General features: G+C 32.9%; 86 protein-coding genes and 1 pseudogene (1 of these 87 only partly in view). 71 read left to right on the top strand and 16 right to left on the bottom strand.

Annotation, left to right across the window (positions count from 1 at the left end; translation table 11 throughout):
* Positions 1 to 130: 130 nt before the first annotated feature.
* A complete protein-coding gene (locus SPD45_RS07095) occupies positions 131 to 2,203 on the top strand; it encodes a peptidoglycan D,D-transpeptidase FtsI family protein (protein ID WP_336267043.1) in 2,073 nt (690 codons plus the stop codon).
* A 159-nt stretch (positions 2,204 to 2,362) separates the two neighbouring features.
* On the opposite strand, the gene SPD45_RS07090 is transcribed toward SPD45_RS07095, so the two are convergent.
* Positions 2,363 to 2,977, bottom strand: coding sequence for a hypothetical protein (locus tag SPD45_RS07090; RefSeq protein ID WP_336267042.1), 615 nt, complete (start codon positions 2,975 to 2,977; stop codon positions 2,363 to 2,365).
* Positions 2,978 to 2,990: 13 nt separating this feature from the next.
* Positions 2,991 to 3,365, bottom strand: coding sequence for a hypothetical protein (locus SPD45_RS07085; RefSeq protein ID WP_336267041.1), 375 nt, complete (start codon positions 3,363 to 3,365; stop codon positions 2,991 to 2,993).
* 162 nt (positions 3,366 to 3,527) lie between these two features.
* Here SPD45_RS07085 and rpmG point away from each other — a divergent pair, with 162 nt between their 5' ends.
* The 3 genes from rpmG (at position 3,528) to SPD45_RS07070 (ending at position 5,551) form a co-directional block, all read left to right on the top strand.
* Positions 3,528 to 3,677 (top strand): 50S ribosomal protein L33, encoded by a 150-nt coding sequence (gene rpmG / locus SPD45_RS07080; protein ID WP_336267040.1) that lies wholly within the window; start codon positions 3,528 to 3,530, stop codon positions 3,675 to 3,677.
* Positions 3,678 to 3,782: 105 nt separating this feature from the next.
* Entirely contained in the window at positions 3,783 to 4,349 is a 567-nt protein-coding gene (locus SPD45_RS07075) for a 5-formyltetrahydrofolate cyclo-ligase (protein WP_336267039.1), read from the top strand.
* A 20-nt stretch (positions 4,350 to 4,369) separates the two neighbouring features.
* Positions 4,370 to 5,551, top strand: coding sequence for a rhomboid family intramembrane serine protease (locus tag SPD45_RS07070; protein ID WP_336267038.1), 1,182 nt, complete (start codon positions 4,370 to 4,372; stop codon positions 5,549 to 5,551).
* Here the strand turns inward: SPD45_RS07070 and SPD45_RS07065 are convergent.
* The gene (locus tag SPD45_RS07065; RefSeq protein ID WP_336267037.1) at positions 5,525 to 6,313 is read right to left on the bottom strand and encodes a hypothetical protein; all 789 of its coding nucleotides are present in this window, start codon (positions 6,311 to 6,313) and stop codon (positions 5,525 to 5,527) included. The genes SPD45_RS07070 and SPD45_RS07065 overlap by 27 nt on opposite strands.
* Before the next feature lie 80 nt (positions 6,314 to 6,393).
* Here SPD45_RS07065 and SPD45_RS07060 point away from each other — a divergent pair, with 80 nt between their 5' ends.
* Positions 6,394 to 6,591, top strand: a complete 198-nt coding sequence (locus SPD45_RS07060; protein WP_336267036.1) for a YqgQ family protein — start codon at positions 6,394 to 6,396, stop codon at positions 6,589 to 6,591.
* Positions 6,592 to 6,655: 64 nt separating this feature from the next.
* Positions 6,656 to 8,548: an LTA synthase family protein gene (locus SPD45_RS07055; protein WP_336267035.1), complete on the top strand. Its 1,893-nt coding sequence runs from the start codon at positions 6,656 to 6,658 to the stop codon at positions 8,546 to 8,548.
* A 63-nt stretch (positions 8,549 to 8,611) separates the two neighbouring features.
* On the opposite strand, the gene SPD45_RS07050 is transcribed toward SPD45_RS07055, so the two are convergent.
* On the bottom strand, positions 8,612 to 8,791 hold the full coding sequence (locus tag SPD45_RS07050) for a DUF2759 family protein (protein ID WP_336267034.1): 180 nt from the start codon (positions 8,789 to 8,791) through the stop codon (positions 8,612 to 8,614).
* Between the two features lie 161 nt (positions 8,792 to 8,952).
* Between SPD45_RS07050 and SPD45_RS07045 the strand changes: the two genes are divergently transcribed.
* The 9 genes from SPD45_RS07045 (at position 8,953) to SPD45_RS07005 (ending at position 14,094) form a co-directional block, all read left to right on the top strand.
* On the top strand, positions 8,953 to 9,594 hold the full coding sequence (locus SPD45_RS07045) for an MBL fold metallo-hydrolase (protein ID WP_336267033.1): 642 nt from the start codon (positions 8,953 to 8,955) through the stop codon (positions 9,592 to 9,594).
* Between the two features lie 284 nt (positions 9,595 to 9,878).
* Positions 9,879 to 10,910 (top strand): competence type IV pilus ATPase ComGA, encoded by a 1,032-nt coding sequence (comGA, locus tag SPD45_RS07040; protein WP_336267032.1) that lies wholly within the window; start codon positions 9,879 to 9,881, stop codon positions 10,908 to 10,910.
* A complete protein-coding gene (locus SPD45_RS07035) occupies positions 10,861 to 11,925 on the top strand; it encodes a type II secretion system F family protein (RefSeq protein ID WP_336267031.1) in 1,065 nt (354 codons plus the stop codon). The genes comGA and SPD45_RS07035 overlap by 50 nt, the downstream gene beginning before the upstream one ends.
* 17 nt (positions 11,926 to 11,942) lie before the next feature.
* Positions 11,943 to 12,260, top strand: coding sequence for a competence type IV pilus major pilin ComGC (gene comGC / locus SPD45_RS07030; protein ID WP_336267030.1), 318 nt, complete (start codon positions 11,943 to 11,945; stop codon positions 12,258 to 12,260).
* Positions 12,253 to 12,681 carry a competence type IV pilus minor pilin ComGD gene (gene comGD, locus SPD45_RS07025; protein WP_336267029.1) on the top strand — a complete coding sequence of 143 codons (429 nt, stop codon included), beginning with the start codon at positions 12,253 to 12,255 and terminating at the stop codon, positions 12,679 to 12,681. The genes comGC and comGD overlap by 8 nt, the downstream gene beginning before the upstream one ends.
* Positions 12,671 to 13,000: a type II secretion system protein gene (locus SPD45_RS07020; protein WP_336267028.1), complete on the top strand. Its 330-nt coding sequence runs from the start codon at positions 12,671 to 12,673 to the stop codon at positions 12,998 to 13,000. Before comGD ends, SPD45_RS07020 begins: the two co-directional genes overlap by 11 nt.
* On the top strand, positions 12,936 to 13,400 hold the full coding sequence (locus SPD45_RS07015; RefSeq protein WP_336267027.1) for a ComGF family competence protein: 465 nt from the start codon (positions 12,936 to 12,938) through the stop codon (positions 13,398 to 13,400). The genes SPD45_RS07020 and SPD45_RS07015 overlap by 65 nt, the downstream gene beginning before the upstream one ends.
* Entirely contained in the window at positions 13,372 to 13,755 is a 384-nt protein-coding gene (locus SPD45_RS07010) for a hypothetical protein (protein WP_336267026.1), read from the top strand. The genes SPD45_RS07015 and SPD45_RS07010 overlap by 29 nt, the downstream gene beginning before the upstream one ends.
* A 99-nt stretch (positions 13,756 to 13,854) precedes the next feature.
* Positions 13,855 to 14,094, top strand: a complete 240-nt coding sequence (locus SPD45_RS07005) for a DUF2626 domain-containing protein (protein ID WP_336267025.1) — start codon at positions 13,855 to 13,857, stop codon at positions 14,092 to 14,094.
* Between the two features lie 39 nt (positions 14,095 to 14,133).
* Here SPD45_RS07005 and SPD45_RS07000 read toward each other — a convergent pair whose 3' ends face one another.
* The 3 genes from SPD45_RS07000 to SPD45_RS06990 all read right to left on the bottom strand — a co-directional run bounded on the left by SPD45_RS07000 (position 14,134) and on the right by SPD45_RS06990 (position 16,899).
* Positions 14,134 to 14,904: a YqhG family protein gene (locus SPD45_RS07000; protein WP_336267024.1), complete on the bottom strand. Its 771-nt coding sequence runs from the start codon at positions 14,902 to 14,904 to the stop codon at positions 14,134 to 14,136.
* Between the two features lie 33 nt (positions 14,905 to 14,937).
* Positions 14,938 to 16,422, bottom strand: coding sequence for a DEAD/DEAH box helicase (locus tag SPD45_RS06995; protein WP_336267023.1), 1,485 nt, complete (start codon positions 16,420 to 16,422; stop codon positions 14,938 to 14,940).
* A gap of 99 nt (positions 16,423 to 16,521) precedes the next feature.
* A complete protein-coding gene (locus SPD45_RS06990) occupies positions 16,522 to 16,899 on the bottom strand; it encodes a rhodanese-like domain-containing protein (RefSeq protein WP_336267022.1) in 378 nt (125 codons plus the stop codon).
* A 306-nt stretch (positions 16,900 to 17,205) separates the two neighbouring features.
* Between SPD45_RS06990 and SPD45_RS06985 the strand changes: the two genes are divergently transcribed.
* Positions 17,206 to 19,773: a vitamin B12-dependent ribonucleotide reductase gene (locus tag SPD45_RS06985; RefSeq protein ID WP_336267021.1), complete on the top strand. Its 2,568-nt coding sequence runs from the start codon at positions 17,206 to 17,208 to the stop codon at positions 19,771 to 19,773.
* Between the two features lie 209 nt (positions 19,774 to 19,982).
* Here SPD45_RS06985 and SPD45_RS06980 read toward each other — a convergent pair whose 3' ends face one another.
* Positions 19,983 to 20,948, bottom strand: a complete 966-nt coding sequence (locus SPD45_RS06980) for a DMT family transporter (protein WP_336267020.1) — start codon at positions 20,946 to 20,948, stop codon at positions 19,983 to 19,985.
* A 132-nt stretch (positions 20,949 to 21,080) separates the two neighbouring features.
* On the opposite strand from SPD45_RS06980, the gene SPD45_RS06975 reads away from it, so the two are divergent.
* Both SPD45_RS06975 and mntR read left to right on the top strand, forming a co-directional pair.
* A complete protein-coding gene (locus SPD45_RS06975; RefSeq protein ID WP_336267019.1) occupies positions 21,081 to 21,950 on the top strand; it encodes a LysR family transcriptional regulator in 870 nt (289 codons plus the stop codon).
* A 152-nt stretch (positions 21,951 to 22,102) separates the two neighbouring features.
* Positions 22,103 to 22,531, top strand: a complete 429-nt coding sequence (gene mntR, locus SPD45_RS06970; protein ID WP_336267050.1) for a transcriptional regulator MntR — start codon at positions 22,103 to 22,105, stop codon at positions 22,529 to 22,531.
* Positions 22,532 to 22,538: 7 nt separating this feature from the next.
* Here the strand turns inward: mntR and SPD45_RS06965 are convergent, their stop codons facing one another.
* Positions 22,539 to 22,949, bottom strand: coding sequence for an SA1362 family protein (locus SPD45_RS06965; protein WP_336267018.1), 411 nt, complete (start codon positions 22,947 to 22,949; stop codon positions 22,539 to 22,541).
* A 29-nt stretch (positions 22,950 to 22,978) separates the two neighbouring features.
* Positions 22,979 to 23,938 (bottom strand): DUF1385 domain-containing protein, encoded by a 960-nt coding sequence (locus SPD45_RS06960; RefSeq protein ID WP_442962000.1) that lies wholly within the window; start codon positions 23,936 to 23,938, stop codon positions 22,979 to 22,981.
* Positions 23,939 to 24,058: 120 nt separating this feature from the next.
* Between SPD45_RS06960 and SPD45_RS06955 the strand changes: the two genes are divergently transcribed.
* The 25 genes and pseudogenes from SPD45_RS06955 (at position 24,059) to SPD45_RS06835 (ending at position 45,218) form a co-directional block, all read left to right on the top strand.
* The gene (locus tag SPD45_RS06955; RefSeq protein WP_336267017.1) at positions 24,059 to 24,532 is read left to right on the top strand and encodes a YqhR family membrane protein; all 474 of its coding nucleotides are present in this window, start codon (positions 24,059 to 24,061) and stop codon (positions 24,530 to 24,532) included.
* Between the two features lie 165 nt (positions 24,533 to 24,697).
* Entirely contained in the window at positions 24,698 to 25,756 is a 1,059-nt protein-coding gene (locus SPD45_RS06950; RefSeq protein ID WP_336267016.1) for a M24 family metallopeptidase, read from the top strand.
* Between the two features lie 23 nt (positions 25,757 to 25,779).
* Positions 25,780 to 26,340: an elongation factor P gene (gene efp, locus SPD45_RS06945; RefSeq protein WP_336267015.1), complete on the top strand. Its 561-nt coding sequence runs from the start codon at positions 25,780 to 25,782 to the stop codon at positions 26,338 to 26,340.
* 114 nt (positions 26,341 to 26,454) lie between these two features.
* Entirely contained in the window at positions 26,455 to 27,366 is a 912-nt protein-coding gene (gene spoIIIAA / locus SPD45_RS06940; protein ID WP_336267014.1) for a stage III sporulation protein AA, read from the top strand.
* The gene (locus SPD45_RS06935) at positions 27,363 to 27,875 is read left to right on the top strand and encodes a stage III sporulation protein AB (protein WP_336267013.1); all 513 of its coding nucleotides are present in this window, start codon (positions 27,363 to 27,365) and stop codon (positions 27,873 to 27,875) included. The genes spoIIIAA and SPD45_RS06935 overlap by 4 nt, the downstream gene beginning before the upstream one ends.
* Positions 27,876 to 27,920: 45 nt before the next feature.
* Positions 27,921 to 28,121, top strand: coding sequence for a stage III sporulation protein AC (gene spoIIIAC / locus SPD45_RS06930; protein WP_336267012.1), 201 nt, complete (start codon positions 27,921 to 27,923; stop codon positions 28,119 to 28,121).
* Between the two features lie 10 nt (positions 28,122 to 28,131).
* Positions 28,132 to 28,533, top strand: coding sequence for a stage III sporulation protein AD (spoIIIAD, locus tag SPD45_RS06925; protein WP_336267011.1), 402 nt, complete (start codon positions 28,132 to 28,134; stop codon positions 28,531 to 28,533).
* A gap of 28 nt (positions 28,534 to 28,561) precedes the next feature.
* The gene (gene spoIIIAE / locus SPD45_RS06920) at positions 28,562 to 29,734 is read left to right on the top strand and encodes a stage III sporulation protein AE (protein WP_336267010.1); all 1,173 of its coding nucleotides are present in this window, start codon (positions 28,562 to 28,564) and stop codon (positions 29,732 to 29,734) included.
* 2 nt (positions 29,735 to 29,736) lie between these two features.
* Positions 29,737 to 30,303 carry a stage III sporulation protein AF gene (gene spoIIIAF, locus SPD45_RS06915; protein WP_336267009.1) on the top strand — a complete coding sequence of 189 codons (567 nt, stop codon included), beginning with the start codon at positions 29,737 to 29,739 and terminating at the stop codon, positions 30,301 to 30,303.
* Positions 30,282 to 30,893, top strand: a complete 612-nt coding sequence (gene spoIIIAG, locus SPD45_RS06910; protein WP_336267008.1) for a stage III sporulation protein AG — start codon at positions 30,282 to 30,284, stop codon at positions 30,891 to 30,893. The genes spoIIIAF and spoIIIAG overlap by 22 nt, the downstream gene beginning before the upstream one ends.
* A gap of 13 nt (positions 30,894 to 30,906) precedes the next feature.
* Positions 30,907 to 31,425: a SpoIIIAH-like family protein gene (locus SPD45_RS06905; RefSeq protein WP_336267007.1), complete on the top strand. Its 519-nt coding sequence runs from the start codon at positions 30,907 to 30,909 to the stop codon at positions 31,423 to 31,425.
* 338 nt (positions 31,426 to 31,763) lie between these two features.
* Positions 31,764 to 32,267, top strand: coding sequence for an acetyl-CoA carboxylase biotin carboxyl carrier protein (gene accB, locus SPD45_RS06900; protein ID WP_336267006.1), 504 nt, complete (start codon positions 31,764 to 31,766; stop codon positions 32,265 to 32,267).
* A 20-nt stretch (positions 32,268 to 32,287) separates the two neighbouring features.
* The gene (gene accC / locus SPD45_RS06895; protein ID WP_336267005.1) at positions 32,288 to 33,646 is read left to right on the top strand and encodes an acetyl-CoA carboxylase biotin carboxylase subunit; all 1,359 of its coding nucleotides are present in this window, start codon (positions 32,288 to 32,290) and stop codon (positions 33,644 to 33,646) included.
* 127 nt (positions 33,647 to 33,773) lie between these two features.
* The gene (gene nusB, locus SPD45_RS06890) at positions 33,774 to 34,133 is read left to right on the top strand and encodes a transcription antitermination factor NusB (protein ID WP_336267004.1); all 360 of its coding nucleotides are present in this window, start codon (positions 33,774 to 33,776) and stop codon (positions 34,131 to 34,133) included.
* A 16-nt stretch (positions 34,134 to 34,149) separates the two neighbouring features.
* Complete coding sequence (gene folD / locus SPD45_RS06885) at positions 34,150 to 35,001, top strand: bifunctional methylenetetrahydrofolate dehydrogenase/methenyltetrahydrofolate cyclohydrolase FolD (protein ID WP_336267003.1); 852 nt, start codon at positions 34,150 to 34,152, stop codon at positions 34,999 to 35,001.
* Complete coding sequence (gene xseA, locus SPD45_RS06880; protein ID WP_336267002.1) at positions 35,001 to 36,353, top strand: exodeoxyribonuclease VII large subunit; 1,353 nt, start codon at positions 35,001 to 35,003, stop codon at positions 36,351 to 36,353. The genes folD and xseA overlap by 1 nt, the downstream gene beginning before the upstream one ends.
* Positions 36,346 to 36,582, top strand: coding sequence for an exodeoxyribonuclease VII small subunit (gene xseB / locus SPD45_RS06875; RefSeq protein ID WP_336267001.1), 237 nt, complete (start codon positions 36,346 to 36,348; stop codon positions 36,580 to 36,582). Before xseA ends, xseB begins: the two co-directional genes overlap by 8 nt.
* A gap of 5 nt (positions 36,583 to 36,587) precedes the next feature.
* The gene (locus SPD45_RS06870; protein WP_336267000.1) at positions 36,588 to 37,475 is read left to right on the top strand and encodes a polyprenyl synthetase family protein; all 888 of its coding nucleotides are present in this window, start codon (positions 36,588 to 36,590) and stop codon (positions 37,473 to 37,475) included.
* A gap of 701 nt (positions 37,476 to 38,176) precedes the next feature.
* On the top strand, positions 38,177 to 38,794 hold the full coding sequence (locus SPD45_RS06865; protein ID WP_336266999.1) for a hypothetical protein: 618 nt from the start codon (positions 38,177 to 38,179) through the stop codon (positions 38,792 to 38,794).
* Positions 38,791 to 39,600, top strand: a complete 810-nt coding sequence (locus SPD45_RS06860) for a TlyA family RNA methyltransferase (protein WP_336266998.1) — start codon at positions 38,791 to 38,793, stop codon at positions 39,598 to 39,600. The genes SPD45_RS06865 and SPD45_RS06860 overlap by 4 nt, the downstream gene beginning before the upstream one ends.
* Before the next feature lie 21 nt (positions 39,601 to 39,621).
* Positions 39,622 to 40,071 carry a transcriptional regulator AhrC/ArgR gene (gene ahrC / locus SPD45_RS06855; RefSeq protein ID WP_336266997.1) on the top strand — a complete coding sequence of 150 codons (450 nt, stop codon included), beginning with the start codon at positions 39,622 to 39,624 and terminating at the stop codon, positions 40,069 to 40,071.
* A 26-nt stretch (positions 40,072 to 40,097) separates the two neighbouring features.
* Positions 40,098 to 41,795: a DNA repair protein RecN gene (recN, locus tag SPD45_RS06850; RefSeq protein ID WP_336266996.1), complete on the top strand. Its 1,698-nt coding sequence runs from the start codon at positions 40,098 to 40,100 to the stop codon at positions 41,793 to 41,795.
* 201 nt (positions 41,796 to 41,996) lie between these two features.
* Positions 41,997 to 43,211 (top strand): SpoIVB peptidase, encoded by a 1,215-nt coding sequence (gene spoIVB / locus SPD45_RS06845; protein ID WP_336266995.1) that lies wholly within the window; start codon positions 41,997 to 41,999, stop codon positions 43,209 to 43,211.
* Between the two features lie 103 nt (positions 43,212 to 43,314).
* Positions 43,315 to 44,100: a sporulation transcription factor Spo0A gene (gene spo0A, locus SPD45_RS06840; RefSeq protein ID WP_336266994.1), complete on the top strand. Its 786-nt coding sequence runs from the start codon at positions 43,315 to 43,317 to the stop codon at positions 44,098 to 44,100.
* Between the two features lie 183 nt (positions 44,101 to 44,283).
* A pseudogene (locus SPD45_RS06835) lies at positions 44,284 to 45,218 on the top strand (tyrosine-type recombinase/integrase).
* Between the two features lie 670 nt (positions 45,219 to 45,888).
* Here SPD45_RS06835 and SPD45_RS06830 read toward each other — a convergent pair.
* Positions 45,889 to 46,107, bottom strand: a complete 219-nt coding sequence (locus tag SPD45_RS06830) for a helix-turn-helix domain-containing protein (protein WP_336266993.1) — start codon at positions 46,105 to 46,107, stop codon at positions 45,889 to 45,891.
* A gap of 128 nt (positions 46,108 to 46,235) precedes the next feature.
* On the opposite strand from SPD45_RS06830, the gene SPD45_RS06825 reads away from it, so the two are divergent.
* From SPD45_RS06825 to SPD45_RS06765, 13 genes are all read left to right on the top strand, one after another.
* Positions 46,236 to 46,436, top strand: a complete 201-nt coding sequence (locus tag SPD45_RS06825; RefSeq protein WP_336266992.1) for a hypothetical protein — start codon at positions 46,236 to 46,238, stop codon at positions 46,434 to 46,436.
* A gap of 56 nt (positions 46,437 to 46,492) precedes the next feature.
* Entirely contained in the window at positions 46,493 to 46,645 is a 153-nt protein-coding gene (locus SPD45_RS06820) for a hypothetical protein (RefSeq protein WP_336266991.1), read from the top strand.
* Positions 46,646 to 46,727: 82 nt separating this feature from the next.
* On the top strand, positions 46,728 to 47,000 hold the full coding sequence (locus tag SPD45_RS06815) for a hypothetical protein (RefSeq protein ID WP_336266990.1): 273 nt from the start codon (positions 46,728 to 46,730) through the stop codon (positions 46,998 to 47,000).
* A gap of 675 nt (positions 47,001 to 47,675) precedes the next feature.
* The gene (locus SPD45_RS06810) at positions 47,676 to 47,858 is read left to right on the top strand and encodes a DUF5659 domain-containing protein (RefSeq protein ID WP_336266989.1); all 183 of its coding nucleotides are present in this window, start codon (positions 47,676 to 47,678) and stop codon (positions 47,856 to 47,858) included.
* A 43-nt stretch (positions 47,859 to 47,901) separates the two neighbouring features.
* Complete coding sequence (locus SPD45_RS06805) at positions 47,902 to 48,558, top strand: hypothetical protein (RefSeq protein ID WP_336266988.1); 657 nt, start codon at positions 47,902 to 47,904, stop codon at positions 48,556 to 48,558.
* 94 nt (positions 48,559 to 48,652) lie between these two features.
* Positions 48,653 to 49,729, top strand: coding sequence for a BRO family protein (locus SPD45_RS06800; RefSeq protein ID WP_336266987.1), 1,077 nt, complete (start codon positions 48,653 to 48,655; stop codon positions 49,727 to 49,729).
* A 121-nt stretch (positions 49,730 to 49,850) separates the two neighbouring features.
* Positions 49,851 to 50,951, top strand: coding sequence for a hypothetical protein (locus tag SPD45_RS06795; protein ID WP_336266986.1), 1,101 nt, complete (start codon positions 49,851 to 49,853; stop codon positions 50,949 to 50,951).
* Positions 50,952 to 51,358: 407 nt separating this feature from the next.
* Positions 51,359 to 52,012, top strand: a complete 654-nt coding sequence (locus SPD45_RS06790; protein WP_336266985.1) for an HNH endonuclease — start codon at positions 51,359 to 51,361, stop codon at positions 52,010 to 52,012.
* A 103-nt stretch (positions 52,013 to 52,115) separates the two neighbouring features.
* A complete protein-coding gene (locus SPD45_RS06785) occupies positions 52,116 to 52,817 on the top strand; it encodes a DNA-methyltransferase (protein ID WP_336266984.1) in 702 nt (233 codons plus the stop codon).
* Between the two features lie 326 nt (positions 52,818 to 53,143).
* The gene (locus SPD45_RS06780) at positions 53,144 to 53,806 is read left to right on the top strand and encodes a hypothetical protein (RefSeq protein ID WP_336266983.1); all 663 of its coding nucleotides are present in this window, start codon (positions 53,144 to 53,146) and stop codon (positions 53,804 to 53,806) included.
* A gap of 109 nt (positions 53,807 to 53,915) precedes the next feature.
* Positions 53,916 to 54,365, top strand: coding sequence for a hypothetical protein (locus tag SPD45_RS06775; protein WP_336266982.1), 450 nt, complete (start codon positions 53,916 to 53,918; stop codon positions 54,363 to 54,365).
* Positions 54,366 to 54,483: 118 nt separating this feature from the next.
* The gene (locus SPD45_RS06770; RefSeq protein ID WP_336266981.1) at positions 54,484 to 54,750 is read left to right on the top strand and encodes a hypothetical protein; all 267 of its coding nucleotides are present in this window, start codon (positions 54,484 to 54,486) and stop codon (positions 54,748 to 54,750) included.
* Positions 54,751 to 54,849: 99 nt separating this feature from the next.
* Positions 54,850 to 55,974 (top strand): hypothetical protein, encoded by a 1,125-nt coding sequence (locus tag SPD45_RS06765; RefSeq protein WP_336266980.1) that lies wholly within the window; start codon positions 54,850 to 54,852, stop codon positions 55,972 to 55,974.
* A 674-nt stretch (positions 55,975 to 56,648) separates the two neighbouring features.
* Here the strand turns inward: SPD45_RS06765 and SPD45_RS06760 are convergent.
* Positions 56,649 to 57,995 carry an aspartate kinase gene (locus SPD45_RS06760; RefSeq protein WP_336267048.1) on the bottom strand — a complete coding sequence of 449 codons (1,347 nt, stop codon included), beginning with the start codon at positions 57,993 to 57,995 and terminating at the stop codon, positions 56,649 to 56,651.
* Positions 57,996 to 58,017: 22 nt separating this feature from the next.
* Positions 58,018 to 58,257, bottom strand: a complete 240-nt coding sequence (locus tag SPD45_RS06755; protein ID WP_336266979.1) for a DUF2627 domain-containing protein — start codon at positions 58,255 to 58,257, stop codon at positions 58,018 to 58,020.
* 149 nt (positions 58,258 to 58,406) lie between these two features.
* On the opposite strand from SPD45_RS06755, the gene SPD45_RS06750 reads away from it, so the two are divergent.
* The 9 genes from SPD45_RS06750 to SPD45_RS06710 all read left to right on the top strand — a co-directional run bounded on the left by SPD45_RS06750 (position 58,407) and on the right by SPD45_RS06710 (position 68,995).
* On the top strand, positions 58,407 to 60,383 hold the full coding sequence (locus SPD45_RS06750; RefSeq protein ID WP_336266978.1) for a sigma-54-dependent Fis family transcriptional regulator: 1,977 nt from the start codon (positions 58,407 to 58,409) through the stop codon (positions 60,381 to 60,383).
* A gap of 138 nt (positions 60,384 to 60,521) precedes the next feature.
* Positions 60,522 to 61,607 (top strand): Glu/Leu/Phe/Val family dehydrogenase, encoded by a 1,086-nt coding sequence (locus SPD45_RS06745; RefSeq protein ID WP_336266977.1) that lies wholly within the window; start codon positions 60,522 to 60,524, stop codon positions 61,605 to 61,607.
* Between the two features lie 45 nt (positions 61,608 to 61,652).
* On the top strand, positions 61,653 to 62,696 hold the full coding sequence (buk, locus tag SPD45_RS06740; RefSeq protein WP_442961999.1) for a butyrate kinase: 1,044 nt from the start codon (positions 61,653 to 61,655) through the stop codon (positions 62,694 to 62,696).
* Between the two features lie 13 nt (positions 62,697 to 62,709).
* Positions 62,710 to 64,131, top strand: a complete 1,422-nt coding sequence (lpdA, locus tag SPD45_RS06735) for a dihydrolipoyl dehydrogenase (RefSeq protein WP_336266975.1) — start codon at positions 62,710 to 62,712, stop codon at positions 64,129 to 64,131.
* 12 nt (positions 64,132 to 64,143) lie between these two features.
* Positions 64,144 to 65,142, top strand: a complete 999-nt coding sequence (locus SPD45_RS06730) for a thiamine pyrophosphate-dependent dehydrogenase E1 component subunit alpha (protein ID WP_336266974.1) — start codon at positions 64,144 to 64,146, stop codon at positions 65,140 to 65,142.
* Positions 65,143 to 65,154: 12 nt separating this feature from the next.
* Positions 65,155 to 66,141, top strand: coding sequence for an alpha-ketoacid dehydrogenase subunit beta (locus SPD45_RS06725; RefSeq protein WP_336266973.1), 987 nt, complete (start codon positions 65,155 to 65,157; stop codon positions 66,139 to 66,141).
* A 27-nt stretch (positions 66,142 to 66,168) separates the two neighbouring features.
* Positions 66,169 to 67,404: a dihydrolipoamide acetyltransferase family protein gene (locus SPD45_RS06720; protein WP_336266972.1), complete on the top strand. Its 1,236-nt coding sequence runs from the start codon at positions 66,169 to 66,171 to the stop codon at positions 67,402 to 67,404.
* Positions 67,405 to 67,481: 77 nt separating this feature from the next.
* Positions 67,482 to 67,913: a BrxA/BrxB family bacilliredoxin gene (locus SPD45_RS06715; RefSeq protein WP_442961997.1), complete on the top strand. Its 432-nt coding sequence runs from the start codon at positions 67,482 to 67,484 to the stop codon at positions 67,911 to 67,913.
* A gap of 77 nt (positions 67,914 to 67,990) precedes the next feature.
* Complete coding sequence (locus SPD45_RS06710) at positions 67,991 to 68,995, top strand: aromatic acid exporter family protein (RefSeq protein ID WP_336266971.1); 1,005 nt, start codon at positions 67,991 to 67,993, stop codon at positions 68,993 to 68,995.
* A gap of 18 nt (positions 68,996 to 69,013) precedes the next feature.
* On the opposite strand, the gene SPD45_RS06705 is transcribed toward SPD45_RS06710, so the two are convergent.
* Positions 69,014 to 69,148, bottom strand: coding sequence for a DUF4044 domain-containing protein (locus SPD45_RS06705; protein WP_336266970.1), 135 nt, complete (start codon positions 69,146 to 69,148; stop codon positions 69,014 to 69,016).
* Positions 69,149 to 69,819: 671 nt separating this feature from the next.
* On the opposite strand from SPD45_RS06705, the gene mce reads away from it, so the two are divergent.
* The 4 genes from mce to SPD45_RS06685 all read left to right on the top strand — a co-directional run bounded on the left by mce (position 69,820) and on the right by SPD45_RS06685 (position 74,415).
* Complete coding sequence (gene mce / locus SPD45_RS06700) at positions 69,820 to 70,236, top strand: methylmalonyl-CoA epimerase (RefSeq protein ID WP_336266969.1); 417 nt, start codon at positions 69,820 to 69,822, stop codon at positions 70,234 to 70,236.
* A 14-nt stretch (positions 70,237 to 70,250) separates the two neighbouring features.
* Positions 70,251 to 71,804, top strand: coding sequence for an acyl-CoA carboxylase subunit beta (locus tag SPD45_RS06695; protein WP_336266968.1), 1,554 nt, complete (start codon positions 70,251 to 70,253; stop codon positions 71,802 to 71,804).
* Between the two features lie 14 nt (positions 71,805 to 71,818).
* Positions 71,819 to 72,955, top strand: coding sequence for a M20/M25/M40 family metallo-hydrolase (locus SPD45_RS06690; RefSeq protein WP_442961996.1), 1,137 nt, complete (start codon positions 71,819 to 71,821; stop codon positions 72,953 to 72,955).
* Between the two features lie 212 nt (positions 72,956 to 73,167).
* Positions 73,168 to 74,415, top strand: a complete 1,248-nt coding sequence (locus tag SPD45_RS06685) for a DNA polymerase IV (protein WP_336266966.1) — start codon at positions 73,168 to 73,170, stop codon at positions 74,413 to 74,415.
* A 55-nt stretch (positions 74,416 to 74,470) separates the two neighbouring features.
* Here the strand turns inward: SPD45_RS06685 and SPD45_RS06680 are convergent, their stop codons facing one another.
* Positions 74,471 to 75,832 carry an aldehyde dehydrogenase gene (locus SPD45_RS06680; protein WP_336266965.1) on the bottom strand — a complete coding sequence of 454 codons (1,362 nt, stop codon included), beginning with the start codon at positions 75,830 to 75,832 and terminating at the stop codon, positions 74,471 to 74,473.
* A gap of 14 nt (positions 75,833 to 75,846) precedes the next feature.
* Positions 75,847 to 76,767: a ribonuclease Z gene (rnz, locus tag SPD45_RS06675; protein ID WP_336266964.1), complete on the bottom strand. Its 921-nt coding sequence runs from the start codon at positions 76,765 to 76,767 to the stop codon at positions 75,847 to 75,849.
* 133 nt (positions 76,768 to 76,900) lie between these two features.
* On the opposite strand from rnz, the gene mutS reads away from it, so the two are divergent.
* Both mutS and mutL read left to right on the top strand, forming a co-directional pair.
* Positions 76,901 to 79,468 (top strand): DNA mismatch repair protein MutS, encoded by a 2,568-nt coding sequence (gene mutS / locus SPD45_RS06670; RefSeq protein ID WP_336266963.1) that lies wholly within the window; start codon positions 76,901 to 76,903, stop codon positions 79,466 to 79,468.
* Positions 79,469 to 79,485: 17 nt separating this feature from the next.
* On the top strand, positions 79,486 to 81,032 hold the 5' portion of the coding sequence (gene mutL / locus SPD45_RS06665; protein WP_336266962.1) for a DNA mismatch repair endonuclease MutL. It continues 289 nt past the right edge of the window; 1,547 of the gene's 1,836 nt are visible here — the first part of the coding sequence; it begins with the start codon at positions 79,486 to 79,488; the stop codon falls past the right edge of the window.

The following is an 81,032-nucleotide window of genomic DNA, read 5'->3' as shown; positions in this document are numbered from 1 at the left end:
AAATTACCTTTTTATTTCACTGGGTTTTGTCCCAGCCTCTTTTTTATGTTGTTTCATATATCGCTTTTTGAAAAATAATGATATAATAAGAAATTGTGAAATGATTATATTATTTAGGGAGATATGAGCAATGAATCAGCAAAAGGATAAAAAATCTCGAATTCCCTTGCGATTAAATATTACGTTTTTCGTTATATTTTTATTGTTTGCCGTTTTAGTCATTCAACTTGGTGTTGTACAAATATTAGACGGTTCAAGTTATCAAGAGGAAATTGATCGTACAGTACAAGATATATCTAAACGACCAGTACCACGTGGTAAAATTTTAGACCGAAATTGGAATATAGTTGTAGATAATGAGCCACTTTACTCGATAACATATACACCACCAAAAAGAGTACAAGCAGAAGATAAACTAGAGTTAGCTGAAAAATTAACTGAATATATGACGATGGATAAGAAAGAAATTGATAAAATAAGAGAACGTGAGAGGAAAGAATATTTTTATTTAAAAAATACAGATGATGTTTTTGCTAGATTATCTGATGAAGAAGTAGAAAAATTAGATGATAAAGAACAATATGATTTAATGCTAGAAAGAATTGAAGATGATGAAATTGAAGATTTTACAGATGAGCAATTACAAGTTATAGCGATAAAACGTCAATTAGATAAAGCATATGCATTAACGCCAGAAGTGATCAAAAATGAAAATATTTCAATGGATGAATATGCTAAAATAGCTGAGAATTTATCTGAATTACCCGGTATTAATACATCAACAGACTGGGAAAGACAGTATAAATATAAAGATACTTTACGATCTATTATCGGTTCTATTACATCACAAGATGAAGGTATTCCTGCTGAAAAAGAGGATTATTATTTAACACGAGGGTATAATCGAAATGACCGTGTTGGAAAAAGTGGTCTAGAAGAACAGTATGAGGACCTATTAAGAGGAAGAAAAGAAAAAGTAAAATATACGACAACAAAAACAGGTCAAATCATTGGGACAGAAGTAATGGTTCCTGGCGAAAGAGGAAAAGATTTAGTCTTATCCATTGATATGGAGTTTCAGAAGAAAGTAGATGAAATTGTTTTACAAGAATTAAAAGCAGCGAAAAGTCGTGGAAATGCTTATTTAGAAGATGCTTTAGCTGTTGTAATGAACCCAAAAACAGGAGAAATACTTGCACTAAGTGGACAGCACTATGATAAGGAAACGGGAAAATATGAAAATACACCACATAAAGTCCTTTATGATGCACATCGTCCTGGTTCCACTGTAAAGGGTGCAACTGTATTAGCTGGATTGGATTCAGGGGTGTTTGCTCCAGGTCAAACAATTTATGATAGTCCTATTGTTATCAAAGGAACGAAGCCGAAAGGGTCATATAGTGTACTTGGATCGGTAAATGATATATCGGCATTAAAACGATCATCTAACGTTTATATGTTCTATGTAGCTTTAAGACTTGGCGGAGATTATCGTTTACCTTTCCCAAACGGGGGAAGTCCTACGTTTAATCCCGAGGGAATGCAAACTATGCGAAACTATTTTCAAGAGTTTGGATTAGGTGTTAAAACAGGTATAGATTTTCCATTTGAATCAACAGGCTATGTTGGACCAGAAATGTTACCAGGTAAACTAATGGACTTAAGTATTGGACAATATGATACGTATACAACTCTACAATTAGGCCAGTATATTAGTACGATTGCAAATGGTGGTAAAAGAATTCAACCTTCATTTGTAAAAGAAATTCGCTCTCCGGCTACAACATCTGACGGACTAGGAGCAGTTTATAAAGTAAACCATACGAAAATATTAAATGAAATAAGTATGTCTAAAGATAATATTGAACGTGTTCAAGATGGGTTTTATAAAGTGTTCAATGAAGCTGGTGGTACCGGTCATTCTAGTTGGGCTAGTACGAAATATCGTGCTGCTGGAAAAACAGGTACTGCAGAGAATGAAGTATTTTTACAAAAAGATAATGGTGATTTTTATAAAGCGGCAGATACAGAAAACTTATCTTTAGCAGGATATGCACCATATGATGATCCTGAGATTGCTTTTGCAGTTATTATTCCTAACTTAAGTAAAAGTTCTAGAAATAATATAAACCATAATATTGGAAGACGTATTTTGGATACTTATTTTGAAGGAAAAGAATCAGAGAATAAAGAAGAAGACTAAAAAAGAACTTAAGACAAATATAATTAAACGGTATTGTTTATCTTTTTATAATAAACAATACTGTTTTGTTATACATATTAATATAATATAAAAGACCTCGATAAAATAAATTATCGAAGTCTTTTATATGTTTTAGCTAAGTTTCAATTCGCATGTCTTTTATTTACTGCCTGGATATGTTGTGAAAGTTTTAGCTAATTCTTTGAGACTCATATCTTTTTTTACTTTAAATGTACCTATTTGAATGTAAGGGCTATAATCATTGTCTTCCATATAATCTAGGAATTTTTGTTTATCGTCAATTACCTTTTCTTTATATAACATATCTGCTATATCTTCTGTAACGACACCTTGGTCAGTAGTAATAGTAATCGTTTCTGATTTTTTCTTTTTACTTTTTTCCTTTTTATCATCAGAAGATTTCTTTTCGTCTTTTTCATCTTTCTTTTTATCAGAAGATGTATCTTTAGAGTCTTTCTTTTCTTCTTTAGTAGCATCTGATTCCTTCTTAGAATCTTTATTTTTATCTTCTTTTTCCTTTTCTTTTTCAACTTGCTTATCTTTTACGTCTGCTTCGTCTAAATCAAGTAAAGAAAAAGTGATAAATTCTTCTTCCGTAATGACTCTATAGCCTTCATCCTCAATTTGAGAAATTAAATCTTCTACTGGTGCGTTCTCTACAGCAGTGCTTTGATCAAACAATGAAAAATACCCAAACATTAATATAGCTGCAGTAAATAATCCAATAGCAAAAAAGCGTATAGGTTGTTTCATATTTATCCCCTTACTATAATTTGTTTTTTAAAATTGTTTGGATATCGTGTGTAGTTAAATCAGTTTGTTGTGCAATGTCTTCTACTGAATAGCCTTGTTGATGTAAGTGATATACTTTTTGTAAAAGTAAAGGCTTATTTTTCAGTGAAGATGGAATTTCTGTTGCTACTTCTACTTCTTCTTTGTGACTCGGTGTAACAACTTGTCCGGTTAACAACTCTTCTTCAAGTACTTCGAGTTTTTTTCTTAGTTGATACGTATCTTGCATTGATTGTATCGATAATTGCTCTAATTCACTTTCAATCTCATTATATTTATCATTCATGAAAAATGATATAATGAATAAAATGATTGCAATTACGATAATTGTTCCAAAAATGTACCCCATCTTTCTACCTCCAGTCTCTATTTTATTATACAAGAAAAATAATATTTTTGTAGGCAAAACAACAATTGTAACCTAATTTTAAAACTTAAATAAGTATTGCACGTTTTTTGTTAATCTGTTATTATTAGTAAGGTAACTATTTATGGAGTTGGAGGGTTGAAAATGCGTGTTAACATCACATTAGCTTGTACTGAAACAGGCGATCGTAATTATATTACTACTAAAAACAATCGAAATAACACTGAGCGTATTGAATTAATGAAATATAGCCCACGTTTAAGAAAGCATACGCTTCACCGTGAAACAAAATAAGTTGTACGATAAAACTCTTCCCGATATTTGGAAAGAGTTTTTTTGTTGTCTATTTTTATTTTCTTCACTCACGTAGTAAGTTATAATAGAGTTGGGTGACATGAAATGAAACAAACAATTCGAATGAATATGATGGAGAAATTAGCTTTATTAACAAGAGAAGAAAAAAAATCCATTGAAAAATCATTATTAGAGCAATTTATCAAATCCAATTTATGGATTGAACCTACCACAATAGGTATTACAATTTCTCATGGTTTTGAATGGGAGACGAGAAATATCATTCAATTTTTATGGGAAAAGGGAAAAAGAGTAGTTGTTCCGAAAATCTATACTGCAGATAAGTCTATGCAATTTTATGAACTAAGAGATTTTGCACATGTAATAAAAGGTCATGCAAACATACTTGAACCTAATCCATCATTGACTACATCGGTTGCAAAAGAAGATATTGACCTGCTTATTGTACCAGGTATTGTATTTAATGATGCTGGTTATCGAATAGGGTTTGGTGGTGGATATTATGATCGTTATCTCATGGAATATAATAAAACAACAGTCTCCTTAGCAAGTGTACAACAACTAATAAAAGACCTTCCAATAGAAACGCATGATATACCCGTGCAATATATCGTTACAGAAGATGGGGTTCGGGAAACGCTTAGTTTTTAAGCAAGGGAAGTAGGTGACATATGTCGATTACAAACCAATATTTTATGTATCATACATTATTCGAACTTGTAAAAAATGAGCAGTATGAAATGGTTCATATAAATATCAAGCGGAATGAAGCGTGGGTGCAGAAGAAAGAACGTGGAAAGACGACTGTGATCCGTTTTCTTTTAAAACAATTCGATTGGCAAAAACATTTGAAAAAAGATATTGCGGCCGTTTTTCAAAGAATTATAGCGATGAAGCGTATTTTTCGAACGAAAAAAATTGATATTTACAATGTATATATTGCTGATAAAAAGCCAATTGATGCTACTGATCAACTACAAACACCAATTATCGCGAAACAAAATCAAAAAATGAAAATGAACGTGTATTATATTGCGGATACGAACGAGTTTGATGAAAAGAATCGATTTTTACACGATGTAAATACAGAACCTTTTCAGTTTGATAAAAATGATTTTTCCCTATTACAATATAAAGTTCGTATTTATAAAACATACTTACAAAGACAAATATATGAGAAGAACAAAGAAATTCGTGACGTTTTTACATATGGTAAACCCTATTTAACATACTTTTTTCTCTTATTAAATGTATGCATTTTCTTATTTTTAGAAAATATTGGTGGGAGTATGGATCAAGACGTATTATTTGGGTACGGTGCAAAATATAATGAAGCCATTCTGGAAGGGGAATGGTGGCGCTTATTTACAGCGGCTTTTATACATATTGGATTGATTCACTTTTTTATTAATATGTTGGCATTATACTATATAGGCCAATTTGTCGAACGAATATATGGCTCTAAGAGTTTTTTTATTATTTACTTTTTATCTTTATTATTAGGAAATATTGCTAGCTTTGTATTTACAGATGCAATAACAGCTGGTGCTTCAGGTGCCATATTCGGTTTGTTTGGGGCATTATTATATTTTGGAATAAAATATCGAATGCTATTCATTCGAACGATTGGAAACCAGTTTATGCTCCTTTTAATTGTAAATATCGTGTTAGGAATAATCGTTCCACAAATCGATATAGGAGCACATATTGGTGGACTAATCGGTGGGTTTTTGGCAGCAATGATGGCAACATTGCCCTATAAAAAATCCGTGCGTTTACAAGTAGTAAGTTTTTCATTATATGGCTTAATTGCTTTGTGTATGTATTTAATTGGGATGCAAATTTTGCCGTAATATTTTTTCTTTCCCATTGAGTGTATAGACGACTAGCAAGTGTTCTTTATTTTTATCGATTAATATAAGGGGCATGAGGCTCTTCTCTAGATTTTTCATCTCTGTCATTGGGATGATATAATTTTTATATAGCCCTTCCCAAAGATGGCCTATAATCATATCTGTATCGTGTTGGTTCATGTTTGGGAAAGGGATATGTTCATATAATGGCAAATCAATTAAAGGGAATGTATGATATAAACTTGGATCAATCTGTAATTTTTGTAAAATTGAATTCATTTTATGCATATATTTCTTTTTTATTTGTTCATCATTAGATGTTGTTCGATTTCGTATTGTATCTCCATCAAAAAAAGATGATGTAGAGGACATTTTTCCAATAGAAGTAAATGTTTCTTCTCGTACGACCTCACCATAATGGTATGAAAGCACATCAATAGTACTGTTTTTTGTTATTGAAATGGATTGTTTTAAAGTAAGTTCATCTATGTTTTCCTTCCAGATGTTTCCGATTCCTTTTACATACATATGAATAAAAACGATAAAAACATCTTGTCTTAACTGCACCGGCGTATTTGTTTTTGATTGTACATTAATCTGTAATTTATTATTATGTAATTCAACTACAGATGACGCTTCAGCCATTGTTACATGCGGATCTTTCGGAAAATATGTAATTGTTTCCATTGTGTTTTGTTCATAGATGAAATAAAAGATAAATATTTGTATGATAATCAATAAGGTAATAATTTTTTTATACATAAAATCAACCTCGATAAAGATGTTATTTTCTTCTAGCATAAGATTCTGTGTGCAAGAAAATGTTAAGGTGGTGATGATGGATGAAAACGATGTATGATGTCCAACAACTGTTAAAGAGATTTGGAATTTTTGTCTATACGAAAGATCGGATTGCAGATTTAGATTTAATGCACGAAGAAGTTAAAAATTTATACGATGCAAAGTTAATATCAACGACAATATATCAACAAGCAATATTATTAATTCGAAAAGAAATGAGAATTGTAAAGAAATTGTAATGTTTTAAAAATGTGCAATCCGGGAATTAACCAAGTGAACGAGTATGTCTGTAGGAGGATTATTATGCTACATCGGCGAAAAAAAGTACCACTTTTTGTCCTTGCTGCATTATTGTTCGGTTTTAAAACGTATATCGTTTATCGTTTTGTTTTTGATATTGAACTTGACAATCTATTGCAGGAAATTATTATTTTCATTAACCCATTTATCGCATCCATTATATTTTTTGGACTGAGTGTATGGTTTAAAACAGAAAAGCGACAAAAATTATTTATTCGATATAGTGCGTTAATTGGAACGTTGATCATTTATTTTAACGTTGTATTCTATCGATCTTTTACTGACTTTTTAACGATACCACAATTATTTCAAACGAGTAATATTTCAGATCTTTCCTCTAGTATATTAGAGTTAATTAAACTATATGATATATTTATTTTTGTAGATGTGATGATCATTTGGTATATTGCGAAGAAAGTAACGAATATTTATGTACCAGTCTATTCACGCCGGAAAAAAATATTTACACTCGTTGTTTCTTTGCTACTATTATCTGTTAACTTTCTATTAGCGGAGATGGAAAGGCCCCAATTATTATCGAGAGCCTTTGACAGGGAATATTTAGTGAAAAATATTGGCCTGTTTTATTACCATGTCTATGATGTCGCTTTACAATCTAAAATGCGTACACAAAAAGTAATCGCAGATAGTAATGATCTCGTAGAAATCAAGAAATATATTCATGAAGAAGTACGAAGTGATGAACAATCGTCATTATATGGGATTGCTGAAGATAAAAATGTTATTTTTATCTCTGCAGAATCATTGCAAACGTTCGTTATTGAAAATACTTTACATGATGAGGAAGTAACTCCATTTTTAAACAGATTGATTGATGATCCAGGAACATTTTATTTTGAAAACTTTTACCATCAAACAGGGCAAGGCAAAACATCTGATTCGGAGTTTATTACAGAGAATTCATTATATCCTATTGCAAGTGGGGCTGTATTTTTCACTCATGCGGGTAATGATTATTATGCAATGCCTGAAGCATTAAAACAACATGGTTATCAATCAGTAGTCTTCCACGCGAATACCGAAACATTTTGGAATCGAAATCAAATGTATGAAAGTATCGGAATTGATACGTTTTATGATTATGATTCTTATGATGTTACAGAAGAAAATTCCATCGGCTGGGGATTAAAAGATAAACCGTTTTTTGAACAAACAATTCCATACATGAAAGAGTTAGATACACCATTTTATGCGAAATTAATTACGATTACGAACCATTTTCCTTTTGACTTAGAAGAGGAAGATAAAACATTAGAAAACTATGATTCAAACTCTAAAACATTAAACCAATATTTCTCAACCGTTCGTTATATGGATGAGGCTATTGAACAGTTTTTCATGCATTTGAAATTCAATGGATTATATGAAGATTCGATTATAATTATTATGGGAGACCACGATGGCATTAGTGCGAATCATAATAAAGCAATGGCACAATATTTGAATAAAGAAGAAATTACGCCATATGATTTATTACAATTGCAAAGAGTACCATTTTATATTCATATTCCAGGCTATGAAAACGGCAAACGTATGGATAAAATAGCAGGTCAAGTTGATATTAAGCCTACTGTTTTAAGGCTTTTAGGGCTTGATACGAGTAATGATTTATATTTTGGGAATGATCTTTTTCATAATGATCGTAAAGGATTTATTACACAAAGAAATGGCGACTTCATTAGTGATGATTATGTGTTTGCTAGTGAAATTTGCTATGACCGTGAAACAGGGGAACCAATAGATACATTAAATGTGTATGGAGAGGAAGAATCAGCTTGTGCAGAAATTTCGAAAAAAGTTACGAAAGAGTTACAGTATTCGGACGAAATCATTTACGGTGATCTATTCAGATTCGTCGACTTTCAGACGAAATAAGGGATAGAACACAAAAATAGAGGTTAAGGTAATATACCTTAACCTCTATATTTGTTTGTAATATTAAGGACAGATTCCAGCATCTGTTAATCGACAAATAATCTCCATGACTGAGAAATACCCAAAGCAAAGAGTTGCTACTGCAGAAAAACCTAAAGCTAAGTAGTTTTTAATTTTAAATTGTCTAATTAACGACACAGCTGAAAGTAAAGCAACGACTAAAAAGATGATTGCTAGTACCATTTTAATTACATCCTCCTTATGACCATGTTAAAATGAAAGTAAATCAAGCTTCATATATGTAATAAATAGCATGATAGCTAATACTTATTCTATAATATTGCTTGATGTTTGTCGAGTTATATTCATTTTTATTTTTAGAAAAGGATATTGGAGGAAAAAAGATGCAAATTGATACATTTTCTTTAGGACCACTAGGAACAAATTGTTATATTCTTTCAAAGGAAGGAAAATGTCTTATTGTAGATCCAGGTGGTGATGCACATATTGTGAAACAACATCTTGAAGAACAACAGTTAGAACCGTTAGCTATTTTATTAACACATGCCCATTTTGATCATATCGGTGCTGTAGATGAGTTAAGAAATGACTTACAGTTAGATGTATATTTACATGAAAGTGAAGAAGAGTATTTGTTGGATGCGACAGTAAATCGGTCAGTTATGTTTTTAGGGGAAGATTTTAAAATTGAAACATCCGCACCAGATCACTTTTTAATAGAGGGAACTTTAACCATTGGACCATTTACGATGGAATGTATTCATACGCCAGGACATTCTCCAGGAAGCATGTCATTTATATTTGCACATGATACATGTGTTGTAAGTGGAGACGTATTATTCCAACAAGGCATTGGTCGAACTGATTTACCTGGTGGTAGTATGGATGTATTAGCAAATAGCATCGTTCATAAATTATATATATTAGAAGATGATGTCGTTGTTTTTCCTGGTCATGGATCTAGTACAACCATTGGGGATGAAAAGGATACAAATCCTTTTACATTACAATTTTATCAAAGGTAGGGTAAGGTTGTAATTCAGTAAAAAATAAATTGATGGATGAGGTGAGTGTCGGACAAGAGGAAAGTATGATTCTTCTTGTCTACACTCATCTTTTTTTGTTTTACAATATATGACGTTGGTGGAAAATTGTATTTTCATCATAAATAACATTCTAAAATTTAAAAATAGCCACTATAGTTATTTAGAATTACAAATTTGCTCAAATAGGAAACTTTTTATTGAATTATACAAAATTGTTCATTAAAATATTATATAAATTAGCATATAAGTACTAAAAGGAGGTGGTGAAAATAAACCGTACAGAAAAAATTACGCGTAAATTCTTGGAAGAAGCATGTAAGAAACAAGCATCCGATATTCACTTTTATCCAAGTCATGATGAAGATCACGTAGATATTTTTTATCGTCTACTTGGCAAAAGAGTGTATATTCGCTCGATTAAAAAGAAGTTATATGCGATTATATTAGCTTATCTTAAATATAGTGCTCATATGGATATTAGTGAAAAAAGAAAACCTCAAAGTGGGAAGATGCATTATACGACAGAAAATAAGGAATTATACGCTTTACGTTTATCAACACTTCCGACGATGCAGGAAGAGAGTTTAACGATACGTTTGTTACCTCAAAGCAATTTAAAAATTGATGAACTATTTGTCTTTCCATATCAATTTAACCGAATGAAGCAATGGTTTCATCAACAGGCAGGGCTAATTCTCATTACAGGGCCGACCGGTTGTGGGAAATCCACCACAATGTACGCATTGATGCAAGCGTTAACAGAAAAACAATCATATCAAGCAATTACATTGGAGGACCCAATTGAACGGACGCTTGACAATGTCATTCAAGTAGAAATGAATGAAAGAGCGGGTGTATCCTATCATACGGGATTAAAAGCTGCCTTAAGGCATGATCCGGATATTATTATGATAGGTGAAATAAGGGATGAAAAAACAGCTAAATTTGCTCTAGAAGCATCCTTGACAGGACATTTAGTTGTGAGTACGATTCATGCTAAGAACGCTGTTGGGACAATTGATCGTTTACTCGATTTAAATATCTCGAAAAACGATATTGCACAAACTTTGCTTGCGATAGCCTCTATACAATTGATTCCCGTTTTTACAAAAGGTGATGTGAAACGTGGTGCGATTGTGGAATTGATTGATGGAAATAATATAACGTCAATTTTATCTGGAAACAAAGTAGTAGAACAATTGAATATGGAGACTTTTGAACAATTAAAGGAGAAAGTGAAAAGATATGGATTTTTACAAGATGATTCAATGGATGAAACGTCGAAAAGCGTATAAATATTTTTTTCCCATCGAAAAACAATTGCAATATTTAAAGCATGTACATTTTTTAATGTCTCACGGTTATTCATTTAAAGATGCTTTAGATCATTTATATTACAATACAGATTATGAGGCACAAACAAAAGAGATAATTACAGCATTCAAACGGGGAGATCCGCTAGATAAAGCGTTTGAGCATGCAATGTTTCATCATTCTATTGTTGCATATTTACAATTTTCACATGCACATGAAAGCATGATAGATAGTATTAAAAATTGCGTAGATATGGTGGAATACCGATTGAGTTATATTGAGAAATTAAAGAAAACGATTCGCTATCCATTATTTTTACTTATTATTATTGTGTTGCTACTGATTAGTCTCAATCGTTATGTGCTGCCAATGTTTTTGGACTTGTTCCAATCACATGCTTCTTCATCAAAAACATTGTTACTTTCTATTTCTTTTATTGAGTTTATTACTACATTTTTTTTAGTACTCCTATTGATACTTTTTATTTTTTCTTTCATATGGAAAAAATATAAACCACAAATACCTATAGAAATCCAATTAAATATATATAAAAAAATCCCATTTTATCGTTCATTTCTAACATTATATACATCATATTATTTAGTTACGTATATTAGTATGTATTTAAAAGCAAGTTTACCTATGCGGGAAGTAGTGAAACAATTAAAAAGTCATGATCGTTTAACTATTTTAGCATATTATGGTGAGGAAATTGATATGCAATTAGAGGCAGGACAATCATTGGCTACTGCTGTCAATCAATTGTATTTCATTGATCGTCATACGAAAGGAATTTTTAGTAGAAGTATGGATCAAAGTAGCTTTGAAAAGGATCTATCAGTTTATGCCGTATTTTTAGGTGAGAAAATTCGCAATAAATTAGTGAAAATAATTCAATTTATTCAACCAGTTATATTTTCGATTGTCGCGTTATTTATTATTTTTGTTTATCTTACATTAATGATTCCAATGTATCAATTAATTGAAACAATTTAAAGAGAGGGGAACATATTATGAGTCGTATAAAAGGGGAAGATGGATTCACATTAATAGAAATGTTAGTTGTACTTCTTATCATCACGGTATTAATTTTATTGTTGTTACCTAATTTAACGAATCGGAGTAGTGATGTACATGAAAAAGGATGTAAAGCTCTAACGTCTACGGTTCAGAGTCAAGTATACGCATATCAATTAGAAGCAGGAAAATTACCAACTAGCCTAGACGATTTAGTACAAGAAAACTACATTGAATCAAGTCAGAAAAAATGTTCAAACAATACCCCGTTACAATACAATGTATCGAGTGGGAAAGTGTATGTGAATGAATAAAGAATCCGGTTTCACATTGTTAGAATTACTCTTTGTTTTGCTTATCATTTCCATTTTCATTTTATTAACTACACCAAGTATGGTTGCATTAAAGGAAAAATCAGAAGTGAATGCTTTTAAACACTTATTGGATGCGGATATTTTGTATATTCAAAATAAAGCATTCCATCATAGAAAAGAGTATATTTTAGGATTTTTGAGAAACAATCAATATGTGCTGCACCATGGTAAGGTTGGTAATAGGGAAATAGTAAGACAGATTCCTTCGGCAGTATCCTATTCAATGAAGAACACTAATATAATGTACAATTTAAAAGGAACAATTATACAACCAGGCACCTATGTTTTTATCGTGGACGGTCGTCTATACAGGCTTGTATTTCCACTGGGGAAAGGGAGGCATTGGATAGATGAATCGTAATGGTTTTACTTTTATTGAGGCGTTAGTTTCCTTAAATATTATCATTTTTATAAGTCTTACGGTTGCACCGTTATTAACACTCGTCATGCAAGAGAGAGTAAATGCTTTATTAAAGCGTGATGTCGCATATGTGTTGTATGAGGATTTATTGTATAGGGCGAATGGAAATGATGGAACAATGTATTACGAAAAATCGATACAACAGACAAATGTACAATTTACATTTCAATTAGAAAACGAACATATGAGGGGTTGTGCAAATTGGGAAAATAAAAAGGCACGAAAAGAAACATTTTGCTTATATAGCGATCATAAGTAATGAAAGAGGAATTACATTACTTTCCGTTTTATTTGGATTAACAGTTATCATAGTTACATTTCCGTTGTTAATGTATATTTTTAAAAATTTGTCGGAGACAAATTATTCAGAAGACTTATCTTATCGCCAGTTTTTTCTTTTCGTTCGACAAGAAAATTTAGATGCAGAAAGAATGTTTGAACGAAATAATACTTTATATTTTCAATTGAATGAGGATGAAGTTTCTATGATTGAAAAATATCAGGATGTTATTCGGCGACGCGTAAATTATTTAGGTCATGAAATATATTTGCGTGATGTACAAGGATTTGAAACCGAAACACTGGATTACGGTATTAAAATCACTGTAACATCCAACGAAGGGGGAATTTATGAAAAAACAATATCATTTGAACAATGATGAACGAGGTTTTTTCTTACCATATGTGATGGTTTTGAGTACAATAATTTTAATATTTGTTGCAAATACTATTTATATTTATGAAAATGAATTAGAAATTTCTAGTAATTTAATTGATCAAATTACGTACGAAACACAGTATGAAATGGCAATTGCTAAATTATTACGAGAACGACCATTTGAACAGACTAACGAAGGAATGGAAGCATATAATTTACCTAATGGTAAAACAGATGTATTTTATACAAAAGAAAATGAGCGTTTACAAGTAAAAGTACAAGTTTATGGGGAAGATGATTATATGTATCCATTTCATCGGACGATTCATTTAAGGGGAGATATCACGAAAGAATGAGGAAAAAATCATTGTTCTAACATATGTTTCATTTACAATATTCATTTCCTAGTTTATAATGATATTTGTATTAGGTTACGTTAAAGGAGGGGAAAAAGCATGGATCGAATGTTTCGAGTGCTTGCCTTTTGGACAGGGGTTTTCATGGTAATGTTCTTCGTTGGAGAAATGTATAATACTGCTGTATTATTCCTAGTACAAACGGCTTTTTTCCTAACACTAAGTTATTTAAAGCTTTCAGAACGAATGTACTTATATTTGTTCGGTGCGTACTTAACAGTGTTTATGATCGGATTTACTTGGTATACAGAATTTATTATGATTCCAAGCTTCGGTTAATAAACAGAAAAACACCTCTGCTATATGCAGGGGTGTTTTTCATGTAGTACGAAATTGGTTATTCCTTATATAAATGAGCGCACCTTGTAATACTTCTACATGAATTTTTGGTTGTAGCCTTTTGTACATAGCCGACTTTTCATTTTTATGCATGTTCGTATCATGTTTTTCATACATTGTTTCTTCTAATTTCATCTCACGATAACTTGTCATTGCCCATTCATATGATTTTGATTCTAAGTGTTGATTAATTGCTTCGTCCATTCGTTTGTATCCATTTAAAACGGAAATTATTGGCGCAATGGTGTAACAATAATCATTCATTTTTTCTTGTAACGATTTTTCCTCCAGTTTTTCCATCATTTGAAACTCGATAATTCCGTGAATTAACTGTAGCCCCATAGAAATGATTTCCTCTGTATGTATTTTACCTTCATAACAAATTTTTACATTTAATAATAACCATGGATATAACATCGTCTCCGTATTCGTATAAATCGATTCATAATAAACACCATAAACTGTACTCTTCTGTAACCATGACATTGTACGATTGTATAGTGGAGTGTCGTACTGGAGTGTATAATTATTTACCGTTTTGTCATTTGTTGTAAAGGACACTTTTTGGGGAATTCCTTCTTGTTGCATCGTTTCCATATATGTCCAATAAAATGGACGGTGCATGATTGCTTTGTCTATTTCTTTCGTTAATTGCACTGTTATGGAGTTATTTTCCTCGGACACAATATCACAATTCGTTATGCGAAAAAAGTTTTTATAAAACGTTTGTAGAAAAGATAGAGTGGACATCTTTTTCACGGCCTTTCCATATGTACTTTATGTTTATGAATCAACCATATATTCATTCATTTTTTGTTCTAATAGTTTATCCATACCACCAATTGATTCTTGAAAGACATTTATTTTTTTATAAATGACACGTAAAATATGAGCTTCAATCGTATGTTCAAGTACGAGATGGATCATGCGAACATCATTTTTTTGGCCAAAACGATGAATCCTCCCAATCCGTTGTTCTAAACGCATTGGATTCCAAGGTAAATCATAATTAATTAATATATGGGCGAAATGTAAATTGATACCTTCACTACATGCGTCTGTTGCTACTAGTACTTGTTTATCATTTTTAAACTGTTCCACAATCCACTGTTTATTTGATTGTGATAAGTCTCCTGAAAAGGCAACACTGTTTATCCCGTGTTGCTGTAAATACCACTGTATATAATATTGACTCGGTTTATATTGGGTAAAAATAACAACTTTTTCATCTTTTATCGATTGGAACAGATCTATCAATACTTTTGCTTTTATATGATGGGGGAGACTTGCAATATCAGATAATAATTGTTTTTCAGATGGTTCGTTTTTTTGTAGGGAAAGATAACATGCTTCCCTAGAAGAACAGAATTGTTTTAGATAAACCCAATGAGGTGTCCTGGATTGGATCATTTTCTTTTTTAGTTGATCGTATACAACTTGTTCCTCCTCTGTAAAATAAATAAATTTAGTTTCTATATTTCTTCCAGGGATAAAATCTATATGGTCCTGTCGTTGATTACGAATGAGTACACGACTTAACCTTTCTCTAAATACGGACTGACTGGATTTATATAATTGTCGAAATGAATGGATGTCTGCAAATAATGTCGGTTGTACGATTTGGATTAAATAATAAATATCATCGAGTGTATTTTTCATTGGGGTAGCAGTTAATAATAAACAATATTTCTTGTTTATTTGTTGTACCATTTGATAATTTATCGTTTTTGGATTTACTACTTTATGCGCTTCATCAATGATGAGCAAATCAAAACAGTGTTGCTCAAATACTTTTCGATTCCTTTTTACTTGTTCATAGGAACATAGAACGATGTCGTCTAAATCGGAAGAATTAATTTTTTTATAAACAGTTGGATAAATAAAAAACTTTAACCGTAATTCCTTTTCCCATTGATAAATAAGAGAGGCTGGAACGATAATCAATATTTTTTTTGCCATTTTACGAACTAGCAGTTCTTTCATAATAAAGCAAGCTTCAATTGTTTTACCTAAACCTACTTCGTCGGCCAAAATAGCTCGTCCGTTCATCGAAAAGAGTACCTTGTCACATACTTCCTTCTGATGAGGTAACATCGTAACATTTTTAATATAATTTATACTTTCTAATTGATCCATCGTTTTATGTATACGTTTTTGTTGCATTTTATAATAGAGGGAGAATAAGTCCCAATTACTATTTGATGGATGATGCTCGTTTTCCTTGTACCATTGTCTCCAGCTATGATCTTTATGTACTTTAATTTCCATATAAAATATAACCTCCATTATTGTTAGGATGGTTCAAAATGTATAAAATATACAAAAAAACATATGTAGGATTTTTGTCATCCTACATATGTTTTTCGTTTATTTTTTATGGTCAATTTTACCAGTCCATTTTTTAAAGCCACCTTGCAACATATAGATGTCTGTAAAGTGATGCTTTTTTAAAATAGCTGCGGCTCTAGTTGAACGAGTTGTGTTTTGACAATATAAATAAACAGGCTTGTCAGGGCGTAATGCATTAATACTCTGTTTAAACGTTGTTAAAGGAATATTTCTAGCACCACGAATATGCCCGTTATCGAATTCATTCTGTTCTCGAACATCAACAAGCTGTGCCTTACGATATCCTTCTATAAATTGTTCCTGTGTTAAAACGGTTAAATATTTTCTTTGACGAAAATAATTAAACAAGGCATAAAGAATGATTAAAAGTAAAACAATAAGTAAACCCCAAAGCATGTAATAATCCTCCAATATAAAATATAGTAAATAAGGTTGCCACATATACTATATACATTATATGAATTGATACATCTTTTTACAAATAATCAGTAGATTTTTTTCTATGAAACAGGTAGAATACTGTATTGTCGGCTTTTGTATAAAAATTTATTTCAAACATAGAATTATCAGTTTTTTCAATATATAGAACTTTATAACCTTTTCGAACACAACATATTGATTTATTCTTATTTTTTGTGTACATTAGAAATAGAAGAAAATTACAAAAGCAATGAGAAATTCGTATGTAGGGAGCGATCAACAGTGGCAACAAATTTATCAATAAAAGAAAAAATTAACATTGCGTCTTTAAACGAGGATATTAAACAATTTAAGCAAGTTGAACCAATAACGGACGATATGAATATTATGCATGAAGGTGTTTCTAGACTAGTAATGTTAGACCGCTATGCATTTAAAGATACGGAGAAGAAAACATTGAAAAAAGGGGATTTTGTCGTTTTAACCGTAAAACCAGATCCAAAATTCCCAGCACGTGGTTATGGATTTGTAGAATCGATTAATTGGGAAGAAAACAAGGCTGAAATTAAGGTAGCGGAAGAGTTTGTTGCCGTATTAGATGATGAGCAAGAAGTCGAAACAGGTATGATTAAACGTGATTTAGACACGATTGATAAACCTTTAGAAATTTTTTATGAGCAAATTGCAGCACGAAATGCGAAAGGTTTATCCTTAGTTGAAACATCGGATGAAAAAAGACAAGCATCTTATGAGATGTTTAAAGAGCAATTAGAAACATTGCGTTTCGTTCCTGCGGGTAGAGTGTTATATGGGGCAGGATCAGAAACAGATGTCACTTATTTTAATTGTTATGTAATGCCTTATATTCAAGATTCAAGAGAAGGCATTTCAGATCATCGTAAACAAGTAATGGAAATTATGTCACGTGGTGGTGGAGTCGGAACAAATGGTTCGACATTACGTCCACGTAACACGCTAGCACGCGGTGTAAATGGTAAATCTTCTGGATCTGTTTCTTGGTTAGATGATATTGCTAAGTTAACACATTTAGTTGAACAAGGTGGTTCACGTCGTGGAGCCCAAATGATCATGCTTGCGGACTGGCATCCTGACATTATTGAATTTATTATTTCAAAAATGCAAAATCCACGTATTTTACGTTATTTAATTGAAAATACGACAGATGAGCAAATTAAACAATTAGCAAATGAAAAATTAAAATTTACACCTTTAACAGAAACAGAAAAAGATTTATATCAAGGAATTGTTAATTATAAAAACATGCCTGGTTTAGGTGGATTTACAAAAGAAGCAATTAAAGAAGCGGATGAAAAATTAAGAACTGGTGGTACATACGATGTCCATCAATCAGAATTTTTAACGGGTGCAAATATTTCTGTTTGTTTAACGAAAGAATTCATGGAAGCCGTTGAAACAGATGGAGAATACGCCTTACGTTTTCCAGATGTAGAGAACTACACGCAAGAAGAAATGAAACAGTATAATGAAGAATGGCATAAAATTGGGGATGTACGTCAATGGAAAGACAAAGGTTTTCGTATTCGTACATACCGTAAAGTAAAAGCAAAAGAATTATGGGATTTAATTAATATTTGTGCAACATATTCAGCAGAACCAGGCATTTTCTTTATCGATAATGCAAACGATATGACAAATGCGAAAAGTTATGGACAACAAGTTGTTGCAACAAATCCATGTGGGGAACAACCACTTGCTCCGTACTCTGTATGTAACTTAGCTGCAATTAACTTAGCTGAAATGGCAAATAAAACAACGAAACAAGTGGATATGGAAAAATTAAAAGAGACGGTTCGTGTCGGTGTGCGAATGCAAGATAATGTTATCGATGCAACTCCATATTTCTTAGAAGAAAATAAAACACAAGCACTTGGCGAGCGACGTATCGGATTAGGTGTAATGGGATTACATGACTTATTAATTTACTGTGAAACACGCTATGGATCTGAGGAAGGAAATCGATTAGTAGACGAAATTTTTAAAACGATTGCTGTCACAGCTTATCGTGAATCTGTAGAACTTGCGAAAGAAAAGGGGAGCTTCCCATTTTTAATTGGAAAAACGGAAGAAGAAACAAAACAACTTCGTGAAGCATTTATTCAAACAGGATTCATGAAGCAAATGCCTGAAGATATTCGTCAGGATATTGTAACGTATGGAATTCGTAACTCTCATTTATTAACGGTCGCTCCAACAGGGTCAACGGGAACGATGGTAGGGGTGAGTACTGGTTTAGAACCATATTTCTCCTTTTCATATTACCGAAGCGGTCGTTTAGGAAAGTTTATTGAAGTGAAAGCTGATATTGTACAAGAGTATTTAGAACGTCATCCTGATGCTGATGAAAATAACTTACCTGATTGGTTTATTTCTGCAATGGAATTAAGTCCAGAGGAACATGCAGATACACAATGTGTCATTCAAAAATGGATTGATAGTTCTATTTCAAAAACAGTTAATGCACCGAGAGGATATACTGTGTCGCAAGTTGAACAAGTTTATCAACGCTTATACAAAGGTGGCGCAAAAGGTGGTACTGTTTATGTGGATGGAAGCCGTGATTCACAAGTACTAACATTAAAAGCAGAAGAGTCTACATTTGATGAAGTGGAAGAAACTAATGAAGAATTTGATGTTGTTAAACCGAAAGTAGTTTTAATGGAAACTATACAAGAGTTAGATAAAACGACTGTAAACATCGGCTCTGAAGTCGGCGATCGTTGTCCTGTATGTCGTAAAGGGCATGTTGCTGAAATTGGAGGATGTAATACGTGTACAAGTTGTGGTGCACAACTAAAATGTGGATTATAATAAATTCGTCTTCAAAGAGATAGAGACTAATATTATTCATGAAGAACGGTCATGTTTATCATAAAAAGATAAATATGACCGTTATTTATGTTGAATTCGTTGCAATGAAAGGCGCAATAAAGGTGGGCAAAACAAAAGGAGTCCCAATTATAATTTATTGAAACTCCTTTATCTATTTAAGCTCAGTACTATTCAAGTTTTACTGTAGTTTATTGTGAAACTAATTGATTTTTGCGTTTTTTAAGAAGATGTGCCTCTCGTTTTTGCAGCATACGTTGATATAAGTTATTTAAAATGATCATCGAACAAACAATGGCAGCTCCTGCCCATTCATATCCTGTTATTGTATGTCCTTGAATCAAACGAATCACTATAGTTGTTACCGGTGCTAAGTTAATGAATAAAATAGCATTGATTGGTTTTAACATGACAACTCCTTTATTCCAAAATAGTAACGCAAAAATTCCAGGTAAAGTTATCATAAACAACATATTGTATCGGACGGTATATATTTCTTGTAATGTTGGAACTTCTACATATCCAAAAACACTACTGAAAATGACAACAACTGTAGCTGTTAATGTTCCATATAAACAAGTTAAAGTAGAGTATCTTAGTACAGACCATTTTGGGAATTGACTACCACCAAATGTATATAAAGCCCAACCAGCAGCAGCTGAAAATAAAATGATCAATGGAATTAATCGTCCGGGACCGAATAATGATTGAAAGTTACCGTTTGTTACGACTAATAATACGCCAATAAATGCACCGAATACAGTTAAAATTGTAAAAGTGTAAGGACGTTTTTTCGTTAAAATCCACACAATTAAAATCGATATAATTGGCGCTAATGCTTCCATAATAGAAGCTAATACAACACCGGCATCGCCTAATAAATTTTGACCCCAGAAAATGAATAAATTATAAATTGTAAAACCCATTGCTCCGAAAAACCAAATCATAAACCCATGACCTTCTAGTTTAAACGCTTGTTTTCCTTCAATAAAATAAAGGAAAACAACTAAAAGAACAGTTACAGGTAAATAGCGAATGATCGTAAAATAAAACGGGTCAATGTATTGGAAGGCGTGATCTGCAACTGGGAACATAGCACCCCATGACATACTTGCGATAGCACAAAGTATTGCCCCGATTAAAATACTGTTTCTCATTTTGATATCCCCAATCAAAAATAATATGTATATGTATTAGTACTTACTTATTATTTAACAATAAAACGACTATCATGTAAAATGATTATAAGAGATAACAAGTATCTTAAAAAGTGATAGTAGGTGAATGGAATGAACATGAAAGATTTACAAATATTTCATACGGTTGCAAACTGTGGAAGTATTAATCAGGCAGCAAAACAATTAAATTATGTCCAATCAAATGTAACTTCCCGCATTAAAAAACTCGAACAATCTTTGAATACAATATTATTTCATCGGCATCAAAAAGGCATTACGTTAACAAATGAAGGGCACGCGATGTTACCATATGCAAAAAAGATTCTATCTTTAGTAGAAGAAATGAAGATGATTTCATCCGACAGTGAAAATCCGACAGGGAAATTAGATATTGCATCTGTTGAAACGGTGATTAAATTACCATATATTTTGTCACGCTATCTAGATAAATATGATCTTGTAGATTTAACATTATCTACAGGTGTAACAGCTGAATTAAAGGAGAAAGTTATGAATTATGAGTTAGACGGTGCTTTTGTAACGAAAAGTGAGATTACAAATGACCCAAATTTACATCAAATGGAAGTTTTTCATGAAAAACTAGTGCTCATTTCAAATAATACCGATATGTCTATGGAAGATATTATAGAAAAACCAATTTTACGTTTTAGTGATGGTTGTGGGTATCGACAAAAATTAAACGAATGGTTGCATGATCAGCAAATAATCCCGAAAAAAGTGATGGAACTAGGGACATTAGAAACAACATTAGGATCCGTTATATCTGGATTAGGTGTTGCTTATGTTCCTTATGCGGCCGTGGAGGAATATGTAAAACAACATTTAATTCATTGCTATGAATTACCGGAAAAGTATAGTCATATTACGACGGTTTTTATTTATCGTCAAACAGATCATCATACACCAGCATTAAAGAAATTTATTGATACGATTGAAGAGGTTACAGAATTTCACATATAAAGAAACACTTTTTTTCTCTAAGTTGCTAATCAATAGCCTTATATATCAATACTTGTCAGTTAGGCATATTTACGGTATAGTAATAATAGAAAAAATGTTGCCCTTACTAAAAATAGAAAAGAGGAAATCATTTGCCAACACCAACTCCAAGTATGGAAGATTATATTGAACAAATTTATAATTTAATTGATACAAAAGGCTATGCACGGGTAACAGATATTGCAGAAGCATTACTCGTACATCCATCTTCTGTTACAAAAATGATTCAAAAATTAGATAAGGACAAGTATGTCCATTATGAGAAATATCGAGGATTTATTTTAACGGAAAAAGGAAACAAAATTGGAAAACGACTCGTATTCCGACACGAACTATTAGAAGATTTTTTAGAAATTATCGGTGTAGATGAGGATAAAATTTACGAAGATGTCGAAGGAATTGAGCATCATTTAAGTTGGAATGCAATTGACAGGATTGCGGATTTAGTACAATTTTTTGAAGAAGATTCGTCTAGAATTGTACGGTTACAACAAATTAATAAAGATAGTAAACAACAAGAAAATGAGTTAGAAAAAAAATGACCAAGCATTAATTAGATGCTTGGTCATTTTTGTTATCTTTTATTGATTTTTTACCTTCAATCACAGTTAAGTGTGGCGCATTTCTACGACGTTTACGTTTCTTTTTTTGTTTATCGAGCTCTTGTTTGTTGTATTGTCTTGGAACAAACTTTTCTGCCATACTTTTTGATTGTTTTTTCCCGAAACGTTCATTCGATTGTTTTGCTGCTTTTCGGTATTTTTTCATTTCATCAGATGTTTCACCAGTTCGTCTTTGTAGAAAATATGATAGCACTTTAAAAAGGACATATGCTATCACAATCATGATGACGATTTGAATGAAAAATTTTCCAGGGTTCCTCACTAAGGATGCACCTAAACCGATAGCCGCTAAACCGACAAGCATAAGTAAAAATACAGGGGGCTTATTGCGTTTCATTCACATATACCTCCTTTACAAAGCTAATATTACATAACTTGATTACTTTCTTCTAATACAATTGCTTCCGCTTCTTTTACGTCGTCATTTTCTAACACTCTTTTAAATGAGTGTAGTGCAACTTCTACTTGATCATCATTAGGTTCTTTGGTTGTTAATAATTGTAGCCATAATCCAGGATACCCTAATACGTGTAACACTGGAATGTTTCGAAGTTTGTTCGTAACATATAATACTTCAAAAGATAATCCAATTACGACAGGAATTAAAAAGATACGGTTAACAATTCTCCACCATAATGGATCTGTTGCTACGAACATATAGACGAATATGCCGACAAATACTGTAAACAGCATGAAGCTTGAACCACAACGATAATGTAATCTTGATTGACTTTGTACATTTTCTACAGTCAATGGTAAATTGCTTTCATAACAATTAATTACTTTATGTTCTGCACCATGATATTGAAACACTCGTTTTATTAGTGGTGTAAGTGAAATAATGTAAATGTAGCCAAGTAATAAAATGAGTTTAAACAAACCTTCTAATAATACTTGCCCCGTTTTTGTTGGAACAAGATCGGTAAAGAAGTTTGCTACAATAGCAGGTGTTACTGTAAAGATTAGTTTACTGACGATAAAAGATAGTACGCCAACTACTCCAATCCCTAGCATCATAACGAGCTTTGATGTTTCTTTTTCTTCTAACATTTTTTCATCATCTTCTGGGTCGACATCGTAACGATCAGAGGCAAAATCTAAATGTTTAATTCCGTTGGCACTTGCTTGAACAAGTGCAACAATACCACGAACGAATGGAATTTTCTTTAATTGTTTTGCTATATTTGATTCTTCCCGTTCTACTTCAAAATATTCAATACTATTGTCTTTTCTTCGTATAGCAGATACGAAACTGTTTTTACCGGCAAACATAACGCCTTCAACTAAAGCTTGCCCACCGTAATTCGTTTCTCTTTTATTCAACAGTGATCACCAACCTTATCTTTATTTTACTAGAAAAAACCGAATATCACTAGTAGAGATACCTTTTTTTATGATGAAATTTTTAAAAATGGATATATTAATGAATAAAAGGAGGATTTTTTTATGCAAAAAAAGTTATCTACATATGATGTGTTTCTATATTCGATATTAGTTGGCTGTGTCGCAACGATTTTTTTACTATTCTTTTTACTTTTCTTCCATACTTTTCACTTTATAACGTTTCATCCATTTTCTATAACAGAACAAATCATTATAAAAGACCATTGGTTCATTCGAATATTATATTATAGTTGTCTTTTTATTGTGTATTGTATATGTTCCGTCGTATTGTCGTTAATTTATTTTTTGTTTTGGCGTAAAAGAAAAGAATGGCAAATAGGAGTCGTTTACGGCATCGGTTTGTGGGCAATTTTCTATATACTATTCCCATACTTGTTTGTCGATAAACTGTATATTATGCATTTGCCAATGAAAATGACTGTAACGATGTTCTGTTTAAGTGTTTTATATGGATTGTTTGTCGGCTATTCGATTTCTTATTATGATCAAAGTGTTTCAATGTCAACTTCTACGTAATATTTCACACAATCTTCTTCTTTATGCTAAAATAAGAAAATAAGGGTAAGGAAATGTTTCTGTTGTATCATGATTATATGATCGATTGCTTTTGATTTCATGATGCAACGATTTTCTTTTGACTTAAATAGGTACAGATGAAATTATAGAAAAGAAGGTGAAAATGTGAAACTTGAACAAGTAAGGAGAAAATTATTAGAACAAGAGTTGGATGCTATACTCGTTACAAGTCCTTATAATAGAAGATATATGACAAACTTCACTGGTACAGCTGGTGTGGCAATCATTACGCAAACGGAAGCATTATTTATAACTGATTTTCGTTATACAACACAAGCTACAGAGGAAGCGAAAGAATTTACAGTTATTGAGCATTCTGGGTTATTATTAGATGAAATTGCAACCCAATTAAGCATGCACCGAGTTGCAAATGTCGGTTTTGAAGCGGATGATATGACTTATGATCAATATAAAACTTATGAAGCGAAGATTAACGCAAAACTAGTTCCATTGAATGGTTTTTTTGCTTCATTACGTGAAATCAAAACCTTAGAGGAAATACATATTTTAGAAGAAGCTGCTAAAATTGCAGATGATGCATTTGAACATATATTAACGGTTATAAAACCAGGAATATTAGAAATCGATGTAGCAAATGAATTGGAATTTTTCATGCGTCGTAAAGGTGCGACGTCTTCCAGTTTTGATACAATCGTTGCTTCTGGTTGGCGTTCTGCATTACCTCATGGAGTTGCTTCTCAGAAAAAGATTGAAACAGGAGAACTCGTCACATTAGATTTTGGTGCTTATTATAAAGGGTATTGTTCAGATATTACGAGAACGATTGCAGTTGGTGATATCAATGATCAACTAAAAGAAATCTATGATGTCGTTTTAGAGGCGCAAAAATTAGGAGTAGCGAATATTAAAGCGGGAATGACAGGGAAAGAAGCGGATGATACTACGCGATATTATATTACAGAAAAAGGATATGGACAATACTTTGGTCATTCAACGGGACATGGAATTGGCTTAGAAGTTCATGAAGGTCCTGGTTTATCTCAACGTTCATCTACCGTATTACGACCGAATATGGTTGTAACCGTAGAACCGGGAATTTATATACCAGACGTAGGCGGATGTCGTATAGAAGATGATATTGTGATTACTGAAGACGGGAATCGCATTATCACACATTCACCAAAAGAATTAATTATTGTATAATGGATGATAAGGAGGCTACAAAAATGATTTCAGTAAATGATTTTAAAACAGGTTCAACTATTGAATATGAAGATAATATTTGGCAAGTTATTGAGTTCCAACATGTTAAGCCAGGAAAAGGAGCAGCTTTCGTTCGTTCTAAATTACGTAATTTACGTAATGGGAACATACAAGAGAAGACATTCCGTGCGGGTGAGAAAGTAAAACGAGCTCATATTGAGCATAACAAAATGCAATATTTATATGCATCAGGAGATGTACATGCATTCATGGATACAAATACATATGAACAAATTGAATTACAAGCATCTCAAATCGAAAATGAATTAAACTATATTATTGAAAATTCTTTTGTTGATATTATTATGTATCAAGGAGAAGTAATCGGAATTGACATACCAAATAATGTTGATTTAACGGTGACAGAAACAGAGCCAGGAATTAAAGGTGATACAGTAAGTGGTGGTTCAAAAGCCGCTAAATTAGAAACAGGTTTAGTTGTCCAAGTACCATTATTTATTAATGAAGGCGATGTGTTAACTATTAGTACTTCAGACGGTAAATATGTATCGCGTAAAAATTAATATTGTACGGAAAAACTAGCAAATGATCATCATTTGCTAGTTTTTTGTTTTTTATTTCATATTTATTTTTACATGAACATATAGTGAAGAAAGAAGGGAAAAGGTGTGTTGCATATGGAAAAGATTTTCCAATTGTTTTCACCGAATGTGAAAAAGATGTTAGAAGAAAAGGTGTACAACCAATCAAACCAACTAGAAGAAATACGCCTCCGCATTCAAAAGCCGATTGAACTAAATTTTTTTCAAAACTATCTATTATTAGAAGACTATCCATTCACCGAACAAGAGCGAATGTATTTTTTGAGACAATTAACAAATCATTCTATTTATCGAATGGAAGAGCCGTTTAAACAGGGCTTTTTAACGATTAGTGGAGGACACCGTATCGGATTTTCCGGAGAGGTGTTAACAGATGAAAAACGGATTAAAGAGGCAACATTTTTTAATATTCGGATTGCACAAGAAATAAAAGGAATTTCCAAACCACTATTAAAAAATATTAGAGAAGGAAATACGTTGCAACATACAATCATTTTTGGAGCGCCACAAACTGGTAAAACGACTTTACTCCGTGACCTTGCAAAGCAAATAAGTGATAGTGAGATCATTCCCCAAAAAGTTGCGATTGTAGATGAACGTTCAGAATTAGCTGCTTGTAAAAACGGCATACCGCAATTAGATATCGGGGTACGCACAGATATAATGGATAACTGTTTAAAACAATTTGGGATGTTTATGATGATTCGTTCCATGTCACCACAAATATTAATTATAGATGAAATAGGAAGCAAAGAAGATGTACAGGCAATTTCAGAAGCGATTCGAACTGGGGTAACGATTATCTGTACCGCACATAGTAATGATATCGAGGAACTAATGGAAAGACCACAATTAAAAAGTTTATTTGAACAACAGTTGTTTCAACGATTTGTTCATGTAACTCGAGAAGCAAATGGTGCTTTTACATTTACGACATTCCATAAAGAGAATGAAAAATTGGACTTTTACAAGGTGCATAAAAGATGAAATGGTTTGGTGCATGTATGATTTTACTATGTACTTCATGGTTCGGTCATCACTATAGCATGTTGTATACAAAAAGAGAAAGGCAATTAAAACAATTAATTTTTTCATTTCATATCATGGATGCGGAAATCGTACATAATCAACGCCCGTTACAAGAAACTTTTTCCATTATAAGCGAAAAGCTTGCTGACCCATTACAACAGTATTATCAGTCATTGGTTGATGAAATGGAAACGATTATTACAAATTTATCAGTTATTTGGGAAAAAGAAACAGATAATTTATTACAAATAAGTGCGCTACAAAAGGATGAAATAATTGTTTTAAAGCAATTTGGCCACACATTAGGTGATTATGCCCTAATAAAACAACATGAACAAATAACATTAACAATTACTTATTTGGAACAAATTTTAGAACAAGCAATGGAAGAGCGTAAAAAATATAGCAAACTATATACGAAACTTGGTATATTTCTCGGTATTTTCCTCGTCATTTTACTTATGTAATGGCGTTGTATTAAATGTAAATGAAGCTAGAAAGGGGTTATGTTTATGTTGGTTGACGCTACCATATTATTTCAAATTGCTGGGATTGGGATTGTAACGGCGTTAATCCATACTATTCTAAAGCAGATGGGCAAAGAAGATATTGCTCAATTTGTATCCCTTGTTGGTTTCATCATCGTTTTATATTTTGTTGTAAATCATTTATCACAATTATTTCAGCAAATGAAATCAATTTTTTTCATGTAAGGAATAAAACATGACTATTATACAAATTATACTCATTTGTATCGTTGCAGCTTTTTTATTTATTATTGTGAAAGAAGTAAATGCATCTATTGCCTTTGTGATCGTTCTTTGTACAAGCATGTTTGTTTTGTTTATCGTCATGTTAGAAATAACGAAAATTATCCAATTGTTACAATCATTAGCACAGTTAGTTCGAATTGACTCCATTTATATTCAAACAATCTTTAAAATTGTTGGAATTGCTTATATAACCGAGTTTGCAGCAAATATGATGCGTGATGCTGGGTTATCGTCGATTGGTTCAAATATAGAACTTGCAGGAAAAGTATTCATTTTAATTTTAGCGATACCGATTATTCAAGCAGTCATTCAAATTATTTTACAATTTATCCCAACGGAATATCCTTTTTAAAGGGAGTGGAAAGGATCGAAATAAATGTATGAAAAACTACATCTTCCTTATTATTATATTGATTCTTATTAGTCCATCTGAAGTGGTAGCGGAAGAGAGCTTAACTGAGAAAGATATTCAAATTGAAAAAGAATTACTACAGTCGATTCCACTGGAAGATATTGAACTATATTGGGAAACAATCCAAACAGAATACGGAGCGTATTTTACTGAATTAACGAATAAAGATATAAGAGATTTAATAATGCAAGATGGAAGTTTTTCACTCAAAAACATGGCAAAAGGATTGTTTCATTATTTGTTTTATGAAATATGGATACAATCTACACTCCTTTCGCAACTATTGCTTCTTGCGATATTACATTTACTCTTACAAGCAATTCAACATGCATTTTTACATGAAACAGTAAGTAAAGTAGCGAATTTCATAGTTTATATCGTAATTTTATATATTTCACTTCAAAGTTTTCATCACGTGTTTACGTATACAAAAGATACGATTTTAATGATGAATAATTTCATGATAGCACTTTTACCAATTTTACTCTCCTTATTAGCAACTTCAGGACAATTATTAACAGCTGCATTTTTTCATCCGACTATTATATTTTTAACCCATATAAGTGGTTTATTAATGACAAGGCTCGTCCTTCCGTTTTTATATATCGGTCTACTCTTAACGATGGTGAGCCATTTCAATGAACGGTTCCAAGCAACAAAATTAGCACATTTATTTAAACATGTAAGCATAGGATTAATTAGTGTGTTTTTCACTGTTTTTCTTACAGTTTTATCCATACAAGGAGCGGTTCATACAGTACAAGATGGTTTGCTTTTAAAAACGACAAAATTTCTATCGAGTAATATCATTCCGATTATTGGGCGGACCTTTACAGAGGCGACCGACACATTTTTATTTGCAGCACAATTATTAAAAAACGGAGTTGGAATTGCTGGTGTTGTGATTCTTGTACTGATTGCAATATTTCCTTTAATTAAGATTGTCATTATTGCATTTCTATATAAATTAGCTGCTGCCCTTATTCAACCTTTAGGCAATAAAGAAGTAAGTGCCATGTTACAAACTGTAAGTCAATATATGATGTTTTTATTCACATGTTTGCTTATCGTGTCCTTTATGTTTTTTATTTCCGTCGTCATTATGATTGTTTTGAGCAATATTCCGCTATTTTTGAGGTAGGGATGACCATGCAGTATATCGTTGATTGGGTTACTCAAATAATAATTTTTATTTTTATAGGAACGATCATTCAAATATTGCTACCAGAAAACCAATTTAGAAAATATGTTGAAATCGTACTTGGACTTTTTTTATTACTTATATTTTTACAACCAGTTGTAAGTTTAATGAATATATCACTTGATTTATCATGGCATAAAATGGAACAGATGCTTATACCGGAAAATGTAGAAGAAAATATTACTTGGAATGGTTTAGAAACAGAAAGGGATGCATATATATGGAATGAGTCAAAAGAAATTTTAATGGAAGAAGCAAATCGACAATTAACTGGACAAGTAATACGTGACATTGACTTTATCTTGGAGGAGACGACCTTACAGGAAATGGTTGTGTATCTGGATGAAGAAAAAGAAAAATTTATCCACGTTGATAAAATCATTGTAAATGACGATGCATCCTATTCTGCACAAACGGAAAAAGACGAACAACTAGTGAAAAAATTACAACAAATATGGGAAGTGAACGATGTGCCAATTAAAATACAGTGGGGGAGGCGATTAGAATAAAGTGGATCAAATATGTTGTAAGTTGGATAGAAAAGGATAAAAAAAACAAATATATTTTATTTATTGGCTTAATAGGGATGCTCGTATTATTCATTGGAAATAACAACAAAAAAATAGAAGAACCAAATGATGTATACGTACAGGAACAAGACACACAAAAAGAAACAGAAACAATTCATGTAGAAGACAAACATATTCGTGTACTAGAAGAACAGTATGAACAATCACTGCAACATATTTTGAATAAAATGAATGGAATACAAGATGCAGAAGTGATGATTAATATCGATTCTACTAATGTACAAATATATGAGAAAGATCATTTAACACAAAAACAACAAACAGAAGAACAAGATACAAATGGTGGGACTCGCCAAGTAGAGGACGAGTCTAAAGAAACAAAAATTGTCTTTATAAGGGAGGGAGAAAAAGAAGTACCATTATTAACTCAATTAAAAAAGCCAGAAGTAAGAGGTGTTTTAATCATCGCTAATGGAGTACAAAGTGCTAATAAACAAAAAGAAGTAATTGACGCTGTTGCAAAAGTGTTAGATATTCCAACATATAAAATTTCAGTACAACAAAAATGAAAGGGGTAAGTAAATGAAACGACAAACAGTTTGGTTATTGACAATGTTAAGTTTAATGATTGTTTTAAGTGTATACTATATTGTTTCAGACAAAGAAAACATGACGTTTCAAGAAGTAAATGATGACTTTTTGGAAGAGGATATAACGATTGAAGATATTGAAGAGGTCAGTGTGAATGAATTATATACGACGATTCGAATGGAGTTAGAAGATGAACGAAATTTAAAAAAGGAGCGTTTAAAAGAAATTATCGCTTCAAATGATGCAACGACAAACGAAATAAACGAAGCATTGAATGAGATGTCGACATTAGAATCATTATCAACAAAGGAACAAATTTTACAAGAAATGATCAAAACGAATTACGAAGGTTTTAAAGATGTTCTCGTTCGAACAGACGATGACAAAGTTCATGTGCATATATTATCTGATTCATTAGAAAAACAAGAAGCTGTACAAGTAATGCAAATGGTAAAAGATGAATTTAGTGAAAAAGAAATCGATGTTAAACACGAACTTGTTACGAAATAATACGGTACATATAAGGGGATGTTACAAACATACTAGCCTTTATTTCATATTTACACGATAATAGATATTTTAGAAACGAAATAATGGGTGCATGGATATTTTCATGCTATCTATTATTTCGTTTTTTGTGTAAAAGAAAAAAATGTGAATATGATGTATATTTTTTCAAAACAACTTTTCTATGGTAAAATTATGTTTACATTTAATTTTAAATAGTGCATTTATGACCGAATACCAATGTATTTAAACAATATAATTAAAATTAAGTGTATTTTGAAAATTTGTGTTAAAATGAATATCGAATGAGATAATTATTTGAAAAAAGGGGAGTTATACATATGTTTAAGGTACAAGAATTAAGAGAATTAATTAGATTAATCGATCAATCGTCTATTAGTGAATTTACGTATGAGAATGACGGATCAACGATGACAATTAAAAAAGAAACAAAACAATCGGTCGTAAATCAAGTAGAAGAGGTAGTACAACAAGCAGTACCAGTACAAACTCAAGCCGTTGTAGAAGAGAAGAAGGAAGAGGTTGTTTTAAAAGAAATCCCTAAACAACAAGCAGTTCCTGCACAAACAGAAGATGATGACTCTATTATTGAAATCGTTTCCCCAATGGTTGGAACGTTCTATCGTAAGCCATCACCTGAAAGCGATGCATATGTAGAAGTAGGCTCAACAATTAATGATGAAACAATTGTTTGTATTGTAGAAGCAATGAAGTTATTCAACGAAATTGAAGCGGAAACAACTGGTGAAATCGTAGAAATTTTAGTTGGTGATGGAGAATTAGTAGAATATGGACAACCACTATTTAAGGTAAAAACTAAGTAAAAGTAAGGGGACGATATAACGTGATTAAAAAATTATTAATCGCAAATAGAGGAGAAATTGCTGTAAGAATTATTCGGGCATGTAAAGAATTAGGTATTCAAACAGTAGCAGTTTACTCTGAGGCAGATAAAGAGGCATTACATGTACAAATCGCAGATGAAGCTTATTGTATCGGACCTGCACCTGGGCCAGAAAGTTATTTAAATATGACTAATATTATAACGGTTGCAAAATCAACTGGTGTGGATGCCATTCATCCTGGGTATGGATTTTTAGCAGAAAACGTAGATTTTGCAGAATTATGTCGCGAATGTAATGTGAAATTCGTTGGTCCAACACCTGAAGCGATTCAAAAAATGGGAATTAAAGATGTGGCGCGTCAAACGATGAAAGAAGCAGGAGTACCAATTGTTCCTGGTTCTGATGGGATTTTAGCGAATGAAGAAGAGGCAGTGAAAATAGCGAATGAAATTGGTTATCCAGTCATTATTAAAGCGACAGCCGGTGGAGGCGGTAAAGGTATTCGTATCGCCCAAAATGAAGAAGAGTTAATTAACGGTTTCCGTATTACACAAAAAGAAGCGGAAACATCATTTGGTAATCCTGGTGTTTATTTAGAAAAATGTATTGAAGATTTTCGCCATGTTGAAATTCAAGTTATGGCAGATGAACACGGTAATGTCATTCATTTAGGAGAGAGAGACTGCTCTATCCAACGCCGTTTACAAAAATTAGTCGAAGAAACACCATCACCAGCTATTACACCTGAGCTTAGAAAAGAGATGGGAGAAGCATCTGTCCGTGCTGCTAAAGCTGTAAATTATGTTGGTGCTGGAACGATTGAATACATTTTTAACCGCAAAAATAACGAATTTTATTTCATGGAAATGAATACTCGTATTCAAGTAGAGCACCCCGTAACAGAAATGGTTACTGGAGTTGATTTAATTAAAGAAATGATCCGCGTTGCAAACGGGGAAGAACTGGCATATAAACAAGAAGATATCGAATTAAACGGTTGGTCAATTGAATGCCGAATTAATGCGGAAGATCCATTTAATAACTTTATGCCTCAACCTGGTAAAGTAGACATGTATTTAGCGCCAGGAGGTTTAGGAGTACGTGTTGATTCAGCAGTTTATCCTGAATACTTCATTCCACCTTTTTACGATTCCATGGTAGCTAAGCTTATTACACATGGTAGAACGAGAGAAGAAGCAATTCAGCGGATGAAACGTGCATTAGATGAATTTGTAGTAGAAGGAGTTAAAACGACTATACCGTTCCATTCAAGAATTATGGAACATGATGTATTCGTTCAAGGTGATTTTAACACAAACTTCTTAACCGATCATCCGATCACACCAAAAGACGAGTAATACGAGGAAGGTTGGAATAAAATTATTCCAACCTTTTTCTTTGTTCCTATTAGTAACTTTTAATTTGTCATGTTATGATAAAATAATGATAAAGATTAACAATGATAAGTAGAAGGGAACAAAATTCATGGAGCGAAGAGCTGCTAGAGAAGAAGCATTTAAACTTTTATTTTCTGTTGACTTAAATGAAGAGGGAGTCACGGAAGAACATATAGAGGAAACATTCGTTAAAACAATTGTACATGGCGTTATAGCGTATAAAGAAGACGTCGATAATATGCTGAAAGAACATTTAACGAATTGGACCATTGACCGGATTGCATTAGTGGAAAAAACAATTTTACGTATTGCTATATATGAAATTAAGCATGTAGATGATGTACCAACAGCTGTTTCCATTAATGAAGCAGTGGAACTAGCACATAAATATGGTGATGAAAAATCAGGTAAATTTATTAATGGAGTTTTAGCAAAATTAATTAAATAGTTAGGGAGGCATTTTTATGACAGCGGAAGTAATAAACGGTCAAGAATTAGCGAGTAATTTGCGTGAAAAAATGAAACAAGAGGTTGCAGCATTAAATAACAATAAGATTTTCCCTAAATTAACCGTCATTTTAATAGGAGATGATCCTGCATCACAATCTTATGTAAAAGGAAAACATAAAGCGTGTAACGAAGCCGGAATTATTTCAGAGATTATCCGCAAAGATGCATCCATTTCGGAAGCGGAATTATTAGCGGAAATTGATTGTCTAAATAACGATGAAACGGTACACGGTATTTTGGTACAGTTACCAATCCCAAAACATATTGATGAACAAAAAGTAATTGAAGCAATTGATCCAAAAAAAGATGTAGATGGATTTCACCCAATTAATGTCGGAAAAATGATGACTGGTCAAGAAACATTTTTACCTTGTACCCCACATGGGATCCTACAAATGATCCAATCAAAACAAATTGAAACTGAAGGCAAATATGCAGTAGTAATTGGAAGAAGTAATATAGTTGGTAAACCTGTTGGACAATTATTACTAAATGAAAATGCGACAGTTACGTATTGTCATTCAAGAACGAATAATATGAAAGACATTACCAAACAAGCTGATATTTTAATTGTTGCGGTAGGAAAAGAACATGTGATTGATGCAAGTTATGTTAAAGAAGGTGCCGTCGTGATAGATGTTGGAGTAAACCGTACAAAAGAAGGTACTTTAACAGGAGATGTAGACTTTGAAGATGTAAAACAAGTTGCATCATACATAACACCCGTACCAAAAGGTGTTGGACCTATGACCATTACGATGTTATTAAGAAATACGATTGAAGCGGCGAAAAGGATAGAACAATAGTGCAAAAACGCTATGTAACTATCACTGCTTTAACAAGATATTTAAAGAAGAAAATGGATATTGACCCTCATTTGCAAGAAATTTATATAAAAGGGGAAATATCGAATTTCAATTTACATCGAAATGGGCATATGTATTTAACTTTAAAAGATGATGGCGCAAGAATTCCTGCTGTTATGTTTTATGGAGATAATCGTCATGTGAAATTTCGTCCTGAAAATGGTATGCACGTACTGGTTAGAGGGCAAGTAACAGTTTACGAACAATATGGACAATATCAACTATATATAAAAGAAATGGAACCTGACGGAATTGGAGCACTTTATTTAGCGTATGAGCAATTAAAGGAAGACTTACAAAAACGTGGGTTATTTGATATGCACCATAAAAAGAGTATTCCTACATACCCGACTTCTATAGGTCTTGTTACTTCACCGACAAGTGCCGCTGTACGTGATATGATAACGACTATTAAAAGAAGGTATCCGATTGTACAAATAACCGTTATTCCTGCAATTGTACAAGGAAATGAAGCGAAAGAATCGATTGCACAAGCGATTGAATTAGCTAATCGTGTTCAAACATTTGATACGTTAATTGTTGGTCGTGGTGGTGGCTCATTAGAAGATTTATGGGCATTTAATGAATTGAGAGTGATTGAAGCAGTATTTGCTTCGAACATTCCTATTATTAGTGCAATTGGACATGAAACAGATACGACTTTAACAGATTTTGTGTCGGATTTACGTGCACCGACACCAACGGGTGCAGCAGAATTAGCAGTACCTTCCATTATCGATGTAGAAGAAAATCTACTACATATGTCCGTTCGTTTAAAGCAATTATTACAATTAAATATTGCTCGTCGAAAAGAATTGTTGCAGAGAATAGAACAATCACCAACATTTCAAATGCCAAAACAAATCATCTATGAAAAGCAACAATTTGTCGATACATTGGATGATCGTTTACAGCAACAAATAGAAGGGAAATTATACCGTACACAACATCGTGTACAACAAATTGAAACAAAATTATCCTTTTATCATCCTGACCGTAAGTTAAAGCAATTACATGAAAAGGTACAATTCTTAAGTAGCCGATTGGAAGATAAAACGGTACAACATATCCGACAGTCAACCCAACAATTTGTACACATGATTGATAAGTTAACACTCGTCAATCCGCTACACATTTTAAAGAGGGGATTTGCATTACCTTATGATGGAGAGGATCGTGTCGTTAAGTCGATAAAAAATGTAGAAACAAATGATTCTATTAGAATTAAATTGCATGATGGTGACTTATACTGTCAAGTACAGGAAATACGGAGGAGCCAGAATAATGAGTGAACAATTAAATGAACTTTCATTTGAGGAAGCATTAAAAAAATTAGAAGAAATAGTTGCATCTTTAGAAAATGATGAAATCCCATTAGAAAAATCGATGGCTTTATACGAAGAAGGTATGAAGTTATCAAAACAATGTAATCGTATGTTAAAAAACGCAGAAGAAAAAATGACGGAATTAATGCAAGCGGATGGAACGACACAACCTTATGACGAAGTATTGGAGGATTAATATAATTGAATTATTCTATAAAAAATTATATTCAACAAGGAAAAGAAATAGTGGAACAGAAGCTATCATCTTTATATACGGATACGAATATTCCAGAAAATTTAAAGGCTTCCATGGAATATTCATTGCTTGCTGGTGGAAAAAGATTACGACCGATATTGCTCCTTGCTAGTTATCATTCGTTTAAAAAAACGGATGAAGCGAAAACTTTACGTACTGCAGCAGCATTAGAAATGATTCACACTTATTCATTAATCCATGATGATTTACCTGCAATGGATGACGATGATTATCGACGTGGTGCTTTAACTAACCATAAAAAATTCGACGAGGCAACAGCTATTTTAGCCGGTGATGCATTGTTAACAAATAGTTTTGAATTAATTGCAGAAGATGAACTTCTAACTGCAGAAGAAAAAGTTTTTTTAATCACTGAGTTATCCCATGCAAGTGGTCCAGAAGGTATGGTAGCGGGGCAAGTTTTAGATATGGAAGGAGAGATGAGCACTCTCTCGTTGGAAGAACTTGAAAAAGTACACGAACATAAGACAGGAAAGTTAATTTCTTTTGCGATTATTGCTGGAGCGTATTTAGGTAATGCGACAGAAACACAATTAACACATCTAAAAAAATTCGCATACTATTTAGGGATTATTTTTCAAGTACAGGATGATATTTTAGATGTGATTGGCGATCAAGAAAAGTTAGGAAAACCCGTCGGTAGTGATGAAGAGAATGAAAAGAGTACATATCCAAATTTACTCGGATTAGAAGGTGCGAAAAATCATTTATCTGCATATACGGAAAAAGCTTTACAAGCATTACAAGAAGCAAATATAGAACAATCTTATTTAGAACAACTTCTATATTATTTTGGTGAACGCGACCATTAATAAAAACTGTTTCGTTCATGGATTTCTAGTTTTTTTCATGATATAATGTTTTTAATAATGGAATGGTGCAGTATCCTAGTCAGTCCCCCTATTTTGAAGGCGGGCCTAAAAATCTGCCAAAGGGCATATCGATGAAGTTCCTTGTGTCGGCTTGAGGCGCCCAGCCTTGGGTCGATGCTGGGGGTTAAGGTTTATGGGCGATCCACAAAGGCATGTGGGCGTTGACCCATTTACCGCGGAGGCCCATCTCTGTCACGGTCTACCGATACGGAGGCGTGATGGAATGGGGTATGAACCTGTCGAAGGATTAAGTTCTTTCATAAAAAGACAGCGTAGCCTGCCTTGAGTGATTGCCGAGGGGATTAAAGTTTTTAAAATAATAAGTAGGTGGCCAATACTTCATTATTTTGTAGCGCTTTATGAAATCGGTGTTGCAAAAGAGGCTAGAAATAGGTTAAAGACTGTTAGAGGAAAGCTCCTAGGCTGTTCATGTTGACATTTATAAGGGATTATAGTGCGGACTAAGTGGTAATCCAGTCTAACTTTTGGCGACAAGTTAAGATGGGTTTAAAAGGGAACTGCCTTGGTGGCGACACTAGGTATCCATCTGGGAAAACCTACTGGACCTAAGCCGCAGTCTTAACTTTATAAATGACCATTCCTTCTATACTATGATGACATGAATAAGGTATGATATACATATGAATGAAAAAATAAAAAGTTCGATAAAATTTAGTTTAACGATAGCCGTTATCACGTTCGTGTTAGCGGCTATTTTTTCAAGTTTTTCTTCTACGATCTTACCGAAAGTCTCTTGGATGCTCGGTATGATACTTGTTTTATTTTTTGTCGTAATTGGAATCTTTTTTGATATGTTAGGTATTGCAGCAGCTGCAGCAGATCAAAGGCCATTACATGCAATGGCGGCAGAAAAAGTTACAGGTGCAAGAGAAGCTGTTTTAATTTATAAAAATGCGGATAAATTCGCCAGTTTTTGTAATGATGTTATTGGTGATATATCTGGTATTATAAGTGGTAGTGCATTGGCAATTGTTATTATTGAAATAGGTAATTTAATGAACGAGAGTCCAGAATCACCGATGCAATTAACATTATCCATTGTATTAACAAGCCTGATTGCTGCGTTAACTGTTGGCGGCAAAGCATTAGGGAAATATTTTGCGATGAACGCATCGACAAGTATTTTATTAATGACAGGGAAAGCAATTTATTTTATTCAAGAGAAAATGAAAATAAATATCTTTTCGTCAACAAAAAATAATCAAGATAAAAATAAGAAAAAAGGAAGAAATAAATGAGCAAAGAACGACTAGATGTACTGTTAGTTAAACGAAATTTAATCGATACACGTGAAAAGGCAAAACGACTTATTATGGCTGGACAGGTATTTTCTGAAAATGAACGCTTAGATAAGCCTGGCGTAAAAGTTGATGAAAGTATCCCACTTACTGTTAAGGGACAGTTGCCATACGTAAGTCGGGGTGGATTTAAATTAGAAAAAGCATTACAAACATTCGATGTATCTGTTGAAAATAAAATTATGGTAGATATCGGTTCTTCAACTGGCGGTTTTACTGATTGTGCTTTACAAAATGGTGCAAATTTAGTGTATGCTATCGATGTGGGATATAACCAGTTGGATTGGAAATTACGTTCCGATGATCGTGTCATCGTTCGTGAAAGAACGAACTTTCGTCATGTAGAACAGTCATTTTTTGATAAAGGATTACCAAGTTTTGCAACGATTGATGTATCGTTTATTTCATTAAAAATTATTTTGCCAGTATTAAAAACGATTGCGCAAAATGGGACAGATGTTATCGCATTAATTAAACCACAGTTCGAAGCAGAACGAGAACAAGTTGGAAAAAAGGGTGTCATCAAAGATAAAAAGGTACATGTAGAAGTGTTAGAAAAAATTATTTCATTTGTTGAAAACGAAGGGATGATGTGTAAAAATTTATCATTCTCACCGATTACAGGTGGTGAAGGAAATATTGAGTTTTTAGCACATTTATATATCGATGAAATAGTGGATATTTCTACGCCCATAATGGATAAGATCCCAGATATTGTCAAAGAAGCACATGATACACTTAAATAATATTGAGCAGGAGAGAAGGAAATGAGTAAATCAAAGAGACATTTTAAAATTAGGGAAATAATTTCTGAAAATGAAATTGAAACACAAGATGAACTTGTGGAACGTTTAAAAAATTTAGGGTTTAATGTAACACAAGCGACAGTATCACGTGATATAAAGGAGTTACACCTTGTAAAGGTACCATCAAAAACAGGTATATATAAATACAGCTTACCAACAGAACAACGTTTCAATCCACTTGAGAAATTAGAACGATTAATTATGGAAGCATTCGTTAGTATTGATCATGCGAAGAACTTTATCGTATTAAAAACGCTTCCTGGAAACGGAAATGCGATTGGAGTATTAATTGATGATATTGAGTGGGAAGAAGTTCTCGGTACAATTTGTGGGGATGATACGTGCCTCATTATTTGTCGAGAAGAAGAACATGCGGTAGAAGTAAAAGAACGTATCGTGCAAATGTTATAATGTAACAAATTGCGAGGTGATGACCGTTGTTAACCGAACTATCGATAAGAAATTTCGCTATTATTGATGATATATCGATTACGTTTCATGAAGGATTAACAGTATTAACTGGAGAAACTGGTGCCGGAAAATCGATTATTATTGATGCAGTAGAATTATTAGCAGGTGCTCGTGCATCCGTTCATTATGTTCGTCATGGAGAAAAAAAGGCGGAAATTAGTGGTTTATTTTCATTAAAAGATGAGGATGATCATGTGAAAGAAGTGGCTAATTTTTATGACATTGATATTCACGATCAAATGTTAGTACTTGAGCGAACTATAACAAAGCAAGGAAAAAGTATTTGTAAAATAAACAATAAAATCGTGACTTTATCTGTTTTAAAAGAGATTGGTCAAAAAGTAGTAAATATCCATAGCCAGCATGATACTATCCAGTTAATGGATGAAGAAACACATATACAATTATTAGATGCTTACGATGAAAAACAAATTTATCCATTAATAAAAACGTATGATGCATTATATACGAAATTAATTAAATTGAAACAAAAACATCGGCAATTACAAACGAATGAACAAGATATGGTACATCGTTTAGATTTCATTCAATTTCAATTACATGAAATTGAAGAAGCGAATTTACAAATAGGTGAAGATGAAGCATTAACAGATGAAAGAAATAAATTACACCATCATGAAAAACTATATCGGACAGTTGATGAAGCATACAGTTTATTAGCTGATGACAAATACGCTCTCGAATTACTCGATATTGCCCAAAATAATTTACAACAAGTAAAGGATTTAGATGAGAATATAGAACACCATGCAGATGATTTGTCCTCTTTATTTTACCAACTAGAGGAAATTAGTTTTTCATTGCGTCAATATATTGACACTTTATATTATGATGAGAACGAATTGAATGACATTGAAAGCAGGTTAAATGAAATAAATCATTTAAAGAAAAAATATGGTTTAAACATAGAAGAAATTTTTAAATATAAAGTAAAAATTGAACGAGAAATTGATGAAATTGAACATAAAGAAGATCATTTACTTCAATTAGAGAAAGAAATGTCAGTATTAGAAGACGAAGCATTAATCATTGCGAAACGGTTGCATTCCGCAAGAAAAAAAGCTGCACTGTCATTGGAAAAAGAGATTGAGGTGGAATTAAAAGATCTCTATTTAGAAAATGCGACTTTTTCTGTTCATTTCAAAAAAAATGACACCAATACATTGTATGCAAAAGGAATAGATCAAATTACATTTATGGTCAGTACGAACATTGGAGAGCCGTTAAATGAATTGGCGAAAGTTGCCTCTGGTGGGGAACTTTCACGAATTATGCTTGCATTAAAAAATATTTTTTCCAAACATGATCAAATTCAAACAGTAATATTTGATGAAATTGACACAGGTGTAAGTGGACGCGTTGCACAGTCAATCGCAGAAAAAATGTATGAAATTACAAAAAACGCACAAGTATTATGTATTACACACTTACCACAAGTGGCTGCCATGTCAGATAACCATTTACTTATCGAAAAACATGAAGTAAATGAGCGTACAGCAACAAAAATAACGGATTTATCCAATGATGAAAAAATAAATGAAATTGGTAAAATGTTTACTGGAACTGAATTAACCGAAACAGCAATTGAACATGCTCAACAATTATTGCATTTAACAAATGAATTTAAACGAACGGTATATTAAAACTGGATGGTAATTGCACCATTCAGTTTTAATATGGACATTTTCTTACACATAGCACTATTTACATCGTCTCTTACATTTCCTCTTTTTTTCAATCATCCAAAAAAACACAAATTTGCTTAAGTTTTGCTCGTTTAAAATAATGCCTTTTTGGTCACATTAAACATATCGAAACAAAAACGAATGAGGAGCTGACCAAAATTGCATGTACAGAAAAAATTCATTCGTCTTTTTTATTTTTTTATTCTTATACTCTTTCTATACACACCGTTTTCTTCCATAACATCTATTTTTACCGATATTCCAAATAATGTCGAAACAAACCTCCAATATTTTAGTGACAAATCTTATGAAACAGCAGTAACTACCACTACATCTCCAGATGAAACAGAAATGACATTTTACGCAAATCAAGTACCATTGAAGCAAATTCAAGCAGCAAATGAAACACGAAAAAAGGTTGTACCAGGTGGTGAGTCGATCGGAATACAATTACAATCAACGGGTGTAGTTGTCGTTGGTCATCATGAATTAGATGGAAAAAATGTAACATCACCAGCAAAACAAGCAAACATTAGAGTTGGCGATATTATTTTATCAATGAATGATGAAAAAATTAAAGACATTAACGAAATTCCTACGATTGTAGAAAAATCTGCGGCGAAAAATAAAAATATAGCCGTTACGTTAAAAAGAAATGGAAAAGAAATTTCTACAAACGTCAAACCAGTAAAAAACAAAAAAGAAAATAAATATCAAATTGGACTCTATATGAAGAATGCTTCTTCTGGTATTGGTACTATTACATTTTATGATCCGACAACAAAAAAATATGGAGCATTAGGACATACAGTAAATGATGCTGCGACGAATAAACCTGTAAACATTCATGATGGGAAAATTGTTTTATCGAATGTAACGAGTATTAAAAAAGGAAATAAAGGAATTCCTGGTGAGAAAAAAGCAACATTCTCAATGAAACAAGATAAATTAGGAAATGTTGTAAAAAATAGTCCTTTTGGAATTTATGGTACTTTAAATGATACTTTATTAAAAAATGAAGAACCACTAGACATTGCTTTTGCACATGAAATTGAAAAAGGCCCTGCTGAAATATGGACGGTCATTGAAAAAAATAAAATAGAAAAATTTGATGTGGAAATTTTACACGCATCAAAACAACCGTTCAAAGCGACGAAAGGAATTGTATTAAAAGTAACTGATAAACGCTTATTAGATAAAACCGGTGGGATTGTTCAAGGAATGAGCGGAAGTCCGATCATTCAAAATGGCAAAATAATTGGTGCTGTAACACATGTTTTCGTCAACGATCCAACATCAGGTTATGGTGTGCATATCGAGTGGATGTTAGAGGAAGCTGAATTAACAATGAAAGAGAAGAATGATGCCGCATAAACTTTCTGTCTACGGACAGAAAGTTTTTTCTTCTTTGTGAAGGAATAAATGTAATCTTGTCGAATAATACATATAGAAAGCAATTTATAAGGGGTGTGGATGATTGGGGAAAATTAAAATTTCTGTTGCCGATGACAATCGAGAGCTGGTCAATATTTTACACGCGTATATTTCTGAACAAGAGGACATGGAAGTAGTGAGTATTGCACATGATGGAGTTGAATGTGTCGAAAAATTAATGAGTGTAAAGCCAGATGTTGTATTACTTGACATTATTATGCCACATAAAGATGGACTGGCTGTATTAAAATGGATGAATGAATCGATGGAAGAAAAACCTAAAGTGATTATGCTAACGGCTTTTGGGCAAGAAGAGGTAATGCGACAAGCATTAAATTATGGTGTTTCTTATTTTATGTTAAAACCATTTGATTTCGAACATTTAATGACAAAGATTCGTGAAATAATGAATCGTGAAAATATTTATGCAACACAATCGCTTGTTTCAAATGAAAAGACAAAAAATGTATCAAAGGAAAATATTGAGACAACTATTACGAATATCATGCACGAAATCGGTGTACCAGCACATATTAAAGGATATTTATATATCCGTGAAGCAATTCAAATGGTGTACGAAGATGTCGAATTGCTCGGTGCGATTACAAAAATTTTATACCCAGATATTGCAAAGAAATACAATACGACTCCATCAAGGGTGGAACGGGCGATACGTCATGCAATTGAAGTTGCATGGGATAGAGGAAATATCGACTCTATTACGGAAATGTTTGGTTATACAGTGAATATTGCCAAAGCAAAACCGACCAACTCCGAATTTATCGCCATGCTAGCTGACAGGTTAAGGTTAAATGCGAAAGTGGGTTGATTATTGGTTTAAAAGCGTTTGTGGAGGATATATGCATTGATACCAATGAGCAATAAATTGCTTTTTAAGGCTATAAACTAATATAAATATTGTAATAAATGATAAATCTCTTATTTATTGATTTTAAATCAATGAGTAGGAGGTTTTTTTATGGACAATTTTTAGTTTCAGCTTGATAATTTTATGCTTTATTGCGACTCAAAAAACTTATCACGTAAAACTTTATCGTCTTATGAACAAACTTTACGACTATTTCAAATTTATCTAAAAAATGAACATGACATTAATGACGTAAAACAAGTTAAAAGTCGACACATAAGACAGTATATACAACATTTACGTGATCGTGGTAAATACACTGTCGTAGCAAACGAACGCAGTAAGGGCATTAATTATCCAGATAGAAGGATTGACAAAGGGCAGGAATTATCGTCTAGTACTATTGCCAATTACACCCGGAACATTAAAGTCTTTTTTAATTTTTTATACAATGAACGTGAAATACTGGAAAATCCAGTACGCAATATTAAAAACATTAAGCCACAACGCAAACAAAAGGAAAAATTAGAACCATACGAGTTAAATAAATTATTTAATGCAATGGATATTACAAAATTCCACGAATATCGTTTATTTATTCAGATTAGGTTAATTTACGACACTGGAATACGTGGTACAGAGTCATGTGAGCTAGAAACAAATGATATTGATTTTAAGTTTAATTCTTTACTTATTCGTAATCCCAAAAATAACAAAGAAAGATTTGTTTATTTTAGTCGTAAAATGAGCAGTGAGTTAAAAAGATGGCTCAAATATCGTGAAGATTTAGCGATAGTGATTACCTATTCCCAACAATTAAAGGAACGAAACTCAATGTACGCAATTTGAATCGTTCGTTGAGGATGGTAGGTGATCGTGTAGGTGTAAATGTACATGTGCATATGCTACGTAACTCCTTTGCTAAAGCGTATATATTAGCTGGAGGTGATTGGAGTAGCTTGAGTCGCATTTTAGGTCATAGCAGTGCCGAAGTCACTCAAAAAGCGTATTTAGACTTTTCAGAAGACGAGATAAGACAACAACATAATAAATTTAGTCCATTGGACAATTTAAAATAAAGCAAAATAAAACGCCTCTTAGTTGCTACCAACAACTAAAAGGCGATAAAACTAAATAGGCTCAACACTTAAAGCCACTTATAATGTTACTTTCTATATTATCAAAAAAATTGAGATATAGCAAGGTTTATTAAGAGATGCAATTTTTAAGTAACAAGCCATGTCGAGAGTATGCCAAAAACTCGACATAAAAAAACAAAGAGAAAGGTTATGACTTAGCCGATGCAATAAGTAAGTCTAGTCAGCATATGACATTTTCCTGTTTGTGTCGCTGATGAAAGGTGAAAGCTACCATAGTGCTGTTGAAGGAGAGGTATGTGTTTAAGGACACGTAGGACAAGCCACAGACGTTTATTATGCAATCTAATATAAACTAACCGCAAGGGATACTTGAGCGTGTAGGCTTGTCGTAGAGGAATCTACTGACTAAACAGGAGTCATACGACACGGAAACCATAACTTAGCCTGTACGATGATGATTGTTGCTATCTACTTTCATTCGATTATTTTTTCGATTGAAAAGTAGGTAACAACTTTGTCTCCAGAGCCGTTTTCCATACTTTCCTACCGATGATGGGGAAAACTCAAAGACATGTCAACTACATTTGATTAAATTAATACAAAAAAAGAGCAACTACATATAGCAGTTACTCTATATATTACTATTCCACTATTGAGGGTTGTCATCATCGACTAGCAGTAATAATTCATCAACTCTACAATCTAAAACAGTGCATACACGAGCTATTGTTTCTTTGTGATACTGTTTACTATCATCGTGATATAAACGTCTAAGAGTCTCAAATTTAAGATCTGTACGTCTTTCTAATTCACGAATGCTTATATTACGATCATCTAATAATTGTTTTAAATTCGATTTAATTTTCATTCAATATCACCTCACATATTATTATATCATTATTGACTAAGAAAAATAGTCAAAACTATTGACAACGTAAAGTAGTCGTGTTATATTACGTCTAGACAACAAAGAGTTGTCGAAAAGGTGGTGAAAAAATGAATGAATTAGCACAACCGATATTATCGATGCCGATATTTCTAATAATAGGATTTATTAGCTTAATGATGATCGGATTATTGGCAGAACACATTGAACGAATACAGGATAAAAAAGCACAAAAAAGCTTGCAAGATGTTGGCGCACCTTACAAGCATAATAAAAACACTCAAATTAATTATAGTGAAAAAGTAAGTTAATATCAAATTGAGGACTCTAAGTTAAAGGGGAGTCCTCTAATATGGAGGAAAGGTCAATGCAAGTGAATCATTATGAATGTGTTGTTAAAACAAATACACACACGCTTACAGTTAATGTATTCATGCATAGCGACAATAAGGAAATGATTAAGCAACAAGCTATAAACGAAGCAATTCAGCACCTTAAAGTGTTTGGATGTGAAGATTAGATTAATGAAATTATTCCAATTGGATATATTAAAAAAAGACAAGTGGATTTACAATTAATATATAGAAGGAGACAACTAAAAAATGACAACAACTATCGATGTTAAAAACGAGGAAATAATTAAAGAAAACTACAGTGAATTACATATCATTAATGATGCAATTGATCGTATTAATATCGCAATTGGAAAAATGGAAAATGATGTTAAACAATTTAGAAGGGAAGAAAAATATACAACTGCAAATAATTTATGCAAATACATACAAGGATTACAAATGGCAAAACGTAACATTGTAGCATCTTTAGACGAAGCAGGAATACAAGGCTTAAATCGGAATTGGGAGCGTGTAGAGTAAGTAATAATATACTAATACATTGATAAGGGTGATGTGATGTCACTCTTTTTTTATTTCAAGATGGATCAGAATTTTATGTATTAAAAAGTACACTTATTTCCAGTAAATTTTAAAAATGGTCGGAAATAAAAGTACCATTTTAGCACTGAAATTTCTACTGCTAAGAAATAAAAGTACCAAAATGGTACTAAAATTTCATAGATACGGAAATAAAAGTACCAAAACGGTACTGAAAGCACCTAGTATACAGAAAGATTATAATTACAAATAAACGATAGAGTATACAGAGATATATATAGTATAAGGCGGCGGTCGGGGCGCACCCCCTTTTAAACGGTATTTAAAAAATAGGGTCGAATTTAATTTCTCAATCCTAGTAGTAAGTAGAGAGGTAAATTTTAAAATGTGTACCAAATCGAGACTTAATCCCTGTATATAGTAGGAAGGTTTTTTATAGCGTATCATTTACGAGTTGTGACTAAATTGTGACGAGGATTGAAATGAATTTAATTATTTTTACAAGAAATCAAAGTTGAAATGTAAGTAACTACATACAAAATTCATTATTATAACACACATCCATATAATTTGCAAATAATACATAAAAATGGTATAATATAACTATATTAGATGATTCGGATTTGTTAAAAGAAATATTAAAATGGTGAAAATTAATTGACAACATTAACAAGTGAAGATTTTTTCTTCTGTTATGATAGAAAACTCATGTTTGACTTAAGCGACGAAGGTTTTAAATGGATAACATGTGCAAAACATGAACAAACAGATAATAAATTCTTTTTATTTCATCGCACGGATGAGCTGGAAAAGGCAATTGAAATGCATAAAAACAATTAAATAAGGAACAAGTGTATAAGCAAAAAAGGGAGTATGCAAAATTATGACAAAAAAAGAAGAAAACTTTATTAAGGTTTACAATTTATTTACGACATTATCAAGCACTGAAAAAGATAATCCATATCAATTAAATGAAAAGGAATTGTACGTTTATTCTTATCTTTACATGCAGAGAAACTTGAACGGTGAAGTTGAAACAGCCTATGATGCACTAAAGTTATTTATAACACTGACAACAAAGAGGATTTCAGACAATAAAAAAGAGATTATGGTGCAAATGGAAAGCTTAGTCAATAAAGGTATTATAAATGTAAAAGATAACAATGGGGCGTTAACAATTACTTTTAACGAAATTAACGGTGGATTTGAGCAGGTATTGTTTGATCATTATAAAGCGATGAAGGACACAAGACAGTATTACATGTTTTGTGCAGTTAAAAAGTGGGAAAGAGAAACAACTGGAGCGATTTACGCAATTTGGCAATGGGGTAAATTATTATCATTAAAAAGCGATAGACGTGTAAAAGATATACTGAATGAAGCATGTGACGAGGAAAACGGATTTTTAATTAAAAGAGTTGGTGCTTATTCAAGAGATAAAAAGGTTATTGGAAGCGATGGACAAGTATATCAAGATGCCAATAATTATTTTCCGAATTATGACTGGTTTAAATCTGGAAAAATTAGCATTGCATCATAAGTTTTTATATGGGCATAAAAATAAAACTAAGGAGTGAGGCAAATGGCTGATGCAATAAAACGTGTCAGCAAACATAAAAAGGTGGAGATTCGAAGTGAGAAACAGTGCAAAGGTTTTACCAAGGATTTACGAGTATGATTTATCAGATGTAAGAACAGCTAGGATTAATGAAAAGGTTTGGGTAATTGCTGAGGATGTATGTCATATCCTTAACTTTAACAGCATTGACTATGTGCTGGAACAACTAAATGATAAAGATAAGCAGATGATCAAAAGCACGTTGTTTATTAATCAAAATGCTGTTTATGATTTGATTGCTATGTCAGCAAATGATGAGGCTAAACATTTCAAAAGTTGGTTGAATGATGAAGTTTTTAAAGCAGAGCTGAGTTTAGTTGTTGATAATGACAATGTAAAAGAAAATGATGATAAGTTTCAATTATTTGAACATGAGGATTTAGGGAACGTCAGAGTTATTTTAGATAAAAGTGGAGAGCCATTATTTAACTTGAATGACGTGTGCGGAGTTTTAGAAGTTGCTCCAAGAGTAGTAAAACAAAGGCTTAGCAAGGGTGTATGTTCAACATACCCCCTTCAAACGGCAGGGGGAAAACAACAAACAACTTTCGTAAATGAAGATGGATTATATGATGTTGTTTTAGATAGTCGAAAGCCACAAGCGAAAAAGTTTAGAAAGTGGATCACGTCAGAAGTGCTACCGTCAATTCGAAAACATGGAGCGTATATGACAGAAAACACTATTGAGCAAGCCTTAACGAATCCAGACTTTTTAATCCAACTTGCAACGAACTTAAAACAAGAGCAAGAGGCAAGAAAGAAAGCAGAGCAACAGAGTAAAAAATTGAAGCAACAAATTGAAATTGATAAGCCAAAAGTTAAAACCTATGAACATTTCATCGAAGCTAAAAATAATATGAACATGAACGAAGTAGCCAAAAATATTGGCTGGGGTCGTAATAAGTTATTCGCTCAATTACGGGATGATGAAATTTTAATGAATGATAATCAACCTTATCAATCATTTGTAAATAGGGGTTACTTTGAGGTAGCAGTTAAGCCAATCAGTCGTGGAGGGTATAATCGCAATCAGAATGTAACACTTGTAACAGCAAAAGGCGCCGAATGGTTAGCTAAAAAGTATGCGAAGTAAAATTTAATTTAAGAGGGGTCTCGTTAAAGGAGACTCCTTCAAACAAAAAGGGATAAATCAAATGATGGGAGTGAATAAATGAACGCTTGCAACGCAGGCGAAAATAAGGAGAATTTATTGGATGAAAAAGACAGAAAAGGTGCAAGTACAAGAAACAGGGTTTATCACATTAAAGGATTATATCGCTGATTATCAAAGTAAAGGTATGGAATCAACAGCTTTAAATCAACTTATTATTGTTAGCATTGATGGAGAAAATGGTACAAAGGTTACTTTTCGTGACAAAAGTTTAAATTTTATTTTCAATGGAATCATTAAGGAATATGGGGGATTTGTAAGTTACAATGATTTGCTTAACTTTTTTATAAATGGATTATATGAGCGAGTATTTGATAAAGCTGATTTAAGATTTGAGCCAGCACAAATTGTTAACTGGGCAAGTGATGAATTATTTGGCTTTGTTACAAGAAAAGTGAACACGGAAATACAGAATGTTGATCAAGTGTTGTCAGAAAGCTATATTACAAAAGACGGAACAGAGCAAACACACTATGACGATGTAGCATATGATGAGTATTTCAATATTTTAAGAACTGATAATAAATTTGAGCGTTACATTAAAAGTTTAGGCGGATTAGATAAGATACTGACATCGAGACAGTTGGAGATTTACAATTTATCAAATATCGAAGGAGCAACACATCAATCGATTGCTGATGAGCTGGGAGTAAGTAAACAAGCCGTTACAAAAGCAATTGCGACAGCTAAAAATAAAGTTAAGAAAGAATTTTTGAATTGGAAAATAATGAATCAATTACATAGTAATAGAGAGTTGTATGACGTTGTAAGAGATTATTTAGATAGTTATGCAAAAATTGCAACGTTTGATGTAACAGATTTATTCGATTATTTTGGGTTTACGATCCAGTATTTTAAAGATAATGTGAATGATTACGAAGAAGATATTGCGGATGTATTAATGGACAATGCAACTAAGGCAAATCGAACTTTATTGCTTGGAATATTAAATAATAAAGTGTATGAAAACTATGAAGAAGTAACGTTTACAAAAAGACAACAGGATCAATTTGTGATGGGAACTATTAGAGCATTTAATGATTATATTAAGAACGTGGGCAAGTCTGTAGATGGATTTAGTGACAATGTAGTTCATTTAGCAGATAATACAGACGGTTATAAGAAAGTTGCAGAATTATTTTAAATTATAGTTGTCAAATTTGTAATATAGTAGTAGAAGAGAGAGTGGGAGAATTAATTACATTGGAGTTGGTAAAGTGGAATTATTATCAGCTTTAATTGGTTTAGCACTCGGATTTCATTACGTAAAAACTAAATAATTGCCACCTTTTTAGACGAGTCGCATCCCCTGTGATTCGTCTTTTTTATTTTTATAAAAAGAACCTTTACTAATAAAATCAACCTTTTAAAAACTGTTTAAGAGTCAGCTATACCAAAACTCTATTTTTGTATATTTTGCAAAGATTTCAATTTTAAATTATGGATTGGTATTTTTTCAAAGTATATGAATCGAACAAGCTCATGATCCTCACGAGGACTGAGCTATTTTTTATTTTAAACAAAAAAAGTGGAAAAGGACGATGTAAGATTATGATTAATAGTATTTTAAATGGATTTGAAGAGGAAATCGGAAAAGATGTAAAGGTAATAGTGGAGGATAGGGTCAACGGTAAATGTGTAGATAAGGTTTATCAAAAGAATGCAGATGGCACGTTTGAATTAATTGAAATTATTGATGATGCTGGAGTACATGAATTAACTGCCATTCCAAACTTTAGTCAATATATGGCTGATTTAGAACGAGGAAAGGTGTTTAGTATCAAAGCGAATAGATGGTTAAATCCCAAGCCGAATAAGAGGTTTGGATATGTGTATTCAACTTTGATTAATGATCAGAAGAAATCAACAGCAATCTCAATCCATCAAGTTATGATGTCGGCGCATAAGCAGGTTAAACCTAAATCATGGATGCGGTTTAGATTGGAAATTGATCATGTTAATGGTGTTAAGCATGATAATAGTATTGATAACTTACGTTTGATTAGACATACTGAGCAGTTTTGCGATGTTGTTCGGAAAAAGATGAGTGAATCAAATGCGAAACGTTTATCTAAAAACGATGTGAGATATTTGAGATTGGTAAAGGAAGTTTTACAAGTCAAAGCCAATATAAGCAAAACGATTTCTGTAATTATTATAGTAAAAAGTTTGAGAGAACTTATTCGACAATTGAAAAAATCGTGAACGAGGTAACCTATAAAAGTGTGCAATTGAGTAATAAAGAAAAAGAATTGATTAATCAACTGGATAAAGTAAAAGAAGACTTGAAAGAGTTTGGATTGATTGCATGATTGAATTAAATAAAATTTACAACGAAGATTGCATAATTGGTATGCAACGAATAAAAGATAATATTATTGATTTAGCGGTAGTCGATCCACCATATGGCATTAATTTTAATAGTAATTATCGTACAAAAAGTAATCTGAAAAGTGTGAACGGAATACTGAACGACAAAGATAATATTGATTTATTAGAAGATGTCGCAATTCAATTACATAGAGTACTAAAGGATAACAGTCATTTATACTGGTTTACTCGATGGGATAAGGTAGATGAGCAAAAGCCCATGTTAGAAGAAGTTGGTTTTAATGTTAAAAATAATATTATCTGGATGAAGAATAATTGGTCAATGGGTGATTTAAAAGGTGCTTATGCTGGACAATATGAGTGTATTTTGTTCGCTCATAAAGGTAGACGAGAGTTGAATAAAGTTGATGGTAGAAAAAGACACTCAGATATATTGCAGTTTGATAGAATTGCAGGAAATGGTTTGTTGCATAGTCATCAAAAACCTGTGGAGTTATTGGAGCTACTGATTAATAAAAGTAGTGATAAAGGTGATGTTGTGCTTGACCCGTTTATAGGTAGTGGAAGCACAGCAGTAGCATGTATAAATACGAATAGAGATTTCATAGGGTTTGAGATGGATAAAGATTATTATAATATTGCGAACGACAGGATTAATAGTTATATGACACTAGTTTAGTTGATTATTCACTCTGTTTGTAGTTAAATAGTAATGATTACAATTGCATAGTGCAGTAGCTGATTATAATAGCTAAAAGAAAGTTGAGAAGAGAGCAGATGGAACTTATGTTGAAATTACTAAGAAAGGCAAGTTTACAGAGGAAAGAGGGTTATCAGAATACGAATACGAAAAGGAAGAATTAATTGAAGCTGGAATAGGAGTTATAAGCTATATAATTTGCTTTGTTATTTTTTGCTTATTATTTTCGGGGGTGTTTAAATAAAAAAGCGACGAAAACGAAGATTACATTGATAGTATATTAAAATTGTGAGAGGAATAACGAAATGGATAGAGAGACAAAAATCAAAGTATTTTCCACAGTAATGACACTCGTATTAGTTGTGGCTGTAATTGTAAAAATAATGTCTGGTTTTTCAGATAACACTGTATTCGATGATAAAAACAATGAATCAAACGATGAAGCAAATGAAGAAATAGTCTATAACGAAGATGTTGATATGACTAAATCAGATGACACAAGCGATAAGACTTTTTATAATCCAAAAGAGTCAAGCTCTAACGATGATTTAGATACAGGATCAGAATCATCTACTCTGGATAACGACGCTAAGGAATCTTCTCAGTACAACCTTGGAGAATTAGATTATACTTTAGAAGAAATGATTGTATATTTAAGTGATATAAACTTCCTATACGATGAATTCACATTTAATAATGATGTAATACATGATGAAGAATGGTCTATGTACTTTAATTCTACTATTGATAGTATGTCAGATTGCATGGACAGAATAAGAGATTTAAACACTCCAGCAGAAGAGAGTGGGAAACACTCATTGGCTATTGAGGGTGTAGATGAGCTTCAAAATGTTGTAGATAATATGAAAAGTGCATTAGATAATATGAATTTCGCTCAAATTGAAGACTGTGCATACTCATTAGAATTCGGCGGTTATCATATTTCTGACGCTTTGCTTGTAAACTAAATAAAGATTTATTAAACCTAGACTTAATTGTCTGGGTTTTTATTTTGTCTTTTACTCGTTAATATTAACCTCTTGTATGTTAATATAGCTATGAGGTGATATAAGTAAAATGTCAGAATTATTTAATTCAATTGATACAGTGCTTCTCATTACAACAGTAGTTGGTAGCATAATTTTATCAATAATAGGATGGCTTACAGGGTGGTTTAAGGGTGTATTTGGTAAATTAATTAAGTTTATTTTTAACAAAAAAGAAGCAAAGTCAAATGACGATGTTTTCTTAGATTCAGTAACTTATAGGAATGCAACATTTCAAATAAGGATTAAAGAATACGAAAAGATTAAAGTAGAAAATCTTATCAAACTATTAAATAACAAATTAAATTGTATTGCAGTGCTGATCAATAATTCAAGACGTTATGAAGATAGTATTTTACAATTTGATATTAAATCCAGAATTAAAATAGATGATGGTGACACTCATAAGAAAATCTTTGATATCTTAAGTTATAATGAAAATGTAAAATACGAAGTTTATGGGGTCTTCAACACAGGATGAAAGGGAAATTGTGATACTTTTGATGATAAGCAAATACATAATAGATTGATTGTTTTGACTTCTTATAGTTTAATAGTAGTGAGTCAATTATACTATAAAATTATAAGGGGATGAGGTTGTGAGTGAAAAGGAAACGTTTGAAGATATAGTTAGATTCTGGGCGGATAGATTTAAAAGAGGAATAAAAGTTACAAAATCAGAGTTTGAGACAGATGTAGCTGAAATGTTAGGTGGGGTGTTCAGATCTGGTAGTACGATCGGTGCTGAGTTTGAACACTATACTGATAAGGAAACAGATAAAGATATTAGAAACCTTTTTCTTGAGCTATATTTAGATGAACCTAAATTTAAATACAAAAAAGGTAAATGGTATTCTATATATTAAATATTAGCCAAAAGCACTCAATTAACTTTCGGTGCTTTTCGTGTCCTGTTGAATAAAATTGTTTCTTATAGTTTAATTGAACTATAAGGAGTGATGTTCATGGGGAACTTTAAAATGACTGTTAGTACACATCCTAATAGTAAATTAGATTTAAAAGAAGATATTGAGTTAATTAAAGTAGCCTTGCTATATGGTGATAATGTTACATTAAAAAGTATGAAAGCTGATTTGATATATAAGGCATTAGATTATAAAAAACAAGAGAAGTTTTTAGATAAAATGCAATATTTAAGAAATCTAGCATATCTAGCGAAATCAGATATGGCTATGGATATAGAAGCTTTTATTTTAAAGTATAGAGAATTAACAAGGAAAAATTTAGATGATCGAAAAAGAGGTTTACTGAAACTTAAAATTGATAATGAATTTAGTAAACCATGGGAATTAATTGAAAAAGGTGTGCTTAGTTCCATTAACATAGATGATATTAACTCGATTGAAAAGCTAATGGAAACAGATAGACTAGAATTAGTTAGATATAATACAAGTATATCAAGGGTTCATCATGATGATAGTTATTTGATGGAGTATCTTAAGAGTATAGAAGAAACTTTATCGCAGTATAATAATTATCCTTTGTTCGACAGTAAGATATCTAAATTCGTTAACCTAGGTATTAAGGAAGGGAAATTAAATGTAACAAATGCTACACAAGAAAAAATAAAGCATTCTAGCCTAACAATAACAATGTTAAATAATTTACCTAGTTTCAACAAAGCAGAGATTGATGAAGTGATTGATATTCGTAGTGAGTTAGAAAGGTACTTAATACGTTTTAGAAGTGCAGTTGTTAAGTATACAGACTTAATTGAAGTAGATATTACTGATGATGATTTATTATACGAAATAAATAAACTGATAATTAAAGAAATTAATCCAGCTATACAAGATATAGATGAACAATGTAAGGGAAATAAATATCTAAGAGAATTAGGTTATACATTAGTAAATTCGAGATGGATACAAGCATCCTGTGTTGGCTTAATACTTGGAAATGTTTTGGATTTATTTACAGCTACAGGAAGTATTGCTACTGGTGCTGTTAGCACAGGTACAGGCGTAATTAATCATCATAAACAATGGCAAAAAAGTAAAGCGAAAATTGAACAAAATAATTTGTTTTTCTATTACAGGGCTGGCGAAGAACTTAAGAAAAGGTATTAAATAATTTATTATTAATAAATAATAAATTTAACACTTACTTAATTGTAAGTGTTTTTTGTTTGGGTAAAATAAATTTGCAAAATTTTGCATAGCGGGTTATACTCTTTTTAAATAGAGATACAGTTGAGTAATAAACAATTGACTGTAAACCTATAAACAACTCAATAAATAAGAGATTTAATTTAGTTAAAGTCTTATTACCACAATGTTAAACTCTCACAATAAAAAACCAACTCCGAATTTATCGCCATGCTAGCTGACAGGTTAAGGTTAAATGCGAAAGTGGGTTGATTATTTTCTGCTCACGAAATGATTATTATGCACTTTTATTTTACATGTATTATATGAATGGAAAAAATTTAAAAGCTTATTTTATCCAGTTATAACTTCATCATTGTTTCTTGATCATTCTTATTCATAAAACAATAAGGATGGGAAGTAAATAAAAACACGAATAATGACTAAGGGAAATGAAAGATAATGTACATAAATTAACGTCAGATGATACACGTTCACATTTTTTCAGGTGAGTGAATCGCAAAAGGCAAAGTCAAACAGGGGGGCGTATGAGGTTATCCCTGTTGACAAAGCTTTACTTATGTAAATGACTTAGTACATGAATATCACATTTATCCAAAATCAATTATTCGTGTTTATTTTATTGTCTTTATATATTATTCGAAGTAAGCCCTATATAACGCTTTAATTGCTCGGTGTAGGTCATTTGCTTTAATTCCGAACATCATAGAAACTTCAGAAGAACCTTGGTTGATCATTTCTAAGTTTACATTGGCTTCGCCTAAGGCAGTTGTTGCTGTTTGTGCCATACCAATTGCTTCGTTCATTCCTTCACCAACAACCATAATTAAAGCTAAATCACGATGAAATGCAACAAAATCAGCATGTAATTCATCATAAATACGTTTGACAATTTTTTGTTCTTTTTCCTCTGTTAATTGACTGTCCCGAATAATAATGGACATATCATCAATCCCAGAAGGAGAGTGCTCGAATGATACTTGTTCGTTTTCGAGAATTTGAAATAACTTTCGTCCAAACCCGATTTCACGGTTCATTAAAAATTTACTTACATATAAACTTGAGAATCCAGTGTCACTTGCAATTCCGACGACACATTTATCATCTATTTCACGATCTGCAACGATCATTGTTCCTGGAGCAGATGGATTATTCGTATTTTTAATACAAACAGGGATACGTGCATTAAATGCAGGTATTAAAGCTTCATCATGGAATACGGAAAATCCGGCATAAGATAACTCGCGCATTTCACGATATGTAAGTTGTTTAATTTCATGTGGATTTTCCACAATGGATGGATTCACCGCATAAACGGAATCAACATCAGTAAAGTTTTCATATAATGTTGCCTCCACGCCTGCTGAAACAATTGCCCCAGTAATATCAGATCCTCCTCGTGAGAATGTTGCCAATTGTCCGTCTTTTGTGAAGCCAAAGAATCCTGGGATTACTAAAACGCCATCTTTCTCACGTAAAGTATAAATTTTTTCATAACTATCCTTCAGCAATTGAGCACCATGTGGATCATTTTTGACGATAATTCCAGCATCTTTCGGGTTTACGTAATGTGCATTCACACCTAATGTTTGTAAATATGCACTTAAAATTTTTGCCGAACTATCTTCTCCTAATGCTTTAATTTGATTCATTAAATCTTCATAAGACAGAGAAGCATCTAATGTTGCATCAATTTTCGCTTTAATTTCTTCGACCAATGCATCATCAACATTTAATTCATTAATGATTTTTGTAAATCGATCGATAATCGTAATGTAATATGATTTATATTTATCTTTATTGTAAAATGCATTTCCTAAACTAATTAATAAATCTGTTACTTTATAATCTTTATCATGTCTTTTTCCAGGTGCAGAAACGACAATAAACTTACGTTCTGCATCATCCATTACAATATTTGCTACTTTTTTAAATTGTGTTGCATTTGCTAATGAACTACCACCGAATTTTGCTACTTTCATCATTAATTGGTCTCCTTCTTTGTTATTTCTCCGTATATTCTTTTTCTTTTAATAAATTTCGTTTTTTGTCACGATGATAAATGAATCCGCCAATGAAAGCTAAACCGAATAAAAATAAAATTAATCCAACAACAAACTGAATGCCTTCATTTACTAATAATGCATATACTTCATTAAAAACTGCATCACGCATAAGTTTAATTCCAAACGCTCCAAGAATACCAGGAATAAACAAAATTGCTGCAGCGATAAATCTTACCATTTTCTTCCCCTTTTTCTAGATAGAATATTATCATTATAACAAATCTTCTCTGTTTATTAAAATGTAAAGGAATAGTTCTTGTTATTATACGTAAGTTCTATTATGATTAAGGTACGCTTCTTGCAATTTTTTTCAAGGTGGTGACTGTCATGCATGAAATTTTAATCAATGGTACAAATAAATTAGGTCAAGATTTTGCAAGTTTTATTGATAAATTACCGAATATGCATGGTGTAGTCTTGGATGAGAATACATTTGATCATTATGTTGCAAATGAATTATTCGTCCATTTTGATTATATTTTAGATGCAGTCGGAGATCCGGAAGCATTGTCGATATTACGGCAACATAAAAGAGAAGATGCAATGCTTATACAAAAGGATACATTAATGGCGTTTCGCCCAATTTTAAATGAAAAAAAACTGCATATGATGCATATAGAACTTCTTTTAAACCATATTCAAGATGGGATTATTTTTATCAATATCGATAATAATATTCAAATGATGAATAAAGCGGCAAAAGAAATGATTGGATGGAAGAACAATCCGATTGGTGCTCATATTTTAGATGTGATTCCAAATAGTAAATTACATGAAGTGTTACATAGACAAGAAATTGAATTACATAAAAAGTTAACTCTACAAAATAATAGAGAAATTATTACAACACGGATGCCGCTTCGGAATAGCTCAAATCAATTAGTTGGGGCATTTGCTGTATTTAAAGATGCAAAACAATTGAAAGAAATTGCAGAAGAAAATACGGACTTAAAAGAAATTAAATCGATGCTAGAGGCAATTATTTATTCTTCAGACGAAGCGATTAGTGTCGTAGATGAAAATGGAATTGGATTAATGATCAATCCTGCATATACAAAAATAACAGGATTAACGGAAAAAGACGTTATTGGACAACCAGCTTCTGTTGATATTTCAGAAGGGGAAAGTGTGCATATGAAAGTTTTGAAAAATCGTCGACCAATTCGAGGTGCCAAGCTGTTTGTTGGTCCGAATAAAAAAGAAGTTGTCGTCAATGTTGCGCCGATCATCGTTCAAGGAAAATTAAAGGGAAGTGTCGCTGTCATTCATGATATGTCTGTCATACATGAATTAACAAATGAATTAAATCGTGTCAAACAAATTATACGTAGTTTAGAGGCGACGTATACATTTGAAGATATTATCGGAACATCCCAAGAAATGAAACTTTCCATTGAACAAGCGAAGATTGCAGCAAACACACATGCGACCGTTTTGTTAAGAGGAGAATCAGGTACAGGAAAAGAATTGTTTGCTCATGCTATTCACAATGCAAGTGATCGAAGGCATTGCAAGTTTATTCGTGTAAATTGCGCAGCTATTGCTGAGTCGGTGCTAGAGAGTGAATTATTTGGTTATGAGGATGGTGCATTTACTGGAGCAAAACGTGGTGGTAAAAAAGGCTTGTTTGAAGAAGCGAATTACGGCACGATTTTTTTAGATGAGATAGGTGATTTATCGCTTCATATGCAGGCGAAAATTTTACGAGTGTTGCAAGAGAAAGAAATTACAAAGGTTGGAGGCACAACCGCCATTCCACTAGACATTCGGATCATTACTGCAACAAATGTAAATTTAGAAAAAGCGATTACAAATAAAAAATTTAGGGAAGATTTATATTACAGACTAAATCGTTTGCCTATTTTCATACCACCATTACGCGACAGGATGGATGATATGCATCAATTAGTTCATTATATGATTGAGAAAGTGAACCAACAATACGGTCGAAATGTGCAATCTATTTCTGCTGTAGCAATGAAAAAGTTGAAGCAATATAGTTGGCCAGGAAATGTAAGGGAACTAGAAAATGTGATAAGTCGTGCGATTATCTTTATGGATATATCGGAAGAAGAAATATTGTATACACATTTACCGATGCTAGAATTAGAAACGGATAAACAACAAACACAGTTCCAAGTAGAAGATCATATTTCACTACAAGCTGCAACAGAACAGTTTGAAAGAGAATATATTTACAATGTATATAAAAACAATGATTTTCATAAAACGAATACTGCGAAACAATTAAACATTTCTGTACGAAACTTATATTATAAATTGGAAAAATATGGTATTGATTAAAATTTAGCACGTTTATTCATGCAATAATTTGCGTGTTTTGCAAATATTTGCATATTGCATGGGATGAAGTCATTGATCGGTCTATGTTAAAAAGTTGGTACGATAATTGCATATATAATAAAGAAAAGGGGTAAAACGATGGCTATGTTTAAAGCAATGGAACAGGACGGTTATGAGCAAGTAATCTTTTGTTATGAGAAAAGCAGTAATTTAAAGGCGATTATTGCAATTCATGATACAACACTCGGACCAGCATTAGGTGGTACGAGAATGTGGAATTACACTTCAGAAGAGGAAGCACTAGAAGATGTGCTTCGGCTTGCTAAAGGAATGACGTATAAAAATGCAGCAGCTGGATTAAATATCGGTGGAGGAAAAGCAGTCATTATAGGAGACCCAAGTAAGGATAAATCTGAAAGCGTGTTTCGTGCATTCGGAAGATATGTAGAAAGTTTAAATGGCCGTTATATTACGGCGGAAGATGTTGGAACGACGGAACAAGATATGGATTATATTCATATGGAAACAAATTATGTTTGTGGAACATCTTCAGGAGGTGTCGGTGATCCATCACCAGTAACCGCATTAGGTATTTATAAGGGAATGAAGGCCGCTGCACTTGCTGCGTTTAATTCGGATAGTTTACAGGGAAAAAGAATTGCAGTTCAAGGTGTCGGTCATGTTGCTTATGCATTATGTAATTATTTACATGAGGAAGGTGCACAATTAATCGTTACAGATATAAATGAAGCACAAGTGGAACGAGCAGTGAAAGATTTTGGTGCAGAAGCAGTTGCACCAGAAGCTATTTATGATGTGGATTGTGATATTTATGCACCGTGCGCTTTAGGTGGCACAATCAATGATGATACGATTAAGAGATTAAAAGCAAAAGTAATTGCCGGTAGTGCGAATAATCAATTAGCGGAAGCACGTCATGGTGAAATATTACATGAAAAAAATATTATCTATGCACCAGATTATGTAATTAACTCAGGCGGGGTCATAAATGTTGCAGATGAGTTAGAAGGTTATGATGAAAAACGTGTATTAAACAAAGTAGAAAATATTTATCATGTGCTTACAGCTGTTTTTGAAAAGTCGAAAAATGAAAATATTCCAACATATAAAGCGGCGGATAAAATCGCAGAAGAACGGATCCAAGCGATGCAAAAGGCACGCGGGCAGTTTTTACCGAAAAACAAAAATATTTTAAGTTACTAACAGAGATGGGGCGTTGTTGTGCAAAAAAGAAGTAGAACATTAATTATGATACCGAAACCAACGTCAACGATTATTGCAGTCTATTTACAAGATATTTGTATTTTGAAGGAGACAATTATTCATCACTCCACTCCAAATGATCGAATAGAAGATCAGGTAGAATTACGAAAAAAGGCTATTACACAACTGCTTATCGATGTAGGTATTAACTTATCAAAATTAGATGCGATCACAACGACCGGCGGATTAATTCGAGCGGTGGAAGGTGGAACATACATTGTAAATGAGCAAATGTATGCAGATTTAAAAAATAATTATAACGGAAAACATATTTCGAATTTAGGTGGTTTAATCGCCTATTCCATCGCCGCAGATTTAAATTTACATGCATTCATTGTCGACCCACCAGTTGTCGATGAGCTAGAAAATATGGCACGTATATCTGGTGCCCCTTTTGTTGAAAGAAAAAGTGTTTTTCATGCCTTAAATCATAAAGCTGTAGCACGGCTTGCGGCAGAGGAATTGTCTGTTCGGTATGAGAAAGCAAATTTTATCGTTGCCCACTTGGGAAACGGGATTACTATAGGTGCTCATCAAGAAGGTAAAGTAGTGGATGTGAATAATGGATTGCATGGTGAAGGCCCTTTTTCCTTAGAGAGGGCAGGTTCCATACCTACAGAAGATGTACTTCATGTAGCATTTTCAAAGGAGTGTGATGAAGCTTCATTTATTCATCAAGTAACTTTTGAAAGTGGATTAAAAGGATATTTACGGATCGATTCATTGGATCAATTATTAAGTGCGATAGAAAAACAAGAAGCACAAACATTGTTCTATGTCGAAGCGATGGCATACCAAATCGCAAAAGAAATAGGTGCAATGTCCACTGTATTACGCGGGAAAGTCGATGGCATTGTATTAACAGGTCAATTATCACATGTTAATGAACTTGTAGCATCCATTTCAAAAAATGTCCAATGGATAGCGGATATACATGTCTTTCCAGGAGATTATGACTTAGTCGCCTTACAATCTGGAACTTTACGTGTATTACAAGGTTTAGAACAACCAAAGCGATATTTTGAATAGAAGGAGTATGTTTATGTCAAAAGAATATGACCTAGTTATTTTAGGTGGAGGAACAGGTGGCTATGTTGCTGCAATTAAAGCAGCACAATCAGGCATGTCTGTGGCCATTGTTGAACAAGACAAAGTTGGGGGAACTTGTTTACACAAAGGTTGTATTCCTTCAAAAGCATTATTACAGTCTGCTAATGTTTATCGGGAAACGAAAGAGGCGGCACAATTCGGTGTGAATATTGAAGATGTGTCGTTTCAGTTAGATATTGCACAAAAAAGGAAAACAGAAATAGTAGAAAAACTATATGCTGGTGTGCAAGCGCTACTGAAAAAAGGCAATATTTCTATTTATAAAGGAAAAGGAAGAATTTTAGGACCAAGTATTTTCTCTCCACTTCCTGGAACGATTTCTATCGAACATGGTGAAAATGAAGAAAACACGATGTTAATTCCGAAATATATTATCATTGCAACCGGATCACAACCTAAGGAAATTGCTACATTACCAGTGGATGGAACTTATATCGTACATTCAGATCATATTTTGCAACTAGAAGAAATTCCTACTTCTGTTGCGATCATTGGTGGGGGTGTAATAGGTATAGAATGGGCATCATTATTACAAGATATCGGTGTTCAGGTAACTGTTTTTGAAACAGCTGACCATATTTTGATGACGGAAGATAAGGAAATTCGTACACATGTACAACGAGCACTTGAAAAGCGTGGAGTAGATTTTGAAACGAATTGCACGATAGATAGTTATTCCATTGATGAAGAAGCAAATAATATTACGATTACGTATATAGATGAAACGTCCAAACAGCTGACGGTTGATAAAGTGTTACTGTCTGTTGGAAGAAAAGCAAATACAGATGATATTGGTTTAGAAAATACAAATATTAAACTAGAACACGGGAACATCCAAACGAATGAATATTTTCAAACAGAGGAAAGCCATATATATGCAGTTGGAGATTGTATTGGCGGCTTACAATTAGCACATGTTGCATCTGCCGAAGGAATGGTAGCGGTAGAACATATGTTGAAGGAACAGCCACATATAATGCAAGAACTGAATGTACCTCGTTGTATTTATAGTTTTCCAGAAGTCGGTGCGATTGGTTTAACGGAAGAAGATGCGAGAAATGCTGGGTATGACGTAAAAATTGGACGTTTTCCATATCAAGCAAATGGTAAAGCACTTATTAAAGGGGAAACGGAAGGGTTTATTAAATTAATTTCTGATAAAGAAACAGACGATATTTTAGGCATCCATCTTGTAGGACCACAAGCGACAGATATGATTTCAGAAGGAAGTTTAGCAAAACTACTGGATGCTTCAACGTTTGAATTTCAAAACGTTATCAGACCACATCCATCCTTATCAGAAGTTTTCACAGAAGTAGCATTAGAAGCTGATGGAAAACCAATACATTTATAGAGGAGGATTAAAATGAAAACAGTTGAAAATGAACATGTTCATTTAGGTTTAACGGATGAAGATGTATTAGATATGTATAAAAAAATGTTGTTAGCTCGTAAATTAGATGAACGAATGTGGTTATTAAATAGAGCTGGAAAAATTCCTTTCGTTATTTCATGTCAAGGTCAAGAAGCGACACAAGTTGGAGCAGCTTTTGCTTTAGATCGTGAAGTTGATTATATCGCTCCATATTATCGTGATTTTGGAGTTGTGCTTTCATTTGGTTTAACAGCAAAAGATATGATGTTATCAGCCTTCGCCAAAGAGGAGGACCCTAATTCAGGGGGGCGTCAAATGCCAGGTCATTTTGGTAGTAGAAAACATCGAATTATTACAGGTTCATCTCCTGTTACGACTCAAGTACCACACGCAGTCGGTTTTGCTTTGGCAGCAAAAATGAAGAAAGAGTCGTTCGTTACATTAACGACACTTGGAGAAGGGTCTACAAACCAAGGAGATTTTCATGAAGGGTTAAATTTCGCAGGTGTGCATAAATTACCTATTATTACACTTGTTGAAAATAATAAGTTAGCAATCTCTGTTCCTTATGACAAACAAGTTGCAAGTGAAACGGTTGCGATACGTGCGAAGTCTTACGGTATGTACGGGGAAAAAATTGATGGAACTGATCCATTACAAGTATTTAAAGTGATAAAAGAAGCTAGGGAACGTGCTATGAATGGGGAAGGTCCATCATTGATTGAAGCGGAAACAGTACGTCTAACAGCACATTCTAGTGATGATAATGATGCAGCATACCGTACGAAAGAAGAAAAAGAAGCAGATAGAAAAAATGATTGTATCGTGAAGTTTGCAGATTATTTAAAGTCATGTGGAATTTTAACAGATACAATAGAAACGAATATAGTAGAAACCATTCAAAATGAAATTAATGAAGCGACAAAATATGCAGAAAATGCACCATTTGCGCCTGTTACATCATTAACAGACTACGTATATGAACAGTAAGGAGGGGAAACAATGACCGAATTAAATTATATTCAAGCAATTACATTAGCAATGGAAGAGGAAATGACGCGGGATGAGAATGTTTTTGTTGTCGGAGAAGACGTCGGGATTAAAGGTGGCGTATTTCGAGCGACAGATGGTTTATACGATAAATTTGGAGAAGATCGTGTAATTGATGCACCACTTGCGGAATCAGCAATCGTCGGAGTAGGTGTCGGGGCAGCAATGTATGGGATGCGACCAATTGCGGAAATTCAATTTGCAGATTTTATTTTTCCGGCAGTAAACCAAATCATTTCAGAAGCAGCAAAAATACGATACCGCTCGAACAATGATTGGAACTGTCCAATAACGATTCGCGCACCGTTTGGTGGAGGTGTAAGTGGAGCACTTTATCATTCACAATCCGTGGAAGCAATATTTAATAGTACACCTGGATTAAAAGTCGTTGTTCCTTCTTCTCCAAGGGATGCAAGAGGTCTGTTAAAAGCGGCAATTCGAGATAATGACCCAGTATTATTTTTCGAACATAAACGAGCATATCGTTTATTAAAAGAAAATATACCGACCGAGGAAGATGAGGTTATTCCTATTGGTAAAGCAGCAATCAAACGTGAAGGGGAAGACGTAACAGTTATAACGTATGGCATCAATGTCTCTATTACTGAAAAAATTGCAACAAAGTTGGAAAAAGAAGGCGTGAGTGTTCATCTTTTAGACTTACGAACGATTTATCCATTAGATCAAGAGGCAATTATTGAAGCTGCTAAAAAGACTGGAAAAGTGTTACTTATTACAGAAGATAATAAAGAAGGTAGTATCATTGGTGAAGTGAGCGCAATCATTGCGGAATATTGTTTATTTGACTTAGATGCTCCAGTGAAACGTTTAGCTGCACCGGATGTACCGACGATGCCATATGCACAACCTTTAGAGAGAGAGTTTTTAGTGACTGAAGATAAAATCGAAGAAGAAATTAAACAATTAGTACGATTTTAGTTTGGTGAATGGAATAGGAGGGAAATCATGTCCATCGAAAAAATTGTCATGCCTAAATTAGGTGAAAGTGTAAATGAAGGTACAATTACGACATGGTTAGTGAAAGTCGGGGAACATGTGAATGAATATGACCCGATCGCAGAAGTAATGACAGATAAAGTAAATGCAGAAATTCCTTCTTCTTATACTGGAACAATTAAAGAAATAATCGTTCAAGAAGGAGAAACGATAGAAGTTGACGAATTAATTTGTTATATAGAAACTGATAAAGATGAAACGACAGAGGAATCAAATTCTGCCAAAGAGAAAAGCGACATAGGAGAGGCAGTGGTAGAAACAACGAATGAAGTATCGATGAGTCATCGATATTCACCCGCTGTTTTATCCCTATCTCAACAACATGGTATTCATCTTGACGATGTAACAGGAACAGGAATTGGTGGAAGAATTACTCGTAAAGATATCCAAAAATATATTCAACATCGAAAATCTTCTGTAACAGAAGGTACTACGCAAACAGAAGAAAGAACGAGCAAACCTGTTGTTCAACCTCAGGCAACGCAAAACTATGAGGAAGGATATGAGTTAACAGGCGTTAGAAAAGCAATTGCAGATAAAATGGTACTATCGACAACCGAAATCCCTCACGCTTGGATGACAGTAGAAGTCGATGTTACAAACCTTGTGAAATACCGAAATAGTGTCAAGCAATCATTTAAAGATAGAGAAGGATTTAATTTAACATATTTTCCTTTCTTTATTTATGCAGTTGCACAAGCATTGCAAGCATATCCAATATTAAATAGTACATGGCAAAGAAAGAAAATAGTTCAACATAGAGATGTAAATATTTCGATTGCAGTTGCAAATGAAAATGAATTATACGTACCTGTTATTCAAAATGCTGATGAGAAGACAGTAAAAGGCTTAGCAAAGTCGGTTCAAGAACTTGCAAATAAAGCAAAAACAAATCAACTTACACAAAATGATATGACTAATGGTACATTCACTGTGAATAATACAGGAACATTTGGTTCTGTTTCATCAATGGGCATTATCAACCATCCACAGGTTGCAATTTTACAAGTGGAATCGATTGTAAAACGACCAGTTATCATTGATGATATGTTTGCTGCTAGAGATATTGTGAACTTGTCCCTCTCTCTTGATCACCGTGTATTAGATGGACTTGTAGCAGGTAGGTTTTTACAACATGTGAAGCAAACATTAGAGAGTATAGACGAGAATACAAGCTTGATCTAGTAATCGCTTTAGATTGATATTCTCGGAAATAGTTGTTAAAATTATAAGTAAATTTAGATAGAAAGAAGGTCTTTATAATGAGCTTTGATGATTTTATGATAGATGTAGTAAGAGTTGCAAGAGAAGATATGGTGGACGCAGGTTATGAGGAATTAACTACTCCTGAAGAAGTAGATGCAGCTTTTAAAAGAGAAGGTACTACTTTAGTATTAGTTAACTCCGTATGTGGTTGTGCTGGTGGAGTTGCAAGACCAGCGGCAGCAAACGCAATTCATTATGATAAGCGCCCGGATCATTTAGTAACAGTTTTTGCTGGACAAGATCGTGAAGCAACAGAACATGCGCGTACGTATTTTGAAGGATATCCACCTTCGTCTCCATCGATGGCATTTTTAAAAGACGGAAAAATTGTAACGATGTTAGAACGTCATGATATTGAAGGATCAAATCCAATCGAAGTAATGAACCGTCTTCAAACATTATTTGATGAACATTGTGAAGCATTATAATAAAGGAATGAGGAGGTTAGGGCAATACAGTTGCCCTAACCTTTTTGTCCATAGAATAACTTAAAGGAGTCTATGCAGTGAAAATTGGTTACCGAACGATTAAAACTGCCATTGCAACACCAATTGCCATTACAATCGCCCAACTTGTTGGAGTGACGAATATTGCTTCTGCAGGAATTTTAACGATTTTATGTATTCAACCATCACGAAAAAAGTCGGTTGAGAGTGCTTGGCATCGATTTCTTGCATGTATTTTAGCTATTTTATTTTCGATTGTTATGTTTGAATTGCTCGGGTATTCTCCAATCACATTAGGAATTTTACTAGCATTATTTATCCCTACTTGTGTCTTTTTAAAAATTGAACAAGGGATCATGACGGCGACTGTTATTACATTAAATTTATATGGTTTTGGACTTATCCAAACGAAGTTTTTGTATGAGCAGTTCTTATTAATCTTTATCGGAATAGGAACCGGTTTAATCGTTAATTTATATATGCCAAGTTTAGATAAAAAATTACAAGAAAAACAACGTGATTTAGAAAGTAATTTTCAAATTATTTTATATGAAATCGCATTATACATTCGTGAACAACATATGGACTGGGATGGAAAGGAAATTGCAGAAGTTGGACGGATTTTAGATGAAGCAGATGAATTGGTGAAACGAGATCAGGAAAATCATTTATTACGGGATGATCACTTTTATCATAAGTATTTTAAAATGCGAAAAAAACAATATGAAATACTTCAACAAATGTTGCCATTAGTTACGCGTCTTCCTGAAAAAGATCATGTGTCAGAACGAATTGCAGTATTTTTCGAGAAATTAAGTAATTCTGTTCACCCTGGGAACACAGCTATTTTATTTTTGGAAGAATTAAAAGAAATTAGAGAAGCTTTCCATGATGAAGAACTACCAGCGACGAAGGAAGAATTTGAAACACGGGCAAGTTTACATCAACTTTTACATGAAATAGAAGAATATTTATTATTAAAAAGTAAATTTAAAAAATCAGATGTCATGCTCCGTGCGAAGAAGCCAAGGAGAATAAAAAAAGAGAAAAAGACAAAACAATAATGTCTTTTTCTCTTTTTATTAAAAGACGAAACTCCCGATTGCACCTGTAAACATAGATAGAACCATTGCAATAACCATTAGTAAAATGACGATTTTCATTCGTCTTTCTCGTTTCGATTTTCTTCTAGGAGCTTGTTGTTTATTGTTTGACACGTTAAATCCTCCTTCAATACAGAATCTAGCTAAAATTTTTCATTTAAACATCGTTTCTACGACAGTTCATGATACATCTACATAAAATGAAATCATCTTTATTTTAACATTATTTAAATTAATTTTCCTATGAAATCTGTTAAATATATAATAAATATTACTGTAATCATAGAGTATCATAAAGTAGAAGCTTGTAAAGCATAAAGTCGTTAGTATAGGGACGAGAAGTGAAAGAGGGAATATTGTTTTTTTGAAAACCATTGTCTTAATTAATCAAGGCATCAGATAATTTTCACTTTGTTTAAATGTGTTTGATAACATAACGACGTACAAATCCCTTGAAAACGTCAAAGAAATGCGCCATCCCTATTTCCTTACCATTATAAGGAACAACGATCTATCCGCAAAACTACGGTTGTCTATTTATTTTACTCTAAATAATGTAAGTACCTAACAAACACGAACGTACACTCTTATTTTATCTTAAAAATATTACATCAATGAACTATTTTTAACACTTTGAAACAAAATTTACATACAAGTTAACCTAAAATCTCTACATGTTATCTTCAACTTTATCCATACTGATTGAATTGTAGGAATATTTTTTATATAAATGGTAAAATAAACAAGTATAGAGGAAAGCTTGAAGATGAATGGGGGATTTTTGTATGACGAAATTTGATGCACCAAAGGAAATTGCACATATAGGTATTGCTGTACATAGTTTAGACAATGCGCTTCCTTTTTACACAGAATTAATGGGTGTGCAACTTGAAAAATTGGAAAACGTTGAAAGTGAACAAGTTAAGGTTGCTTTTTTGAAAATTGGTGAAACACGTATTGAATTATTAGAACCATTAAGCGAGTCTTCTGCGATTTATTCTTATTTACAAAAAAAAGGAGAAGGCATTCACCATATCGCGATTGAGGTCGATAATATTGAAGAACGTTTGCAACATTTAAAAGAAAACGGTATCAAACTAATTAATGAAACACCAAAAACTGGTGCAAATGATAGCCAAATTGCATTTTTACATCCTAAATCAACAAATGGAGTTTTATTTGAACTTTGTAAACATAATTAAAGGAGTGACATGATATGGATATTTATAGCAAAATTGATGAACTGTATGATAAAAGAAGAGAAGTAGAACTTGGTGGTGGAGATGAACGAATTCAAAAGCAATATGAACGTGGAAAATTAACAGCACGTGATCGTATCAACTACTTATTAGATGAAGATTCATTTGTAGAATTAAACCCATTTATGGAACACCGTACAACAGACTTTGGAATGGACAAGGTAGAAGCACATGGTGAGGGAGTTGTAACCGGATACGGGAAAATAAATGGACGTCCAGTCTATTTATTTGCACAAGACTTCACAGTGTTTGGTGGGGCTTTGGGAGAAATGCACGCAAAAAAAATAGCGAATGTGATGGATTTGGCGGCAAAAAGTGGTGCGCCATTTATCGGATTAAATGATTCGGGTGGAGCACGTATACAGGAAGGGGTAGGATCGTTAGATGGGTATGGTCAAATATTCTATCGAAACTCTATCTATTCAGGTGTAATTCCACAAATTTCTGTTATTATGGGTCCTAGTGCAGGTGGAGCAGTATATTCTCCTGCTATTACAGATGTTATTATTATGGTGGAAAAAACATCTAAAATGTTTATTACTGGGCCGAAAGTAATTGAAACAGTAACTGGTGAACAGATTTCTGCAGAAGACTTAGGTGGTGCACATGTACATAATACGAAAAGCGGAAATGCTCATTTAAGTGCGAAAACAGAGGAAGAAGCATTAGATTATGTGAAGCAATTATTAAGTTACTTACCTGACAGTAATGAACATAAACCACCAGTAATGGAATATGAGAAAAAAGAAGATGATCATTATCGTAGCGAATTATTAGAAATCGTTCCATATGATACGACGAGACCTTACGATATTAAAAAAGTTGTCAATGAAATTGTTGATGAAGGAAGCTTTTTTGAAATTCATAAAGATTTCGCAAAAAATATCGTGGTCGGTTTTGCTCGTATTAACGGCCAATCTGTAGGGTTAATTTGTAACCAACCAAAATATATGGCGGGTGGAATTGATATTGATTCCAGTGATAAAGCATCCCGTTTTATCCGTTTTTGTGATTCGTTTAATGTACCATTAATTACATTTGAAGATGTAACTGGATTTTTCCCTGGGATTAAGCAAGAACATGGTGGAATTATTCGTCACGGTGCAAAAATCTTATATGCATATTCAGAGGCGACAGTTCCGAAAATTACGGTTATCGTACGTAAAGCGTTTGGTGGAGCTTATGTTGCATTAAACAGTAAGTCTATTGGGGCAGATTTAGTATTTGCATGGCCGAATTCTGAAATTGCAGTTATGGGACCTGAAGGAGCAGCAAATATTATTTTTGCACGTGAAATCGCAGAAAGTGAACATCCTGAAGCAACTCGACAAGCAAAAATTGACGAGTATAAAGAAAAATTCGCAAATCCTTACATCGCTGCTGGTTTAGGTATGGTAGACGATGTAATAGATCCGCGTGAAACACGTGTCAAACTAATGCAATCATTAGAAATGTTGTATAATAAACATGAGGAAAGACCGAAAAAGAAACACGGGAATATTCCTTTATAATAAAGTTGAGGAGAATGATTGTGTTACAAGTTAAAACAGAACGATTATTAGACCAATTTTTTGAATTAGTGCAAGTAGATTCGGAAACAAAATTTGAGGCAACTATTTCCAAAAAATTAAAAGAAATTTTTGAATCACTTGGCTTAGAGGTGGAAGAAGATCGAGCTAGTGATCATATTGATCATGAAGCGAATAATTTAGTCTTTACATTACCTGCTAATACGGATGGGGTAGATTCTATTTACTTTACAAGCCATATGGATACGGTAACTCCGGGTGTCGGAATTAAGCCATCTATTCAAGACGGTTATGTTATTTCAGATGGTACAACGATATTAGGTGCTGATGATAAGGCTGGAATTGCAGCGATGATTGAAGCGATTCGCATTTTACAAGAAACAAATATGAAACATGGTATGGTACAGTTTGTCATTACTGTAGGTGAAGAATCCGGTTTAGCTGGTGCAAAAGTAATTGATCAATCTTTAATGAAAGCTAAATTCGGTTATGCGCTTGATAGTGATGGTCCTGTCGGAAATATTGTAACTTCTGCACCATATCAGGCACATTTTAAAGCGAAAGTATTTGGGGAATCTGCCCACGCTGGTGCACCGGAAAAAGGAATTTCTGCCATTACTTTAGCTGCCAAAGCAATTTCCAAAATGAAATTAGGTCGAATTGATGAAGAAACGACAGCAAACATTGGTTATTTTAAAGGCGGTAAAGAAACCCAAACAAATGTCGTTGTCGATTATGCGGAAATTGTTGCTGAAGCAAGATCTTTAAATGGCGAAAAATTAGAATCGATTACAGCACAAATGGAAGAAGCCTTTCAAACAACGGTTGCAGCATTAGGTGGAGATGTAGAAGTATCAATTGAACAAGTGTATCCGGGATTCCAAATGGAAGAAAATAATGAGGTTGTTCAAGTTGCCAAGTCTGTAGCATCATCATTAGAACTACCATTTGCAATGGTGCAAAGCGGTGGCGGTAGTGATGCGAATATTTTTAATGGCCATGGCATTCCAACAGGTAATTTATCTGTAGGGTATGAATTTATTCATACGACGAAGGAACGTATTCCGGTAGAACAATTAGAAAAATTAACAACGTATATTTTACACATTATGAAACATGTAGCAGAACGTTAATACTTAAAACACTTTCTTTTATTTTGATGGATAAAAGAAAGTGTTTTTATATGTATGTTAAAATAACATGTGCCTCATAGTATATAAACATGTAAGACTTAAATATGCACGGATGAAGAAGGTGCTATTACTATGTTCGTATGAACGGATATTGGACGATTATTTCGATATTCGCTAAAATAATAGTAAGTACACGACAAAGGACGATTATCATGCAAAAACGAAGGCACCGGGTTATTTTTCATATTGACATGAATAGTTTTTACGCATCGGTTGAAATTGCTCATAATCCATCATTAAAAGGTAAACCTATCGCTATTGCTGGAAATCCAGAAGAACGAAAAGGTATTATCGTTACAAGTAGTTATGAAGCACGTGCTAAAGGTGTGAAAACGACGATGGCATTATGGGAAGCAAGAAAACTATGTCCAAATTTAATCGTTTTACGACCAAATTTTGAACGGTACCGAGAAATGTCAGCTAAAATTTTTAATATGTTATATGAAGTTACTCCTTTTATTGAACCAGTGTCTATTGATGAAGGGTATATGGATGTAACAGATCACGCAATACATCCACTTGAACTTGCCAAACAAATACAACAGCGTATTTTACATGAATTACATATTCCATCAAGCATTGGGATAGGACCGAATAAATTTTTGGCAAAAACCGCTTCAGATATGAAAAAGCCTTTAGGCATAACGGTTTTAAGAATTCGCGATTTACAAGAAAAATTATGGCCGCTTCCTATTGATAAAATGTATGGGGTTGGGAAAAAAACGGCAGAAAAATTGCATAAAATTGAAATTCATACGATCGGTGATTTAGCATTAGCAGATGATTATATATTAAGCCAGTTACTAGGCATTAATGGAGAACGATTGAAAAATCGAGCAAATGGCGTTGACCCAAGACATGTTGATCCCGATTCGATTCATGATTTTAAAAGTATCGGAAATTCACAAACTTTGCCATATGATTCTGATGAGGAGCAACAATTAAAACAATTGCTTCATCAACTTGCAATGCGGGTAGAAGAAAGATTGCAGCGTCGAGAATTAAAAGGTAAAACAGTGCAACTGATGATTCGTGATAAAGATCGAAAAACGATGACACGTAGTAAAAAATTGCCTTTTTATATTGATACGAAAGAGGAAATTATGCTTGTAATCGATGAGTTATTTCAATTACATTGGAACAAAGAACCGGTACGCTTATTAGGAGTGACGGTACAAGATTTACTTGAAAAGCAACATGTCGTAAAACAATTAAGCTTGTTTTCGTATGAACAAGATGAAAAGGAAAATAGAGTAAATGAAACCATTCAACAACTTGAGAAGAAGTTTGGAGAAAATTTATTTATTTCCTTAGATAACGAAGAAAAACAAGCTAAAAATAAGTTATTGCGAACGAGTTTCCAAAAAGATTTTTTAGATGACTATAAACATAAGAAATAAAACATCCTCATACAATGCCACGAATGTTGCATAGGAGGATGTTTTATTTTTATTATTAACGAAACAACTTTTTTGCAATGCTTTCTGTTAGCTTACTGCCTGGATAGCGGACTGGAATGTCAAAAACATTCGTCTGTTTTAGAACGCTTTTTTCATGTGAAAATGTGTCAAAACTTGCTTTTCCATGATAGGCACCGATTCCACTTTGACCGACACCACCAAAAGGTAAATGAGGGTTTGCTAAATGATACAATGTATCGTTGATGCAACCACCTCCAAATGAAAGAGAAGATAATACTTTTTCTTCTTCTTTTTTATCTGTACCAAAATAATATAAAGCTAGAGGCTTCTCTTCTGTACGAACTTTTTCAATTACATCATCAATATGGTCATAAGTAAGTATAGGCAAAATTGGTCCGAAAATTTCATCTTTCATCACTGGGTCATCCCAAGTAACATTATCCATAATGGTTGGAGCAATTCGTAAATCCCCTTGATGAACTTGTCCACCAAAAATTACTTTTTTCGGTTCGATTAATGTACGTAGACGATGGAAATGGCTCTCATTTACGATACGGACATAATCATCATTTTTTAATGGATCCTTTTTGTATAATTTCGTGATTTCTTTTTGGAGAAGCAATAAAAATTTCTTCTTTACCTTTTTCTGAACATATATATAGTCTGGTGCGACACATGTTTGTCCTGCATTAGTAAATTTCCCCCATGCAATCCGCTTTGCGGCATAAGGCAAATGAGCATATTTACTAACAATTGTCGGACTTTTTCCACCTAATTCTAATGTGAAAGGTGTTACATGACGGCTTGCTTGTTCCATGACAATTTTTCCAACATTTGTACTACCTGTAAAAAAGATATAATCAAATCGTTGCTGTAATAAGGATTGACTAATATGTTTATCTCCTTCTACAACTTTGAGAAATGCTGGATCAAATGTAGCATCGATCATTTCTTTTATTAATTTAGAGCAGTTCGGTGTCAGTTCAGATGGCTTTAATACAACGGTATTTCCTGCTGCAATCGCACCAATCACTGGAGCGATAGCTAATTGAATCGGATAGTTCCAAGGTGCAATAATTAATGTAACGCCATATGGTTCTGATCGAACATAACCTTTCGTTCCTTTATGTGTAAAGGGTGTTTCTACTTTTTTATGTTCCATCCATTTTTTTAAATGTTTTAAAGTAAAATTAATTTCTGTATGCAAAATACCTATTTCAGTTGTTAACGATTCATGTTTTGATTTGTTTAAATCTGCTTTTAATGCATCATACATATCATTTTCGTATTTTAGCAACATCTCTTTTAATATGTTTAATTGTTTAATGCGAAATGCATAATTTTTTGTTTTATTTGTAAAGAAATAAGCCTTTTGTTGTTGAACGAGTTTTTCCATTGGAATATAGCCCCTTATTTAATAGTATATTGGTAAAAATCATATGCAATCGTAACATTTGGAAAAATTTCCATTGCTTCCTCTAATAATAGTGGTATATGCTCTTTTTGATAGCGTGATGATATATGCGTTAAAATTAAGTGTTGTACATTTCCTTTTTTAGCAATAGTTGCTGCATCTTTCGTCGTGGAATGATAATACTGTTTTGCTAATTCAGGATTTTCTTTAGAAAATGTCGCTTCATGAATGAGAAGATCTGCTCCTTTTACAAAATCAGGTAAAGAAGAAACATAACGTGTATCTCCTAAAATCACAACTTTTCTTCCTTTTTTTGCATCTCCAATGAAATCTTTTCGGTATAAAATTGTACCATCGTCTAAGGTTACTCGCTCATTTTCTTTAATTTGCTTATAAATCGGTCCTGGAGTAATACCGATTTCACGTAATTTATCCACTTGTAGTTCACCAATTTTATCTTTTTCTGTTATTTTATAACCGAAACTTTTCATATTATGATCAAGCAAAATAGTCTCTACTACATACGATTCTTCGTCAATTAATAAACATGGTTCATCAAATTCCACAATATCAATATCGTATGCAAGGTGTGTTTCGCTCACAAGTAAACTTGTTTCAATAAAGTTTTTAATTCCTTTTGGGCCATAAACGATGACTTCATCATCACCACCTAAAAAGGATCGGCTACTAAGTAAACCTGGTAGACCGAATATGTGGTCGCCATGTAAATGGGTAATAAATATTTTTTTAATCTTTCGTGGTTTTAATGTCGTATGTAAAATTTGATGTTGTGTTGCTTCACCACAATCAAACATCCATAATTCATTTATTTCTTGTAGCATATCTAATATGATTGATGTGACATTTCGTTCTTTTGAAGGAATACCAGCACCCGTACCTAAAAATGTAATATCCATATGTAAAACTCCCATCTTGCGTATATACCTCTAGTATATACATTTTCCACGAATGGTGCGATTGTAAACTATTTTAAAGTTTTTTAACTATGATATAATATTTGTAGTATTTTTAATGTTGGGGGATACAACTATGTCAAAAGTGACACCGATGATGGAACAATATTTACGAATAAAAGCAGCACATGAAGATGCATTTTTATTTTTCCGGTTAGGAGATTTTTATGAGTTATTTCATGAAGATGCTATTAAAGCTGCACAAGAACTAGAAATTACATTAACAAAACGTGATGAAGATACACCAATGTGCGGTGTACCACATCATTCGGCAGAAGGATATATTAAAACATTAGTAGATAGAGGATATAAAGTAGCGATATGTGAACAAGTAGAAGACCCTAAAAAGGCAAAGGGTGTTGTAAAACGTGAAGTTGTCCAATTGATTACTCCCGGAACGGTCATGGAGTCATCGATGTTACGAGAAAATGAAAGTAATTATATTGCGAGTCTTTCATATTTTGAAGAAGATGGTAGTTTTATAATCGTGTACCATGAATTGTCAACAGGAGAATCACAAATTGTCCGTGTTGCAGATGAGTTTTCACGTGTTATTCATGAATTAGCAAATCGGAAAGTAAAAGAAGTCGTCGTCAGTACGGCATTTCCACAAATACATATCGATGAGATTAGATCAACTCTACAGTTGCTAATCTCTTATGAAGATGAGGTTAATTTTATTGGGGAATTTCGTCATTTATACGATGATTTAAACGATGAACAATTTATTCATGCGTTTAGTCGTATGTTAAATTATATTGCACATACTCAAAAGCGATCGTTACACCATTTACAAAACCCAGAAATAATTGAATTAAAACAATATTTAACACTGGATATGTATGCAAAGCGTAATTTAGAACTAACAGAAACATTTATTAAAAAAGGAAAATATGGTTCACTTTTATGGGTGCTAGATAAAACAGTGACAGCAATGGGAGCAAGGATGTTAAAAAAATGGATAGAACGTCCACTCATTCACCAAGTATCCATTGAAAGTCGCCTACAAATTGTTCAGTCGATGATGGAACACTTTATGGAACGGGATCAATTACAGGAAGCACTTCGTTCCGTTTACGATTTAGAGAGACTTGCGGGAAGAATTTCTTTTGGAAATGTAAATGCAAGGGACTTATTACAATTAAAACAGTCGTTACAACAAATTCCACAAATAAAAAATGTATTATCGTTGATTGACACAAAAGAAGTGGCAAAATTGAATGAATCACTCCATTATCCAACACAGTTAGTTGATCTATTAGAACGAAGTTTAAAAGAAGATGCACCGATGACGATTAAAGAAGGAAATATTATTAAAGATGGATATAATGATCAACTAGATGAATATCGTCACGCATTAAGACATGGAAAAGATTGGATTTTACAATTAGAACAAGAAGAACGAGCATTAACGAATATTAAATCACTTAAAGTAGGTTTCAATAAAGTGTTCGGGTATTATATTGAAGTAACACATGCAAACAAGCATTTACTTCCAGAAGGTCGCTATGAACGTAAACAGACGTTACGCAATGCGGAACGTTATATTACACCTGAACTAAAAGAAAAAGAAGCAATCATTTTAGAGGCAGAGGAAAAAAGCGTTGAATTAGAATATGATTTATTCGTTGAAGTTCGTGATACATTAAAAGAGGATATTATCATTATTCAAAAACTTGCCTCTGTGATAAGTGAAATTGACGTTTTACAATCTTTTGCTGAGGTAAGTGAAGCAAATAACTATGTGAAACCGACCTTCGTTGAAAATACGGTAACGATTAAAAATGGCCGTCATCCAGTTATTGAGAAAGTAATCGACGATGGTTCATTCGTGCCAAATGATGTATATCTAAATGATGATGATTTTATTTTACTTATTACTGGACCAAACATGTCTGGGAAGAGTACCTATATGCGTCAGCTAGCATTAACGATCATTATGGCGCAAATTGGTTGTTTCGTTCCAGCAGATGAGGCAAATTTACAAATTTTCGATCAAATTTTCACGAGAATTGGTGCTGCAGATGATTTAGTAAGTGGACAAAGTACGTTTATGGTGGAGATGTTAGAAGCAAACTTTGCTCTACAACATGCAACGGAAAAAAGTTTAATTTTATTTGATGAAATTGGGCGTGGGACAAGCACATATGATGGTATGGCATTAGCGAATGCGATTGTAGAATATATTCATGATGACGTAAAAGCGAAGACGTTATTTTCTACGCATTATCATGAATTAACTGATTTAGAAGAATCGCTTGATGGAGTAAAAAATATTTATGTTCGTGCCGAGGAATATGATGAAAAGATAGTCTTTTTGCATAAAATAGAAGAAGGGCGAGCGAATGAAAGTTACGGAATTCATGTTGCTAAATTAGCTGATATGCCAGATGCACTCATTGACCGTGCACAAGTTATACTGGAAGCTTTAGAAGGTTCTACTAAAGAAGTGTCAACGATGAACGAAACACAAGCTCAATTATCGTTTTTTGGAGAGATAGAAGAATCACCGAAAAAAGAAAAAGGTAAGCGAGTGGAACATCATGAAGTAATGAAACAACTACGAGAAATTAATTTATTAGAAACGACACCGATGGATGCAATGAATATATTATATGAATTGCATAAAAAAGCGAAACAGTAAGAGAGGAGTATTTTCGTTTGAATATAAGACAACTACCACAAAATTTAGCGAATAAAATCGCGGCAGGTGAAGTGGTAGAAAGGCCAGCATCTGTCGTGAAAGAATTAGTAGAAAATAGTATTGACGCAAATAGTACAGATATACGAGTCACTTTAAAAGAGGCAGGCCTATTAGAAATAAAAGTCACAGATAATGGGGATGGAATTTCAGAAGCGGATTCTAAACGTGCGTTTATGCGACATGCAACGAGTAAAATTGCTTATGATCAAGACTTGTTTCATATTCGTTCATTAGGTTTCCGTGGAGAAGCTCTTGCAAGTATTGCTTCTGTTAGTAAATTAACGATAGAAACTTCGACTGGAGACAAAGCGGGAACGAAACTTTATATGGAAGGCGGAGAATTTAAAGAAGAAGGAAAAAGTACTGCGCGTAAAGGTACAGAGATTACTGTGTGCGAACTTTTTTATAATACACCTGCGCGTTTAAAATATATGAAAACCATTCATACAGAATTGGGACATATTACGGATCTAATGAATCGTTATGCATTAGCACATCCACATATACGTTTTACACTTGTCCATAATGATAAAACAATCTTTAATTCGAAAGGGAACGGGAATTTATTACAAGTAATTAGTGAAATTTATGGGATGCAAGTAGCCCGTAATATGTATAAAGTTGAGGCAGAATCATTAGATTTTCATGTTTCGGGATTTATCTCAAAACCAGAGGTGACAAGATCAAACCGTAACTTTATGACGACGATTGTAAATGGAAGATATATTAAAAGTCAGGCACTGAATTTTGCAATTACGCGAGCATATGATACATTACTGCCTATTCACCGTTATCCGGTTGTCGTATTGCATATTGAACTAGATCCTATATTAGTGGATGTGAATGTGCATCCGACAAAATTAGAAGTTCGTTTTAGTAAAGAAAAGGAATTAGTGCAATTAATTGAAACACTTATTCGTGATACATTTAAATCGAAAACATTAATCCCACAAATTGATCAACTACCGAAACGTGAAAAATTAAAAACAGAGCAAGCTTCTATTCCGCTTGTCATGCCATCACAAAATGATGAAAATGAAATTGCGGTAACATTACAGCAATTGGACGAGGAACAAGGAAATCGTTCTTTTGATGTAAATATTCATCAAGTAGAAGAAACGATTCCACCCTTAATAGACGATGAAGGTACAGAAAATTATTTAGATGATGACATCATGCAAGAACAAACGGAAAATGTACGAAATGAAGAAAGAATCCCAATGATGTATCCAATTGGTCAATTACAAGGGACATATATATTGGCACAAAATGAAAATGGATTATATATGATTGATCAACATGCTGCACAGGAACGTATTAAGTATGAATTTTTCAAAAAAAAATTAGGGAATCCTATTAATGAATGGCAACAACTTTTAATGCCTTTAACATTTGAATTTACAACAAATGAAATATTGTTTTTAGATAAACATAAACAATTATTTGAAGATGTTGGATTATATTTGGAACCATTTGGAGGACAAACTTATGCGGTCCGTTCTTA

The organism is Pseudogracilibacillus sp. SO10305 (assembly GCF_037072005.1).
GTDB classification, from domain to species: Bacteria; Bacillota; Bacilli; order Bacillales; family Amphibacillaceae; genus Pseudogracilibacillus; species Pseudogracilibacillus intestinigallinarum.
This window is presented reverse-complemented; position numbering and strand designations above follow the sequence as displayed.

Coding starts and splice junctions, on each gene's coding strand:
- SPD45_RS07095 (WP_336267043.1), top strand. CDS start 131: ATGAATCAGCAAAAGGATAAAAAATCTCGAATTCCCTTGCGATTAAAT.
- SPD45_RS07090 (WP_336267042.1), bottom strand. CDS start 2,977: ATGAAACAACCTATACGCTTTTTTGCTATTGGATTATTTACTGCAGCT.
- SPD45_RS07085 (WP_336267041.1), bottom strand. CDS start 3,365: ATGGGGTACATTTTTGGAACAATTATCGTAATTGCAATCATTTTATTC.
- rpmG (WP_336267040.1), top strand. CDS start 3,528: ATGCGTGTTAACATCACATTAGCTTGTACTGAAACAGGCGATCGTAAT.
- SPD45_RS07075 (WP_336267039.1), top strand. CDS start 3,783: ATGAAACAAACAATTCGAATGAATATGATGGAGAAATTAGCTTTATTA.
- SPD45_RS07070 (WP_336267038.1), top strand. CDS start 4,370: ATGTCGATTACAAACCAATATTTTATGTATCATACATTATTCGAACTT.
- SPD45_RS07065 (WP_336267037.1), bottom strand. CDS start 6,313: ATGTATAAAAAAATTATTACCTTATTGATTATCATACAAATATTTATC.
- SPD45_RS07060 (WP_336267036.1), top strand. CDS start 6,394: ATGAAAACGATGTATGATGTCCAACAACTGTTAAAGAGATTTGGAATT.
- SPD45_RS07055 (WP_336267035.1), top strand. CDS start 6,656: ATGCTACATCGGCGAAAAAAAGTACCACTTTTTGTCCTTGCTGCATTA.
- SPD45_RS07050 (WP_336267034.1), bottom strand. CDS start 8,791: ATGGTACTAGCAATCATCTTTTTAGTCGTTGCTTTACTTTCAGCTGTG.
- SPD45_RS07045 (WP_336267033.1), top strand. CDS start 8,953: ATGCAAATTGATACATTTTCTTTAGGACCACTAGGAACAAATTGTTAT.
- SPD45_RS07035 (WP_336267031.1), top strand. CDS start 10,861: ATGGATTTTTACAAGATGATTCAATGGATGAAACGTCGAAAAGCGTAT.
- comGC (WP_336267030.1), top strand. CDS start 11,943: ATGAGTCGTATAAAAGGGGAAGATGGATTCACATTAATAGAAATGTTA.
- comGD (WP_336267029.1), top strand. CDS start 12,253: ATGAATAAAGAATCCGGTTTCACATTGTTAGAATTACTCTTTGTTTTG.
- SPD45_RS07020 (WP_336267028.1), top strand. CDS start 12,671: ATGAATCGTAATGGTTTTACTTTTATTGAGGCGTTAGTTTCCTTAAAT.
- SPD45_RS07010 (WP_336267026.1), top strand. CDS start 13,372: ATGAAAAAACAATATCATTTGAACAATGATGAACGAGGTTTTTTCTTA.
- SPD45_RS07005 (WP_336267025.1), top strand. CDS start 13,855: ATGGATCGAATGTTTCGAGTGCTTGCCTTTTGGACAGGGGTTTTCATG.
- SPD45_RS07000 (WP_336267024.1), bottom strand. CDS start 14,904: ATGTCCACTCTATCTTTTCTACAAACGTTTTATAAAAACTTTTTTCGC.
- SPD45_RS06995 (WP_336267023.1), bottom strand. CDS start 16,422: ATGGAAATTAAAGTACATAAAGATCATAGCTGGAGACAATGGTACAAG.
- SPD45_RS06990 (WP_336267022.1), bottom strand. CDS start 16,899: ATGCTTTGGGGTTTACTTATTGTTTTACTTTTAATCATTCTTTATGCC.
- SPD45_RS06980 (WP_336267020.1), bottom strand. CDS start 20,948: ATGAGAAACAGTATTTTAATCGGGGCAATACTTTGTGCTATCGCAAGT.
- SPD45_RS06975 (WP_336267019.1), top strand. CDS start 21,081: ATGAACATGAAAGATTTACAAATATTTCATACGGTTGCAAACTGTGGA.
- mntR (WP_336267050.1), top strand. CDS start 22,103: ATGGAAGATTATATTGAACAAATTTATAATTTAATTGATACAAAAGGC.
- SPD45_RS06965 (WP_336267018.1), bottom strand. CDS start 22,949: ATGAAACGCAATAAGCCCCCTGTATTTTTACTTATGCTTGTCGGTTTA.
- SPD45_RS06955 (WP_336267017.1), top strand. CDS start 24,059: ATGCAAAAAAAGTTATCTACATATGATGTGTTTCTATATTCGATATTA.
- efp (WP_336267015.1), top strand. CDS start 25,780: ATGATTTCAGTAAATGATTTTAAAACAGGTTCAACTATTGAATATGAA.
- spoIIIAA (WP_336267014.1), top strand. CDS start 26,455: ATGGAAAAGATTTTCCAATTGTTTTCACCGAATGTGAAAAAGATGTTA.
- SPD45_RS06935 (WP_336267013.1), top strand. CDS start 27,363: ATGAAATGGTTTGGTGCATGTATGATTTTACTATGTACTTCATGGTTC.
- spoIIIAC (WP_336267012.1), top strand. CDS start 27,921: ATGTTGGTTGACGCTACCATATTATTTCAAATTGCTGGGATTGGGATT.
- spoIIIAD (WP_336267011.1), top strand. CDS start 28,132: ATGACTATTATACAAATTATACTCATTTGTATCGTTGCAGCTTTTTTA.
- spoIIIAE (WP_336267010.1), top strand. CDS start 28,562: ATGAAAAACTACATCTTCCTTATTATTATATTGATTCTTATTAGTCCA.
- spoIIIAF (WP_336267009.1), top strand. CDS start 29,737: ATGACCATGCAGTATATCGTTGATTGGGTTACTCAAATAATAATTTTT.
- SPD45_RS06905 (WP_336267007.1), top strand. CDS start 30,907: ATGAAACGACAAACAGTTTGGTTATTGACAATGTTAAGTTTAATGATT.
- accB (WP_336267006.1), top strand. CDS start 31,764: ATGTTTAAGGTACAAGAATTAAGAGAATTAATTAGATTAATCGATCAA.
- nusB (WP_336267004.1), top strand. CDS start 33,774: ATGGAGCGAAGAGCTGCTAGAGAAGAAGCATTTAAACTTTTATTTTCT.
- folD (WP_336267003.1), top strand. CDS start 34,150: ATGACAGCGGAAGTAATAAACGGTCAAGAATTAGCGAGTAATTTGCGT.
- xseB (WP_336267001.1), top strand. CDS start 36,346: ATGAGTGAACAATTAAATGAACTTTCATTTGAGGAAGCATTAAAAAAA.
- SPD45_RS06865 (WP_336266999.1), top strand. CDS start 38,177: ATGAATGAAAAAATAAAAAGTTCGATAAAATTTAGTTTAACGATAGCC.
- SPD45_RS06860 (WP_336266998.1), top strand. CDS start 38,791: ATGAGCAAAGAACGACTAGATGTACTGTTAGTTAAACGAAATTTAATC.
- ahrC (WP_336266997.1), top strand. CDS start 39,622: ATGAGTAAATCAAAGAGACATTTTAAAATTAGGGAAATAATTTCTGAA.
- SPD45_RS06830 (WP_336266993.1), bottom strand. CDS start 46,107: ATGAAAATTAAATCGAATTTAAAACAATTATTAGATGATCGTAATATA.
- SPD45_RS06825 (WP_336266992.1), top strand. CDS start 46,236: ATGAATGAATTAGCACAACCGATATTATCGATGCCGATATTTCTAATA.
- SPD45_RS06820 (WP_336266991.1), top strand. CDS start 46,493: ATGCAAGTGAATCATTATGAATGTGTTGTTAAAACAAATACACACACG.
- SPD45_RS06815 (WP_336266990.1), top strand. CDS start 46,728: ATGACAACAACTATCGATGTTAAAAACGAGGAAATAATTAAAGAAAAC.
- SPD45_RS06805 (WP_336266988.1), top strand. CDS start 47,902: ATGACAAAAAAAGAAGAAAACTTTATTAAGGTTTACAATTTATTTACG.
- SPD45_RS06795 (WP_336266986.1), top strand. CDS start 49,851: ATGAAAAAGACAGAAAAGGTGCAAGTACAAGAAACAGGGTTTATCACA.
- SPD45_RS06790 (WP_336266985.1), top strand. CDS start 51,359: ATGATTAATAGTATTTTAAATGGATTTGAAGAGGAAATCGGAAAAGAT.
- SPD45_RS06785 (WP_336266984.1), top strand. CDS start 52,116: ATGATTGAATTAAATAAAATTTACAACGAAGATTGCATAATTGGTATG.
- SPD45_RS06780 (WP_336266983.1), top strand. CDS start 53,144: ATGGATAGAGAGACAAAAATCAAAGTATTTTCCACAGTAATGACACTC.
- SPD45_RS06775 (WP_336266982.1), top strand. CDS start 53,916: ATGTCAGAATTATTTAATTCAATTGATACAGTGCTTCTCATTACAACA.
- SPD45_RS06765 (WP_336266980.1), top strand. CDS start 54,850: ATGGGGAACTTTAAAATGACTGTTAGTACACATCCTAATAGTAAATTA.
- SPD45_RS06760 (WP_336267048.1), bottom strand. CDS start 57,995: ATGAAAGTAGCAAAATTCGGTGGTAGTTCATTAGCAAATGCAACACAA.
- SPD45_RS06755 (WP_336266979.1), bottom strand. CDS start 58,257: ATGGTAAGATTTATCGCTGCAGCAATTTTGTTTATTCCTGGTATTCTT.
- SPD45_RS06750 (WP_336266978.1), top strand. CDS start 58,407: ATGCATGAAATTTTAATCAATGGTACAAATAAATTAGGTCAAGATTTT.
- SPD45_RS06745 (WP_336266977.1), top strand. CDS start 60,522: ATGGCTATGTTTAAAGCAATGGAACAGGACGGTTATGAGCAAGTAATC.
- buk (WP_442961999.1), top strand. CDS start 61,653: ATGATACCGAAACCAACGTCAACGATTATTGCAGTCTATTTACAAGAT.
- lpdA (WP_336266975.1), top strand. CDS start 62,710: ATGTCAAAAGAATATGACCTAGTTATTTTAGGTGGAGGAACAGGTGGC.
- SPD45_RS06730 (WP_336266974.1), top strand. CDS start 64,144: ATGAAAACAGTTGAAAATGAACATGTTCATTTAGGTTTAACGGATGAA.
- SPD45_RS06725 (WP_336266973.1), top strand. CDS start 65,155: ATGACCGAATTAAATTATATTCAAGCAATTACATTAGCAATGGAAGAG.
- SPD45_RS06720 (WP_336266972.1), top strand. CDS start 66,169: ATGTCCATCGAAAAAATTGTCATGCCTAAATTAGGTGAAAGTGTAAAT.
- SPD45_RS06715 (WP_442961997.1), top strand. CDS start 67,482: ATGAGCTTTGATGATTTTATGATAGATGTAGTAAGAGTTGCAAGAGAA.
- mce (WP_336266969.1), top strand. CDS start 69,820: ATGACGAAATTTGATGCACCAAAGGAAATTGCACATATAGGTATTGCT.
- SPD45_RS06695 (WP_336266968.1), top strand. CDS start 70,251: ATGGATATTTATAGCAAAATTGATGAACTGTATGATAAAAGAAGAGAA.
- SPD45_RS06690 (WP_442961996.1), top strand. CDS start 71,819: ATGATTGTGTTACAAGTTAAAACAGAACGATTATTAGACCAATTTTTT.
- SPD45_RS06685 (WP_336266966.1), top strand. CDS start 73,168: ATGCAAAAACGAAGGCACCGGGTTATTTTTCATATTGACATGAATAGT.
- SPD45_RS06680 (WP_336266965.1), bottom strand. CDS start 75,832: ATGGAAAAACTCGTTCAACAACAAAAGGCTTATTTCTTTACAAATAAA.
- rnz (WP_336266964.1), bottom strand. CDS start 76,767: ATGGATATTACATTTTTAGGTACGGGTGCTGGTATTCCTTCAAAAGAA.
- mutS (WP_336266963.1), top strand. CDS start 76,901: ATGTCAAAAGTGACACCGATGATGGAACAATATTTACGAATAAAAGCA.